We start from the raw sequence: 114,714 nt of genomic DNA, 5'->3' as shown, positions 1-114,714 counted from the left end.
CCGTCGCCGACGACGGCGGATCCTCCGGACGGCTGCGCGAAGAGTACGGCGTCCTTCCGCCTGGCGATCTTCGAATGGCGCTGAGCGCCCTCTGTGACGACACCGATTGGGGGCGCACTTGGCGGGACGTCATGCAGCATCGCTTCAAGACCCCGAACGGTCGCCAAGGCTCCTTGGACCACCACGCCATGGGAAACCTGCTCATCGTGACCCTCTGGGAACTTCTGGGCGACGCCGTTGCGGGACTGAAATGGGCCGGCGCGCTTTTGGGTGCCCGCGGCCAGGTCCTCCCGATGTCCACTCAGCCGCTGAACATCGAGGGCGACGTCAGGGTGCCCTTGCCCGGGGGCGGGTACGAGTTCCAGGTCGTCAAAGGCCAGGCCAAGTGCGCCGTCGCCGGATCCCTTGAAAACGTCAGGCTCCTCCCGGAGGACGCGCGCGCCTGCATCGAAGCGCTGACTGCCATCGAGCTTGCCGACTGGATCATTCTGGGTCCCGGTTCCTGGTACACGTCCGTGCTGCCGCATTTGCTGCTGCCCGAAATGCGCCAGGCCCTGTGCGACACTCCCGCCAAACGCTGCCTCACCATGAACCTCGCCATGGACACCAAGGAAACCTCGGGGATGTCCGCCGCGGACCATCTGGATGCCCTGCGCCACTACGCGCCGGAGTTCAGTGTGGACGTTGTCCTGGCCGATCCGTCCTCGATATCGGACCTCGAGGAATTCGAACGCGCTGCCGGGATGATCGGTGCAGAGGTGGTCTTGGGTAAAGTGGGGGCGTCGAGCCGCCGTCCAGTCCACGACCCGCTGCGTCTGGCATCGGCGTATCACGATATCTTCGGGAATAGTTAGGAACATGCGATGGCACTGACCGCATCGGTCAAGGAAGAACTTTCCCGGCTGGACATCAAGAAGTCGTCCGTCCGCAAGGCCGAAGTCTCGGCCATGCTGCGTTTTGCCGGCGGACTGCACATCATTTCGGGCCGAATCGTGATTGAGGCAGAGGTTGACCTCGCCTCAACGGCGCGGAGGCTGCGTGCCGCGATCGCCGAAGTCTACGGGCACCAGAGCGAGATCATCGTCGTCTCCGGCGGGGGACTCCGCCGCGGTAGCCGCTATGTTGTCCGTGTAGTGCGCGACGGCGAAGCCCTGGCCCGCCAGACCGGCCTCCTGGACGGCAGGGGACGGCCTGTGCGTGGCTTGCCGTCCGCCGTCGTCAACGGTTCGGCGTCGGACGCGGAAGCTGTGTGGCGCGGCGCGTTCCTGGCTCACGGATCCCTCACCGAACCCGGCCGGTCCTCTTCGCTTGAGGTCACGTGTCCCGGGCCGGAATCGGCGCTTGCCCTGGTGGGGGCTGCCCGTCGCCTCGGCATCCAGGCCAAGGCACGGGAAGTGCGCGGCGTGGATCGCGTGGTGATCCGTGACGGTGACACCATCGCCGCGCTGCTCACCCGGATGGGCGCCCATGACGCCCTCATGGTGTGGGAGGAGCGCCGCATGCGGAAGGAAGTCCGGGCCACGGCCAACCGCCTCGCGAACTTCGACGACGCCAACCTGCGCCGCTCGGCCCAGGCCGCCGTCGCGGCCGGCGCCCGCGTGGACAGGGCCTTGGAAATCCTGGGCGACGACGTTCCGGACCACCTCAAATACGCCGGTGAACTCCGGGTGGCCCACAAGCAGGCCAGCCTGGATGAATTGGGCCGGCTTGCCGATCCTCCCATGACCAAGGACGCGATCGCGGGGAGGATCCGCCGGCTTCTGGCCATGGCAGACAAGCGGGCCGGCGACCTGGGGATCCCGGGTACCGAGGCAAATGTGACCCCCGAAATGATGGACGAATAAAGCTCCCGCCCTAGAATCGTCAGGGTGTGGATTTCCGGCCGGTTCGCCGGCCGGATGAACAAAACGAGAGTTACCAACCGGACCCCGGTCCACTACATTGGAGGATTTCGTGACAGAGTACGTACTGCCCGAGCTCGGCTACGACTACGCAGCACTTGAGCCACACATTTCGGCGAAGATCATGGAGCTGCACCACAGCAAGCACCACGCTGCCTATGTAGCAGGCGCCAACAACGCATTGGCCCAGTTGGCCGAGGCCCGCGACAAGGGCGACTTCGCCAACATCAACCGCCTCTCCAAGGACCTCGCGTTCCACACCGGCGGCCACATCAACCACTCCGTGTTCTGGAACAACATCTCCCCGGACGGCGGCGACAAGCCCGAGGGCGAGCTGGCTGCAGCCATCGACGACGCCTTCGGCTCCTTCGATGCATTCCGTGCCCAGTTCTCGGCAGCCGCGCTCGGCCTGCAGGGATCCGGCTGGGGCTTCCTCGCCTACGAGCCCATAGGCGGCAACCTCCTCATCGAGCAGCTCTACGACCAGCAGGGCAACGTCGCAGTCGGCACCACGCCGCTGCTCATGCTGGACATGTGGGAGCACGCTTTCTACCTGGACTACGTGAACGTCAAGGCTGACTACGTCAAGGCCTTCTGGAACATCGTCAACTGGGCCGACGTCGCGAAGCGCTTCGAAGCGGCCCGCGCGAACGCCACCGGGCTGATCGTTCTCTAGGGAACTCCGTCCCGAATCGGTGTGACGCGGAATACACAAGGATGTAACAAACTTCACATTCAGGTGAATTTCGCCCAAATACCGGATTGTCTGCCCCCGCAGTTGCGGGGGCAGACGTAGTTAAACGTAAGATGGGTCACGGAAGGCGGTTAGCCTTCAGCAATGTGGCTGGTCGCCCTCCGATCTGATAATCACTTCTGCCCAATGATGTGCGGGAATTGTTAGTTGGAATCAAGATCCGACTCACTAGGTGTGCTTGCAAGAGCACCAAGGAGACTGAAATAGTGACCACCCGTATTGGTATCAACGGCTTTGGCCGCATCGGCCGCAACTACTTCCGCGCAGCACTCGCCCAGGGTGCCGACCTCGAAATTGTTGCGGTCAACGACCTCACGAGTCCCGAGGCACTTGCCCACCTTTTGAAGTACGACTCCGTCGGCGGTCGCCTGACCGAGTCCGTTGAAGTCAAAGAGGGCAACCTTATTGTTGACGGCAACATCATCAAGGTCCTTGCAGAGCGCGATCCTGCGAACCTCCCCTGGGGCGAACTGGGCGTCGACATCGTCATCGAGTCCACCGGCTTCTTCACAAAGGCTGCCGCAGCACAGAAGCACATCGATGCAGGTGCCAAGAAGGTCCTGATTTCCGCTCCTGCTTCGGACGAAGACATCACCATCGTCATGGGCGTCAACCACGAGCTCTACGACCCCGCAGCACACCACATCATTTCCAACGCTTCCTGCACCACCAACTGCCTCGGCCCGCTGGCCAAGGTCGTCAACGACGCCTTCGGCATCGAGCGCGGCCTCATGACCACGATCCACGCCTACACGGCAGACCAGAACCTGCAGGACGGCCCCCACAGCGACCTTCGCCGTGCCCGCGCCGCAGCGATCAACATGGTTCCCACCTCCACGGGTGCTGCCAAGGCGATCGGCCTCGTCCTTCCGGAGCTGAAGGGCAAGCTCGACGGCTACGCCATCCGCGTCCCGGTCCCGACCGGTTCCGCCACGGACCTGACCGTCACGGTTTCCCGCGAAGTGACCGTTGAGGAAGTCAACGCAGCACTCAAGGCAGCTTCCGAGACCGAGCAGTTCAAGGGCATCCTCAGCTACACGGCAGATCCGATCGTCTCTTCGGACATCGTCGGCGATCCCTCTTCTTCGATCTTCGACTCCGGCCTCACCAAGGTCATCGGCAACCAGGTCAAGGTTGTTTCCTGGTATGACAACGAATGGGGCTACTCCAACCGCCTCGTTGACCTCACGGAGCTCGTCGCATCCAAGCTGGGCTAGGGTAGACACATGACTTCTCACACCCTCAACGAACTGATCGCTGAAGGTGTCCGCGGGCGGTACATTCTTGTCAGAAGTGACCTGAATGTGCCGCTCGACGGCTCTACAGTGACCGACGACGGCCGCATCAAGGCCTCTCTCCCGGTCATCGAAAAGCTCTCGGACGCCGGTGCCCGCGTGCTCGTCACAGCCCACCTGGGACGCCCCAAGGGCTCTCCCGAGGCCAAGTATTCGCTCAAGCCCGCAGTAGTGCGGCTGGCGGAGCTCGCCCCATTCAAGGTCCAGCTCGCGGAAGACACCGTTGGTGAGTCCGCCAAGGAGCTTGCCGGGTCGCTGGGCGACGGAGACGTCCTCGTCCTGGAGAACGTCCGCTTCGACGCCCGCGAAACCAGCAAGGACGACGCCGAGCGCGGCGCCTTCGCCGATGAACTCGTGGCGCTGACCGGTGACAACGGTGCTTTCGTGGATGACGCCTTCGGTGCCGTCCACCGAAAGCACGCCAGCGTGTACGACGTCGCCACCCGGCTTCCTTCCTACCAGGGGGACCTCGTCCACACCGAGGTGGAGGTTCTGCGCAAACTCACCACGGATACCCAGCGCCCGTACGTCGTGGTTCTCGGCGGCTCCAAGGTCTCGGACAAGCTCGCCGTGATCGACAACCTCCTGGGCAAGGCTGACACCATCCTCGTCGGGGGCGGAATGCTCTTCACCTTCCTCGCAGCGGTTGGTCACAAGGTCGCAGGCAGCTTGCTTGAAGCTGACCAGATCCCCGTGGTCCAGGACTACCTCAAGCGCGCTTCCGACGCCGGCACCGCCTTCGTCATCCCGACCGACGTCGTGGTAGCCAGCCGCTTCGCCGCTGACGCTGAACACGAAGTGGTCGCCGCGGATGCGATCGAGGACAGCGCATTCGGTGCTTCCGGCATTGGCCTGGACATCGGGCCGGTATCCGCAGCGGCTTTCGCCGAGCAGATCAAGGCCGCCAAGACCGTGTTCTGGAACGGCCCCATGGGCGTCTTTGAATTCGAGGCCTTCTCGGACGGCACCCGTGCCATTGCCCAGGCTTTGACCGAGACGACGGCATTCACTGTGGTGGGCGGCGGCGACTCCGCAGCGGCCGTCCGGACCCTCGGCTTTGAGGACTCCCAGTTCGGACACATTTCCACCGGTGGCGGCGCCAGCCTGGAATACCTTGAAGGCAAGGATCTTCCCGGCCTGAGCGTTCTGGACCGCTAAGGCTACACGGCCGGCGGGGCGCCCTTCCTGGAAGGAAAACGCCCCGCCGGCTTCCCTATCTCAACGCATCTTTGGAGCACACGTGACAACTTCTGCCAACGGAAACTTCATCCGCAAGCCCTTCATTGCCGGCAACTGGAAGATGAACATGGACCACGTCCAGGGCATCACCTTGCTGCAGAAGCTGGCATGGACCCTCTCCGACGCCAAGCACGATTACAGCCGGGTGGAGGTTTCGGTCTTCCCGCCGTTTACCGACCTCCGCGGTGTGCAGACCCTCGTTCAGGGCGACGAGCTGCACGTCGTCTACGGCGGACAGGACCTTTCGCAGTTCGACTCCGGAGCCTACACCGGCGATATCTCCGGCCAGTTCCTCAACAAGCTCGGTTGCGCCTATGTCCTGGTGGGCCACAGCGAACGCCGCACCATCCACAACGAGGACGACCAGGTCCTCAACGCGAAGGTCAAAGCCGCTTTCCGCCACGACGTCACGCCGGTCCTGTGTGTCGGCGAGGGCCTTGAGGTCCGCCAGGCCGGCACCCACGTGGAGCACACGCTGGCCCAGTTGCGCGCCGGCGTCGAAGACCTGACCGCAGATCAAGCAAGCGAACTGGTTGTCGCCTACGAGCCTGTCTGGGCCATCGGGACGGGCGAAGTCGCGGGTCCCGAAGACGCGCAGGAGATGTGCGCCGCGATCCGTTCGGAGCTCGCATCCTTGTTCGACGATGCAGTGGCCGCAAAGACCCGCCTCCTCTACGGCGGTTCGGTCAAGGCCAACAATGCGGCAGCGATCATGGCCGAAAGCGACGTCGACGGTCTGCTGGTGGGTGGCGCGAGCCTGGACCCCGCCGAGTTTGCTAACATTGTCAGGTTCGAGAGCCACCTCAGCGCGGCTTAGTCCGTTTTAGGTTCCGCTCCCGTTTTCCGTTCTTCTGAAAGGCCGTCGTGGACGTTCTTCAAGTCATTCTGCAGATTCTGCTGGGCATTACCAGCCTTCTGCTGACGCTGCTCATCCTCCTCCACAAGGGGCGTGGCGGCGGGTTGTCCGATATGTTTGGCGGTGGCATGAGCTCAGGATTGAGTTCTTCAGGTGTCGCAGAGCGAAACCTCAACCGCTTCACCATCGTCTTGGGCTGCACTTGGGGCGTCGTGATCATTGGACTTGGCCTCATCATGCGTTTCACCACAGGCGGAGACTCCTAGCACTGCCGCCGTCAGAGCCTCGCACTCGAGGTGTCCTCTCATTAGACTAGGCTGCATGGCCTTCACCGCCATGCAGCCGAACTCTCAAGGGGATCGACGATGGTTCATGGTACTTCTGGATTCCGGGGCACACGGGCCGGCGTAACAGCTGGATCGGCCCCGAGAAACCAACCCGACTCTGTAGTTGGCGAAAGCTTGCCGCGTATTCGTGTTCCCTATTGGTGCGCCAAGGGACATGAAACGCGGCTTGTTTTCGTTAAGCTCCCCGAAGATCAAATCCCGATCCGATGGGACTGCCCGAAATGTGGCCTGGTCGCCGTCCGCGATCAGGACGAGGCCACCATGGAACGTGCGGACGAAGAAGTCTTCAAGAGCCACCTGGACTACGTTAAAGAAAGACGCTCCAGCCAGGACGCGGAAATTGTCCTGGCCGGAGCGCTCAAGCGGCTACGCGCCCGCGGGGTCCTTACGGATGAGCTGCTGGGGGACACGTGAGGCTGCATTCTCATCGATAAGCCATAGGGTCCTCGAGCGGCCACTAGGTCCGGAGGCGGGAACCTGGACCGGGTTGGCCCCGGCGAGGGCGAGTCCCACGGCTCCGGCCTTGTCCTCGCCTGCCACGACCATCCAGATTTCCTGGGCGGAGTTGATGGCGGGCAAGGTCAGCGAAATCCTCGACGGCGGTGGTTTGGGGGAGTTCTCGACCCCCACGACCGTACGGTCCTTCACGCGGATACCCGCTTGCTCCGGGAAGAGCGAGGCAACGTGCGCATCCGGGCCCACACCGAGCAGCAGGATGTCGAAACGAGGCAACTCGCCGGCCTCCTCGGGACGATTGTCCGAAGTGTCCGCGGCGTGCTCGGCTTCGGCAGCAGCCTTGAGGCGGGCCGCGTAGTCCGCTGCGGCCTCGTCCGCGGTGGCGAACTCATCCGATGAACCCGGTTCGTGCACGCGGTCCGGGTCCACCGGCAGGCTGGAGAGGAGTGCCTCACGCGCCTGTACGGTGTTGCGGTCCGTGCTGTGCTTGCCAACGAAGCGCTCGTCACCCCACCAGAAGTTCACCCGGGACCAGTCAACGGCGGGCGCCGCAGGCGAGTCGGCAACCGCTCTCAGGGTGCCGATGCCCACGGTTCCTCCGGTGAGGACCACCGTGGCTTCGCCGTGCTTGTCCTGGACGTCCACCAGCTTGGTAATGAGCCGTGCTGCGATCGCGGCCATAAGGACGGCGGAATCGGGATGGATGCTTACTCTTGGGTCAGCGCTCACTGGGACGGTCACTCCTTGCTATTGGTTCGGGGCAGTCCCATAGTAATCACTTCTCCGAAGACATCGTCCGGATCAAGTCGGCGCAGTTCTTCGGCGAGGCAGTCCCGCAGGCTGCGGCGCGGCAGTGAAATCCGCTGGGCGGGCTGGCCCGGCTGGGTCAGTTCCGCGATGGTCAGGCCGGGACGGACCAGCTGGACGTCGCCGGTGGCGCGGCTCAGCCGCACCCTGCGGATGCCTGTTCCTGCCGGGTCGGCGACGATCTGGACCGGTGCGTCGAGGAACAGGGTGAGCCAGGCGGCCAGCAGCAGGGTGCTGGGTGAGTCCGAAGCGCCCTCGACGGCGATGGCCGTGACGGGCGACTCGTCGACCTGGTCCAGTGCTGCCGCGAGCTGCAGGCGCCAGTTGGTCAGGCGTGTCCAGGCGAGGTCGGTGTCGCCTGCCCGGTACGTTTTCCGGATCCGGGCCAGCGCTGCTGCGGGGTCGGCCTCGTTGGCGGAGTCCGTGATGCGGCGGTGTGCGATGCGTCCGATGGAGGTCTCGCAGGCGTTCTCGGGTGCTCCATGCGGCCACCAGGCCACGATCGGCGCATCGGGCAGAAGCAGTGCCGCGACGAGGGATTCGCTCTCCTTGGCGAGCTCACCGTAGCCGCGCAGCACGATCACCTCTGATGCGCCGGCGTCGCCGCCCACCCGGATCTGGGCGTCGAGGCGGTTGGGCGCTTCGCTGCCGGCGTCCGCGAGGACGATGATGCGGCAGGGGTGTTCGCGGCTGGCCTCGTTGGCTGCCTCGATGGCTTCTTCCTCGAGACCGGACTTCGTGACGACGACGAGGGTCAGGACGCGTCCGAGGGCGATCACGCCTCCCTGCTCGCGCAGGGAGGTGATCTTCTTGGAGATCTTGGAGGTGGTGGTGTCGGGAAGATCTACGATCATGGCCTTCTCCAGGTTCGTCCGTCGCGGGCAAGCAGCTCGTCGGCCGAGGCCGGGCCCCAGCTGCCGGGGGCATAGGGTTCGGGTTGTTCGTCGAGTCCGGCCCAGTATTCTTCGAAGGGGTCCAGGATCTTCCAGGACTCCTCGACTTCCTGGTGCCGCGGGAAGAGCGGGGGCTCGCCCAGCAGCACGTCCAGGATGAGGCGTTCGTAGGCCTCCGGGCTGGACTCCGTGAACGAGTGTCCGTAGCCGAAGTCCATGGTGACGTCGCGGACTTCCATCTGCGTGCCCGGGACCTTGGAACCGAAGCGGATGGTGGCGCCCTCGTCGGGCTGGACCCGGATGACCACGGCGTTCTGGCCGAAGTCGTCCTCGCCGTGGCCGCGGAAGAGCAGGTTGGGTGCCCGCTTGAACACCACCGCGATTTCCGTGACGCGCCGGCCCAGCCGTTTGCCGGCCCTCAGGTAGAACGGCGCGCCGGCCCAGCGCCGGGTGTTGATGTCCAGGCGGATGGCCGCGAAGGTTTCCGTCTTGGAATCGGCCGGAATGCCTTCTTCCTCGAGGTAGCCCTGGACCAGTTCCCCGCCCTGCCAGCCGCCGGTGAACTGCCCGCGGGCCGAGTGGGTGGAGAGGTCTTCGGGGAGCCTGACCGCGGCCAGGACCTTTTCCTTTTCGGCACGCAGGTCATCGGCGTTGAAGGAGATGGGCTCCTCCATGGCCGTCAGGGCCAGGAGCTGCAGCAGGTGGTTCTGGATGACGTCGCGGGCCGCCCCGACGCCGTCGTAGTATCCCGCCCGGCCACCGGTGCCGATGTCCTCGGCCATGGTGATCTGGACGTGGTCAACGTAGTTGGCGTTCCACAAGGGCTCGAACAGCTGGTTGGCGAAGCGCAGCGCCAGGATGTTCTGCACCGTCTCCTTGCCAAGGTAGTGGTCGATCCGGAACACGGAATCGGGCGGGAAGACGGACTCGACGATGTCGTTGAGCTTGCGCGCGGACGCCAGGTCGTGACCGAAGGGCTTCTCGATGACCACCCGGCGCCATTGGGCGTCGCCGGCCTGCGCGAGCCCGTGCTTGGAGAGCTGTTGGCAGACCTGCTCGAAGGCCTTGGGCGGAATGGACAAGTAGAAACCGTGATTCCCGCGCGTGCCGCGGGTCTCGTCCAGTTCGTCAAGGGTGGCGCTGAGGCGCTTGAACGCCTGGTCGTCGTCGAACTCTCCCTGGACAAAGCGGATGCCCTCGGAGAGCTGGTTCCAGACGGCGTCGTCGAACGGGGTGCGGGAGTGCGCCTTGACGTTCTCCTTGACCTCGTCCGCGAAATCCTCGTTGCTCCAGTCCCGCCGGCCGAAGCCGACGAGCGCGAAGCTCGGCGGCAACAGCCCACGGTTGGCGAGGTCGTAGACCGCCGGCATGAGTTTCTTACGGGCAAGGTCACCGGTGACTCCGAAGAACACCAATGACGAAGGCCCTGCGATGCGGTTCAGGCGCCGGTCCCGAGGATCCCGGAGGGGATTGCGGCGACTTGCCTTTCCGGTGGACCTGTAACCGATTTCAGTTTCTGGCATGTTTGGGTTTGTGCCTTAGCTTTCGAGCGCGCTGGCCTGGCCGGCCAATGCGGCGACGATTTCCTGGAGCTGGGCAACGCCGGCTCCACGATCCGTGAGGTGCAGCCGCAGGACCGGACGGCCGTGGTTCTCGAGAACCTGGGCATCGCCGGCCGCCTGGGCTGCAATCAGTTGACCGAAAGTGAACGGGCGTTCCGGGATGGCGATGTCGCCGGTCGCGGAAGCCGTAACCTGCAGGAACGAACCGATGGCCGGTCCGCCCTTGTGGAATTGTCCGGTGGAGTGCAGGAAGCGCGGACCCCAGCCGAAAGTGACCGGCCGGCCACTGAGGCCGGCGAGCTCGTCGCGGATGCCTTCCAGCTGCGCGAATGCGATCCGGTCGAAATATGCCTGGACGCTGAGGTAGCCGTCCGTGCCGAGTTCGCCGAGGAGCGCCTTGACGGCGTCGGCGGCCGTTGCCGCGTCGCCGAGCCACGCACCCCCGCGGACCTCGATTGCGCCGTCCACGAAGTTCGCCGGCGTCGGCTCGGGACGGGCGTCCAAGAGGCCGCGTGCGGCAATCTTGGCTGCCTCGACGTCGGGCTGGTCAAAGGGGTTGATGCCGAGCAGGCGACCTGCGACCGAGGTGGCGAATTCCCAGACGAACATCTGGGTGGCCAAGCCACCGGCGATGGCGGCTTCGTTTGCACCGAGTTCGACGTCGGATTCCGCACCGACGAGGCGGATCACCAGGACGTCTTCCGCACCGCTGCTGACCTCGGGTGCGGAAGGACCTGCAACAACCGGGAGAACCCCCGTGCCGAGCTTGCCTGTGGACTCGGCGATGAGCTGCTCGGCCCAGTCCGCAAATCCAACGATTCCGGAGCCGTCTTCGACGATGACGATCTTGTTGCGCAGCGGGGTGGTTCCGCCGAGCGCAGCACCGAGCCGGAGCCCGATGTTTTCGGGGGAGTCCTCGTTGAGGACTCCCCCGGCTTCCTCGGCCTCATCCAGGAATGCCTGGATGTCGACTCCGGCGAGGCCACTCGGGACCAATCCGAAAGCCGTCAGCGCCGAAAAGCGGCCGCCGACGTTCGGGTCGGCGTTGAAGACGGCACGGTAGCCGGCTTCACGTGAGGCCTTGTCCAGCGGGGAACCGGGATCCGTCACGATGACGATGCGGCTCTTGGCATCGATGCCGGCCTCGGTGAAGGCCTGCTCGAATACCCGTCGCTGCGAGTCGGTTTCCACGGTGGAGCCTGACTTGGAAGAGACCACGATTGCCGTCTCGGCCAGGCGGTCCGCGAGGGCAGCACCGACCTGTTCGGGGTCTGTGCTGTCCAGCACGGTCAGCTCGACGCCAGCGGTGCCGGCAATGACCTCGGGAGCAAGTGAAGAACCGCCCATGCCACACAGGACAATGCGGGAGACGCCTTCGGCCCGGAGGGCATCCCGGAGTTCCAGGATTCCTTCGACCAAGGGCTGGGAAACGGTTGCCGCTTCCACCCATCCGAGACGGATGGCCGATTCGGACTCGGCATCCGGACCCCACAGAGTGTGGTCCTTAGCGAAAATCCTCGTGGCAATCCGGTCTTCGACAAGTGCCGGGATGTGCTGCTCGATGGCCTGCTGCGCAGCACCGCTGGCGTCGTAGCTGAGAGTGCTCATGTGGGTTAGGAAGCCTTCCGTGCTGAGGCGAGGGCACCTTCGACGTCGGCCAGAAGTTCCTTCCAGCTGGCGACGAACTTGTCCAGGCCCTCGGATTCGAGGATTGCGACGACGTCGTTGTAGGAGATGGCCAGGCCCTCCAGCGCATTGAGGACGCTGTTTGCTTCCTCGTAGGTGCCGGAGACGGTGTCACCCGTGACCACGCCGTGGTCGAACGTGGCGTCGAGGGTCTTTTCCGGCATGGTGTTGACGACGCCGGCGGCGACCAGTTCGGTCACGTACAGGGTGTCCGGGTAGGCCGGGTCCTTCACGCCGGTCGAAGCCCACAGCGGGCGCTGGGGGAGCGCGCCGGCCGCGGCCAGGACTGCCCAACGCTCGGTGGAGAACAGCTCTTCGTAGACCTGGTACGCGAGGCGGGCGTTGGCAACGCCGGCCTTGCCCTTGAGGGCCTTGGCTTCGTCGGTGCCGAGGGCATTGAGGCGCTTGTCGATCTCGGAGTCAACGCGGGAGACGAAGAAGGACGCCACCGAGTGGATCTTTGAGAGGTCGTGGCCGTTTTCCTTGGCCAGCTCCAGGCCGGACTGGAAAGCGTTGATGACGGCGCGGTAGCGCTCCAGGGAGAAGATCAAGGTCACGTTGACGCTGATGCCCTCGGCCAGGGTTGCCGTGATGGCGGCGAGGCCTTCAAGGGTTGCCGGGATCTTGATGTGGACGTTGTCCTTGTTGACCTTCTTGTACAGGTGCTTGGCCTCGGCGATGGTGCCTTCGGTGTCCCACGCCAGGCGGGGGTCCACCTCGATGGAGACACGGCCGTCGACGCCCTTGCTCGCTGCTGCGACCGGTGCGAAGAGGTCGCAGGCGTCGGCGACGTCGGTGGTGGTGATCTCGAAGACAGTCTCCTCGACGGACGCCCCCTTGGCGGCCTCTTCGGCAATCACTGCGTCGTAGTCGCTGCCGGCGGTGATGGCGGCGTGGAAGATGGACGGGTTGGTGGTGACACCAACCACGTTCTTCTCTTCGATGAGCTTCCGCAGGCTGCCGCTGGAAAGGCGTTCCCGGGAAAGGTCGTCAAGCCAGATGGACACACCGGCGTCGGAAAGCTGCTGGGTGGGAGTCGTAGTCATTTCTTTAATCTCCTTGGAAATCTGTTCGTTGCTGTCGGATTCGTCTCAGAAGCGTCTTCAGCTACTGAGACCCGCGAGGGAGTCCTTGGCGGCGGCGGCGACTGCTTCTGCCGTGATGCCGAACTCCTTGAAGAGGCGCTTGTAGTCTGCGGAGGCGCCGAAGTGCTCGAGGCTGATGGAGCGTCCGGCGTCGCCGACGAATTCCTTCCAGCCCAGTGCCAGGCCGGCTTCGACCGAGACGCGGGCCTTGACGGCGGCCGGGAGCACGGACTCGCGGTACGCGGAGTCCTGCTTGTTGAACCATTCGACGCACGGCATAGAGACGACGCGGGTGGCGATGCCTTCGGCCTGGAGTGCTTCGCGGGCGTTCACTGCGAGCTGGACCTCTGAACCGGTGCCGATCAGGATGACGTCGGCCAGGACCGTGGCGCCGTCCTTCGAAGCCTCTGCCAGGACGTAGCCGCCCTTTGCGACGCCGGCGGTGGAGCCGAAGGTGTCACCATCGGCAATGCCCTCGCCGCGTGCGTAGGTCGGGATGTTCTGGCGGGTCAGTACGATGCCTGCCGGGTTCTCGTGGTTCTCCAGCATGGTCTTCCACGCTGCGGCAACCTCGTTGGCGTCGCCGGGACGGACAACGTCCAGGCCCGGGATGGCGCGCAGGGTGGACAGCTGCTCCACCGGCTGGTGGGTGGGGCCGTCTTCGCCCAGGCCGATCGAGTCGTGGGTCCAGACGTACAGCGACGGGACACCCATGAGGGCGCCAAGGCGGATCGCGGGACGCTGGTAGTCGCTGAAGATCAGGAACGTGCCGGAGAACGCCCGGGTCCGGCCGTGCAGCGAGATGCCGTTCACGATCGACGCGGCGGCGTGCTCGCGGATGCCGAAGTGCAGCACCCGGCCGTAGGGGTTGCCCTTCCAGGCGCCGGTGGAGCGCGAGGTCGGAATGAACGACGGCGAACCCTCGATGGTGGTGTTGTTGGACTCGGCGAGGTCGGCCGAGCCGCCCCACAGTTCCGGAAGGACCGGGCCGATCGCGTTCAGGACCTTGCCGGACGCGGCGCGGGTGGAAACTTCCTTGCCTGCTTCGAACACCGGCAGGACGGCGTCGAGCTCGACAGGAAGCTTCTTGGCCTCGATGCGCTCCAGCAACGCAGCGCCCTCCGGGTTGGCGGCCTGCCACGCCTCGAAGGTTGCCTGCCATTCGCCGCGCTCGGCTGCGCCGCGTTCGACGACGGCACGTGCATGTGCCAGGACGTCCTCGTCAACCTGGAAGGAACGCTCGGGGTCGAAGCCCAGGACTTCCTTCAGTGCTGCGACTTCCTCGGCGCCGAGGGCGGATCCGTGGATCTTGCCGGTGTTCTGCTTCTTGGGGGCAGGGTAGCCGATGATGGTGCGCAGCGAGATGATGGACGGCTTGGACGTCTCGGCCTTCGCGGCGAGCAGGGCGGCGTAGAGTTCCTGGACGTCTTCGACGTATTCGCCGGTCTTGGTCCAGTCCACGCGCTGGGTGTGCCAGCCGTAGGCCTCGTAGCGCTTGAGCACGTCTTCGGTGAACGCGACGTCGGTGTCGTCTTCGATGGAGATGTGGTTCTCGTCGTAGATCACCACGAGGTTGCCCAGTTCCTGGTGCCCGGCCAGGGAAGAAGCTTCCGAGGTGACGCCTTCCTGGAGGTCGCCGTCGGAGGCAATGACCCAGATGGTGTGGTCGAACGGGCTCTCGCCGGCGGGAGCATCGGCGTCGAACAGGCCGCGTTGGCGGCGCTGCGAGTAAGCGAAACCGACGGAGGAGGCCAGGCCTTGGCCCAGCGGGCCGGTGGTGATCTCGACGCCGGCGGTGTGCTTGTATTCCGGGTGGCCGGGGGTCAGCGATCCCCACGTGCGGAGGGCCTCGAGGTCCTTCAGCTCCAGGCCGTAGCCGGAAAGGAACAGCTGGATGTACAGGGTCAGCGATGTGTGTCCGGGGGACAGGATGAACCGGTCACGGCCGATCCAGTCCGGGTGCTTCGGGTCGTGGCGCATCAGCTTCTGGAAGAGAAGGTAGGCGGCCGGTGCAAGGCTCATGGCCGTGCCGGGGTGACCGTTGCCGACCTTCTCGACGGCGTCAGCGGCCAAAACGCGGACGGTATCCACGGCGCGCTGGTCCAGGCTTGTCCAAGTCAGTTCTTGCTCTTCCAAATGTGGCACGTAAACCGAGCCCCTCTCTGTGCTGACGGCTGGTGACGGCACATGGCAAGCCTCGGGCACAGGATGGCGCCCGCTGCGAAGTTCCTACCAGCCGTTCACCATTGAAACGTTGATCTATCATCCAGACATGCAAATCTGAGAATACGCTTTCTCGGAAACCTTGCGTGAGCTGATCTGCAGACAGCTTAGCCCGGTTCGCGGCCCCGAATGGTGGGAATCTCAAAAAATGGACGCATATTCCGTTTTATGAATCACGGCGGCGGCAAAGTGCCGGTGAACTTTCGGAAACAAGGGAAAGCTCCGGGTGCCGTGGCGTCGGACAGGCCACGGTATGATATCTGGAGGCCGAACCGGGGTGCCGCCACCGCGGGAAACCCGCCTTGACAACACCAGCAAAGAACAGAGTGACTGCCAACGTGAGCACAACAGATACGCCCCTCAATGCTTCCCCGGCTGTGGGGAAGCGCGGAATGTCCCGTAAGTTCAAGGCGTATCTGGCACTGACCAAACCCCGCGTGATCGAGTTGCTGCTCGTCAGTACCTTGCCCACCATGATCTTCGCGCAGCGGGGTTTCCCGTCCATCGGCTTGATTCTGGCCACGTTGGTGGGCGGCGCTTTCGCCGCCGGCAGCGCGGGGGTCTTCAACTGCTACATCGACCGCGACATCGACAAATTGATGCACCGCACCGAAAAGCGGCCCCTCGTGACGGGCGAAGTCACCCCTCGCGAAGCACTCGTCTTCGCGTGGATCCTTGGAACTGCCTCCATCGCCATCCTGTGGTTCGGGGCCAACCCGCTTTCGGCTTGGCTCGGCCTTGGTGCGATTGTTTTCTACGTTGTCATCTACACGATGATCCTCAAGCGCCGCACGGCACAGAACATCGTATGGGGCGGCGCGGCTGGCTGCTTCCCGGTGCTGATCGCCTGGGCGGCGGTAACAAACACTGTTGAGTGGCCCGCTGTCGTGCTCTTCATGGTGATTTTCCTGTGGACTCCGCCGCACTACTGGCCGCTGTCGATGCGGTACGGCGAGGACTACCGCAACGCCAACGTCCCCATGCTGGGCGCCATCGCCGGTGCCAAGGTGGTTTCCGTCCAGGTGGTCCTGTACGCCTGGGCCATGGTGGTGTGCTCGCTGCTTTTGGTGCCGGTTGGCCGCGCGGGCTGGGTGTACACCATCGCCGCCGTCCTCGCGGGCGCCTGGTTCCTCTATGAATCCCATGCCCTCTACAACCGGGCCCAGGGCGGGGACGTCTCAAACAAGGGAGCCATGAAGGTCTTCCATGGCTCCATCAGCTACCTGACGCTTCTCTTCATTGCCCTCGCGGTGGACCCGTTCATCGGTTCCCCGATCATCGGCGGCTGACGTCCCCGTCACTGTAGGACGCCCGCTCAGCTATGAGCCCTTTTTCCCAAACGCCCGCTCACCTATGAGCCCTTTTTCCCAAACGCCCGCTCAGCTATAGGGGTAAAACGGAAGACCCTCCTTCACGTCACATGACGTGAAGGAGGGTCTTCCCTTTGGCTAAGGCGAGCCAAGCAGCCGCCAGGGGCTAGAGCTTCGGGCTGAACCGGGCCACATCCGCCGCGTTCGTGGCGGCACTCATGAGCAGGGCGGCACCCAACATGTGCGCCCCAACCAGGAGCGCGGGGATGCCGTTGTAGTACTGGGCAAAGCCAATGACCGCCTGCAGGACCGTCACGGCGAGCAGCAGCAAGGCCGCAGCGCGGAACGCGCCGGTGATTCCCTTGCGCAGGACGAAGTAGACGGCGAAGACGGCTCCGGCCGTGATGAGGTACGCCGGCACTGCGTGGATGTGCGAGAAGAGGTCCCAGTCGAGGTCGTTGCGCGGCGCATTGGCGTCTCCGGCGTGGGGTCCTGCGCCAGTCACCACGACGCCGAGGCACACCGCAACTGCCGAGAAGAACGCGACGGCGGTCATGACGGGGCTCATTGCGCCCGGGATGGGTGCCAACGGTCGTTCCATGAAGCGGCCGGTCCGGCCATAGGCGCGGTTGACCAGGAGCGTGGAGAAGACGACCAGGGCCATGGAAACCAGGAAGTGCAGTCCGACAACCCAGGGGTTCAGATTGGAGAGCACGGTGATGCCGCCGATGATGGCCTGTGCCGGAATGCTGGCAAGCAGGCCCACAGCCAGGAGGAAAAGGTCGCGACGTTCCTTGCGGAGGTTCCACAAATACACCAGCATCAGGACGGCGACGGCCGCCAAGGCGAACGTCAGCATGCGGTTGCCGAATTCGATGAAGCCGTGGATGCCCATCTCCGGCGTGTTCACGAGGGAACCGCTGGTGCAGCGTGGCCATGTCGGGCAGCCGAGCCCCGAGGATGTCAGACGGACCGCGCCGCCAGTGACCACCAGGACCACCTGGCCGATCAGGGACAACATGGCCAGCCTGCGGACGGTGCTGTTGACTTCAGTGGGCAGCTTGGCGGTCAACTGCTGGATGGACTTCGGGAGGCGGGAAGCCGTGCTCACAGTTTTCTCAATTCTGGGTACTCAATTCACGCTGACGGTTCGGTTCCACAACGGGACGCTCAGTTCCATTTGAACCAGCGGACGGCGGCCGCGCCAGGGACGATCGTCCATAGCAGCAGCACAAGAACGTAGGGCAGGGACACGCTGCCATGGAGGAAGGCGTCCCTGAGTGACTGCCCCAGGGCCCCCGAGGGCAGGAAGTGCACGATGTTCTGTGCCAGGTCCGGCAAACGCTCGGCAGGAACCACGATTCCGCCGAGGGCGCCGAGCAGAATCCAGAGCAGGTTCGTGATGGCGAGGGTTGCCTCCGGCCGCACGGTACCGGCAACCAGGAGTCCGAGCGCGGTGAAGGCGGCAGCCCCGAGAACCAACAGGCCCAGGCCGGGAAGCCAACCTTCGGGCCGCGGATGCCAGCCCAGCAACGCGGCCACCGTCCCGATCACCAGGACCTGGAGGACCAGGACGGCCAAGACGGCGATGATCTTGCCTGAAATGAGCCCGGTCCGGCCCAAGGGAGTGGTCGAGAGGAAGCGGAGCACGCCGTAGCGGCGGTCGAAGCCGGTGGCGATGCCTTGGCCGGTGAATGCCGTGGACATGGCACACAGTGCGAGAACGCCCGGCGTCGCGATGTCCACGCGACTGGATCCCAAGCCATCGAGCAGCGGTGTGACGGTGAGCCCCACCAAGGCCAGCAAAGGCATGATCACCGCGAGGATCAGCTGCTCGCCGTTCCGGATCATGGTCAACGTTTCGTAGCGGCCCTGCAGCAGGATCCTGCGCATCAAGGGCGCTGGTCCGGCGTGGGGTGTGCTGAGGGCGGGGGTTGCGCTGGTCATCGGATGTCCCTTCCGGAAATGTCCAGGAAAACGTCTTCCAAGCTGCGCGCCTCCAAGCGGAGGGAGGCCGGCATGATGCCCTTCTCGGCCCACCAGGCCGTGAGCTTCGCCAGATGTTGCGGCGTCAGCGTGCCTGCGATTGCGTAGCTGCCCGCCCGGCTTTCGGTGATGGTCAGTTCGTCGCCGATGGCCGCGGCAATGTCAAGGCCGGCCGGGGCATCAAAGAACAGGGTGCGTTCGGTCACCCCGTCCATGGCCTCGTGGCCGTGGCTCAACAAGTCGGCAACGGTGCCCTCTGCGACGTTGTGACCGGCGTCGATGATGTAAACGTAGTCCGCAAGCCTCTGGGCATCATCCATGAGGTGCGTGGTGAGGATGATACCCATGCCGGCATCCCGCAGTTCGGCGATGAGCTCAAAGACGATTTGGCGCGACTGGGGATCGAGTCCCGCGCTGGGCTCGTCCAGGAAAAGGACTTCGGGGTTGCCGATCAGGGCAGCCGCAAGCGAGAGCCGTTGCTTTTGGCCGCCGGACAAGCGCCGGACGCCGGTGCGGCTGAAGGTGTCGATCCCCAGGCGCTCCACGAGGCCGTCCAAGGGAAGGGGGTTCTGGTACATGCCGGCAATGTGCCGAAGCAAGGGGATGGGACGGGCCGACGGCGGGAGGCCGCCGTCCTGCAGCATCACGCCGACGCGCGAACGAAGGTTCGCGCCGGCCGTGTCAGGGTCTTCGCCAAGGAGTTCGATGCGGCCGCGCGTACGCTTTTGAAGTCCTTGCGCGCATTCGAGCGTTGTTGTCTTTCCCGCACCGTTGGCACCCAGCAAGGCAGTGATCTGGCCGCGTTCTGCGAACATCGACAATCCGCTGACTACCCGGAGCATCTTGCCGTCAAGGGAAGCCAGCGGGCCAACGTCCTTGATGAGTCCATCGATGGTGAGGACAGGGGATTCGGGGGATCGCACCAGAGTATTCTACGTGAAGTAGTAGGGGTGCAACGGGCAAGGTGCCGCAGGCGAGCCTTGCCTTACTGGATGCACGGACTAAATTACGACATGATTGTGTTGTGTATTCCATGAGGAGTTCTGTTTCCGTGCCCGCAAGGCATAGCGCGGTCATGCCTGTGCCCGGTGGCACAGCCGTTGGCGTGGCTGACGCGGAAGACCGCACCCGGGACCGTGTTCTCAACGCGGTGTTGGAACACGGCCCTGTCAGCGCGGCTGAACTTGGCGACATGCTCGGCTTCACCCCTGCAGCTGTCCGCCGGCACCTGGATCACCTTCAGCGCGCCGGGGTCATCGAGGTAAAACGCGTCGCAAAGGCGGGTGCCGGCGCAGGCCGGCCGGCCCGTCGCTATGTCCTCAGCTCCCAAGGGCAGTCGAAGCTCGGGGATGACTACCTGAACATTGCCAGTTCCGCGTTGCGGAGGCTTCGGGACCTCGCCGGCGAAGAAGCTGTGAGGGACTATGCAGTAGAGCGCTTCGCCGAGATGGAACAGCGCTACGCACCCGAAGTCGACCTGGCGGGTTCCGACATTGCGGCCCGCGCTGTGGCGCTGTCCAAGGCGCTGAGCAGGGACGGATACGTCGCGTCGGCTGCGTCGATTGAGACCAAGGCGCCTTTGCCCGCTTCCCTCTCGAGCGTCCAGCTGTGCCAGGGCCATTGCCCCATCCAGCAGCTCGCCGCGGAATTTCCCGTTTTTTGCGACACTGAGACCGAACTTTTTTCCCGTTTGGTCGGCGTCGATGTCCGCAGGCTCTCCACCCTCGCGCAGGGAGGGCATGTCTGCACCACCCACATTCCTACCGGCAGGCCAGCCGCCAAGGAGGCCCTCGGGTTTCCGAAGCTGCAGGCCGCGCCCCATGTCGAATCCAACAATCAGTAAGAAAGGCCGTGATGACGGGTCAATTAGCTGAAGGAACAGCAGAGAAAGCGCTAGCTGACGGTGCTGTGATCTCGGAGATTCTGGAGAAGAATCCCGAGCTGCACGGTATTGGCACCTACGAGTACGGATGGGCTGACAAGAACGACGTCGGCGCGAACGCACGCCGTGGTCTCAACGAAGAGGTAGTCCGCGACATTTCGGCCAAGAAGAGCGAGCCGCAATGGATGCTGGACCTCCGCCTGAAGGGCTTGAAGTACTTCGACCGCAAGCCCATGCCCACCTGGGGTGCAGACCTCTCCGGCATCGACTTCGACAACATCAAGTACTTCGTGCGCTCCACCGAGAAGCAGGCTGCCACGTGGGAAGACCTCCCCGAGGACATCCGCAACACCTACGAGAAGCTGGGTATCCCGGAAGCCGAGCGCAGCCGCCTCGTGTCCGGCGTGGCCGCGCAGTACGAGTCCGAGGTTGTGTACCACCAGATCCGCGAGGACCTGGAAGCACAGGGCGTTATCTTCCTGGACACCGACACCGCGCTCCGCGAGCACCCGGAGATCTTCCAGGAGTACTTCGGCACCATCATTCCGGTGGGCGACAACAAGTTCGCGTCGCTGAACACGGCCGTGTGGTCCGGCGGTTCCTTCGTGTACGTCCCCAAGGGCGTCCACGTGGACATCCCGCTGCAGGCCTACTTCCGCATCAACACCGAGAACATGGGCCAGTTCGAGCGCACCCTGATCATCGCGGACGAGGACTCCTACGTCCACTACATCGAAGGCTGCACCGCTCCGATCTACACTTCGGACTCGCTGCACTCCGCCGTGGTGGAAATCATCGTGAAGAAGGGCGCCCGCGTCCGTTACACGACCATCCAGAACTGGTCCACCAACGTGTACAACCTGGTTACCAAGCGCGCCATCTGCGAAGAAGGCGCCACCATGGAATGGATCGATGGCAACATCGGCTCCAAGGTGACCATGAAGTACCCTGCTGTCTACCTGGTCGGCGAGCACGCCAAGGGTGAGACCCTGTCCATCGCCTTCGCCGGCGAAGGCCAGCACCAGGACACCGGCTCGAAGATGGTCCACATCGCGCCGAACACCAAGAGCTCCATCATTTCCAAGTCCGTGGCCCGCGGCGGCGGTCGTGCAGCCTACCGAGGCCTGGTCCAGGTCCGCGAAGGCGCCAAGCACTCCGCCAACACCGTGCGTTGCGACGCTTTGTTGGTTGACACCATTTCCCGTTCCGACACCTATCCCTACATCGACATCCGCGAGGATGACGTGGTGATGGGTCACGAGGCCACCGTTTCCCGAGTCAGTGAGGAGCAGCTCTTCTATCTGATGTCTCGCGGTATGCCCGAGGACGAGGCCATGGCCATGATCGTGCGCGGCTTCATTGAGCCGATTGCCCGTGAGTTGCCTATGGAATACGCCCTTGAACTCAACCGCCTGATTGAACTGCAGATGGAAGGATCCGTCGGTTAGCAATGACTGAAATCACTACTGAAAAGGCCCGCATCGGCGCGCCATCGGCAAAGCCATTTATCAACGGTTTCACCGAAGAGGGCGAGAACCTCTCGCCGGTCAACACCGGCACCAACACGTCTTCCACCTCGGAAAAGACGTCGGAACAGGCGCCTTCGGCCGGACCGCTTGCGGGCGCCTCGGCCAAGAGCCACTCCCACGGCGGCGGCGTTGGAATTCCGGACAGTTCGCGTGCAGGTCGGCTGACCTCGTACAAGTTGGCTGACTTCAAGCCCCTCACCGGGTTGGAAGAAGACTGGCGCTTCACCCCGCTCAAGCGGCTTCGCGGCCTTCACAACGAGGTCCTCTCCGGTTCGGCACCGTCCGTGGCCGTTACCGGCCCGGACGGCGTCGTCGTCGAGACCGTGGGGCGGGACGACGTCCGTATCGGCTCCGCGGCCATTCCGGAGGACCGCGTGTCCGCCAACGCCTGGGAGAACTTCGCCGAGGCCACCGTCATCACGGTGCCCGCCGAGCTCCGGCTCGACGGCGAAGTGTCAGTGTTGCTTACCGGCACCTCAACTGAAGCTTCCGCACAGCACATCGTGATCGTGGCGGAGCGATTCTCCAAGGCTGTGGTCGTCCTTGACCACCAGGGCAGCGCCGTCGTGTCCGAGAACGTTGAAATCCTCGTGGAGGACGGCGCGGAGCTCACGGTTATTTCGCTCCAGGAATGGAACGACGACGCGGTGCACGCCTCCTCGCAGCAGGCCAAGATCGGCCGCGACGCGAAATTCAAGCACATCGTGGTCAGCCTCGGCGGCGACGTTGTCCGAGTGACACCTTCGACCCGCTTCACGGCGCCGGGCGCCGACGTCGAGATGTTCGGCTTGTACTTCGCCGACGCCGGGCAGCACCTCGAACAGCGGCTTTTCGTTGACCACGCCGTGGCCAACTGCAAGTCCCGCGTGCTGTACAAGGGTGCCCTGCAGGGCCGCAACGCACACACCGTGTGGGTGGGCGACGTCCTGATCCGTAAGGAAGCAGAAGGCACCGACTCTTACGAGGCCAACCGCAACCTGGTCCTCACGGACGGTGCACGCGCCGACTCGGTGCCGAACCTCGAAATCGAAACCGGCTTGATCGAAGGTGCCGGCCACGCCAGCGCCACCGGCCGTTTCGACGACGAGCACTTGTTCTACCTCATGGCACGTGGCATCCCGGAAGACGTTGCCCGCCGTTTGGTGGTCCGTGGCTTCCTCAACGAGATCATCCAGCAGATCAAGGTACCGGCACTCGAAGAGCGCCTCACCGAAGCTGTTGAGCGTGAGCTCGCCGCGAGCGACAACTAATACCAGCCAGGCAGGGAAAACAGACTATGAGCGATCAGCCACAAGGCGAACTGGTATGCAACGCCAACGAGATCCAGGTCAAGCAGGCGCTGCGCATCCTGATCGATGACTACCCCGTGGCCATTGTCAAGGACTCGATGGGAGAGATCCACGCCATCGGCGACACCTGCTCGCACGCGGACATTTCGCTCGCCGAGGGCGAAATTGAAGGCTGCGCGATCGAATGCTGGGGCCACGGTTCACAGTTCGATCTCCGCACCGGACAGCCCTTGCAGCTCCCTGCTTATGACCCCGTCCCGGTCTTCGCCGTCACCCTCGACGGCGACGACGTCTACGTGGACGTGACCAACGTTGTGAACGGCGCCTCAGTACAGAACTACTGAGCGCCAAGTGCCTAAAGACTTACGAAAGAAAGAAGAGCATGTCTACTCTTGAGATCAAGGACCTGCACGTCAGCATCGAGACGGAGCAGGGCACCAAGGAGATCCTGAAGGGCGTCAGCCTGACCATCAAGACCGGCGAGACCCACGCAATCATGGGCCCCAACGGTTCGGGCAAGTCCACCCTGGCGTCCACCATTGCCGGCCACCCGCGCTACAACGTCACGAGCGGCACCATCACGCTCGATGGCGAAAACGTGCTGGCCATGAGCGTTGACCAGCGCGCCCGTGCCGGCGTCTTCCTGGCCATGCAGTACCCCGTAGAGGTTCCGGGCGTCACCATGACCAACTTCCTGCGCACCGCCAAGACGGCAATCGATGGCGTAGCACCGGCCCTCCGCACCTGGACCAAGGACGTCAAGGCGGCCATGCAGCAGCTGCGCATCGACGCCGACTTCGCACAGCGCAACGTCAACGAAGGCTTCTCCGGCGGCGAGAAGAAGCGCGTGGAAATCCTCCAGCTCGAACTCTTCAAGCCGAAGTTCGCCGTGCTGGACGAGACCGACTCCGGCCTCGACGTCGACGCGCTCAAGGTCGTCTCCGAGGGCGTCAATCGCGCCCACGCCGCGGGAAACATGGGTACCTTGCTCATCACCCACTACACCCGCATCCTGCGCTACATCAAGCCGGACTTCGTCCACGTGTTTGTTGATGGCCAGGTTGTCGAAGAGGGCGGCCCCGAATTGGCCGACCGTCTCGAAGAAGAAGGCTACGACCGTTACGCCACGGGCGCCGGCGCAGCCACCATTGCTGCTGCCGCAGCAGCACAGGCCTAGTTAGGACTCCCGCCATGACCGAAATCAACGCGGCTCGCACCAGCCTCGAGGACGTCGAGGAGGCGCTCAAGGATGTCATTGACCCGGAACTCGGTGTCAACGTGGTGGACCTTGGGCTGCTCTACGGTCTGAAGTACTCGGAAGACGACGGCGCTCTGCTCATCGACATGACGTTGACGACGGCGGCCTGTCCGCTGACGGATGTCCTTGAAGAGCAGGTCGGCCAGTCGCTCGACGGCATCGTGGACGACTGGCGCCTCAATTGGGTATGGATGCCCCCATGGGGTCCCGAGCGGATCACGGACGACGGCAAAGACCAGATGCGGGCCCTCGGCTTCAACATCTAAGTCCCCAGCGCCTGCTTAGACCACGACGGCGGCCGGTCACCTTCCAGCGAAGGTGGCCGGCCGCCGTCGTCCCCAAAAGGGCGCTGGGCCCACGCCGGCAGGGTTCCCTGGCCGAACTTGTGGGGCGAGGGGGGCCGGTGGGGAACGATAGGCGTCACAGAAGGTTCTGGGCGTGCGGTACAGGCTAAAATTCGATGATGCCTTTCCTGGACAAACTTCAGCTCTGGGCCGATGAACGCCCCGACGACACTGCAGTCGTCGTTGGCGGCAAACGGCTCAACTGGGCTGACCTCCGGGACGCCGCAACGTTGCGCCTGGGGGAGACGGCCGCGACGACGGTACTCGCCGAGCCCAATTCCCTGGACTTCGTGGTGGCCTACACGGCCGCCGTGGCCGGCGAGCGGCGCTGCGCCGTGCTCGACCCCCTGTGGCCGCAAGCCATGATCGATCAGGTCGCGCAAAGGATCGGACAAGCCGGGCCCGCGGCCGCCCAAGCCTCCGCCGCAGCCCGTGAGCTTGGCGACGGCGACGAGCTGTCCGACGGCCATCCGGACACCACGTTCCTGATCGGCCTGACGTCCGGAACCACGTCCGTACCCAAAGCCTTCACCCGTTCACGGCGTTCGTGGCAGGTCTCGTTTGACGCCTCCATCGAATTTTTCGGGCTGACACAGGAGGACAGGACTCTCGCGCCCGGACCGCTGGCCGCGAGCTTGAACCTATACGCCCTGTCCGAATGCCTGTACGCCGGGGCCGCCTTCCACACCATGGAGACCTTCGACGTCGGCGACGTCCACGCAGCCATCGCTTACGACGGCGTCACCCGCCTGGTCCTCGTGCCCACCATGCTGCGCCTGTTGAGCGAGCGCGGACTGACCGGAGGCGTGGACGCATCCGGCGTGCGGAGCATCATCTGTGCAGGCTCGAAACTGGACGCCCGCACCCTTGAGGCCGCCAGGCGTTGGGCGCCCAATGCGGCAATTTTCGAGTACTACGGTGCGTCCGAGCTCAGTTTCGTTTCCGGAACACGCCTTGCTGCCGGGGAACCGCTCGACGTCGGCGGCACGGGAATCGGCGGGCCGTTTCCCGGCGTCGAACTCAAGATCATTGACGACGACGGCGCGGAGGCGCCCGAAGGTGCCGACGGGAACATCTGCGTCCGCTCCGGCATGGTCAGCAATGGGTACCTTTGGGGCGACGACGGCCAGGCACTCCGGTGCTTTGACGGTTGGTACACCGTGGGAGACCAGGGCTATCTGGACTCCGGTGTCCTGCATATCCTCGGCCGTCGATCCGACATGATCATCACCTCCGGGAGGAACGTCTATCCCCACGAGGTGGAGCTTGCCTTGGCATCGGTCCCCGGGGTCTCGGCGGCCGTCGCGGCCGGAATGCTGGACGAGGTCCGCGGTCAGAAAGTTGTGGCGGGAATCGTACCCGCCTACGGTTCGGTGACGGCAACCCAAGTGAAGACGGGCCTGGACGGTTTGCTCGCCAGGGACAAGCGACCCCTGCGGTACTTCACGCTGTCCGAATTGCCCGTGACGGACCGTGGGAAGGTCAGCCGCCAGATGTTGCTCGACTGGATTGAGAACAACGATCCGCGGGCGCAACCCCTTGCCTAGCCGCGGGCCGGGCACAGGGCCGGACCCTTCGCGCCAAGCGGTGATCATTGCCGCCCTGCGTACACCTATTTGCCGGGCCAACGGACAACTCAAGTCGCTTCGCGCCGAGGAACTCCTCTCTCCGGTCCTGCGTTCACTGCTGACAGCCACGGGTGTTGCCGGCCCTGACGTCAGCGACGTCGTGATCGGCAATGCGGTGGGCGGAGGCGGAAACCTGGCCCGGTATGCCGCGCTGCGCGCGGGATTGCCTGTGGGCGTTCCCGGCCTGACTGTGGACCGGCAGTGCGGTTCCGGACTCGACGCCATCGCCCTGGCCTCCCGGCTCGTTGCCGCGGGCGGTAACGGCGTCTTTCTGGCCGGGGGAGTGGAGAGCATCAGTACTGCCCCGCTGCGTGCCCGGCGAAACCAGGATCCCGACGGCGAGCCGGACTTCTACACGCGCGCCACCTTTGTGCCGCCCGAGTTCGGGGACCCGGACATGGGGGTGGCTGCCGAAAATGTGGCGCGGGAATTCTTCGTCAGCCGCGAACGACAGGACGATTTCGCCCTGCGGAGTCACCAGCGTGCGGTCGCTGCCACTGCGGCGGGCGCATTCGCCCCGGAAATTGTTCCCTTGGAAGCAGGGGGCGCCGTGGTGCGGGCGGATGACGGACCCCGGGCATCCCTTAGGGCCGGACTCATGGCCCGCTTCGCGCCGGCATTCGTACCGGGCGGCACTGTGACGGCCGGAAACTCGTGCTTCGATGCGGACGCGGCCTCCGCCGTCGTTATCACTTCGCTGGAGCGGGCCCGGCAACTTGGTGCCGCGGACGGATTGCTCGTCCTGGGCTGTGACACAGCAGGCGTGGACCCGGAACTGCTGGGCATCGGTGCTTCAGTGGCCGCCAAGCGGTTGCTGGCGGGGCTGGATCTTGAATCTGGGCAACTGGACCTCGTGGAATTCAACGAGGCATTCGCTTCGCAGACGCTCGCTTGCCTTGACGCGTTGGGAGTGGAACCGGAACGGGCGAACCTCGACGGCGGAGCGCTGGCGTTGGGACACGCTTACGGTGCGTCGGGGGCTGTCCTGGTGACACGGCTACTGGCCCAGGCCCGCAGGATTGCCGAAGAGCGACCGGGCCGGGAGAGTTTGGCGCTGGCGATGATCAGCATCGCAGGTGGAATGGGCACGGCGGCAATGTTCCAGTACTCGCAGTTGCAGGGCGATTAGTCTTCTGCGTCGCCAAGGCCGCGTGCGGCCAGGGCGTCGCCGGTCTGCCGCGCATAGGCAACCGTGGTGATGAACACCGGCAAGACCAAGGCACGGGGATTGCGTTCAAGCCCCCGCGCGCGGGCTGAGTCACGGACATCGGAGAATGCGCCGGCAATGAACGGAAGGCTGCGCAGCATAATGGCGATGGTCAGCGCGAAGCGCTCAGGGTCCGCCCCGAAACGCTTCAAGGGCTTGGACAGGGCAACCACCCCGTCCAGCAACGCCTGCACGGGAGTCGTGACCGTAAGGACCGACGCCGCGACGACGCAGACCAGCACATTGAGCACGATCCGCGCGGCAACGGGGCCTCCCAGCTGCCACCATTGGAAGGCGCCGATCACGGCGAGGATGGGCGTCACGAGCCACACGGAACGCGCGAGCCGTTTGAACCCCGCACCGCTTAGTAGGAAGAGTCCGCACATCACGGCGAGGACCGCTGCCGAGACAAGCCAGTCCACGATCAGGAACGATGCCAGGCCGCAGCCGGCAACCAGCAGGAACTTGAGCCACAGGGGGGTGCGGTGCACGATCGAGTCGCCCCGCACATAGTTGGGGATCAGGACCCGGTGGCCCCTCACGTCGCCTGCACCTTGCCCTGTGGGGATTCGGCGGCGACTCGCCGGACTTCGCCGGGTGCCGCTTCCCTTGCACAAAGCGCGCGGTAGTGTTCGACGGCGTCGGCTGCTCCGCCGTCGAACACTATCCGTCCGCAATCCACCACCAAGGCGCGGTCCGCTTCGAGGGCGAGGTCGAGATCGTGGGTGGACATGATGATCTGTTGCTCCAGGCCCGCAAGCGTTCGCCTGAGCAGCTCCCGGTTGCGCAGGTCCAGCAACGTTGAAGGCTCGTCGAGGACCAGCACGGCGGGATTCACCGCGAGGACGGCCGCGAGGGCGAGCAACTGGCGTTCGCCGCCGGAGAGCTCGTAAATACTCTGATCGGCGAGGTCCAGGATCCCGAACCGTTGCAGGACAGCTTCGGCACGGGCCGCACGCTCTTTGGAGTTCTTGATGGAACGGCGCAGGGAGAGTTCAACGTCTTCCCGGCCGGTCGGCATGACCAACTGCGACAGGGGATCGGTGAAGACGAAGCCCACCTGGCTGCGGACATGACGAACGTCCCGCATGCTGTCTGCGCCGTTGACGCTGACGGTACCTTCGCTTGGAGCCACGAGGCCGTTGAGCAAGCGCAGCAGGGTGGACTTTCCTGAGCCGTTGGCCCCGATGACAGCAATGCGTTGCTCTGTGAGTTCCAAGGAGACGTCCTGCAGCAAAGTCTTGGGCGCCGGGGTGCCGTCGACGGCCACGCGCACTGAGACCTCGCTGAGAATGATGTTGTTCATGTACTGATTGTTCCCGCTTTATTTGACGCGGCGGACCAGGATGTCCGGGAAGGCCTTGTGGAGCGAGACGGCGATGATCGCCGCCAGGACGTTCTTGATGGTGTCGCCGGGGTAATACGCCAGGTCGGCGAGGAATGCCTTGGCGAAGTCGAACTTGCCGTTGACCATGAAGCCAAGCACTCCGAGGCCGTGGATGAGGACGATTGTGCTGATCATGGCGGCGGCGAACAGGAAAACGGCACGGTGCTTGACGGTCTTGCGGATCACGATCGCTGCCAGCCAGCCGGCGGCGGCCGCCGCCAACGGAAAGGCGATGATGTAGCCGGCCGACGGTGTCGCCAGGATGCCGAGCCCGCTGCGGCCTCCGCTGAAGATCGGCATGCCCGCGAAACCGAGCAGTGTGTAAAGCCCGACGGCGGCGAAGGCCCGCCCGCCGCCGAGCACGAGGCCGGTCAGGATGACCGCGAGGGTCTGCAGGGTGATCGGCACGCCCAAGGCGCCGACCGGAATGCCCGGAATCAGCGTTGAGGCGGCCACGAGGGCTGCGAATACCGCGATGAGGCCGATGTCCGTGGACGTCCAGCGGGTGCGGGGGGAGGGTCGTCTCGTGGAAGCGGTTTCGGTGCTGCTCATGGTGCGTCCTGTCTGTGCCTGGGGTGGAATGAATCCCCTGAAACCGACACTACAGAGCGGCCTGGCACGGCATTTTGTAGGGTGTCAACGAGCAGCACAGCAAGGCCTTGGTGCCAAGGTACAAAGAGTGACGCTGTTGGCGGGCGGAGCCTTTGGCTAGGCCTCGACGTCCTCTGCTGTTGGGGTGAAGCCCGCGCGGTCAACCCTGCGGTGGTAGTGCATCCCGGCCAGTCCGCCCAGTACGGCGGCGACGAGGGTCACTGCTGCCACCACGACGGCGGCGATGATGCCGGTTGTGCTGAGCTGTCCCTCATTCACCGGGATCCTCGGGAAGCTGTTCACGTTGGCGAGGATATTGAACCGCGGTCCGGCGAGCAAGCCCAGCAACGCCACCAGCACGGCGACGATAATTGCCCAAAACCAGACCATGAGCCCTTGCCTGACGCCGTTGAACCGGGCCATGCGTCCGGCAACGTAGCCGCCGCAGTAATAGGAAAGGAACAGGATGACCAGGAGCGCGATGATCCCCGCAATGCCCACGGTCTGCGATGACGCCAGGCTCACTGCGTCACTGACGTTCGCGTTGTTGGCGAGTCCAACAGCGATCCCCGCCGCCGCCAGGAGTGCGACCAACAGCACGGCCATCCCTGTGGCGGTCAGCCAACCGAAGAAGGCCGAGCCAATCTTGATTCCGCCGAACTGCTCCTTTTCGCGGGCGATGACCGTCTCACGGGTGGCGGCGCCCGGGTCGGAAGCGGCGGGAACCACGGGAAAGCTGCTGGTGTCGTCGACGTAGTTGTCGTCAGCGTAGCTGTCGTCAACATAACCAGGGCCAGTTCCACGTACATCGTCCACCCGGTCCCGCCGTGGTTCGGCGGCGTCCGGGACTTCATTCTGGCCGCGGTCAGCCCGGACGTGTTTGCCATCGGATCCTGTTGCACTACTCATCGAGAGCCTCCCTCGCAATCGTCCAATCGGATTCAACTCTGAGCCGCAATGCCGGCGCTCCCCTCCTGGGTCCTACCTTCACCTAACCACGCGCCGAAAGTAGTAGCAAGGGTACTTACTATTCCAGGATCATCCGCGTGCGCCCTTGGCGCTGGCGAGCGGGCGACCCAACGGGCGGTAGAATCGTAAAGGCCGTTTGTTCGGCCCTTCCACTTCAGCCGCGCCTTGACCTCCGGTGCTGCGGGTGTTCCCCATTGAAAGGCATCCCCCGAATTGATTACCGTCCAGGAACTCGAACTGCGCGCCGGCGCCCGCCTGCTCATGGACCAGGTGAGCTTCCGCGTGGACAAGGGGGACAAAATCGGTCTGGTGGGCCGGAATGGTGCGGGCAAGACGACCCTCACCCGCGTCCTAGCCGGCGAGGGCCTGCCCGCGGCTGGCAAGGTTGCCCGCAGTGGTGAGATTGGCTACTTGCCCCAGGATCCGCGGACCCCGGACATGGAACAGCTGGCACGCGACCGCATCCTTTCCGCCCGCGGCCTCGACGTGGTTGTGGGCAAGCTGAAGCAGGCCCAAACGGACATGTCCAGCGAAGATGCCACGGTCCAGCGCAAAGCCATGAACCGCTACGACCGCTTGGAAGCCGAGTTCCTCGCAGGAGGCGGTTATGCGGCCGAGGCCGAAGCCGCAGCTATTTCCTCCAACCTGGCACTTCCCGAGCGGCTCCTGAACCAGCCGCTCAAGACACTGTCCGGCGGCCAGCGCCGCCGCGTGGAGCTGGCCCGGATCCTCTACTCGGACGCCGAAACTCTCCTCCTGGACGAACCCACCAACCACCTCGATGCGGACTCCATCACCTGGCTCCGGGACTTCCTCAAGAGCCACCAGGGCGGGCTGATTGTGATCAGCCACGACGTGGAGCTCCTCGAAGCCACGGTTAACAAGGTTTACCACCTGGACGCCAACCGGGCGCAGATCGACTTCTACAACATGGGTTGGAAGCGCTACCTGCAACAGCGTGAAACCGATGAGCGAGCCCGCAAGCGCGAACGCGCCAATGCCGAGAAGAAGGCCCAGGTCCTCATGGACCAGGCCAACAAGATGCGTGCCAAGGCCACCAAGGCCGTCGCGGCGCAGAACATGGCGAAGCGTGCCGAACGCCTGCTCGGCGGCCTCGAAGCAGTCCGCGAGAATGACCGCGTGGCAGCCTTGCGTTTCCCGGATCCGGCTCCGTGCGGTAGGACTCCGCTCACCGCAGAGGGTTTGAGCAAGTCCTACGGCTCATTGGAAATCTTCACCGACGTGGACCTCGCAATCGACCGTGGCTCCAAAGTGGTCATCCTGGGCCTCAACGGTGCAGGCAAGACCACCCTCCTGCGGATGCTCGCCGGGGTGGACAAGCCGGACACCGGCGAAATCGTTCCGGGGCACGGGCTCAAAGTGGGCTACTACGCGCAGGAACACGAAACCCTGGACCACGACCGCACCGTCCTTGAGAACATGCGTTCATCCGCTCCCGACATGAAGGACGCTGAGGTCCGGGGGATCCTCGGGTCCTTCCTGTTCTCCGGTGACGACGTCGACAAGCCGGCAGGTGTGCTTTCCGGTGGTGAGAAGACACGACTGGCCCTCGCCACGATCGTGGCCTCGAGCGCCAACGTGCTGCTCCTCGACGAGCCCACCAACAACCTCGACCCGGCCAGCCGCGCTGAGATCCTTGGCGCGCTGCGAAACTATTCCGGCGCCGTCGTGCTCGTCAGCCACGATGAAGGCGCCGTTCAGGCGCTGAACCCGGAACGCGTGGTCCTGCTCCCGGACGGCGTCGAGGACCACTGGAACGAAGACTACCTGGACCTCATCACCCTCGCTTAGGGGTGCGGGTCAGGGAGTTTCCACCCCGTCAGGGCATTTCCCACCCCGTCAGGGCATTTCCCACGGCACAGAGGCAAGTGGGCGGCCGAGTTCAATGTAGCTTTTCAAATTGGACATGACCGCCGACCAGCCGCGGCCTGCAATCGCCAACTGTTCGTCGTCGGCGATGTTCCTGTGATGGACGGTAAGCCGGGCAATACCGTCATGTGATTCGATGGTGAAGGTGACGACGTCGGGCTTCACCACCGCTGGAACCGCGGGATCCTCCCACGTGTTCACGAGGCGCGCCGGCGGCGTTGCTTCCAGGATGGTTCCCACGACGTCGGCGGTTCCGGAGCCATCCGTGCGCCGGTGTTCCCAGCGTGAACCTGCCTTCCAGTCCGAGACATTGGAGTGGCCCCAGTACTCAGCGCTTTGGGCTGCGTCCGTCAGTGCCGTCCAAATCTGGTCCGGGGATCCTTCGATGTACGTGACGTAGGTGTATTCAGCCATGCTCACAGCCTAGCCCTCGGCCGCAGCGGATCAATGACCTGCCGGATCAATGACCCGGCGGACTACCGGCTCAGCGGACCTTCAGGGGCTGGGCGGCCGTAATCCGCTGGAGTTCGCTGTAACTGATGGAGAACATCGAGTTATGGTCACCTGCGCCGGCCCAGAGCAGTGGATGCTCCTGGAGCGAAATGTCGAGGATGGTCCGTATGGGCTGCGGGTGTCCAAGGGGAGCCACGCCGCCCACGGCCTGGCCGGTGTGCTCCAAGACGAAGTCCGGGCTGGCCCGGCGGATCCTGGCTGTCCCCAAGGAGGCAGCGACCAAGGCGGTGTCCACCTTCGCGGCCCCGCTCGCGAGAATCAGCAGGGGAGCTCCGTCAAGCTCGAAGACCAGGCTGTTGGCGATCGCCGCAATATCGCAACCCAGCAAGGAAGCTGCCGCAGCGGCTGTGGGGACATCGTCGTCGAAGGTGCGCACCGTGTCTTGGGCGCCGGCCGCGGTCAGGGCCGACTTCACGTTCAGCACCGGGGCCGGGACCATTTCAGTAGCCTTGTGCATCCAGGATTGCGTCTTCCTCTTCTTCGGCCGTTGGCCGCTTTGATTTCCGTGGCGCTGGTGCCTTGCGACGAGGCATCGCACTGATTTCTTCTTCCTCGTCCTCGGCATCAATCCGGGCGTTGCGGGCCTGTTGCCTGGCCGCGTAGCCGAAACCGACGAACATCAGCACGCCGAAGGCGAACCACTGCAAGGAGTAGGAGAGGTGGGTGCCCTCGTCTGTGGCCGGCTTGGCGAACGGCGCGGGCATCATCTGGACGGCGGGCGACTCTGTGGCGAGCTGCCCGTAGGCGCCGGTCATGAGGGGATAGCCAAGCTCCGTGGCGTAGGAAGGAAGATCGATCGATGCCAGCTGGCCGTCCACGGCGCCGCGGCCCAGATCCGGTTCCGAGGCCTTCAAGCGGGCGACGACGGTGACCTCGCCGGCCGGCGGGGCCGGGATGCTGTCGGGGTGGCCGGGAGTCTTGTTTCCGATGGGCAACCACCCGCGGTCAATCACCACGGCTTCGCCGCTCGACAACCGGAACGGGACCACAACTTCGTACCCGGGCTGGCCGTTGAGGGGACGGTTACGGACGACGCGTTGGCCCGAAACGTCATAGCTTCCATGCAGCTCCACCTGCGTCCATTCCCGTTCGGGATCCAAGGACCGGAATTCCGCCTTGGCGGCGGAAAACGGAACGGGAGTGGCCGAGTAGTTGGTGACAACGCGGTTGATCTCGGCCAACGTCTCGGCCCTGCGGTCCATTTGCCAGCGGCCCAGCAACACGCAACCGGTGGCGAAGATCACGGCCAGGACGAAATAGCCCAGCCACTTGCTGGAAAAAAGAAAGCGGTACATTCAGCGGGCCTCGCCTGGGTCAGTGGTCTTCGCGAACGGTATTGTCTCTTTCCAAAGGCCGCGGGTCTGCAGGTAGTCCTCCAACCATCCCCGGTGTTCCCCGCAGGACAGCCACACCTTACGGCGCTCGGGAGTGTGGATGCGGGGATTGTTCCACAGGAGCTGCCACGTAGCCTCGGCGCGGCACGCCTTGCGTGAGCAGACAGCCGGAGCCGTCCCGCCCTGGCCGGCATGCTCCTCATTCTCCAGCCCAAGGCCGCCCATAGTGAAGATATTCATGAAGCCGCCCGTTCTTCCCCGCCGAGCGGATATTTGAGTTTGCTGCCGCCGGGAATGTCTTCTGGTTCCGGGCGGGAAACGTCCTGAGGGGTGGCATCGTCGTCGATGAGTTCGCCCTCCAAGACGGTGACGGGCGCCGCGGGCGGCTCCCCTTCTTCTGAAGGTGACGCTTCCAGCTCCGCGGCCGGGACGTAGTCCAGCAAGGCATCGCTGTGGACTTCGGCTTTGTCGCTGCCATTGGCGATCACTACGGCAATCCAGGGCAGGAACACGGCCCCTGCGACGGCGATGATCTTGAACCAACCATCGACCACGAAAATGAGGAGGAGGCACACCAAGCGGATACCCATGGCCACGGCGTACTTGATCATTCGTTCGCGCATGTCGTCCGAGTGGGCGGCGGCGGCGTCGGTAATGCTGTGCACCACGGGGTCACCTGAAACGGCGTCCGGGTCCCCGGGCGCCTGCAGGGGACTGCTATCTCTTGTCACGGCTGATTCATCACGCTCCAACGGCTTCCCTCAATTCTCTCACCCCGGAACGGGCCGCCCAAACCGCGCCGGGCGCAGCTACCCGCGGCCAGGGGCTCCCGGCGGCTAAGATCGATGCAGGAAATCACCCACTTTCAAGCGGCACAGTGCTGCCGCGGAACTCTGGAGAGCAGCATGTCTGAAGCAGTATCAACCGCCCGCAGTGTCCTCATTACGGGCGGAAACCGCGGCATCGGCCTGGCTATCGCAGAGTCATTCCTCGCCAACGGCGACAAGGTTGCCGTGACGTACCGCAGCGAAACGCCCCTTCCCGAGGGCATCCTTGGCGTCAAGGCCGATGTGACCGACGAGGCCTCGCTTGATGCCGCGTTCAAGGAAGTCGAGGCTGCCCACGGGCCGGTTGAGGTTTTGGTAGCCAACGCCGGCATCACCAAGGACACGCTCCTTTTGCGCATGAGCGAGGACGACTTCACTTCTGTCATCGACACCAACCTCACGGGTGCCTTCCGGGTCATCAAGCGGGCCTCGAAGGGCATGATCCGCATGCGCAAGGGCCGGGTCGTGCTGATCTCTTCCGTGTCGGGCCTCTACGGCGCCCCGGGGCAGATCAACTACTCGGCCTCGAAGGCGGGCATGGTGGGCATCGCCCGTTCCCTCACCCGGGAACTTGGCAGCCGGGGCATCACAGCGAACGTCGTGGCACCGGGTTTCATCAACACGGACATGACCGCCGAGCTTCCCGAAGACACCCAGAAGGCGTATTTGGCGAGTGTTCCGGCCGGCCGCTTTGCCGAGGCTTCCGAGGTCGCCAACGTGGTCCGCTGGATTGCCAGTGACGAAGCCGCATACATTTCCGGTGCCGTCATCCCCGTGGATGGCGGCCTGGGCATGGGCCACTAGGGCCTCCTTTCGCTGGACGGGGTGCAGGCCGAGCGCCAAAACGTGCCCTGCGGTTCTTGTGGGGAACCCACAAGCGAAATCGGGAATCCCGCTGGCATGATTGACTCGGGACTAATAGAACTTGGATGTTTTGAACAAGTTGGACGTTTTGAATAAAGGAGCACGAATGGGACTGCTGGACAACAAGACGGCAATCGTCACCGGTTCTTCACGCGGCATCGGCGCTGAAGTAGCCAAGATCCTGGCTGGCGAGGGCGCTGCCGTCGTCGTCAACTACCGCCAGAAGGCCCCCCGGGCCAACAAGGTAGTGGGCGAGATCCAGGCAGCCGGCGGCCGTGCCATAGCCGTCGGTGCGGACCTGACCACCCAGGAAGGCGTCCAGGCGCTGGCCAGCGCGGCCATGGAGGAATTCGGTTCGCTGAACGTCCTCGTGCTCAACGCTTCCGGCGGCATGGAGTCCGGCATGGAGGAGGACTACGCCCTCAAGCTGAACCGTGATGCCCAGATCAACATGCTCAACGCCGCTGTCCCGCTGATGCCGGCGGGTTCCCGCGTGGTCTTCGTCACGAGCCACCAGGCGCACTTCGTCGAGACTGTTCCCACGATGCCCGAGTACGAGCCCGTTGCCCGCAGCAAGCGCGCCGGCGAAGTCGCATTGCGCGAACTGCTCCCGAACCTGGCCGACAAGGGCATCTCGCTCGTGGTGGTTTCCGGCGACATGATCGAGGGCACCGTGACGGCGACCCTGCTGGACCGCTCCAACCCGGGCGCTATTGAGGCCCGCCGGGCCGAGGCCGGCAAGCTGTACTCGGTGGAGGAATTCGCCGCCGAGGTGGCAAAGATGGTCACGGCCGACGTCGAGAGCGGCCACACCGAGTACGTCGGCGGCGCCGACTACTTCGGCAAGAGCGCCTGACATTATTTAGTGCATGAAGAAGCGGCCCGGGACTGTCTGAAATACTCAGTCCCGGGCCGCTTTTTCATGGCGCATGAATTCGGGCTAAACGCCGGCGATATGCCGGACCGCGTCCAGGTACGGCATATTGATGGCGGCATCAGCTACCGCCCGGACGGCAGGCTTGGCGTTGAACGCGACACCGATGCCCGCCGCGCCCAGCATGTCGAGGTCATTCGCGCCGTCGCCCACCGCAATGGTGTGCTCCAGGTCAATTCCCTCTGCGGCCGCCCACTCGCGAAGGTACTTCTCCTTGGCGGCGCGGTCGATGACGTCGCCAAGCACCTTGCCCGTGAGGAAGCCGTCAACGATTTCAAGTTCATTTGCGATCCAGTAGTCCAGCCCGAGTTCCTCCGCGATAGGCCGGAGGATCTGGTTGAAGCCGCCGGACACGACTGCCACCGCGTGGCCGGCGGCCTTGAAAGCAGCCACGAGTTCCGAGGCGCCCTCGCTCAGGCGCACCTCGGCACGGACGGCGTCGACGACGGCGGCCGGCAGGCCTGCGAGGACCGCCACCCGGGCGTGGAGGCTTTGCGCGAAGTCCAGTTCGCCGCGCATCGCGGCCTCCGTCACGGCCGCCACTTCTTCGCGTTTGCCGGCGTGCGCGGCCAGCAGTTCGATGACTTCCTGCTGGATCAGGGTGGAGTCCACGTCCATGATCAGCAGCTTGCGTGAAGCGTCACGCAGCGCGTCGGCGACGATCGCGGTGTCCATGCCCGGTGCTGCGGCGTCGGCGACCCTGCGCCGGAGGCCTGACAAGTCGGCGACGGTAGCCCCGTCAACGGCCAGACTAATGGTGTAGACCCCAAAGCGATCGTCCCCCGAGCGCGACTCCGACGTTAAGGAAGCCCCCGAGCCGGACAGCACCTTTCGCAGGTGTTCAAGCTCCGAAAGGGACAAATTCACGCCATAGCTGACCGCGGTCAAGTTCGAACTCATGGCTGCAATCTTAGCGAGCGCGGAACCGCCGCCCGAACTCGTGTTTCATTCATGGCGGCTCGCAAACAGTGTGACCGAAGTTCCGGTTATCTATCGCCCCTATTTTTGTCCTAGTGTCTACTTCTATGAGTGATGTTCTTGAATTGGCTTCCGTCAGCGTTGTCCGAGGTACCAAGACCCTGCTGGACAAGGTTGACTGGCAGGTCAATGAAGGCGAACGCTGGGTCATCCTCGGTCCCAACGGTGCCGGCAAGACCACTCTGCTCCAGATCGCCGCCGCCCGGATGCATCCCACGAGCGGGAAAGCCGGGATCCTTGACGAGACGCTGGGCCGGGTGGACGTCTTTGAGCTCCGTCCGCGCATCGGCCTTTCCTCCGCGGCCCTGGCCAGCCAGATCCCGGAACAGGAAAACGTGCTGAACGTTGTGGTCACCGCTGCCTACGGCGTGACCGGCCGCTGGCGCGAGGGATACGAGCGCGACGACGAGCGCCGGGCATTCGGCCTCCTCAACGAGTGGGGGATGGGGCCGCTGCTGAACCGCTCTTTCTCCTCGCTTTCCGAAGGCGAGCGCAAGCGCGTGCAGATCGCGCGGGCCCTCATGACCGATCCCGAGCTGCTCCTGCTCGACGAGCCTGCCGCCGGCCTGGACCTTGGCGGACGGGAAGAACTCGTCCACAAGCTCGGCGAGCTCGCCCGCGACGAGGATGCTCCCGCCATGGTTCTCGTGACGCACCACCTTGAAGAAGTTCCTCCGGGGTTCACCCACGCCATGCTGCTTCGCGACGGCGGGGTGGTTGCCGCGGGACCCATCGAGGAAGTCCTGACCGCAGAACACCTCAGCAACACCTTCGGCCTGCCCCTGGACGTGACCGAGAACTCCGGCCGCTACACGGCCACCGCCCGCCGCTAGGCCGGGGCAGCGAGAAGCAATGGAGATCCTTAACGGCATCCTGATCTTTTTCGCGGGCTTGTGGGCCGGAACCATCAACAGCGTGGTTGGCTCGGGCACGCTCGTGACGTTCCCGGTCCTTGTCGCCCTGGGCTACGCACCTGTCACGGCGACCATCAGCAACGCCATGGGCCTCGTGGCAGGCAACATGACAGGGGCCTGGGGCTACCGCCACGAACTCCGGGGCAGGGGCCGGCAGTTGCTCAGGCTCTTGCCGGCGTCGCTAATTGGCGGCATCACGGGTGCCTGGCTGTTGCTCCACCTCCCGGAGAAGGTTTTCTACTACGCCGCTCCGATCTTGATCGTGGTCGCGCTGCTCATGGTGCTCTTCCAGCCCAAACTCCAACGGTGGGTCCAGGACCGGGCCGGCAACCCGGAGCACGCCATCCACGACAAACGGCACACCGTGATCCTCGTGGTGTTGGTGTACCTCGCCGGGGTCTATGGCGGATATTTCGTGGCTGCCCAGGGAATCCTGCTCGTCGGCATTCTGGGTGTCTTCATGACCGGCACCATCCAGAACGCCAACGCCATGAAGAACATCCTGGTGCTGGCCGTCAACGTGGTGGCAGCGTGCTCCTACCTCCTGTTTGCCTTTGGCCGGATCGAATGGCCGGTCGTGGCAGTCATTGCGGTCAGTTCATTGATCGGCGGACTGGTGGGCTCCAAAGTGGGACGGCGCCTGAAGCCCCTCGCGCTCCGCATCGTGATCTTCGCGCTCGGCATCGTGGCCCTCGGCTTCATGATCGCCAACCTGCTGAAATAGGAACCCGTGACTTTCCACTACCTTGAGTCCGCCGACGACCCGCGCGTTTCCGACTACACACAACTGACGGATGTCCACCTCCGCAAGCTCCGCGAGCCCGCGGAGGGCATGTACATCGCCGAATCGTCACGGGTCTTGCGGCGTGCCCTCTCGGCCGGCCATCGGCCCCGATCCTTCTTCCTGGCGGAGAAATGGCTGGAAGATCTCGACGACGTTTTCCAACAGTTCCCCGAGGTGCCGGTCTACATCGGCAAGGCTTCCCTGCTTGAGGAAATCACGGGGTTCCATTTGCATCGGGGTGCGATGGCTGCCATTCATCGCCCGGCGCCGGTGCCCCTCGAGGAACTTCTCGCCGGGGCACACCGCGTGGCTGTGTTGGAGGACGTCGTCGACCATACGAATGTCGGCGCGATCTTCCGTTCCGCGGCCGCGCTCGGAGTGGACGCGGTGCTGGTGTCCCCGCGTTGCGGCGACCCTCTGTACCGCCGCAGCGTCCGGGTGAGCATGGGCACCGTGTTCCAGGTTCCCTGGGCACGGCTGGAGTCCTGGCCCGGCGACCTTGAACGGCTCAAGGAGCAGGGCTTCACCGTCGCCGCCATGGAGCTGACTGACGACGCAGTGGACCTCGACGAGCTTGCCGCCAGCAACCCCGGAAAGCTCGCCCTCGTGCTCGGCACCGAAGGCGCGGGCATGAGCCCGGAGACGCTCTCCGCCGTCGACCTCGCGGTAAAGATTCCCATGCGCGCCGGCGTCGACTCGCTCAACGTCGCTGCCGCCTCTGCCGTGGCTTTCTGGGAACTGCGCCCCCGAACCTGACGTGGCTGGTTCAAGCAAGGTGCGGTTTCCGCTATGATTGATTGTTGGCCCGGCACTGGGTATCTGTTTTCAGTGCGCGGATCAAATCCATTCATACCTGGCAGCTGGCAAAATCCAGCTGCGTGAACAAAAGGTCCCATTATGAAGTCTGATATCCACCCGAAGTACGAAGCTGTTGTATTCAACGACCTGGCTTCCGGCGTCAAGTTCCTGACCAAGTCCACCGTGTCTTCTTCCAAGACCATCGAGTGGGAAGACGGCAACACCTACCCGGTCATCGACGTCGAAATCTCCTCGGAGTCCCACCCGTTCTACACGGGCAAGCAGCGCATCATGGACTCTGCAGGCCGCGTCGAGCGCTTCAACGCTCGCTTCAAGGGCTTCGGCGGCAAGAAGTAATCAACTTCACCTCCAAGCTTCTGTGAAAGCCCGCACCCGCCGTACCTTCGGTGGCTGCGGGCTTTTGCGTTTTCCGGCAGGATGGAAACCATGACTTCCAGCATGGCATTCCAACATGGCGACCCCCGGCTCCATGGCGAATACAAGGTCCCCGGCGGAAAACTCGTCGTTGTTGACCTCGACCTCGTGGACGGGCGGTTCGCGAACGTCTCGCTCAGCGGCGACTTCTTCCTGGAACCGGACGAGGCCCTGATGGACATTAACCGCGCGCTCACGGGCCTTCCGGAAAGTTCGACGCCGGCCGAGATTTCCGCTGCCGTCTCCGCCGCGCTGCCTGCCGACTCGGTCTTGTTCGGCTTTTCCGCCGACGCCGTCGCCGTTGCTGTCCGCAGGGCCCTGTCCAAGGCCAGCGGCTGGGCGGATCACCAGTGGGAGGTCATCCCGCCGTCGGTCCTTCCCACACGCCTCAACGTAGCGCTGGACGAGGTCCTCACGGAGCAGGTCGGGGCCGGACTCCGCAACCCCACCTTGCGTTTCTGGGACTGGGAAGAGCCGTCGGTGGTGATCGGCAGCTTCCAGTCTTTCCGCAACGAGGTGGATCCCGACGGCGTCGCGCGCCACGGCATCACGGTGGTCCGCCGCATCAGCGGCGGGGGAGCCATGTTCATGGAGGCCGGAAACTGCATCACCTATTCGCTCTATGTGCCGCAGAGCCTGGTGGATGGCATCAGCTTTGCCGATTCCTACGCGTTCCTGGACGCGTGGGTCATGGCTGCCCTGGAGAAACTGGGCATTACCGCGTTCTACGTCCCGCTCAATGACATCGCCACCGAGCAGGGAAAGATCGGCGGTGCCGCGCAAAAGCGACTCGCCAACGGCGGCATGCTGCACCACGTCACCATGAGCTACGACATCGACGCCGACAAGATGGTCGAGGTCTTGCGCATCGGCAAGGAAAAGCTTTCCGACAAAGGCACCCGCAGTGCAAAGAAGCGCGTGGACCCGCTCCGGCGGCAAACCGGCTTGGCGCGGACCGAGATCATCAAAGCCATGCAGGAGGTCTTCACCGAGCGCTACGGCGCCGCGGAGTCCCGCATCACCGACGCCGAATTGGCAACAGCCCGGGAGCGGGTGCAGTCAAAGTTCGGTACCGAAGAATGGCTGCACCGTGTTCCCTAGTTACTCCGCCCGATACGCATCCACTGCCTGTTCCATGACCGGACCGTAGAGCGGCCATGAATCGGCGGGAGCCGCGACGATGAGGACGCTGCTGCCCCTGCTGCCCGCTACGAGGCAAGCTATCTCACGGTAGCGGTTGTTGCCGACGTGGGTCACGTAGCTGTCCTCCACGCAGGAACCCGTGCCTCCGCGGAAAGCCATTCCGGTTCGCTCAGCTATTTTGCTGGGCGACGAGGAGTTCTCATCCGCCAGGTGATCGAGCCTAAAGGTGTTCCAATTGTCCAGCGCCTCGCTGCCTTGCCGGGGCGTGGCGTTGAGGTATATCGCCAGTTCGCCTGTCGAGGACGAGACATTCGCGGAAACACTGCCGGGATCGCTTTCCGCAGGGCTGGCATCGGGTGGGACCGACAGGACCCCCGTGCCGTCCGGAAGTTCCATGGCTTTCCACCCTGCCGGGGCCGGTGCTGCGTTGAACCACGCGAACGGCGCTTCCGCGGACTGAACGGTGCGGGGCGCCGGGCTTTGACCAGCGGAACTGCAAGCCGCGACGGCCATCATCGCAGCTGTGCCCAGGGAGAGCCCGGCGAACAGCGTTGTCTCGGACGGTGTTCTCTTGGGGCGAGCCGGTGCGCTACCGGTTTCCATCGCCGTCGTCCGGTCCGCCGTTATCGTCGCCGTCGCGGTCGCCGCCGTTAGGGTGCCGCGGGGGTGGCGGAACCATGTGGGGTGGTGCCGGTACCGGCGGCGGGACTACGGCTGGCGGCGCCTGTACCGGTGGCGGAACGACCGCTGGCGGGGCAGCGGGTGGGGCCTGCACAGGGGGCGGAACCGCCGGCGGGACTGCGGCTGGTGGGGGAACTGAGGCGGGTGGAACCGTGGCTGGCGGGACTGTGGTGGGTGGAGTGAGCGGCGTCGCTGTCGGTGAAGGTGACGGCGTGCTTGGGGCGGGCGTGGTGCTCGCCGGTGGGCTTGCAGGCACCGGAGCGGCCGGCTGTCCGCCGAAGCAGGCTCCGAGCAAAAGGCTGGTGCCCAGCGCTGCGACGGCAAGCACAGGGCGAAGAAACTTCATGGTAACCGTCCTCAAGAAAGGCCCATGCGGAGCGCCGGGCTTGCATCTAAAGACGACGCCGGCGATCCCCAGGTTCAACGCCGGATCGCCGGCTCCTGCGTCAGCCCTGCTGCAGCGCTCCGGCTTCTTGCTGCGAAGCACCGGCGGCTTGGGCCGTCAGGGCGCGGAACAAATGGCTGCGCTGCTCAATGACGATGCGCCGGAGCGCCCGCGGAGCTTCCGTATGGGCGCTGAGCCAATCGTCCGTGCGCCGAAGCACCGGATGATCTGCCGGAGCCATTCCGGCCTGCAGATCCTGGGCCGCGGGGAACAGGCCCCGCACAATCCTGCCCGCGATCTCGATGCTCCGGGACTGCCAGACATCCTCCAAGCAGTCGAAGTACGGTTCCGTGAAGCCGTCCAGGAGCCCTGACGGGGCAAGGGAGAAACCTGCGATTGTCGCGCTCAGAATCTCGTTGGAGAGCCCGGTGTCGTTGACTGCGGAATTCCATGCGGCCGTCTTGACGGCGGCATCGGGACGGGCAGCTGCGGCCAGTGCATGGCCTTCGCGGCCGGCCGCGGTGTGGTCGAGGGCGAGTTCGGCATCCAATTCCGATAGCACGGCCGCTCCGTTGGCTGCCAATGCTTGCCATAGGCTCCACCGGAGATCCGCATCCACCGTCAGGCCGTCCACTATGACGCTTCCGGAGAGAATGCCGCGGAAGAACTCGACGTAGGCGCCGTCATGGCGCGACAACTCTGCCAGGGTCCTTGCCCAAGCAAGCTGCTGGTCGGAACCCGGTTCGGAGGTCCGCAGCTGCATCGCGCTGCCCGCCATCAGGCTTTCCCGGACCTCGTTCCGTTGCGGGGCCGGGACGTAGCGTTCGACGGCGGTCACGGCGTTGCCCAGAACGTTGAGGAGGACTCCGATTCCTGACTCGGCAGGGGCGAAGCGTTCGACGGCGGCGACGTAAAGCGCCGCCGGGGTAACGGCGTCGCGCGCTGAATCCCAGAGGGCTGTCCAGCACAATGCCCGGGCCATCGGATCGCTGAGCCGGTCCAAGGAGGAACGTACTGTTGCCTCGGACCCCGCGTCCAGGCGGACTTTGGCATAGCTGAGGTCGTCGTCGTTGACGAGAAGGAGCGCCGGGCGCGGCTTGCCCGCGAGTTCTCCCACGGTGGTGTCGGCGCCTTGGAGGTCCAGCTCGATACCCTCCGTGCGGAGCAACTGGCCGCCGTCGTCAAAGTTGTAGAGACCGATCCTGAGCCTGTGCGCGCGGTGTTCTTGCTTGCCCGTGATGGGGTCCACGGAGTCCTGGCGCAGGGTGACTGCCGCCATGGCATCGCCGCTCCCGGAGATCTCGGCTGCAATGGTGGAGATCCCCGAGGTCTGCAGCCACTGCCGTGCCCAGGTTCGAAGGTCCCGGCCCGATGCTGTGCCCAAGGCTTCGAGGAGGTCGGCCAGTGAGGTGTTGCCGTATTCGTGATCCTTGAAGTAGCGTCGCGAGCCGGCGATGAACGCCTCGAATCCGACGTAGGCCACCAATTGCTTGAGGACGGATGCGCCCTTGGCATAGGTAATGCCGTCGAAGTTCTGCTTGGCCGCTTCCAGGTCGGGAATGTCCGCCACGATGGGGTGGGTCGTCGGCAACTGGTCCTGCAAGTAGGCCCAGGACTTGCGCTTGTTCGCGAAATTCACCCAGGCACTGTCCCAGTCCGTGGCCTTGTCCACGCCGAGGGTGCCCATGTAGTCGGCGAAGGATTCCTTGAGCCAGAGATCGTCCCACCAGGTCATGGTCACGAGGTCTCCGAACCACATGTGGGCCATCTCGTGCATGAGGGTGTTGGCGCGGGCTTGGTACTGGGCGTCGGTGGCCCGCGAGGTGAAGACGTATTTCTCCGTGAAGGTGACCAGGCCGGGATTTTCCATGGCACCAAGGTTGTACTCGGGCACGAACGCCTGATCGTACTTGCCCCACGGGTACGGATAGTCGAAAAGTTCGTTGAAGAAATCCAGGCCGTTCTTCGTCAGCCGGAAAAGCTCGGCGGCATCGAAGGACTCGTGCATGGATGCGCGGCAATAGAGCGCCAGCGGAACCTCGAGGCTGGTCCCGTCGTCGAGCGTCTTGCTCCAGTGGTCAGTGGCGCGGAAATAGGGACCGGCGAGGACGGTGGTGATGTAGGTGGACATCCGCTTGGTGGTGGCGAAGTCCCAGCGGCTCGTGGCCGGATCGCTCGTCAGTTGCGTGCGGGATAGCTCGGCGCCGTTGGAAGCCACGTGCCAGGTGGAAGGCGCAATGACGTGGAAGGTGAATTCGGCCTTCAGGTCCGGCTGTTCGAAATTGGCGAAGACGCGGCGGGCATCCGCCGGTTCGTATTGCGTGTAGAGATAGCACTGCCCGTCGGCGGGATCGACGAAGCGGTGCATGCCCTCTCCGGATCGGCTGTAAAGGGCGGTTCCGGTGACACTGACCTGGTTTTCGGCCTGGAGATTGTTGAGGTGGATCCTGGCGCCGTCCACTACCTCGGCGACGTCGAGTCCTTTTCCGTTGAGGAAGACGCTGTGGACGCCACCGTGGATGAAATCCAGGAACGTGGAGGAACCAGGCTTGGCGGAGAAGTTGATGACGCTGCGGCTTGTGTACCCCGGAACGCCCGCATCGGCGGCTTCGCGGACGTCAAGGGAGACATCGTAGCTGTGGGTGCTGATCAGGGCTGAACGGGTGGCGGCCTCAGCGCGCGCCAAGTTGTGATTCGACACTCAGCTATCTAATCATGAGGAAGACGGCGCCCAGGCCCAGCAGGGCGATCAGGAACCAGGAGCCAAGCGCAACCAGCGCAGCACGGCCACCTGTTTGCAACAGCGTGCGAACCCGGACCGCCGAACCCAGCCCGAACAAGGCCGAGGCGAGCAGGATGTCCTGGAGTCCTCCCGCGGCGTCGAGGACGCCCGGGGTCACCCGGCCCAAGGAACGGACGGCCACCATTGCGATGAACCCGAGCACGAAGAGAGGAACGACCGGCGGGAACTTGCCGCCGTCGTCGTTCGCCTCGATGCCGTTGCGCGACTTCCGACGCATCGACCATCGTTGCGTGAGGCCCGCCCCGGCAACGATGGGGGCCAGCAGGATCACGCGCGTCAGTTTCACGACGACGGCGAGAGCCAGCGCCACCGGGCCGGCGGTCTGTGCCGTCGCGACTACTTGGCCGACGTCGTGTACGGAGGCGCCGGTCCATGCTCCGAATTGTTCGGGACTCAGGCCCAAAGGGTGCATGAGCAGGGGCAGGACGCCGATGGCGAGCGTGCCGCAAAGGGTCACCAGGGCAACGGGCAGGACGGTGTCCTGGTGTTTGATGCGGCGCACTGCGGCCATGGCTCCGATCGCCGAGGCGCCGCAAATGGAGAAGCCGGTTGCTATCAGGAGGGCACCTTCGCGCGGAAGGTTCACCAGGCGGGCCAGCCCATAGGTGCCCGCGAAACTGAGCAGCACGACGGCGGCAATCAGGACGAGCGCAAACCAGCCAAGATCGAGGACATCGACAACGCTGACCTTCAAGCCCAACAGCACGATGCCTGCCCGCATGTGGTGCTTGCCGGCGAAGTCCAGGCCCGGGCGGGCGCGTCCGGCAGCCCATGCCGCCGTGCCCGGTATATTTGCAGCTAACAAACCCAGCGCTACAGCGGCTGTCATGGCAGGGATGGGGGGAAGCAGGGCATGGGCAATGAAGGCAAGTCCAGTGGCTGCCACTGCCATGACAATCCCGGCGCCCCATCGGGAGACGTGGGCCGGAAAACGCTTGGGGTGCATTCGTCAACCTTGATGCATGCAAGTGCTGAAATGCGAACCGGTACACAGTTGGTGTCGCAACATGCAGAACGCGAAATGCGTTCGTAATCGAAAAGGTGATTATCTGAGTCCCATGTCAGAGCTATTCCGGGATTACTCCGAGGCCGCCGCGCGTTCCGGCGCCTACGACGAAATGTTTGCCCCAGGCACAGTTGCCCGAAAATCCTACGGCCAAGTGGACGGCGCACTCCGCGAACTTTCGCTTGCCGATGTGAGCGCGCGTGCCGAGTCGATGGCACGGACCTTCTTGGACCGGGGCGTGACCTTCGATTATGCCGGGGAGGAGCGGCCCTTCCCGTTGGACATCGTGCCGAGGGTGATTCCGGCTGACGAGTGGGATGTGCTTGAGCGCGGGGTTAAGCAGCGCGTGCGCGCGCTGGAGGCTTTCCTGGATGACGTCTACGGGCGGATGGCGGTGGTCACCGACGGTGTAGTGCCGCGGGCATTGGTGACCACGAGTGCGCATTTCCACCGTGCGGTGCATGGTTTCGAGCCGGCCGGCGGGGTGCGCGTGCACGTGTCCGGCATCGACGTGGTCCGCGACGCCGCGGGCACGTTCCGCGTGCTGGAGGACAACGTCCGCGTGCCTTCCGGGGTGTCCTACGTGTTGGAGAACCGGCGGGCGATGGCGAAGGGTTTGCCGGAGGCGTTCGGGCAGCAGCACATCCGTCCGGTCGAGGAATACCCGCGCCGTTTGCTTTCGGCATTGCGCAAGACGGCGCCCTCGGGGGTGGACGACCCCACGGTGGTGGTGTTGACCCCCGGTGTCTTCAACAGCGCCTACTTCGAACACACCCTGTTGGCTGGGCTGATGGGCGTTGAACTGGTCGAGGGCAGGGACCTGATCTGCCGCGGAAACCGGGTATACATGCGCACCACCGCCGGTGAACAGCGTGTCGACGTCATTTACAAGCGGATCGATGACGAGTTCCTGGATCCGTTGCAGTTCCGCTCCGATTCCATGCTCGGGTGTCCGGGACTGGTGAACGCGGCCAGGGCAGGCGGGGTGACGATCGCGAACGCGGTGGGCAACGGGGTGGCCGATGACAAATTGGTCTATTCGTACGTGCCGGACCTGATTCGTTACTATCTGCACGAAGATCCGGTGATCGCCAACGTGGAGACCTTCCGGCTGGAAGAGAAGGAAGCCCGCGAGCAGGTCCTCGACCGGCTCGAGGAACTCGTGGTCAAGCCGGTGGACGGTTCCGGAGGCAAGGGCCTGGTGATCGGTCCGGATGCTTCACGGGACGAGCTGGACGCCTTGCGGAAGCGGGTGTTGGCGGATCCGCGCGGCTGGATCGCGCAGCCAGTGCTTCAGCTTTCCACCGTGCCGACGCTCTCGGGAGACCGCTTTGGACCCCGGCACGTGGATTTGCGTCCGTTCGCGGTCAACGACGGCGACGACGTCTGGGTGCTCCCCGGCGGGCTGACCCGGGTGGCTCTGAAGGAAGGCTCGCTGATCGTGAACTCTTCCCAAGGTGGTGGTTCCAAGGACACTTGGGTACTCTCAGGCTCCCCGCAACTGCCCGCAGTTGAGCTGCCCCGTTCCTCCATCACGGTCCGTGAACAGGTCTCGGTCTGGCCCGTCGAAAGCAACTGGCGGGACCGCCAATCGGACCAGCAGCAGTGATCAGTCACGACATGATGCCGGAGCAGGATACATTCATCGTCACAACGCAGGACCCGAAGGAGGCACAGCCCCATGCTGAGCCGTATTGCTGAATCCCTTTTCTGGATCGGCCGTTACGTGGAGCGGGCCGACGGAACGGCCAGAATCCTGGACGTCCATCTTGAACGCCTGAACCACCTGCCGCTCGAGGAGCAACGGAGCGTGGCAAGGGAACTCCTGGCTGTCATGGGAGCCCGGCCGCAGAGCGAGGAATTCGGTTTGCCGGAGCTGCTTCACGCCCTCGCCTACGACAAGACGAGTGCCACGTCCATCGCCGGTTCCTTGGGGGCTGCGCGTGAGAATGCGCGGCGGGCACGCGAGACCGTGTCCTCCTCATTGTGGGAGAGCCTCAACACGACGTACTACGGGCTGAACCAGCACCGTAAGGACGTCGTGGGTACGTACCGTTTCTGCAACTGGGTACTGGAACGCACCGCCATGGTCAGGGGCCTCGCGGACACGACGGTGAGCCACGACGAAAGCTGGCTTTTCCTGGTCCTCGGACGTTCGCTCGAACGTGCCGACATGACCGCGCGGATGCTGTCCACCAGGGATGTCCTCTCCGCGGGAATGTCCTGGGTCAACATGTTGCGTTGCGCCGGCGCCTACGAGTCTTTCCTTCGGACCCGCCGTGCGGCCTTCGGAGACCAACACGCCGCCGAGTTCCTCCTGCTGGACCGTTTGTTCCCACGCTCCATTGTCTTCGCCCTGCGCGACGCTGACGAGTGCCTCGCCAAGCTGGATCCCTCCGCGCAGCGGGTGGGCTTCATCAATGACGCCCGTCGGATCGTCGGCCAGGCCCGTACCTTCCTTGAGTTCCATCGCACGGACGATCTCATGTCCGAGCTGCCCGAGCATATGGACCGGGTGCAGAAGGCCGTCACGCAGGCCTCCGACGCGATTTCCCGTAAGTACTTCAATCAGGCGGATGAACTGGCCTGGGTGGGAGAAGTTTCATGACCCGGCTGAGCATCGTCCACAAGACGGCCTACAAATACAACCGCCGAGTGACCCTGTCGTACAACGAGGCACGCATGACGCCGTTGACCGATCCGCAACAGGTGGTCCTTGAATCCTCGCTGAAGATCACGCCGTCGCAAGCTGCCGTGAGCACCTACCGCGATTATTGGGGCACCCGCGTGACCGCCTTCGATATGCAGATGCCGCACGAGCGCCTCGAAGTCGTGGCCACCACCACCGTTGAGGTCCACCGGGTGGAACGGGTGGCCCTGGACGAAGACATCGTTGGCTGGGACGTGATGGCTTCCGACGAGATCCGGGACCAGTTCAGCGACTGGTTGCCCCAGTCGCAGCTCAGCGGTCCGGGGGAGGAAGTCCTCGGCATCATTCCCGCCGTCGTCGCCGGCAAGAACCCGCACGAGACTGCCATGGCCATTTTCGAATGGATGCGCGGCGAAATGAGCTATGTGAAAGGCACCACGGGCGTTACCACCAACGCCGAGGAAGCCTGGAACCAGCGCCAAGGAGTCTGCCAGGACCTTGCCCACTTGGCTATCGGCTCGCTCCGCAGTTGCGGTATTCCGGCCCGGTACGTGTCCGGTTACATCCATCCGCGGCCCACGGCCGAGATTGGCGAAACCGTCGCAGGCCAATCCCACGCGTGGCTGGAATGGTGGGACGGCGAATGGCGCAGCTGGGATCCCACCAACCACAAGCCTGCCGGGGATCTCCACGTCACGGTCGCGCGGGGCCGGGACTACCGGGATGTTCCTCCCCTGAAGGGCATCCTGTCCGGCGGCGGCGGCTCAGGCCTCACCGTGACGGTCGAGATCACGCGACTCACTTAGCAGGCCCGCGGCCCTCCGCCTGGATTACCAGGGGGAGGGCTTGTAGTCCTTCAGGAAGACGCCGTACTGGTCTTCGCCGTTTTCGCCCATGACGATGGGATCGTAGACACGCGCCGCCCCGTCCACGAGGTCGAGGGGCGCGTGGAAACCTTCCTCCATGAGCCGGACTTTGGTGTAATGCGGGCGTTCGTCAGTGATCCATCCGGTGTCGACGGCGGTCATCAGAATCCCGTCGCTGTCCAGCATCTCTTGTGCGCTGGTCCGGGTCATCATGTTCAAGGCTGCCTTGGCCATGTTGGTATGCGGGTGCCCGGGGCCCTTGTAGGCGCGGGAGAACTGCCCCTCCATGGCCGAGACGTTCACGATGTACTTTCTGTGTGCCGTGGAGCGCTTCATGGCTCCACGGAGTCGGCTGACCAAGAGGAACGGCGCCGTGACGTTGCAGAGCTGAACCTCGAGCATCTCCAGCGGATCGACTTCGTCCACCACTTGGGTCCAGCTGTTGATGGCCGCAAGGTCGGGAACCAGGCCGCCGGCGTCGATCGCGGTGCCGGTCGCGATCCGCGCCAAAGACGCCGAGCCCGTGGACAACGCGAGCGAGGTAATCGCATCGCCCGCCAGCACAGGATGATCGGTGACGCTTTGGGTGATGGCCAGGGGGTGCTTGTCGTGCGCATGGCCGAACGTGACCAGCTCCGGCCCGCCATTGGCTGCCTGCAGGGCCTCCGGCAGCGGCTCGTCCTCGGCATCCACCAGGGGCTTGTATGCATTCCCAGACCGCCGGACCGTTTGGGCGGCGTTGTTGATGATGATGTCGAGAGGGCCGGCCTCATTGAGGGAATCGGTGAGGGCCATGACCTGTGAGGGATCACGGAGGTCGATGCCCACAATCCTGAGCCGGTGCAGCCAGTCCGCACTGTCTTCCATGGCGGCGAAACGTCGTGCCGCGTCCTTGGGGAAGCGGGTGGTGATGGTGGTGTGTGCTCCGTCGCGGAGCAAACGAAGGGCGATGTACATGCCGATCTTGGCGCGCCCACCCGTGAGGAGGGCGCGACGTGCGCTGAGGTCCGTGCGGGCATCGCGCTTACTGTGGCTGAAGGCCGCACATTCCGGGCATAACTGGTGGTAGAACGCGTCTACTTGCGTGTAGTGCTGCTTACAGATGTAGCAGGGCCGGGACCGGATGAGGTGGCCGGCGATTTCGCCCGTGGCCGAGGTGGCCAGCTTGTTGCCGCGGGTCTCGTCGTCAATCCTGTCCGGGGCTGCGGTGGCGGTCAGTGCGATGACAGCGCGGTCGGCTTCAGCGATCTCGTCCCGTTTGGTGACCCGGCGATGGCGCTTGACGGCCTTGAACATCTTTCCCGTGGCACGACGGATGGCGACGTAGTCCGGGTGCTCCTCGTCGTAGGCGTGGATGGTGTTCAGGACCTTGAGGCAGGCCTGGATCTCTTCAGGCGTCAAATCGGCGGGGCTCATTGGGTCAATTTTACAGGGTCGGGCACAGCAAAGCCTCCCAGGCGGCAGCGGCTGGAGGCCTGCTGTCGCCTGGGAGGCCGGGGGCTGTTCTAGTTCCGGGATTCCTGGGTTCCGGGTCAGACCTCTACCGAGGAAGCCTGGATTTTCGTGACCTGCTCCGCGGAGTCCCTGATGTCAGGGAACTTCTCCGTCGCGGCCTTGATCGCCTCCGGCACCGAGCGGCGGTAGTCGGCCGCCAGGGCGAGCTCGGAGGCCTCCGGCTCCGGTACCACCTGGTCCTTGGCGAGCACGGTGATTCCGGATTCGGTGACCTTGAAGCCGCGGGCCCGGTCGAGGTCGGGATCCAAGCCAATGGCAGCCCCGGCGGGGACTTTCACGTTTTTGTCGATGATTGCTCGTTTGACCACGGCACCTGCACCGATGCGCACCTTGTCCATCAGCACCGAGTCCTGGACCCTGGTGGCCGGTCCTACGTAAACATCGTTGGAGAGCACGGACCCTTCCACGATTCCGCCGGAGATTACCGAGCCACTGGCCACGATGGAGTCCAGCGCGGTGCCCACGGTGCTGTTCTCGCCCCGGACAAACTTGGCCGGCGGTGAAATACTCTGCCGCGTGTAGATGGGCCATTCCGAGTTGTACAGGTTGAATATCGGCACGGGTGAAATCAGGTCCATGTGGGCGTCATAAAAGGAATCGATGGTTCCAACGTCGCGCCAGTACGTGCGGTCGCGTTCGGTGGAACCGGGAATATCGTTGAGCGTGAAGTCGTAGACACCGGCCTCACCCTGGGACACGAAGTAAGGGATGATGTCGCCGCCCATGTCGTGCTTGGTGTCCAGGCGCTCCGCATCGATGCGGAGTGCTTCCACCAGGGCGTCGGCGTCGAAGACATAGTTGCCCATGGAGGCAAGGAACTGCGAGGGATCGGCGGCGAGGCCTTCCGTTTCGGCGGGCTTTTCCACGAACGCCGAAATCTTCTGGGGATCGTTTTTGTCAACCTCGATCACGCCGAACTGGTTGGCCATGTTCAGTGGCTGGCGGACGGCCGCAACTGTGGCCTTGGCTCCGCTGGCCACGTGCTGTTGGACCATCTGCTGGAAGTCCATGCGGTAAACGTGGTCCGCTCCGACCACGACAACAATGTCGGGGTTGGCGTCGTGAATCAGGTTCAGGGACTGGTAAATGGCATTCGCGCTGCCGAGGAACCAGCTCTTGCCCACGCGCTGCTGGGCGGGAACCGAGGCGACATATCTGCCCAGCTGGGTGGACATCCGCCAGGTCTCGGAAATGTGGCGGTCAAGACTGTGCGACTTGTACTGGGTCAACACCACGATCTGGAGGTACCCGGAATTGACCAGATTCGAGAGAGCGAAATCGATCAATCGATACCCCCCCGCAAACGGCACCGCAGGTTTGGCCCTGTCTGCCGTCAATGGCATAAGGCGGTTTCCTTCGCCGCCAGCCAACACAATTGACAATACTTTCTTCAACGCCATGGTGTTTGCTCTCCCTGTACGTCTTTGTAGCCCCCGAAAAAAGCCCGGGTTGCCGGACCCTTTCACACTAGAACACATACTCCGGAAGGACTACGTTAGGTAGCGTGCGCGTAGACATTGTGACTAAAGAGTTTCCACCCGAAATCTATGGCGGGGCCGGTGTGCATGTTGCCGAGCTCAGCCGCGTCTTGGCGAAGCACGTGGATCTGCAGGTGCGTGCCTTCGGCGCGCCCCGTGATGCGGACTTCCACGGTGCAACGGTGACGTCGTATTCCACACCGGATGATCTGGGGGCGGCCAATGCCGCTGTCCAGACCCTCGGGGTGGATTTGCGCATCGTGCCGGACATTGCCGGAGCGGACCTGGTCCATTCCCATACTTGGTACGCCAACATGGCCGGCCACCTGGCGTCGCTGTTGCATGGGATACCCCATGTGCTCAGCGCCCACAGCCTGGAGCCGTTGCGGCCGTGGAAAGCTGAGCAGCTAGGCGGTGGCTACGCGTTGTCCTCATGGGTTGAAAAGACTGCCTACGAGGCCGCCGCGGCCATCATCGCCGTCTCGGACGGCATGCGGAAGGACATCCTGCGCAGCTATCCGAACGTGGATCCCGCCAAGGTCCGGGTGGTCCACAACGGCATCGACGTCGACATGTGGCAGCCGGACGAGGGCGAAGACGCAATTCGTGCCCTCGGCATCGACCCCGCCAAGCCCAGTGTGGTCTTCGTTGGGCGTAACACCCGCCAGAAGGGCGTCCCTTACCTCCTGAAGGCTGCGGCCAGCTTGCCGGAAGATGTGCAGCTTGTGCTGTGCTTGGGAGCGGCGGACACCCCCGAACTCGCAGCGGAAACGGCCCGCCTCATCGAGGACCTGCAGGGCAAACGCCAAGGTGTCCTGGTCATCGAACGCATGCTTCCGAGGCATGAGCTCATCCAGGTCCTCAGCCATGCCACGGCCTTCGCTTGCCCGTCGATCTACGAGCCCCTCGGCATCGTCAACCTCGAGGCCATGGCATGTGGGGCAGCCGTCGTGGCAAGCGCCACTGGCGGCATCCCCGAAGTTGTTCAGCACGGCGAAACAGGACTGCTGGTGGAACTGGAGCAAGTCACGGACGGCACCGGCACTCCGTTGGATCCCGAAAAGTTCGTCGCAGATTTCGCCGCCGCCCTCAATGAGGTTGTGTCCGATCCTGCGCGGGCCAAGGTCATGGGTGCCGCGGGCCGCGTCCGGGCGGAGGAACATTTCTCCTGGGAGTCGATCACCGAAACAACCCTCGAGGTCTATCGTTCGGTCCTCGCCCCCTGACCTTCCAACCTTAGTTCCCAAGTGACTCGCAGTAAGTGTCGTTTTGAGGGCTCATAACGACAACAAATGCGAGTGAGTTGGGACAGAACGACGGCGGCGCCGCACCCCTCAGCGGGAGTGCGGCGCCGTCGTCGTTAAAGGATTCGGCAACTGTTCACCGGCCGGTCACGGCAGGATGCTAGCTGGATTTCCTCCCCTTCAACGCGAGGAGGCTCTTCTCCTCGGCGGGGGCGTTGCCGCTTGCCCGTTGCGCCCGGAAGTGGCCGCGGGCTTCGTCCTGGCGTTCCTTCTCGGCCCCCGAGGCGATGGCCGCCCGCAAGTGCTCCGGACCGTAGCCGAAGGAATCAACCAGGTCCAGGGCGTGGGGACGGATCTTGACGAGCAGCCTGTTGATGTAGGCCCCGACGGTGCGTCCGCGCTGCATGGAAAGGCGGCCGTTCATGAGGTACCAGGACAGGTGTTTCTCAATGAGGGAGAGGCCAAACAGGTCGCGAAGCCATGTCATGACTCGCAGGGTACCGGGGTCGCCGACCTTGCCGAGGGCTTCGGTGAACGCTTCCCATTGCAGGAGTTCGGCGTGGGCCTGGGCGGCTTCAATCAAATCGTCCTGATGCTGGTTGAACAGTGCGGCGCCCTGGTGCTGTGGAAGCTTGTTTGCACCCTTGAGCGCAGAACCCACCTCCGCCACCATGGACTGCACCCGGTCTGTCAGGAGCGTGCGTTGGCCTTCTTCGTCCCGCAGGGCGAGCGCGGCTTTCTGGACTGATCCCGTGTCCGCCACGAACTGCGCTACTTGCCGCAGGCCGGTGCGGTTGATGGCGACGTCCGCGGCCTGGGCGGCCACGAAGCGGGCAAGCACGCCAAAGTCGACGTTGCGGAACTCCTTGGCGTAGTCGGCCAGAAGGCGCTTGGCGACGAGCTGGAGAAGCACGGTGTTGTCACCTTCGAAAGTGGCATAGACGTCCAGGTCCGCGCGGAGCGAGGCGAAACGGTTCTCGATGAGGAATCCAGCGCCGCCGCAGGCCTCGCGGCACTCTTGCAGCGTGTCGAGCGCGTGCCAGGTGCTCATGGGCTTGAGGGCCGCGGCGAGGGTCTCGAGGTCCTGGCGGTCGGCGTCGGTGTCGTGCCGGCCGGAGAAGACGTCGTCGAACTTTTCGAGCAGCTGCTCGTGCGCGAAGCTCGCCGCGAAGGTGGTGGCAAGCCGGGTGAACAAGCGGCGCTGGTGCCGCTGGTAGTCCAGCAGGACTTCCTCGTCAGTGGGGGAGGAGGCGTTGAACTGGCGCCGTTCGGCGGCGTAGCGGATGGCGGTTGTCAAGGCCACCTTGCTGGCGGCGACTGCGGCGCCGTCGAGGGAGACACGGCCCTGCACCAGGGTTCCGAGCATCGTGAAGAAGCGCCGTCCCGGGCTCGCGATGGGCGAGGTGTACTCGCCTTCGGGGGAGACGTTGCCGTAGCGGTTGAGCAGGTTGGTGCGCGGGACACGGACATCGGTGAAGTGCAGGCGGCCGTTGTCGATGCCGTTGAGCCCGCCCTTGATGCCGTCGTCTTCCCCGCCGATTCCGGGCAGGAACTCTTTGGTGTCCGGGTCCCGCAGCTGAACATAGAACGCGTGGACGCCATGGTTCACGTTGCGGGTCACCAGTTGGGCGAACACGACGGCGGCCAGGCCGTCCTCGGCTGCGTTGCCGATGTAGTCCTTCCATGCGGCACGGAACGGAGTGTTGATGACGAACTCCCGGGTGGCCTCGTCATACGTGGCCGTGGTCGCGATGCTCGCAACATCGGAGCCGTGCCCAGTTTCGGTCATGGCGAAGCAGCCGGGGATCTCCAGGCTCATGATTCCGGGCAGCCATGTGGTCTGGTGCTCCTCCGTGCCGAGGTGCATCACCGCTGAACCGAAGAGACCCCACTGGACGCCCGCCTTGATCTGGAGTGAAGGATCGGCAGTGACGAGCTCCTCGAAGCCGGCGATGTTGCCGCCGTGGTCATCCGAACCGCCCAGGCTGGCGGGGAAAGCCCGGTGTACGGCGTTGTTTTCCACGAGGTACTTCAGCTGCCCGAATACACGCTTGCGGTGCTCGGTATGCGTCAAGCCTTCGATCTTGTGTACCTCGGGACGGCCCGCGAGCTCGCGCGCCGTGTGCCGGATGTGGGCCCACTTGCCGAGCAGCAGTTCGCCAAGGGCCGCTACATCCACCGTAGGGGCGGGCGCAGCGGGCTGTGTGCTTGCAGCCGTTCCCGAGGCTGCCCGGTTGCTGGAGGAGGTGCGGTCCACTACTTCAGTCATGGTGATTCCTTCTTTGGTTCCGAACAACGTGGAGTCATTGCTGATATTCAGAGGAGTTGATCTTGAGTTCCGGGGCGATTCCCACGCACAGCCAATCGGTGATCCGGGCCGCCATGGTTTCCTGGTCGGGCTTTGCGGGGGAGGCGGGACTACCGAGCCACCTCTCGCCGGCGTTGCGGACCAGCCCGATGGCCGCGGTTGGCCAGTAGTCGATCAGTGCTTCCTTTTCCGCGCCCAGGTGTTCCCGCATGGGCCGGGCGATCATGGCACTGATCGACTCGAAGAAGTGGCCAAGGGCTCCCGAGGCGGCGATGGCGTCTTGCGCCGAGGGTTCCCCTTGCGAGAGCCGCGTGATGAACGCGTAGACGGCGGGGCTGGACTCCGCCATCTGCAGGTACGCGGAGACCATGGCGAACAAGCCTTCGCGAGGAGTCTGCGCGCTTTCCGCCGCTTCCTTCATCCGCCGTTGCATTTGTCCCAGTACTACTTCGCCCATTGCCTGTTGCAAGCCGGCTTTGTCCCCGAAATAGCGGTAGTACACCGACTTGGAGGTACTGGCCGCGGTCGCGATGTCCTCCATGGAGGCCTCGCTGCCCAGCGCGTGGACAGCCTTGCGGGCGGCCTTGATGAGATCGCGCCGGCGCTCTTCGCGGTGGAGCTGCCAGCGGGCGGCGCGGCCGTCGACGGCGGGAGCCTCACCGTCCGCGGGGGGCGGGGTCCCGGCGTCGCGTTCGGCGGGAAGTCCTGGCCTGGGGATGTTCACGATACTCAGCGTATCAGGTACGCTGGGTATCAGTAACCCGATGTGATCATAAGGAGAAACGCATGCCTGCAGCAGCACATTCCGAGAGCGCACCACACGAATCCCCCGCAACCCCGGGCACACTCCGCAGGGCCGTGGTGGTCGGCGGGAACAGGATCCCCTTTGCCCGGACCGGCGGCGCCTACACCAAATCGTCGAACCAGGACATGCTGACGGCGGCACTGGACGGGCTGATCGCCCGCTTCGGCCTTCAAGAGGAGCGGATCGGCGAGGTCGCCGCAGGAGCCGTCCTGAAGCACTCCCGCGACTTCAACCTGACGCGCGAAGCGGTGCTTGGCTCGGCCCTTTCCGCGGAGACGCCTGCCTACGATCTCCAGCAGGCGTGCGCCACCGGCCTTGAGACCGTCCTGGGCCTTGCCAACAAGATCAAGCTGGGCCAGATCGACTCGGCTATTGCCGGCGGCGTCGACTCTGCCTCGGATGCCCCTATTGCCGTGAGCGAGGGCCTCCGCGAAATCCTGCTTGACCTCAATCGCGCCAAGTCCCTGCCCGATCGGCTCAGGGTCCTCTCCCGGCTGCGTCCGAAGGACCTCGCCCCGGACGCTCCGAACACCGGGGAGCCGCGGACAGGCCTCTCCATGGGAGAGCATCAGGCGCTGACCACGGCCCAATGGAAGATCAGCCGCGAGGCGCAGGACGAGATTGCGTTCAATAGCCACCACAACCTCGCCGCGGCCTACGAACGCGGCTTCTTCGATGACCTCGTGACTCCGTACCGTGGGCTGAGCCGTGATTCGAACCTCCGGCCCGATACGTCCATGGAGAAGTTGGCCACCCTCAAGCCCGTCTTCGGCAAGAGCCTTGGAGCCGAGGCCACCATGACGGCCGGCAACTCCACCCCGCTCACGGACGGCGCCTCCACGGTGCTCCTCGGCACTGAGGAATGGGCGGATGCCCGGGGCCTGCCCAAGCTGGCTGTCGTCGTCGACGGCGAGGCGGCCGCCGTCGATTTCGTCCACGGCAAGGACGGACTCCTCATGGCCCCTGCCTTTGCAGTGCCGCGACTCCTCGCACGCAACGGCCTGTCCTTCGAAGACATCGACTTCTTCGAAATCCACGAAGCCTTTGCGGGCACCGTCCTGAGTACGCTCGCCGCGTGGGAAGACGAGGACTTCGGCCGTACCCGGCTGGGACTTGATGGTGCCTTCGGCAAGATCGACCGCGCCAAGCTCAACGTCAACGGCTCGTCCCTCGCCGCCGGACATCCCTTTGCCGCCACCGGCGGACGGATCGTCGCCTCGCTGGCGAAGATGCTCCACGACAACGGCCCCGTGGACGGCCGTCCCGCGCGCGGAATCATCTCCGTCTGCGCAGCCGGAGGGCAGGGCGTCGTCGCGATCCTTGAGGCTTACTCCGCCCCGGAAGGGCGGTAGCCGGCATGACGGACAAATACATACAGTTTGTCAGCCACGGGATTGGCAAGGACCTGGCAAAAAAGCTCGGCCTGCCCCAACCTGCTGTGCTCCGGAGGTACAAAGCGGGAGAACCGCTGGTTCCGGGTCCGGTCCTTGTGCTCGGGAGTGGCAACGGCCGGGCCGCCGGCTCCGACGACTTGGCTGCCGCCCTCGTGGGCTGGGGCCTCGACGTCCGGCGTTCTGCATTGCCCAAGGAAAAGCTGGGGGCGATCATCCTGGTACTTGACGCCGTCGAGCACCCGGAAGAGCTTGCCGGACCCGTTCTCACCGCGGCCCCGTCGCTCCGCGATTTGGCCCCCGGCGCCCGGGTCGTCACGATCTCCCGCACCTCCGCCTCTGCCGCCAACCCGGCGGTTGCCGCCGGTCGTCAAGGCGTTGACGGGCTGCTGCGTTCCCTCGCCAAGGAACTCCGGGCAGGTGCCACGGCCAACGGCATTCTCCTGGGGGACAGTGCCGGCACCACGAGCCCCAGCACGCTGGGTGCGCTGCGCTTCTTCCTGTCCGGCCGGTCCGCGTTCGTGGACGGCCAGTTCCTGACCGTCACCTCAGGCGCCGGCGAGCTTTCCTCCGATGCCGACAAGCCCTTGGCCGGGAAGGTAGCCGTCGTCACGGGAGCCGCCCGCGGAATCGGCGCGGCGATCGCGCGGACCCTGCACCGGGACGGCGCCCGGCTGGTGGTGGTGGATATTCCCGCTGCGGGCGACCACCTCGCCGCCGTCGCCAACGAGGTCCATGGCACTGCCCTGCAATTGGACATCACGGCCGAGGACGCCGGGAGTCGGATCATCGAGCACGCAGTGGAACGCCACGGCGGCCTCGACATCGTCATCCACAATGCCGGCATTACCCGGGACAAGCTCCTGGCCAACATGGATGAGGGCCGCTGGAATTCCGTCATCGGCGTGAACATCGCCTCGCAGTTGAGAATCAACGAGGCACTCCTGGGCTCTGACCAGCTCCACAAAACCCCGCGGATCGTGTCCGTCGCCTCCACCAGCGGTATCGCCGGCAATCGCGGGCAGACCAACTACGCCGCTTCGAAAGGGGGAGTGATCGGCATGGTCAGGGCCACGGCGCCGTTGCTGGCAGGACGCGGCGGCTCCATCAACGCCGTCGCGCCCGGCTTCATCGAGACCGACATGACCGCCCGGATCCCCTTCGCCACCCGGGAAGTGGCCCGCAGGCTGAATTCGCTGCAGCAGGGCGGCCTGCCCGGGGACGTGGCAGAGGCAATTGCGTTCCTGGCATCGGATGCGGCCGCTGGAATCACGGGAGAAGTGCTCAGGGTCTGCGGACAGAACCTGGTGGGTGCATGAGCACGGAACAACCGCTCATCCTGGGGGAGCTGCCGTCCCTCTCGAAGCTGTACGTGAATGCGGCGGCGACGGCGGCACGGCGGAGGGTGCTGGGATTCCAGACAGCCACCGCGCTGCCCCACGGGAGCCATGAGGTCCGCGGGGTGCGGGCCGACGTCGCGAACCTCACCGCGTACCAGCACCTGATCGGCGAGACTGCGAGTGACGCCCTGCCGGCCGGCTTCATCCATGCCCTCGCGTTCCCGGTTGCCATGAGCGTGCTGAACCGCGACGACTTCCCGCTTCCCCTGCTGGGGATGATCCATTTGAAGAACCATGTGAAGCAATTGCGGGCAGTCCAGTTCAGTGAGCCGCTCGACGTCCGGTCCTGGGCCGAGGACATGCGCGGCCACAGGGCGGGAACCCAGCTGGACGTCGTCGCCGAGGTCCGGTCAAGCAACGACGGGGCCTTGCTCTGGCGGGGCGTGTCGACGTATTTGGCCAAGGGGGTCTTCCTTCCGGGAGTCGATAAGGCCGGCACGGCCGCCGCTCCGGCTGACTTCACGGCACCCGCACCAACAGGCGCCTGGCAGCTCGGCGTGGATACCGGCCGCCTTTACGCCGCTGTATCCGGAGACTTCAATCCGATCCACTTGAGCCTCCTCTCGGCCAAGGCGCTGGGCCTGCCGCGGTCAATCGCGCACGGCATGTACCTTGCATCCCGGGCCTTGGCCGACGTTGGCTCGGTGAAGTCGGAAGCGTTCCGATGGGACGTGAATTTCGAGGCACCGGTGTTCCTCCCCGCGCGGGTGGCCCTGGAAATCGGCACTGTCCACTCCGCGTCGGGGTCGTGGGAGCGTTCGGATTACGTCGCCTGGAACCCACGGAGCGGCAGGAGGCACTTCAGCGGATCCGTGACGGCGCTGTAGGGCGCCGGTTTCGGGGTTCAGGTTCAAGGTTCAGGACGGCGGTCACCCACGGGGGCGACCGCCGTCGCCGTCCCTCGCGGAGCCAGATTCGGAGCCAGGTTCGCTGCCGTGGGTGAATTGCCGGTAATGCAATTTAGTAAATGTGATGAACGCCGCAAATCGCCCGAAAAGGCAAATTCAGGTTAAACAAACAAGGCCTGGAATTATCATAATTCCAGGCCTTGCAATTGTGCGCGGAGGGGGACTTGAACCCCCACCCCCTTTCGAGGACTAGCACCTCAAGCTAGCGCGTCTGCCATTCCGCCACCCGCGCAGGTGGTGTTCGGAGCCTTCGTTCTGCGCCTCTCGGCGCTTCTCTTTCCTCCGAAGCAGCGAGAAAAACTCTAACACGGTTTCGGGGAAATAAAAAAACCGGAGCTGGAGGGGGGCCTGCCAACCGCAATTGGACCCTGCCATTCCGCGCCAAAACGCAGGAAAGCGCGCGGCCAAACGAGCCTGCGGTGGGTAGGCTGAGGGAAGCGCGCGGGAGCGTCCGCACCATCTGCCTACCCGCCGGAGTCCGTCCATCCCAGCCAGCAAGGAGAGTTCCATGACTGATATCCGACCCGAGGACGAAGTAGTCCGGATCTGCCAGGAGCTCATCCGCATAGACACCTCGAACTTCGGTGACGATTCCGGTCCCGGGGAACGCATCGCGGCGGAATACACCGCGGCGCTTATTAATGAAGTGGGATTGGACGCTGAAATCTTCGAGTCGGCTCCGGGCCGGGCCAATGTCATCACACGCATGGCGGGGGAGGATCCCTCGGCCGGCGCCCTCGTGGTGCACGGCCACCTCGACGTCGTCCCGGCGCTCAAGGACCAGTGGTCCGTGGATCCCTTCAGCGGTGAACTCAAGGATGGACTCATCTGGGGACGCGGCGCCGTGGACATGAAGGACATGGACGCCATGATTCTCTCGGTCATGCGCGACTTCGCCCGCACGGGACGCAAGCCCAAGCGGGACATCATCTTCGCGTTCTTCGCTGACGAGGAAGCCGGAGGCAACCACGGCGCGCGCTACGCCGTCGAGCACCGCAAGGAACTCTTCGACGGCGCTACGGAAGCGATCTCCGAAGTAGGCGGCTTCTCGGCCACCATCGGAGGCCAGCGCACGTACTTGCTGCAGACCGCGGAGAAGGGCCTTTCCTGGCTGCGCCTCGTCGCCCACGGCCGTGCCGGGCACGGTTCGCAAATCAACACGGACAACGCGATCACCCGCCTGGCCGGGGCTGTCACCAGAATCGGCGAGTATCGATGGCCGATCGAGCTGACCCCCACCACCCGGCAGTTCCTCGATGGTGTCACGGAACTGACCGGCGTCGAGTTCGATCCGGACAACCCCGAGACCCTCCTGAAGGAACTCGGCACCGTGGCGCGTTTCGTGGGAGCTACCCTCCAAAACACCTCGAACCCCACGCTGCTGAGCTCCGGATACAAGCACAACGTCATCCCCGAATCGGCGGAAGCCCTGGTGGACTGCCGCACGCTGCCGGGCCAGCAGGAATTGGTCTTCGAAACCGTCAAAAAACTTGCCGGAGACGGCGTGGACGTCAGCTACGTCAACAAGGACGTGTCCCTGGAAGTGCCGTTTGCCGGCAATCTGGTAGACGCCATGATCGATGCCTTGCACTCGGAAGACCCCGGTGCGAAGGTGCTGCCCTACACCTTGTCCGGCGGCACTGACAACAAGTCGCTCAGCAAGATCGGCATCACAGGCTACGGCTTTGCGCCCCTGATGCTCCCCGAGGAACTCGACTTCACGGGGATGTTCCATGGCGTTGACGAACGCGTTCCGGCGGATTCGCTCAAGTTCGGATCCAGGGTACTCAACACCCTGCTCAGCAACTACTAGGGAGAACGCCTTGATTCCTGAGGAGATCCTGCCGGACGAGCTGCTCCGCCGCATCCGGGGCCGCGCAGCGGGCTACGACCAGAACAACTCCTTCTTCCACGAGGACCTTGAGGAGCTCGCTGCGGCGGGTTACCTGAAGATCTTTGTCCCCGGGTCCGACGGCGGACTGGGGCTCGGGCTCGAAGCCGCGGCGGCGCTTCAGCGCCGGCTGGCCACGGCTGCCCCGGCCACCGCGTTGGCCGTCAACATGCACCTTGTCTGGACCGGCGTCGCGCACGTCCTGGCGTCCCGCGGCGACGACTCCCTTGACTTTGTCCTCAAAGAGTCCGGACAGGGCGAAGTCTTTGCCTTCGGGATTTCCGAGCCGGGTAATGACTCCATGCTCTTTGATTCAGGGACCACGGCGGAACCGCAGCGTGACGGCGGGTACAGCTTCACCGGGCGGAAGATCTTCACGAGCCTGTCGCCGGCATGGACCCGCCTCGGCATCTTCGGCAAGGACAGCGGCGCACGGGACGGGAGCGGGGAACTGGTTTTCGGCTTCCTCCAACGCGATGCGCCAGGCCACGAGACACTGAATGACTGGGACACCCTGGGCATGCGGGGCAGCCAATCGAACACCACGCTTTTGCAGGGTGCCGGAGTGCCGCCGGAACGGATCTTCCGGAAACTGCCCGTGGGCCCCAACCAGGATCCGTTGATCTTCGCGATCTTCGCGTGCTTCGAAACACTGCTTGCCGCGGTCTACACGGGCATCGGGGAGCGGGCCTTCACCCTGGCAGTCGAGGCCGCCAAGCGCCGTACGTCCGCCAAGTACGGCGGTCGGAGCCTCTCGCAAGACCCGGACATCCGCTGGAAGATCGCCGACGCCGCCATGGCAATGGATTCCATCCAGCCCCAGTTGGCGTCTGTTGCCCGTGACGTGGATGCCCTGGTCGATCACGGGGCGCAGTGGTTTCCCAAGTTCGTGGGGCTCAAGGTGCGGGCCACCGAGAACGCCCGGACCATGGTGGATGTGGCGATCCGGGTTTCCGGAGGCTCAAGCTACTTCCGGGGTTCCGAACTCGAGCGGCTGTATCGCGATGTGCTGGCCGGGATCTTCCATCCCTCCAATGACGAATCAGCGCACACCACGGTAGCCAACGCGTGGCTTGGCCCGCTCGAAAGCTGAAACGCCCGAAAGCTGGAGCGGGGAACCCGAAAAAGCGGCCGTGCTGCTACACGGTGCGCTGTACGTTGAGTACTCTGCGGCGCAGCCAGAACCGGCGACCGCCGCCGATATAAAGGATGCTCCGCTCCAGTTCCCACTTGCCGTATTCGGAGTGTTCCACGAGCCGACGCCGCGCCTCGGGCAAGGAATCGTCAGGGCTGACAGTCAGTACGAGATACTCGTACTGCCTTGCGTAGTCCCGCTGACGCTCAACTGAACTGCTCAGAAATTGTTCTCTCATCCCTCTCCATTTTCGTCTTTTTCGGGCTAACGTGAAGTCATGAGCATCGATCCGCGTGTCGCGCTTCAGTCATTGACAGCCGCCTTAGAAGAGCACCTGATTGCCGCTTCCGCCCGCCGGGGCGAAGGAGATCCCGCTGTGGAGGCAGCGTTTTTCGCCGTCGCAGATGCCTTTGAGGTATATGAGGACTCACTATACGAGGCCTACTCGGAAGTCACACCACTTCAGGTGTTCGACGACGATGAAGAAGATGACGACGAGGACAACAATGAACTCCTCGATGAAGACGAGCTGGAGATCCTTGACCAGTGATGCTGCGGTTTCAGCCGGGTCAGATCGCTGAAACGTCTTCCAGTGCCCGCGAAATTTCAGCGGGAAGAGGCGCCAGCTGCGCATCGAGCAACTCCTTGAGCTGGACCGCATTGCGCGCGCCCACTATGGCCGTGGATACGCCCGGGCGGGAGAGCAACCAGCTCAGCGAAACGTCGACGGCGGAGCGTCCCAATCCACGCGCGGCCATTGCCGCTGCTTCGACGATCCGTGCGCCCCGCGCGTCGAGGTACTTTTCGACGTACCCGCTGAGACGGCCCTCAGCGGCTCGTGATTCAGAAGGAATCTGTCCACGGTATTTGCCGCTGAGCACCCCGCGGCCGAGGGGCGCCCACGCCATGAGGCCAAGGCCGGCGTCCTCGACCGCGGGCACCAGTTCGTCTTCGGGCTTCCTGTGCAGGAGCGAGTATTCGGATTGGTTGGCCACCACGGTGAATCCCGCGATGGCCGCAGCCTTGGCGGTCTGCCAGCCGTTGTAGTTGGAGATGCCGACGTACCGCGCGCGTCCCGAGCGCAGCGCAAGGTCAAGTGCGGAAAGCGTTTCGTCCAGCGGAACGTTGCCGTCCCAGGCGTGCGCGAACCAGATGTCCACGTAGTCGGTGCCCAAGCGGGCAAGGCTGGCGTCCAGTGCGGACAGCATGGAACCGCGGGAGGCATCGACACTGCGCCGGCCGTCCGACGTCGAAACGCCCGCTTTCGTGGAGAGGACAACCTCCGAACGCGCCACAACGTCCCCCAGCATGGAGCCCAGGAGGGCCTCGGCTTGCCCACTTGCGTAGGAGGCCGCGGTATCGATCATGGTGCCGCCCGCTGCGATGAACGTATGGAGCAGCTCCCGTGCATCCTGTTCGTCCGTTTCTTCCGCCCAGGACATGGTGCCCAGGGAAAGGGTGGACACCCGAAACCCACTGTTGCCGACGTAACGCTGCTGCATAGCTGATAGCTTACGGGGAGATCGGGTAGATCATGACGTAGGGTCTATTCACGTGAACTGGATAGAAGCAGCCTTCCTTGGCCTCGTGCAGGGCCTGACAGAATTCCTTCCGATTTCTTCAAGCGCACACCTGCGAATTGTCGGCTCGTTCCTGCCCAATGCGGCGGATCCCGGAGCTGCTTTCACGGCCATTACCCAGCTGGGCACCGAGACGGCCGTGATCGTCTTCTTTTGGCGCGACATCGTCAGGATTGTGCGCGCTTGGTTCGGATCGCTGCGTGGCAAGGTCTCCAGGGACGATCCCGACGCCCGGATGGGGTGGTTGGTCATCCTCGGCAGCCTGCCTATCATCGTGCTCGGCCTGCTCTTCCAGAACCAGATCGAATCCGTGCTGCGCAGCCTGTGGATCGTCGCCACGATGCTCATCGTCTTCGGCATGATCCTCGCGGTAGCGGACGCTGTCGGCCGGCAGGAACGCGAGCTGAGCCAATTGACCTTCAAGCACGGCATCCTTTACGGGCTGGCCCAGGCCATGGCGCTCATCCCGGGCGTCTCCCGCTCCGGTGGAACCATCACCGCCGGCCTCTTGATGGGGTACACACGGGAAGCGGCCGCACGGTATTCGTTCCTGCTCGCCATACCCGCTGTCTTCGGCAGCGGCCTGTACCAGCTGTACAAGGTGGTGTCGAAGGAAGGAATCACGGGACCCTTCGGCCTTCCGGAAACAGCCCTGGCCACGGTCATCGCCTTCGTTGTGGGCTTCATCATCATTGGCTGGTTCCTCAAATTCATTTCCACCCACAGCTACCGTGTCTTCGTGTGGTACCGCATTCTCCTTGGACTCGCCCTCTATGTATTGCTCGGTTTCAATGTCATCAGCGCCTAGCACTATGGTTGAGGCTGTGAAATCGTGGATCTCCCGCCCTGTGCCTGAACTACCCGGCAGCATGCCCCCGTTGAGGCTGTTCGATACCGCCCTCAGGGCCCTCGTGGAGGTCGAGCCACGCGCGGAGCAATCCATGTACGTCTGCGGCATCACGCCCTACGACGCCACCCACATGGGCCACGCGGCCAGCTACGTCGCCTTCGACCTGCTCAACCGGGCATGGCGGGACAGTGGCCAGCGGGTTGCGTACGTCCAGAACGTCACCGACATCGACGACCCCCTCCTGGAGCGCGCCACCGCCACCGGCGTTGACTGGCGGGAGCTGGCGGCGAGCCAGATTGAGCTTTTCCAGACCGACATGGACGCCCTCAATGTGCTGGCTCCGAGTCACTACATCGGGGCCGTCGAGGTGATCCCGATGATTGTCCCGGCTATCGAGAAATTGATTGCTGACGAGCTCGCCTACCGCGTGCACGGCACCGGCGGCGAACCCGACGGCGACGTCTATTACGACGTCGAGGCAGCAGGCAAGGCTTCGGATAGCCCGGACGCGTGGACCCTCGGTGACATCTCGGGACTCGGCGAAGTGGAAATGCTGGAGCTTTTCGCAGAACGCGGCGGCGATCCCGGCCGGTCCGGCAAACGGAATCCCCTTGATCCTTTGCTTTGGCGCGTTGCCCGCGATGGCGAGCCGAGCTGGCCCGGCGCAAGCCTCGGTGACGGACGTCCCGGCTGGCATATTGAATGTACGGTCATCGCCCAGAAGTACCTGCCGGCTCCCTTCACTGTGCAGGGCGGCGGATCGGACCTCGTGTTCCCGCACCACGAAATGGGCGCTGGACACGCGTATTCGCTGAGCGGCGTTCCCTTGGCGCGCCACTATGCCCACGCTGGAATGGTGGGCCTGGACGGCGAAAAGATGAGCAAGTCCAAGGGAAACCTGGTCCTTGTGTCCAAGCTCCGGGCCGCGGGCGAAGAGCCTGCCGCAATCCGCCTGGCGATCCTGGCCAACCACTACCGTTCGGATTGGTCCTGGACCGATGAAGGCTTCGCCCAGGCCAAGGAACGCCTCAACACGTGGCGGGCTGCCCGGGACGTTGCCCCCGAGGGGTCAGCGGCGGAGCTGCTGACGCGGATGCGCGCCGAGCTGGCCAACGACCTCAATGCTCCCGGCGCGGTCGCCGCCGTCGATGCCTGGGCTGCGGCGGCCCTCGGCAGCGCGTCCGACGCCAATCCCGGCGCGCTTGATTCCGCCCTGGTGAGCGACGCGATCAACGGATTGCTCGGCGTCGAGCTCTAACGGAACTGCGGGAGCGGAAGCAGGGCTTCGGGAACTGAGGGCGAGGCTGGCTGAAGCGGACAAGCCCTGACGGCAAGACTGTCAGGGCTTGTCCTTGCCCCTGCGCTTGAGGTAACGCTCGAATTCGCGCGCGATGGATTCGCCACTGGCCTCCGGTAGGTCAGCCGTGTCCTTGGCCTCTTCGAGCTGCCGCACGTAGGCCGCGATTTCGGGGTCTTCAGTGGCCAGTTCGTCCACGCCGCGCTCCCAAGCCTCGGATTCCTCGTTGAGGGCGTGGGTTTCCAAGGGCACCTGGAGGAGATCTTCGATCCTGTTCAAGATGGCCAGTTGTGCCTTGGGGGAGGGGGGCTGTGCGACATAGTGCGGCACGGCCGCCCACAGCGACACCGTAGGCAAGCCCGCGAGCAGCGCGAATTCCGCCAATACCCCCACAATGCCTACCGGCCCCTCGTACTGCGAAGCCTCCAGGTTCAAGCGCTGCCGCAATCCGCCGTCGTCCGAGGTGGTGCTCACGGGGATCGGGCGGCTGTGCGGGACATCGGCCAGAAGGGCGCCGATCAGGACAACGTAGTCGACTTTGAGCGCTTCGGCATGGACCAGAAGCTCGGCCGTGTAGGCGCGCCAGCGATAGGAAGGCTCGGTGCCGAGCACGAACACCACATCGACGTTGCTGTCCGGGACGCTGGCCTTGTACAGGCGTGTGGAAGGCCACTTCACCTTGCGCGTTCCGGCTGCCGTGCGTCGAACGGTCGGCCTGGTGAACTGGAAGTCGTAATAGTCGTCGGCATCAACGGATGCCACTTTCTTTCCTTGCCACAACTTGTTCAAGTAGTGCAGGGAATCACTGGCCGCCTCGCCGGCGTCGTTCCAACCCTCGAAAGCCGCCAGCATCACGGTGATGCGCTGGCCTTCGGCTACAGGCTGGAGAAGGCGCTCAGGCTCCGGGGAAGTGGCCTGTCCGTCAGGGGCTCCGTCCAAACTGTTCATTCACTCACCCTACGTCCAACACCGCCACCGATGCATGGCGTTAGGGACCGGCGTGGCCATACTTCGCCCCGGGCGTAGAACGGCAATTGCCGTGCCTCCTTCCACGTAGACTTTAGGCATGCTTGCTTCTGCCACCCAGCCCCTGCTCAAAGCCGCGCTATGGGACATGGATGGCACCCTGGTGGATACCGAGCCGTACTGGATTGCTGCAGAGCGCACTCTCGTAGAGTCCCACGGCGGCGCCTGGAGCCATGATCAAGCCATGCAGCTCGTAGGGCAGTCGCTGATGCACTCGGCCGGCATTCTCCAAAGGGCTGGAGTGAACCTGGAAAAGCGCGAGATCGTTGACTCCTTGAGCGCCCAGGTCATCGACCGTCTCCGCGTCGAGGTGCCATGGCGGCCCGGAGCCAGGGAATTGCTTGACGAGTTGTATCAATCGGGCGTCCGTTGTGCCCTCGTGACGATGTCCGAAGGCCCGATGGCGCGGGAAGTCGTCGCCAACCTCCCCAGGCCCTACTTCGAGTTCCTCATCACGGGGGACACCGTCAGCCAAGGAAAGCCCCACCCGGAGGCTTACCTCGCCGCCGTCGAGCGGCTGCGGGACACCGACCCCGGGCTGACCGCGGATCATTGCGTCGCACTCGAAGATTCCGTCCCGGGAGTTGCGTCCGCGATCGCCTCCGGCGTGGTCACGGTCGGAATTCCGCACCAGATGCCACTGCCCGAGGACCCCCGCCGGGCAACCTGGGACACCCTTCACGGACGGAAGGTCGCCGACCTTGAAGCACTTGTTGCCGCCCGGGCATCCGCCAATGTGCCGGCCGGAGCTTTCCTTGGACAGGCAAACTAAGTGAGCACTCCCGGAAACCGTGGCCATAGCACCCGTAGCGCTAAAAAGGACGGGATTCCACTCGGTCGCATCGCGGGAATCCCGGTGTACCTTGCCTACTCGTGGTTCATCATCGCGGCGTTCACGGTCATCGTCTATGGACCAGCACTGCTGATCCGGAACCACTCCTTGGGGATCGGCGCCTACTTGGTTGCCTTTGGCTATGCGGTTCTCCTGGCCCTTTCCGTACTCGTCCATGAACTCGCCCATGCCTTGAGCGCCAAGGCCTTCAAATGGCCCACGGAGAAAATCGTTTTGAATCTCTGGGGCGGGCACACCCAGTTCGAGAGCTTCATCGCGTCCCCCGGCCGCTCGGTGGTTGTTGCTTTGGCAGGACCCGCAGCCAACTTTGTCCTCGCGGGCGGTGCCTGGCTTTTGCTGCAGGCCGGTGTATTCACCGGGGTAGGGGACACCCTGACGAACATCCTCATGTGGGCTAATCTGCTGATCGGCATCTTCAATGTGCTCCCGGGCTTGCCCCTTGACGGGGGCCGCTTGGTGGAGTCCGCGGTATGGAAAGTGACGGGCAGCCAGGAAAAAGGGACGGTGGCAGCTGGCTGGGCCGGACGGGTCATCGTGATCGTCTTGGTTGTTTGGTTCGTCGTGCTGCCTTTGCTGAGCGGCAGCGCGCCGGATCTCAGCCTGATGCTAATCACCTTCCTTGTCTGCAGCTTCCTCTGGATGGGCGCCTCCGGTGCGATCAAGCAGGCCACGCTCCGCGGCCGCCTCCCCTCGGTGAGTGCCGCCGCCTTGGCCGAACCCGCCGTCGGAATTCCGAACTCGGCCACCGTCGCCGACGTGCTGCGCGTTGCACCCTACGGTACGCCCGCCGTCGTGATCTGCGGACCGGATGGCCGGCCGCAGGGTCTTGTCGATCCGGCTGCCGCCGCAGCCGTGCCGCCCTCCGAGGTATTCACAACCGTGGTGACGGCGGTTTCGACCCCGCTCGCCGACGGCGCGTATGTCCCCCGGACGTCCAGCGGCCAGGAACTGATCCAGTATTTGGCGCAGCTCAGCGGCGTCGAATACGCCGTCGTGGATGAAGCCGGCACAGTCATCGGCCTGCTGCGGCAGCAGGCCGTAGTGACAGCCATTACAGGTAAAGTAGCCCGACGGAGCGGACGCCCGTAGGACCTTCCCGGTAGAGTTACCTGCCGGCCGTGAAATAACCCGGCCGGCAGTGCGCATCACTAAGCAGTAACTGTGGCAACAAATGACGGCCCAGCCGTACAGGAGCGAGGAACACCCATGAGCAGCGAAACCGCCGCCAACTACACGGCCACCGGCGCCGCCAACACCGCCATTCAGCCGACTGGTGCGGCACGGCGCCGAGGGCCGTTCCGTGTGGGCGAGCGGGTTCAACTCACGGACGAACGCGGCCGGATGAACACCATCACTTTGGAGGAAGGCGGCGCCTTCCACACGCACCGGGGCTTCCTGAACCACGACGAAATCATTGGCCAGGTTGACGGTTCCGTGGTGGCCAACAACATCGGCCAGCAGTACCAGACGCTCCGTCCGCTGCTCTCTGACTTCGTGTTGTCCATGCCCCGCGGTGCCGCAGTGGTGTACCCCAAGGATGCCGGCCAGATCGTGACCATGGCCGATATCTTCCCGGGTGCGCGGGTTGTGGAAGCCGGCGTTGGTTCCGGCGCCCTTTCGATCTCCCTGCTTCGTGCAGTCGGAGACAACGGTTACCTGCACTCTTTCGAGCGTCGCGAAGAATTCGCCGATATCGCCCGCGGCAACGTGGAAACCATTTTCGGCGGTCCGCACCCGGCCTGGAAGATCTCACTCGGCGACTTCCAGGAGGAAGTTGTCCGCAGCGAGGAGCCCGGATCCGTGGACCGCGTGGTGCTGGACATGCTCGCTCCTTGGGAATGCCTCGACGCCGTAGCCACCGTTTTGGCCCCCGGCGGCGTATGGATCAACTATGTGGCCACCGTGACCCAGCTCTCCCGTACCGCAGAGGCCATCCGCGCCGACGGCCGTTTCACGGAACCGGACGCGTGGGAGTCCATGGTCCGCGGCTGGCACCTTGAGGGCCTCGCCGTCCGTCCCGACCACCGCATGGTGGCCCACACCGGCTTCCTCTTGGTGACCCGTCGCCTTGCAGACGGCGTGACCGGGATTTCCGTCAAACGGCGTCCGTCCAAGACCGAGTTCAGCGAGGAAGACCTGAATGCCTGGACACCGGGAGCCGTAGGAGAGCGTGCGGTTTCGGACAAGAAACTGCGACGGGCCGCACGGGATGCGATTGCCGGCACCAACGTCAAGGACGACCCCACACCCGCTCCCTGAGGAAAGATCACAAACTGGTCCGCATTCCGGATGTCACAGGTTTCCCGACGCTTTTGAGGGCTAAGGTCTATTTATAGAAAGCGGGAAGGAGCTGATGCTTCGTGGATACGTCGAACAATGACTTCGGGCGAACAACGCCGGAGGAGCCATCGAACAAGGCTGTGGCTGAGGGGAAAGCGGGACACGGGGGTGGGGCAATCCAACCGGTGGACGAGTCCGGGGAACTCACTGTCGCGGAACGCCAGATAAACATCCTTCGAGACAAACTGCGCCACATCGACCGTCAGCTTGCCGCCGCGACCCAGAACAACACCAAGCTCGTGACCATGCTGGAAACGGCGAAGGCCGAAATCCTGCGGCTCAAAGGCGCCCTCGAGCAGGACGGCCAACCGCCGTACAGCTTCGGGACCATCTTGCAGATCAATCCGAGGCGCCAGCCAACGGCAGGCAGCACCGGGCAGGCGGCCACCGAGGAATCGGTCGACATCTTCAATGCCGGCCGCAAGATGCGCGTGGGCGTCAGCCCGCTCGTGAACATCAGCCAGCTGGCCGTTGGACAGGAAGTCCTCCTCAATGAGGCCCTGCTCGTGGTGACAGGCCTGGGCTATGAACGGGCAGGCGAACTCGTCACCCTCAAGGAAATGCTTGGCACGGACCGTGCCCTGGTAGTGGGCAGGGCCGATGAAGAGCGGGTAGTCAGGCTTTCAGGCGCATTGCAGAAGGTGCACTTGCGCGTCGGTGATGCTTTGTCGCTGGATTCCCGCACCGGCTACGCCTTGGAGAAGGTGCCCCGGGCTGAGGTCGAAAACCTTGTCCTCGAGGAAGTGCCTGACATTACCTACGAGGACATCGGCGGCTTGGGCCCGCAAATCGAACAGATCCGCGACGCCGTGGAACTCCCGTTCCTGCACCCGGACCTGTACCGCGAACACGGGCTCAAAGCGCCCAAGGGCATCCTGCTTTACGGCCCTCCGGGTTGCGGCAAGACGCTGATCGCGAAGGCCGTTGCCAACTCGCTCGCCGCCCGTGCCTCCGAACGGGCCGGAAACGTGGACCTGAAGAGCTACTTCCTGAATATCAAGGGACCTGAACTCCTTGACAAGTACGTGGGCGAAACAGAGCGGCATATCCGCCTGATTTTTGCGCGCGCCCGGGAGAAGGCTTCGGATGGCAGCCCCGTGGTGGTGTTCTTCGACGAGATGGACTCGCTGTTCCGCACCCGCGGCACCGGGGTGTCCTCCGACGTCGAAACAACCATCGTCCCGCAGCTCCTGAGCGAGATCGACGGCGTCGAACGGCTGGACAATGTCATCGTGATCGGCGCTTCGAACCGTGAAGACATGATCGATCCGGCTATTCTTCGTCCCGGCCGGCTTGATGTGAAGGTCAAGATCCAGCGGCCCGACGCCGAAGCGGCCGCCGACATTTTCGCCAAGTACATCACCACCGACCTTCCGTTCCACGCGACGGATCTGGCAGAGCACGGCGGCGACGTCCAGGCCACAGTTGACGCCATCATCCAGCGCACCGTGGAAGCCATGTATTCGACGGAGAAATCCAACGAGTATCTCGAAGTCACCTACGCCAATGGCGATACCGAGATGCTCTACTTCAAGGACTTCAATTCCGGCGCGGTTGTCCAGAACGTCGTGGACCGGGCCAAGAAGTACGCCATCAAGGACCTCCTGCTGACCCAGCAGAAAGGCCTGCGGATCGACCACTTCCTGCGCGCCGTCGTCGACGAATTCCGCGAACACGAGGACATGCCCAACACCACCAACCCGGATGACTGGGCACGCATCTCAGGCAAGAAGGGCGAACGCATCACCTACATCCGCACAATCGTCCAGGGCAAGGCCGGCCAGGAGCCCGGGAAGTCGATCGAAACGACTCCAAACACCGGCCAGTACCTGTGACGGCCCGGCCGGAAGGCCTGCCTTCGGACAAGCTTCCCGTCGGCGGGGCCATGCGGGTCATGGGTTCGGAAACTGAATACGGTATCCACGCGCCCTCCGCGCCAGGAGCGAACGCCACGATGATGTCCGCGCGGATCATCCAGGCCTACGCCAACCTGACCCGACAGCGGGCCGCCGGGGGCGCTGAAACCCGCTGGGACTACACGGACGAAGAACCCCTGCATGATGCACGCGGTTGGACAGTTGAGCGCAGTGCAGCTGATCCCAGCCAGCTGACCGACCGGCCTCCCGTGCTCGACGCCGAGGCCGTCGCGTTGGCGTACGGGCGGCAGGAGCTGGAAGCCGACGGCGGCGACGAGTCAGGATCGTTGCTGATGAACATGGTCCTCGGCAACGGGGCCCGCCTGTACGTGGACCATGCCCATCCGGAATATTCCAGTCCCGAGGTCACGAACCCCCGTGACATCGTCGCGTGGGACGCGGCCGGCGACCTCGTCGCCCTGGCCACGGTTCGGAAGGTCGCCGCCGATCCTGATCTGCCGGCCATCAATCTGTACAAGAACAACACCGACAACAAATCTGTGTCCTACGGTTCCCACGAGAACTACCTCATGCCGCGCTCGGTGCCTTTCGGGGACATCGTCCGCGGCCTGACGCCGTTCTTCGTCACGCGCCAGGTCATCTGCGGTGCCGGGCGGCTCGGCAAGGGCCAGGACGGTTCAACGTCCGGATTCCAGATCAGTCAGCGTGCGGATTTCTTCGAAGCCGAGGTAGGGCTGGAAACCACTATCAGGCGTCCGATCATCAATACCCGGGATGAACCGCATGCCACCGCGGACAAATACCGGCGCCTGCATGTCATCATCGGAGACGCCAACCTGAGCCAGGTGTCGAACTACTTGAAGTTCGGCACCACGGCATTGGTCCTGAGCCTCATCGAAGCCGGCCAGGCTCCGAAGATCGAAGTACATGAGCCCGTGGCGGGCCTGCAGGCAATCAGCCACGACACCTCCCTGACTGCCACGCTCAGGCTTCTCGACGGACGGCGCGTCACAGCGCTGGATATCCAGTGGATGTACTACGAGGCGGCGGCCAAACTTGGCCAGGAAACCGGGGTCTCCGATTCCTTCAGTGGAGACGGCCACACCCGGGATGTCCTGGAACGGTGGGAATCGACGCTGGGGCTCTTGGGGAGCAACCCCGCAGGTGCCGCCTCCTCTGTCGAATGGCTGGCCAAAATGTCCCTGCTTGATGGCTACCGGAACCGTGACGGCCTGGAATGGAACGACGCCCGCCTGGGGCTTGTCGATTTGCAATGGTCCGATGTGAGGCCGGAAAAGGGCCTGTACTATCGAATGCTTTCCCGCGACCGCATGCAGACGATCGTCGACGACGCCACAATCAGCCGCGCTGTGGTCGAACCGCCGTCGGATACCCGCGCATATTTCCGTGGGAAGTGTGTTTCCAGCTTTGGCAAGGACGTGGTCGGCGCCAGCTGGGATTCGGTCATCTTCGACGTTCCGGGCATCGGGAAACTGCAGCGTGTGCCCACCCGGGAACCGCTCCGCGGCACGGAAGCACTCACGGGCCTGCTGTTTCGGAAACACGCCACAGCGGGCGCATTCCTCCGTGAATTGCTGGGCCTGGACCCGGCCCCGCCCGCCTGAACGGGCAGCTGACGAAAGGCTGCCAAACGGGCCCTTAAAAGCGCAGCGTCGCGGCCCGCCCCGTGGCAGTATGGCATTACAGGAAGTCCCCGTTGCCGGGGATGGACAGAATGGAGAAGGAAATGGCAGCTCAGGAGCAGCAGCAACCGCAGTCGCGGGACGTCGAGGCAGAGGCCGACGCCCCCGAGGCACCGCCCGCGGCGCCAGAGGCACAGGCCTCGGTCGCCACGCAGGGCGTGGACGATCTCCTGGACGAAATCGACGGCGTGCTCGAATCGAACGCCGAGGAGTTCGTCAGGGCATTTGTGCAAAAGGGCGGCCAGTAGCCAGCCGCCAGCTAAGCCAAGGGCCCGGCCGGCGCGAGGCCGCCGGGCATCGGATGTCAGAGTCGAAGGAGCGCAGCAATGCAGGATCCATCAGCCGGCCACCTGGCCACCCAAGCAACGTCTTCGTTCACAGAGCATCTGCAACGCTCCAGGCCTGAACTCCTTCCCTTTAGTCAAACGCTGCCCGCGGGACAGATTCCGCTGGTGCCCCATGCCACAACAATCGTCGCCCTCAGTTACCCCGGCGGCGTCCTGATGGCGGGGGATCGGCGTGCCACCATGGGCAACGTGATCGCCAGCAGGCACATCGAGAAGGTCTTCCCGGCCGACGAATACTCCGTCCTCGGAATTGCCGGAACAGCGGGCCTGGCCATCGACATCACGAGGTTGTTCCAGGTGGAACTGGAACACTACGAAAAGATCGAAGGCACGCTGCTGAGCTTGGACGGCAAAGCCAACCGGCTTGGGGCCATGATCCGGGGAAACCTGCCGATGGCCATGCAGGGTCTCGCGGTGATCCCGCTCTTCGCGGGCTTCGACCAGGCAACCGGCGTGGGACGGCTGTTTTCCTACGATGTGACAGGCGGACGGTACGAGGAATTTGAGCACCACTCTGTCGGCTCCGGTTCCGTCTTCGCACGCGGCGCCTTGAAGAAGCTGTGGCGGCCGAACCTCACCGAAGACGAGGCCGTCGCTGTCTCGGTTGAAGCCCTCTACGACGCCGCCGACGACGACTCCGCCACGGGCGGTCCGGACCCTGTCCGGCAGCTCTGGCCGGTGGTGTATACCGTCAACCGCGCCGGCGCCCGCCGGGTGTCGGAACGGGAGCTGGCGGCGATCGCAGGATCCATTGTTGAATCGCGCGCAGTTGCCGGACGGGAGGCCTGAGATGACCCAGCAGTTTTATGTTTCGCCCGAACAACTAATGAAGGACCGCGCGGATTTCGCGCGGAAGGGCATCGCCCGCGGCCGTTCCGTCGTCGTCATCAGTTGCGCTGACGGGATCGCGCTGGTCGCGGAAAACCCGTCACCGTCGCTCCACAAGATCGGTGAGATCTACGACAAGATCGCGTTCGCTGCTGTGGGGAAGTACAACGAGTTTGAGAGTCTTCGGCAAGCGGGTGTCCGCTACGCTGACGTCCGCGGCTATTCATACGATCGCGAGGACGTCACTGCCCGCGGGCTGGCCAGCGTCTACGCGCAGAGCCTTGGCGCCGTCTTCACTGCGGAACAAAAGCCGTTCGAAGTCGAGCTTGCAGTGGCCGAGGTCGGGCACACGCAGGCCGAGGACCATCTTTATCGGCTGACTTTCGACGGTTCGATTGCCGACGAGAATGGTTTTGTGGTGATGGGCGGATTGGCCGAGCAAGTAGCCGAGACCGTGGCCGGCGGTTGGAAGGCTGACCTCGACCTGGCCGGCGCACTGCGACTGGCCGTCAAGGCGCTGGCCACGGACAAGGAAGTGGACGCCCTGCCCGGAACCGCAGTCGAGGCCGCCGTGTTGGACCGAAGTCCGGAAAGCGGGCGCGGATCCCGGCGGGCTTTCCGGCGGCTCAGGGCAGAAGAAATCACGCAGCTGCTGGCAGGGGAGGCCTGAGATGGACAAAAGGATATTCGGGATCGAAACGGAGTTCGGTATTTCGTACTCGAGCCCCGACTCACGGCCATTGGCTCCCGAGGAAGTCGCCAGGTACCTCTTCCGCAAAGTAGTGAGCTGGGGACGTTCCTCCAACGTCTTCCTGACGAATGGCTCCCGACTGTACCTGGATGTCGGCTCGCACCCGGAGTACGCCACCGCGGAATGCGACGACCTTGCGCAGCTGATCGCCCACGACCGGGCCGGGGAGCTCATTCTCGATGACCTCGTTGACGAAGCGCAGGCGCGGCTTGCGGCGGAGGGATTCAACGGAACGGTCTACCTGTTCAAGAACAACACCGATTCCGCCGGAAATTCCTACGGCAGCCACGAAAACTACCTGATTCCACGGCGGGGTGAGTTCTCGCGGCTCGCTGAGATCCTCATTCCCTTCCTCGTCACGCGGCAGCTGATCGCTGGTGCGGGCAAGGTCCTGAAGACACCCCATGGGGCCACGTTCGCGTTCTCCCAGCGTGCCGACCACATTTGGGAAGGCGTGTCTTCCGCGACGACGAGATCCCGCCCCATCATCAACACCCGTGATGAGCCGCACGCCGATGCCGAGTTCTTCCGCCGTCTGCACGTGATCGTCGGCGATTCCAACATGTCCGAGACCACCGCCCTGTTGAAGGTGGGAACGGTGGATCTGCTCCTGCGCATGATTGAGGCCGGAGTGATCATGCGGGACATGCGTATGGAGAACCCCATCCGCAGCATCCGGGAAATCTCCCACGATCTCAGCGGTAAAGCCTTGGTGCGCCTGGCCAACGGCAGGCAACTCACGGCCCTGGACATCCAGCGTGAGTACCTTGCAAAGGTCACCGCCTTTGTAGCATCGAACGGAGCCCACAATCCGCACGTACCGCTCATCCTGGATCTTTGGGAAAGGACCTTGGACGCGATCGACAGCGGCGACACCAGCGGAATAGACACGGAAGTGGACTGGGCCATCAAGAAGAAGCTGATGGATGGATACATGCGTCGCCACGGAATCGGCCTCGACTCCTCGCGGATCGCGCAACTGGACCTCACGTATCACGACATCTCCCGCAAGCGCGGGCTCTTCTTCCTGCTCCAGTCCCGCGGCGCGGCGCGGCGCCTCGTGGCCGACACCGACATCAAGGATGCCGTGGATGCGCCGCCGCAGACCACCCGGGCAAAACTCCGTGGCGACTTCGTCCGGCGCGCCCAGGAACTCGGCCGTGACTACACTGTGGATTGGGTCCATCTGAAGTTGAACGACCGCGCGCACCAGACGATTTTGTGCAAGGATCCCTTCCGTAGCGTCGACGAAAGAGTGGATGCCCTCCTGGACTCAATGAGCTGACTCCCAGCTTCACCAGCTACTCTGGAGGTTGGCCTTTTAACAGGCCTCTACGCGCATGGCCCTGCCATGCCCTCCTTTTGCCCCGACGAAAGTTCAATTTGTGCGACGTCTACTAGCAATTCTTATCCCCGGCCTCTTGCTGATTACCGCCTGCGGCGGAAGTCCGGCAACAACAGCGACCCCGGAGCCCACCAGCCAGTCCGCCGGCGAAGTAGCCAAGCTGGATTCCCTCAAGGTCTCCGACAATGGAGACAAGAAGGCACCCGGCCTGGAATTCAACAAGCCGCTGGACGTAACGCAGCCGACCATCAAAATGGTCAGCGACGGCACCGGCGACAAGGTGAAAGCCGGACAGGTGGCGCAGATCACCTACATTGCCGTCGACGGCAAGGACGGCAAGACCCTCGAAGACACATTCCCGACCGGGTCCCAGCCCGTCGAACTGAACGACCAGCTCAAGACCGGCAGTGCCGTGCTTTACAACGCGCTCGTCGGTGCGAAGGTGGGCGCTGACATCGCTTTCGCCGTCCCCGGAACTGCGGCGTCGGCTGAAGCAGCAGCAACGTCATCCCAGCTGGTCGTCTTCAAGATCACTGGCGTCAAGGACGCAGTCAAGCCCCTGGCCAAGCCCGAGGGCGATACTGTCACTCCGCCGGCCGGCCTCCCCACGGTCAAGGTCGATGACAAGGGAATTCCGCAGATTTCCGTTGACGGCGCGAAGGCCCCGCAGGCCCTCGTCTCCCAGGACCTCATCAAGGGCAAGGGCGCAGCCGTCAAGGAAACGGACACCCTGACGGTCAACTACGTCGGCGTCACCTTGGCTGATGGCAAGAAGTTCGACTCCAGCTACGACAAGGGCCAGACCGCCAGCTTCGCGCTCAACGGCGTTATCAAGGGCTGGACGCAAGGCCTTGCGGGCAAGACGGTCGGCTCCCGTGTCCTCCTGGTCATCCCCAAGAGCCTCGCATATGGCGACGCCGCCGCAGCCCAGGGCCAGCCCACGGGCGACCTCGTCTTCGTCGTGGACATCCTGGGCGCCCAGTAACCTTCCGCAAACTTCAATAACACCGTCCCTATCAAATTGAGGAGTACCCATGTCATTTGGTCAGCGTGATTACGACCGCACTAAGCCGGAGATCGACTTCCCGGAGGGCGACGTCCCCACGGAACTCGTTATCAAGGACATCGTCGTTGGTGACGGCGCCGAGGCCAAGGCCGGCGACACCGTCTCCACCCACTACGTTGGCGTTGCCTGGTCCACTGGCGAGGAATTCGACGCATCATGGGGCCGTGGCGCACCGCTGGACTTCCGCGTGGGCGTCGGCCAGGTCATCCAGGGCTGGGACCAGGGACTGCTTGGCATGAAGGTCGGCGGCCGCCGTCGCCTTGAAATCCCCTCTGAGCTTGCCTACGGCTCCCGTGGCGCGGGCGCGGCCATCAAGCCCAACGAAGCCCTCATCTTCGTGGTGGACCTCGTGGCAGTCCGCTAGGTTTCGCAGCATAGGAAGGCGCGCCTGCAGCCGGAGAAATCCGGCCGCAGACGCGCCTTCCGCCTTTACCTGAGGAATTTAGTAACGTAGCAGGCGTGTCCGCATCACGTACCGAACGACTCCTGAACCTGCTGATCGCCCTTCTGAACACGAAATACGGGCTGTCCCGGGCCGTTCTCAGGCAGAAGGTCTATCACGACGCCGGCGACAGCGACGTCGCGTTCGGACGCATGTTTGAACGTGACAAGTCAGAATTGAAACGGTTTGGCTTTGATATCGAGACGCTCCTTGACCACGGGTTCGGCTCGGACGATCCCGCTTCGACCCGCTACCGCATCGGCAAGGAATCCAATCGCCTGCCGTATGTGCACCTGACGCCGGCCGAGGGCACTGTCTTGCTCCTGGCTGCGCAGCTGTGGGAACGCGCGGCGCTCGGCTCGGCCGCTGCAAGCGCGCTACGGAAGCTGCAGGCTTCCGGCGACCTTGCCGACATCGAACTCCCCGCCGGCGTCCAGCCGCGCATCAAGCCCGCCGGCCAGGCTTTTGACGACGTCATCGTTGCCATGAACGGCCAACACCCCGTGAGTTTCGGCTACCGTGCCGCGAGCACCGGCAAAGACGAACGCCGAATGGTAGAGCCCTGGGGCCTCGGGAGCCGGTTCGGCCAGTGGTACTTGGTGGGCTTAGACCGGGGCCGGAACGCGAAACGCTTTTTCCGGCTGTCCCGGATGACGAGCGATGTTCATGTTGAGACCGGGTATCACTGCGAGATACCTCCGGGGTTTGATACCCGTGCCGAGCTGGACAGCCTCAATGAACTTCCCCTCCAGGAGGCCCAGCTCGACGTCGCCGAAGGCCGTTTGCTGGGTCTTCGCAAGCGTGCGGTGAGTGTCACCGGGGCCACCGGCGCCGGCGGCTCCGAGGAAGGCAGGGACCGGCTCTCTGTGCCTTTCCGGGACAGTGAGCTGCTCGCCGAAGAACTGGCCTCCTATGGTCCCCACGTGCTCGTGGCCGGACCTCCCGAGCTGCGCGACGCCGTGATCCGCCGCCTTGAAGCTGCCGCTGCGTTCGCGTCGAGCCCCGCCGTCGAGGTCCGCTTTTCCGGCTCCGGACAAGCACCGCGGACACGCAAGCGGACCTCGGAAGACCAACTCAACCGCATGCTCCAACTGGTCCCCTTCCTTGTCCACAACCAGGGCCTGCCCATCCAGGAGGTGGCGGACCGGTTCGGGGTCACCCGTGAGGAACTCGTCGACGACTTGAAGATCCTGATTTGCTCCGGCCGCCCCGAAGGCTATCCGGATGACTTGTTCGATATCGATTGGGAAAACGAGCACGTCTACATCCGCGAGCACCTCGAACTCAACCGGCCCATCGGCTTCAGCGTTGATGAGGCTTGCGCCCTGCTGACGGGCTTGGCGACCCTGGGCGGACTTCCCGCCCAGGCCGGAATGTCGGAGGACGAGCAAAGCGGAGCCCTGGAGTCCGTGACCCTGAAGCTCACCGGCGCTGCGGGGGAGGCCGGCCGTTTGGCGGCGGCCGTCGCCGGCCCACCCGTGACCCCGGCCGACGCCGGGGCGTTCGACACCATCACGCGGGCGATCCAGTCGGGTCACCAATTGCGGCTTCGCTACCTGTCACGGCAGCACGACTCAGTCTCCGAACGGGACGTCGACCCTTTCCGGCTCTATTCCTTGGACAACACCTGGTACTTCGAGGCGTACTGCCATAGCAAAGCCGGACTGCGGAACTTCCGCCTCGACCGCATCGAGGAGATCGCGCCCAACGGCCGACCGGTTTCCAGGAGTGCAGGCGCCGAGGAAGGCGTCCCGGTGAAGCTGTACACGCCCAAGGACGACGACGTCGTCGTCGTCCTCCAATTGACCCGGCAGGGCGTGGGGCTGGCGGACGACTATTATGCGGACCGGACGGCTGTGCTCCCGGACGGCGGCTTGCTCGCCGAGGTCCGGTTCGGAAATGCGGACTGGTTGCCGATGTTTGTTGCGCAGCACGGCGGCGCGGCCCGCATATTGCAGCCCGCAGAGCTCGCCGACGCCTCGGCAGCCTGGGTGGCTGCCGCACTCGCGCAGTACAAGCAATGAAGGCTGGTTAGACTACTCAAATGCCTTGGTGGTGCTGGATCCTTTTGTGGCTCGCGCTGATTGCGGTGTCGCTGCTTTGCTATGTCCTGCTGGGCGTCCGGCTTTTCCGGAAGTTCATGGCCACGGTGCATGAATTGAGTGCCGCAGGGGAGCGGCTTGGGCACCGCACGCATCTTCCCGAACGCGCCGACGACGACGGCGAGGCGTCGTCGAAAGTGTTCGGCGCGGCCGTTTTTGCCTCACCGGAACAGATGCGTCATGATTACGTGACGGCCAAGGCCTCCCGCCAGGAAGTGCGTCGCCAAAAGCGCGTTAAGCGCAAAGCAGAACGGGGCCAACCCCAGTCTCTGCACGACATCGATTTCAGTTAGACGTAGGATGTATTCCAACGAAAGGACTTCCCGTGGGACGACTATTTGATGGCCCTTGGCCAATTGTCATTATCATCATCGTGGCCCTGCTGCTGTTCGCGGCACCCAAGTTGCCTGCCATGGCCCGCAGCCTCGGCCAGTCGATGCGCATCATCAGATCCGAAGTCAAGGAAATGAAGAACGACGGCAAGCCGGCGGCCAAGGACGACACGGACCCCGTTGAAGGCAAAGTGGTCAACCACCCCGAAGCGAACAAGAGCGGCAACGACACTGACGTTCCGCCTGCAAACCGTAGCTAAGCAGTAGTGGCAACGAAGACGGGCCGCAAAGCCAACCCCGAAGGGCGGATGGCGCTCCTAGACCACCTGAAGGAGCTTAAGAATCGGCTGATCAAGTCTGCCGCCGGCGTTCTCCTAGGCGCAGTGGCAGGGTGGTTCCTCTATGATCCGGTGGTCAATAGCCTGTCGGATCCGTTGGTCAAGATCGCCCAGGAGACCAAACGGACCGCGGTCCTGAATTTCGCGAGCGTGGGGGATCCTTTCGACTTCAAGCTCCGTATTGCCATCCAGATCGGCTTGGTGCTCTCGAGCCCCATCTGGATCTACCAGGTCTGGGCATTCATCACTCCCGGCCTGACCAAGAAGGAGCGCCGGTACACGCTCGGGTACATGGCTGCGGCGGTGCCGCTGTTCCTGGTTGGCGTGTATGTCGCATGGCTGGTGATTCCGAACGTCGTGCGCGCTCTGCTGCAGTTCACGCCCCAAAACGGTGCCAACAACATCGACGCTTCCCAGTACTTGACGTTCGCCACGCACATGCTTCTTTTCCTCGGCATCGCCTTCCTGGTGCCGGTGGTGTTGGTGGGCGTCAACATGGCGGGCGTTTTGAGCGGCAGGACCATCCTCAAAGCTTGGCGCATCACGGTCTTCCTCGTGTTTGTCCTGGCGGCCGTTGCCGCGCCCGGTGCGGACGCTTTGTCCATGTTCATGCTCGCAGGCCCCCTCCTTGCGCTGTTCTTCGCCGCGATCGGGCTCTGCATGCTGAACGACAAACGGCGCGCGCGCCAGCAGTCGAAGATTGCCGCTGAGACGGACGCCACGGCCGACGTCGCCACACCTTCTTCCGATCTGGAGAATCTGTAGTCTCACGGCCACTAGGCTTGAAGCATGTCCTCCAATTCAGGGGCCCTTTCGCCCTCAGAAGCCTTTCAAGCCGCAGCGCAACGGAGTGCTGAGTCGAAAACCTATCTTGGCACTTTTGCCCAGTCGTTGGAGTTCGAGCTTGACGATTTCCAGCGTGACGCGTGCCGTTCGCTCCAGGAGGGCAAAGGAGTGCTCGTGGCGGCGCCCACGGGGGCCGGGAAGACAATCGTCGGCGAGTTCGCTATCTACCTGGCGCTCGAACGCGGGCTCAAGGCGTTTTATACGACGCCCATCAAAGCACTAAGCAACCAGAAGTTCTCAGAGTTCTCGGCGAGGTACGGTGCCTCAAACGTGGGACTGCTGACTGGTGACACCACCATCAACGGCGAGGCTCCGATTGTGGTGATGACCACTGAGGTCCTGAGGAACATGCTCTACGCGGACTCGGACACCCTGGGAGACCTTGGCTACGTGGTGATGGACGAGGTGCATTACCTGGCGGACCGCTTCCGCGGTGCAGTCTGGGAAGAGGTGATCATCCACCTGCCCAGCGAGGTGCAAGTGGTTTCCCTCAGCGCCACGGTGTCCAACGCGGAAGAGTTTGGTGCGTGGCTGGACACGGTGCGGGGGCACACCGATGTGATTGTCTCCGAACATCGTCCCGTCCCCCTATGGCAGCACGTCATGGTCGGGCGCGAGATCGTCGATCTCTTCGCTGGGGATACCAGCTTTGACGAGATCGCTCCAGAGGCACCAGACGGCGAAGCACCGGCGCCGGAGGCAGTACGGGAGCCGGACCGGAATCCCTTGCAGAGGGAATTCGAGGTCAACCCGGAATTACTGTCCATGGCCCGGGCGGAAAGCCAGATGAACTTCCGTGGCCGCTTTGGCCATGGTGGACGCAGCCGCCGCCGGCAGGACCGCCAGCGCGACAACAGTGCCGGGGAGCAGCGCAGTCCTGTGCGCAAGGCCAGCCGGCCCCAGATCATTGCGAGCCTTGACCGCCAAGGGCTGCTTCCGGCCATTACCTTCATTTTCTCCCGGGCCGGCTGTGACGGGGCCGTCGCGCAGTGTGCCGCCGCCGGGCTGTGGCTCACGACGGAGCGCGAACAACAGATCATCGCGTCCCGGGTGGATGAGGCGAGCCGCGAGATTCCCGCCGACGACCTCGATGTCCTGGGTTTTTGGAGTTGGCGTGACGGCCTGCTCCGGGGGCTCGCGGCGCACCACGCCGGTTTGCTGCCCACCTTCAAGGAAGTCGTGGAGACGCTCTTCGCGGATGGCCTGGTCAAAGCCGTTTTTGCCACGGAGACCCTCGCCCTGGGCATCAACATGCCCGCCCGCTGCGTTGTCCTGGAGAAGCTCGACAAGTTCAACGGCGAAGCCCACGTCAACATCACCGCGGGGGAGTACACCCAGTTGACCGGCCGCGCGGGAAGGCGTGGAATCGACGTCGAAGGCCATGCCGTGGTCCTTTGGCAACCGGGTACCGATCCTGCTGCCGTCGCCGGCCTCGCTTCGCGGCGCACCTACCCGCTCAACTCAAGCTTCCGGCCGACTTACAACATGAGCATCAACTTGATTGCCCAGTTCGGTCGGCCCAGGGCACGGCAAATCCTCGAATCGTCGTTCGCCCAGTTCCAGGCCGATCGGTCCGTGGTGGGGCTGGCCCGGCAGGTTCGAAGCCGCGAAGAGTCGCTGGCCGGCTATGCCGAATCCATGAAGTGCCACCTGGGCGACTTCACCGAGTACGCCAAGCTCCGGCGGGACCTTAGCGAGGCCGAGCAATTTGCCTCGAGGAGCACCTCGCGGGCCCGCAAATCGCTGACCGTCGACTCGCTGACCCGGCTCATGCCGGGCGACATCGTCAAGGTTCCAGGCGGACGCACGCCGGGCTACGCCGTCGTGCTCAACGCCGATCCCAACTCGCGTGAACCGCGCCCCGCGGTCCTCACGGAGGACAACCAGCTGCACAGGATCGGCGCCCACGAAGTCGAAGGTCCGGTCGCTCCCGTGTCCTGGATCCGGATTCCCAAGTCGTTCAACGCGAAGCTGCCCAAATCCCGTCGTGATCTGGCATCCGCCATGCGGGATGCCGTGCGCGAGGGACGTCCGCCGGCCCGCGGCACGAACCGGAGCGAGGACTTTGGCCGGGCCCGTTACATGCCGGACCAGGAAAAGAAGATTGCGGACCTCCGCCGGGCATTGCGTGCCCATCCTTGCCACGGCTGCAGCGAACGGGAGGACCATGCCCGCTGGGCCGAGCGCTGGTGGAAACTGCGCCACGAAACCGATGGGCTCGTGCGGCAGATCCAGGGCCGTACCAACACGATCGCGAAGACATTCGACCGCGTGTGCGATGTCCTCGCCGCCTACGGTTACCTCCAGACGTCCGACGCCGGCCATGTCACGATCAGCGCGGACGGCCAGCGCCTGCGCCGCATCTACGGCGAAAAAGACCTGCTGATCTCCCAGTCCATACGCCAAGGGGCCATCAAGGACCTCGATGGCGCCGAGCTGGCTGCGCTGGCCAGCACGATGGTCTACCAAGCCAAGCGCGACGATCGCGGTCTGCGGCCCAAGATGCCGTCCGTGTCGCTCGAAACGTCCGTGGACATCGTGGTGCGTGAGTGGTCTGCGCTGGAGGACGTCGAGGACAAGAACAGGCTGCCGTTGACCGCCGAGCCGGAGCTGGGACTTGTCTGGCCCATCTTCAAATGGGCGAAGGGCCGCCATCTTCAAGAGGTTCTCAGCGGCACCGACCTCGCCGCAGGCGACTTTGTGCGCTGGGCGAAGCAGGTCATCGACCTGCTGGACCAGATGGCCAAGATTCCAGGGCTTGAACGGCGCCAAACAAAGACGTGCCGCGAAGCGATCGATCTGGTCCGCCGCGGCGTCGTCGCGTACTCCAACGTCTCCTGACCCACTACAGATTCCCAGCAAGGAGCATATCCATGACCCATTCAGGCGCGCCCTCCGATAACCGGCCCCGCAAGGTCACGATGTACCGGAACGGCTCCGTCTACACAGCCGCTGATCCCTTCGCGAGCGCAATGCTGGTTGACGGAGACACTGTTGCCTGGGTCGGTTCGGAGCAGGCAGCAACGTCGATTGCCGATTCTTCGATGGAAGTCATCGATCTCCGGGGAGCTTTGCTGGCGCCCGGTTTCGTAGACTCCCACATGCACCTCACGGAGACCGGAATTGCTTCCGATTCCCTCCAGCTCGCCGGGGTCCGCTCGGCACGGGAACTGCTCGACGCCGTCGCCCTCGCCGCCAGGGCTCTTGGCACCACCGGCGCCGTGCTTGGCCACGGTTGGGATGACTCGCTGTGGCACGAAAAGACGCTGCCCGCGCCGGAAGAGCTCGACCGCGCCGCGGGCGGGCTCAAGGTGTACCTGGCGCGCGTGGACGCGCACTCGGCCCTTGCTTCATCCTCCTTGGCATCCGCCGCGGGCCTGGACGGCCTTGATGGGTACGACGGTTCCGCGCACGTCCTGAGGGCTGCCCATACCGCTGCGCGACTGGTCGCCAGGCAGTTCCCTGACACCGAACGCCGCCGATACCAGGAACTGGCCCTTCGCGAGGCTGCGGCCAACGGCTATGTGGCCCTGGCCGAAATGGCGGCCCCGCACATTTGCAGTGTCGACGACCTTCGGATGTCTGCGTCGTGGAACTCTGCGTCGTGGAACGAGGGCAGCGCGGGTGTCCCCGGGATCCTTCCCTATTGGGGCGAACTCGCCACATCGGCCGAGCATGCCGCTGCCATCCTGGAGGGCTTGGGCGTACCCGTTCTTGGCTTGGCCGGTGATTTGAACATCGACGGTTCCATCGGTTCGCGAACGGCTGCCCTGAGCGAAGACTACGCAGACGAGCCGGGCCACCGCGGAAGCCTCTATGTCTCCGTCGACGACGCCGCCCGCCACATTGCAGCCTGTTCGGCGCTCGGTATCCAGGCAGGCTTCCACGTCATCGGCGACGCGGGACTGAAGACGGCGCTGGATGCCTTTGACCTTGCCGCGTCGGAAGTGGGGGAGCAGCGGGTCCGTGCCGCCGCGCACCGCCTCGAGCATGTGGAAATGGCGGATGCCGGCGATTTCGCCCGGCTTGCGAAGTATTCGATTACAGTGAGCGCACAGCCCGCCTTCGATGCCGCCTGGGGCGGGGCAGGAAAACTGTACGAGCAGCGCCTGGGGGCGCGAAGCATGGCCATGAACCCCTTCGCTTCGTACTACTCCACCGGCGTGCCGGTGTGCTTTGGAAGCGATAGCCCGGTCACCCCGTTGCGCCCATGGTCCAGTGTCAGGGCGTGCTTGGAACACAGCAATCCGGATCAACGCATTTCTGCAAGGGCAGCGTTCCTCGGACACACCCGGGCCGGTTGGCGGGCCGGCAAAGAGCGCAATCCGCTCATGGGGCAATTGGTTCCAGGGGCCCCTGCGAGTTTTGCAGTGTGGGAAGTTGAAGAGCTGATGGTGCAAGTGGCCGATGACCGCGTCCAGTCCTGGTCCACCGATCCGCGCGCACGAACGCCCCTCCTCCCCGCGCTGGACAGCGGTAGCGATCCCGCTTGCCTACAGACCGTGCGCGAAGGCCAGGAGATCTTCGCGAGTGAAACTTTGCGGTCATAGTTGCAAATAGCTTGCTGGTCCTGAGGGCCCCTGACCTGCGTGGATGAATAAAGCCCCAGCTCAGGCGGCGCTTGACAGGATTTGTGAAGTCCGTAGCATTTAGGGTCAACAGGCTTCCACAGGGAATACCTGGTTGTCTGGCCGCGGTGGGGTCCGCTGCCAAAAACAGTCAACGGACCCGTTTTCCAAGACCGCGGCACTCGTAGTGGGCAGGTCCACTGTGCCGCAGAAAACGGTTCGGCCTCGAGTTCAACACGCGGGCCGGCACTGGACCTGGGCTAGTGGACCTGCCCGCGGCCAAGCACGAACCGTGTGGCGGACGCCACAGGTGGCCCCGGGTACGTCAAGTTGTCGTTCTATAATGGAGAGTTGCGCCTGAATGCCAGCCACGCTGCTGCTCCGGCCCACTGACCGCTCCATCAAGGAAAGGCCTCTTCTTGCGTGTCCTGACGATCATCCCCACGTACAACGAGCTGGAATCGCTACCCAAGACTCTCGGACGGCTGCGCGCGGCTGTGCCCGCCTCAGACGTCCTGGTTGTCGACGACAACAGCCCTGACGGCACGGGACAGCTAGCCGACGGCATCGCCGCCGAGGACAACCAGGTCCATGTCCTGCACCGCAAGGGCAAGGAAGGCCTCGGAGCCGCGTATATTGCCGGATTCAAATGGGGTATGGCGGCTGGCTACGACGTCCTCGTTGAGATGGACGCCGATGGTTCGCACCAACCCGAGCAACTGCCGTTGCTGCTGGATGCGATCAACGACGGCGCCGACCTCGCCATGGGCTCACGCTGGGTTCCTGGTGGCGGCACGGTGAACTGGCCGCTCTACCGTCAAGCGATTTCACGCACGGGCAGCACCTATGCCCGGCTCATGCTTGGCCTGAAGATCAAAGACATCACCGGCGGCTACCGCGCGTTCCGACGCAGCACCCTTGAGGCGCTCAAGCTGGACCAGGTCGAATCGGTTGGCTACGGCTTCCAGGTGGACCTGGCGTGGCGGGTCGCCAAGCTTGGCCTGAAGATCGTCGAACGCCCCATCACCTTCGTTGAGCGCGAGCTCGGGGCCTCCAAGATGAGCGGCAACATTGTCGTTGAGGCCATGATCAACGTCACCAAATGGGGGCTGGCCTCCCGTTGGGCCGCGTTGACGCGGAAGAAGACCCCGGTCGAAAAGTAGGCCAAACAGACAAAGGCCGGGTCCGCGCTCTGCGAAGAGTGCGGACCCGGCCTTCGTCGTGAAACTATTCCCTTAAGAACTGTGCCGCTATGCCGAGCGGCGTTCCCCGCGGCGTTCGCGCAGGATGTTCAAGCGGTCTTCCAGGATCTGCTCGAGCTCGGGAAGGCTGCGGCGTTCCAGCAGCATATCCCAGTGCGTGCGGACAGCCTTCTCGTTGGTGTCAACGGGGCGTTCGCCATCAACCAGGAGCGCTTCCTTGCCGGTCTTGGAAACCCAGACGGGAGGGATCTCGGCTTCGGAGGAGAAGGTAACGAAGACCTGCTCTCCGTCCGCGCAGCGGTATTCAACCCTCTGACGCGGCGCCGGCTCCACACCGGATTCGGTTTCCATGCTCTGGGCGCCAAGACGCATGCCCCGCAGGCTGCGATCGCTCATGATTACTCCCTCTGTCTGTTCGCGGAACCATGCTCCGCGCTAGCCGGACGCCACAATGGCGTCGTCCGGACTACTGTCTGCACACGTTGCATCACTAGATGAAACGCCTGACCAAGCGTTAATGTTCCGTTCGGATTGAACCGGCCGGACAAATACACCATTATACGCGGATCGAAGCGGTCAGGACAAAGCGAAGGGGACCGGCCAGAGAATTTGGCCGGTCCCCTTGCAGACTGTCCGCAGTTACGCCTGCGGTTCTTGTGTAGCTGGCGTCGAGGGGGCGTGTCCGGAACCTACAGCTGTGGTCCCCGCCGGTGCAGGGACCTCGGCTGGGGGCTTTGCGGAATCGCTGAACAGGTCTGCGACGCCTGATCCGCCGTTGGTGCCACCCAGCGCACCGCCGATGCCTTTGAGGGCCTCACCTACCTCGCTCGGGATGATCCACAGCTTGTTGGATGATCCCTCCGCGATCTTCGGCAGGATCTGAAGGTACTGGTAGGCCAGAAGCTTTTGGTCCGGGTTGCCCTTATGGATGGCGTCGAAGACCTTCTGAATGGCCTGGGCTTCGCCATCGGCACGGAGGATGGCTGCCTTGGCGTCACCCTCTGCGGCCAGGATTGCAGCTTGCCGTTGCCCCTCGGCCGTCAGGATCTGCGATTGCTTGGTGCCTTCGGCGGTCAGGATCGCAGCACGACGATCCCGCTCGGCCCGCATCTGCTTCTCCATTGAGTCCTGGATGGAGTGCGGCGGGTCGATTGCCTTGAGTTCCACGCGTGAAACGCGGATTCCCCAGCGTCCCGTGGCTTCGTCCAGGACCCCGCGGAGCTGGCCGTTGATCTGGTCGCGCGAGGTGAGCGCTTCTTCAAGATTCAAGCCGCCCACGACGTTGCGGAGCGTCGTGGTGGTCAGCTGTTCAACAGCCTGGATGTAGTTGGCGATCTCGTAGGTCGCGGCCCGGGGATCCGTGACCTGGAAGTAGACCACGGTGTCGATCGAGACGACCAGGTTGTCCTCGGTGATCACCGGCTGCGGCGGGAAGGAAACCACTTGTTCGCGAAGATCCAACAGCGGCAGCAGGCGGTCGACGAAGGGGATCAGGATGGTGAGCCCGGGGTTGAGCGTGCGCTGGTACTTACCGAGGCGTTCTACGACGCCGGCGCGCGCTTGCGGGATGATCCTGATCGAGCGGACCAAAACGATAATCACGAATATGACGAGAACTAGCAGCACGATCGCGGCTGCAGTTCCTCCCAAGCTGTCCATACATCTCCTTCATTCCCCAGTTACGTATTTGATGCGGTTCTACGTGCGGCAACGGGCCGATTACTCTTCGGCGGAGGCGACTACCGCCGTCGCGCCGTCAATCCTGGTGACCTGGACGGTCTGGCCGGCGTCGATGATTCCAGCAGCGCTGCGGGCGCTCCACACGTCGCCACCGATCTTGACCAGTCCCGCCGTCGCACTGACGGGCTCCATGACGAGCGCCGATTGGCCGATCAGGCGGTCCACGTTGGTACGCTGCTCGGCTGGCCCCTTGTGCAAATGCTTGAGTGCGATGGGACGGACGAACGCGATCATCAGCAGGGACACGATGCAAAGGACGACGATCTGCAACCAGAGATCGGCTCCGGCTAAGTCAGCGACGAGGGCAGCCAGCGCACCGGCCCCGAGCATGATGAAGAAGAAGCTGAGCGTGAGCATCTCCACCACGGCAAATGCGAGAAACACGGTGAGCCAGAGGGCCCACCAGTTGCTGCCAAGCCATTCAAACATCGTTCCCCCTGTTTCCGGACCTGCGGCGGCAGCCGGCCTGATCCGGACTGCAGCGTCGGCAAGATCACAGTCGCTGTTTTTCCATCCTAGCCCGGCGCGAAGGTTCCCGTTAGGAGCCTTGCTCCGCCGCTATGAAAACGCTGAGGGTGAACTTCGCGGTGGCATGGACGGACGTTTCCGCGGCCGTCGACGCCAGAAGAGCGGAGCGCTCAAGGTGGTGGCCTGCCGGTCCCATGAAGGCGACATCGGCGATGTCCCGCCCGTCGAGCTTGAGATCCACGTCGAGTTGAATGGTGTCCGCAAGAGTGAAGAACTCCTGCATGGACTCGGCAAGGCGCTCGTCTTTGCCCGGCTCAATTCCCAACATTCCAGTCCGTTCGGCAATCTCCCCAAGGTGTCCGTTGCGCGGAGTCACCACGATCATCCGGCCGCCTGGACGCAGCACGCGGGCAAATTCCGGGGGATTCCGCGGCGCAAAGACCACGATGATGGCATCCGCGGCATGGTCGGCGAGCGGCAGGGGACGCCAGACATCCCACACGAGATTGATTGCCCCGGGATTCAACCGTGCTGCCCGGCGGAGGGCGAACTTCGAGATATCGATGCCAATTGCTGCTGCAGGAGTGCGGTCCAGCACCGTGCGTAAGTAGTGGCCGGTGCCGGTCCCCGAATCCAGGACGAGCGATCCCGGCGCCGCCAGGACCGGTGCCGCCAGCTCAGCGATGGCTTCAGCGAGGGGTGCGTAATGGCCCGCGCCCAGGAAATCGTTGCGGGCTGCCACCATCTCGGCCGTGTCGGCTTCGAACACCGTGCCCTTGCCGGTGAGCAGGTTGAAGTAGCCCTGTTTGGCCGCGTCGAAATTGTGGCCGGCGACGCAACCCAGCGAAAACGGCGCCGCTCCGCGTAGCACGAAAGAACCCTGGCAGACCGGGCAGCGCAGGGCAGGGACGGCGTCGGAAAGCATATGGACAATCCTACGGCGGCCGGAGTGGCACGTATCGTCATGCCATGACGGCCGCTAGGCTCACCAGCGTGAAAGCCGAACAACTCCCGCTGCTGAATTCCGTCTCCGCCCCCGCCGCACATCCCGACGGCACCCGCGCCGTCGTGTCGGTCACGCGGCCCGATTTCGACGCCGATGCGTACGTCGGGCAGCTTTGGAGTGTTCCATTTGACCGTGCGATACCGCCCCGTCGGATCACCCGTGGCTTCCGGGACACCGCACCCGCGTTCTCGCCCGACGGCAGCGTGTTGGCATTCCTCCGGGCGACGCCGGAGGGCAAGCCGCAACTGCATGTGGTGGAGGCCGGCGGCGGGGAGCCGCAAGCGATCACGGAACAGAAATTGGGAGTCTCGGAGTTTTCCTGGGCGCCGGACTCGCGCAGGATTGTGTTTTCGTCCCGGGTTCCCGAAGAAGGCCGCTACGGAACGGTTGATGGCGTCGGGGCGGGCAGTGAAGACCCCCGATTGATCACCGACAACCAATACAGGCTCAATGGACTGGGCTACACCGCGGACAAGCCCGCCCAACTGTTCGTCATCGACGTCCCCGAGCTCGGAGCGGAACCTCCCGTGGTTCCTGTGGGGAGGGCCGCCAAAGCCCGCGGGGCTGATGCGGCGGGCCTGGTGCCGCCGGCCGTGCGGTTGACGTTCGGCGAAGCCGACCACACCTCGCCGTCCTTCAGCCGGAACGGTGCGAGCGTCTATTTTGTCGCCGCGCTCCACGAAGGGCACGACGCCGATATCGCCTCGGGTATCCATCGTGTCCCCGCTGCGGGCGGCGAGGCCACGGCACTGCGTCTGGACGCTGCGCCGCAGTCCGTGCAGGAAGTCTGCGAATCCGCGAACGGTGAATGGCTCTTCTTTACGGCTCAGGACCTTGGCGACGACGGCCTGGACTTCGTCGCGAGGAACACGGCCCTGTACGTCATGCCGGTCCGCGGCGGCAAGGCAACGATGCTGAGCGACGTCGAAAACCAGGACATTGGCGGCAGCCTCGAAGCTTTTGGAGTGGATGGGGTGCTTGCGCTCAACACGAGCCGTGGGAGCGTGCAGCTGATCCAATGGACGGCCGACGGCGGGACCGAGGTCCTTGTCAAGGAGCCCCGGGTAGTGATTGGCGCTTCCGCGGTGGGAGACCTGGTGGCTGTCACTTACGGTGACGCTTCCAGTAATGGAGAGCTCGGCGTCCTGGAGAAGGGTGAACTCCGAGTCCTCACCGATTTCACCAAGGCGCTCCGGGACGAAGCAACCATCCTTGAACCGCATGAGTTCACTGCCACCGGCACTGATGGCTACCCGGTCCATGGCTGGGCGGTCCTGCCGGAGGGGCCCGGCCCCCACCCCGTGCTGCTCACGATCCACGGCGGCCCTTTCGCCCAGTACACAGGGGCCTTCTTCGACGAAGCCCAGGTGTACGCCGAGGCGGGATACGCCGTGCTGATGTGCAACCCGCGTGGTTCCGCCGGGTACGGCCAGGCCCACGGTGGAGCCATCAAGGAGAAGATGGGCACCGTGGACATGGCAGATGTGATCACCTTCCTGGAGGGGGCCCTGGAAGCCTTCCCGGCCATGGATAGGGAATCGATCGGCATCATGGGCGGATCCTACGGCGGGTATCTGACTGCCTGGGTTATCGGCCACGAACACCGCTTCAAGGCAGCCATTGTGGAGCGCGGATTCCTTGACCCGGTGAGCTTTGCGGGTTCCTCGGATATCGGATGGTTCTTCGGCGGCCAATACATGGGTGGCTCGCTGGAGCAGATGGCGGCCCAAAGCCCCATGGCCGTGGTGACTGCCGTGCGGACGCCTACCCTGGTGATCCACAGCGAAAACGATCTCCGATGCCCGGTTGAACAGGGCCAGCGCTACTTTGCCGCGCTCAAGGCGCAGGGCGTGGAGGCGGCGTTGCTCCTCTTCCCGGGTGAAGACCACGAACTATCGCGGTCGGGCACCCCACACCACAGGCGACAGCGATTCGAGCAGATCCTCGAGTGGTGGGCAAGGCACCTGCCTTCCGCAGCAAACCCCCCGCACGAGACCGGTTCAACTACGGGTTGAGGAAACCCAGCCCGCGGCGTGCCTCGTCGATTCCGGGGTACGCCCAATGGGCGGAGTACTCTCCATCGTTTGCCAGTGACCGCAGCTCGCCGCGGTCCAAATAAAGTCCGCCGTGCAGGTGGTCGGTCTCGTGCTGGACTATCCGGGCCTGCCATCCGGAGAATCCGCCCGAGGCCGCACTGCCGTCAGGACGCTGGTAGTGCAGGCGAACGTCGCGGTGCCGTGTGACCACGGCCTGGAATCCCCGCATCGACAGGCAGCCTTCGTAGAACGACGCCGTGGAAGTTCCCTCGGGCTCGTAGCCGGGATTCAGTATTGCGAAGAAACCCAACGGCGTCCTTTGGCGGATCTCCGAGGCAACAGGATCAACATCGAAACGGTCCTCGAGCACAGCCAACTGCAAGGGGATGCCGAGCTGCGGTGCTGCCAGGCCCACACCGGGAGCGGCATGCATGACATCCCGCATCCGCTCGATCAGCTGCGCCAATTCGGTGTCCTCGAGCTGGCCGTCGTAGGGCGCGGCGCGCTGGCGTAGCACCGGATGGCCGACCTGCACGATGGGCGGGAGGCCGTCGAGACCGAGTAAGTCCTGAACTGCTCTGCGGATTTCCGAGGCAGTAAACGTCGTGTCCGGGCCGGCAGGCAAGGGGCGGGTCTCAAAGTCCATGGATTGAGCTTAGTGTCAGTGCATCGTGAATCTCCGGGCAACAAGCTCCGAGAACATCGGCAAGGTGATGGCCCGGCCGATCACGGCATTCCGTGCGCTGAGGACCTTCGGCGGCAGGGGTCGGCCCAGCGCCATGTTCAGGCTGGCCTGCCAGATGGCTTTCTTCGCCGCACGCTGCCGGTCCCGTTCGAAGCCCGCGAGTTCCTTGCCGGCAGGGCCTCCCGCCGATGTTCGCAATGCTTCGCTGACGATCGGCGCCAAGGCAACGGCGTCCAACCAGCCCAGGTTCATCCCTTGACCACCGATCGGGCTGATCTCGTGCGCGGCGTCTCCAAGCAGGGCGACTCGTCCGTGGACCATCTGGGAGACCAGCCGAGAGGTGACGCCGAAAGCGCTGATCATCGTATTGCTTGCGGAGTCCACCGCGCTGCCGGTCCGCTTCCTGATGAGGGCGGCGAGCGCATGGGGAGTGGGTTCCTGACATGGGGCGCCAAGCCGGACCACCCACCGGCGGATGCCGCCTGGCAAGGGAAAGGACTCCACGATTCCTCCCGGCTCAAGGAAAAGGACAGCTTTGTTGCCGTACATCGATTCATCCCGGAAATCGCCCATCACGTAGTAGTCGGGATACGTGCGCAAGCGTGGCTCCAGTCCCAGTCCTTCGCGCACTGCCGAATGGACACCGTCGGCTGCCACCACGAAGCGGCCCAGAAACTCCACTGGAGCCCCCTCTTGCTGTCCGCGCAAACGCAGGTGCCCGCCGTCGTCGACGACTTCCTCAACCTGCACCCCGCGGTGGAGTGCGTTCGGATCGAGGTCGATCACCCTGGACTCAAGGGCGTGGGTGGTGAGATATTGCGGAACGGAAAGGATGAAGGGGTACTCGGCCGAGGGGCGGGCGAAGTCCATCTCGGCAACTTTCCTGCCGCCGCTGTACGCGGCACCGTGGGTGATCCGGACCCCTGAAGAGACCAGGGGATAGGCGGCACCTACTGCGTCCAAAGCTGCCAGGGCGGGAGGGTGGATTCCAATGGCGCGGGTCTGGCGGCCCGACGTCGCGCGCCTTTCCAGAACTGCAACGCGGTGCCCGTTCTGCAGCAGCAGGGCTGCCATGAACAGCCCGACGGGCCCGGCTCCAACCACCACGACGTCAAACATCGCGGACCTCGCCGGGCCGGTAGACCAGCAGGTTGTGCCACAAGCCGCTCGGTTCAACCGTCCAGGCCGGAGGAGCCGCGGCACGGAGTTCTGCTGCTGTGTAGCTCCGCCTGATGGACGTGAGGCCGTCACCGTGGATGTAGGATCCAATGCCGAGGGGCCAGGACCCGGCCCAGAAAAGTGCGTATGCGATGCGGCTGCGCGTGAGGTCGTTGTGCAGGGCGATCCGGCGGCACAAGCGTTCGGAATCGTGAAGGAACGACGCGAGTTCCGGGGTGGTCAGGTGGTGCAGGACATGGTTGGAAATAACGACGTCGAACTGGCGCCCTTCCGACACGAGCTCTGAGCTGAGGGCTTGTCGGTAGCCGACCCCCTCCACGGGCGGGGCAGAGTTCGCGAAATGGAAGGCGCGCTCGTCCGGGTCGATTCCCGTGACTTCCAGACGGTAACCGTCTTCCGCGGCCCGGCGCGCGAGGCTGCGGGCGACGTCTCCACCGCCGCAGCCGATGTCGAGGACCGTGGTGGGGGCCGCCGTCGTGAGCAATGGCTTGATCCGTGAGTTGTAGGTGTCCCGCCAGCCGGACACCACAGCGTTGACGATCGGAAACCGCGCGTAACTCCTGTTGAGCCGGTCAAGTTCGCAATCGGGGCGGTCCATGTCTTCCACCGCGGCTTCATCACGTGCGTTGAGAAAGCCGCCTGGGCGGGGAAGGGCAGGCATCACAGACTCGGCATCACAGAGCCGGGGAGACCCTGGTGAACAGCCCCGTCTCCACGGTGAGGCCGGGCCCGAAGGCCATGGAACAGATGCGTTCCTCCCGCTCTGCCGGAGTTTGTCCCAGAATGTGCTTCAAGACGAAGAGCACGGTGGCACTGCTCATGTTGCCGTAGTCGCGAAGGACTTCGCGGGCGGGAATCATCTGTTCTTCGGTGAGTTCAAGTTTCGATTCGACTTTGTCGAGGATGCTGCGGCCGCCGGGATGGATGGCCCAGTGCGTAATGTCCCGGTAGGAGAGCCCAGTCAAGGAGGGGTCCCGGGCAAGCAGCGGCTCGAGCGCGCCGGTGATGTGTTCCTCGATGATGTGCGGCACGTACGTGCCGAGAACCATCTCGAAGCCTTCGTCGCCGATATTCCAGGCCATCGCTTCTTCGCCGACGGGCGTCAGGACAGTCTCGAAGTGATCAAGCCTGATCACCGGGTCCGGACCCTCAGGTTCACGGGAAGTCACGACGGCGGCCGCCGCACCATCCGCAAAGATCGCCGATCCCATGATGGTGTCCGGATCATTTGAGGTGCGGACGTGGAGCGAGCAAAGCTCCACGCAGATAACCAGGACGACGGCAGAGGGATCGGCCAGGCAAAACTGCCGGGCTGCACGAAGGGCGGGGAACGCCGCGTAGCAACCCATGAAGCCAAGGTGATAGCGCTGCACGGCGGGGCTGAGTCCGAGGGCCCGGACTACTTTGTAGTCGGGTCCGGGATTGAAAAACCCGGTACATGAAACAGTGATGACATGAGTTATGTCAAGTAAATCGATGTCGGGACATTTCCCGACGGCGGCTTTGGCGGCCTCAATGAACAATTTGGTCGCTTCGACGGCAAAGATTTCGTTGCGGACCTTGGTGCTGGGGCTAAGTACGCGGCCCGTGGCAGGGTCAAAGAACGACGGATTCTCGGAGTGATTATCAAGGGACAATTCGGCGACGGCGGTGAAGCGGGTATCGATGGCTGCTGAATCAAAGCAGGTTCGCACCAGCCGGGATCCAAGCCGTGTCAGGCCGGGTTGGGATGCAAAAACGTCGCGCGCCTGTGGTTGCACAAGCACTGTGGGCGGTACGGCAGTTTCCAGAGACCTCACGTAGACCGGCATGCTTCATTGTTGGCGACGAAGATGCTGTTGACAATGGCAGAGCGTGGAAATGTGGACGTTTTGAAGGGTCTCGGCCGATTTCCGGGGCGCCGCGGACACAACCGCATTCATCGCTTCCAAAGCTTCTGCGACACAAATTGAAGCGACGAGCCACTAGTTCTAATAGCAGCCCATTTGACCGTTTCACCGAGCGGCTGGACGGCAAACAGGGTGGTCCTTAGTACTTTTGGGGAGGTGCGCAGGTATGCAGCGGGAGCTGGATGTCGGGGGTGCGCGTGTCAAGGTGAACCGGTTGCGCCTGCGTTTGGCTGAGCTTGAGCGCCAAGTGGGTGTGGTTGACCGGTTGCTCGACCAGGTCGTGAAGCTTGCTTTGGAGCTGTACGAGGCAAGGGCGTGGAAGGCCTTTGGCCTGAGTACGTGGGCTGAGTTGGTGGATGCTGAGCGGCTGGTCCTTCCGAGCCTGAGAGGCAATGCCCGGGTGAGTGTCGCCATGGAGTTGGCGGCCGGAAATTTGTCGCTGCGGGCCATCGCCCCGGTCCTGGGCGTATCCCACGAGACCGTGAAGACCCTGCTCGCAAAGGGCGTTGCAGAGGGTGCAACGCTGCCGTCCGTGAGGTTGTCACTGGACGGCAAAATGCGCCGCAGTGCACCAGCGGTACCAGTGAATGGGATCGCAGGCGAACTGGTTCACTCTGATTCCAACTCTGATTCCAACGAGGGAATCTTCGATGTGGAGGGGTTCCTCGCAGATGTCGGCGCCTTGGGTGTGGATCACGGCCCTTCCGACGCGGCCGTGCTGGCGGAACTCCAGCTGCGGGAGCTGATGGATTCCATCCGGAATTTGGGAGCATCTGAGCTTGTCGTCCGGCGACTGCCCGAGGCGCATCCTGCACGACGGCGCCGGGTGGCCGCCCAGTTCCACGCCGCCGCGGAACTGATGAGCGATGTTGCGAGGCAGTGGGGTGTCGCCGCGTGAGTCCCGGAACCCATGGGCAATTTTCGACTTCAGCCGAACGCGACGCCTTTCTGCGGGACCTGGTCGCGGGATGGCAGCGAGAAGGCCTAAACGGTCCATCGACCCGGGAGTTGTTCGGTTCATTTCTTCCGGCGCAGCTGTCTCGTTTTCAGCACGAGTTCCCCTCTATTGACCCCGAAGATCCGCTGTTCTACGCCACAGAGGTGCTTTGCGACAGCGGGATCCCCGCGGACGTCCCGGCCTGTGCATGGCTGCTTGCGGTTGTCCGCAACGGGCTCCGAACCTTGACTATCACCCAACGCCACTGGCTCTCAGAGCGTGACGTGCGGGACGGCGTTTGGGCGGATGTGAAAAAGAACCACGGCCTGGGGGAGGGGGCGCCGCTGGTATCGGTGTACGGCCATGAATGCGAGTGGCCTCAGATTCCGCTGGCCATGTCGCCACTGCCCGCCGGTTCATCGCCTCTCTGGGAGGAACTGAAGGCGTTGTTGATCAGGGCTGGCTGGGATCCCGACGTCGCAGAGCAGGGTCTGCTGGTTATCGAACATCAAGCAGCCCGGCACATAGAGGAGGCCGGATTCCCGTCAGAGCCGGGGGCCGCGCTGTCCCGGTTGGAAACGAACAGGGCGTTGAGCTGCGTGCCCAAGGGACACAAAAGGGCACTCGTGGACTTCGTATGCAGCGAACGCGGATATCTCTGGGGCCGCCTCCAGGGAATTTCCCCTGCCAACGCTCTTGCCCTGCCCGGGGTCCAAGCGGCGTTGGCATCGCTGGTCTGGAACAAGACGAGACCCAAGAAGACCCGAACGGGAACCTACTCGTCACTCACAATGCATTCCCGGGAGGACATCCCTGCATGACAGAGCGAACACGCTCTGGACCGGAGTGGTGAGTCATCGCCAGGGGATTGCGGTGGCCACGGTGTTGTTGGCGAATTGGGCTTGCCCGGCAATGGGCACGAAGGGGCTGGCAAGATCACAGGTGACGACCCGCAGTAAGGGTGGGCCTTCGGTGGCAAAGGTATCTGCGGGCAGGGATGTTTTGGCCAGCGATTCCAGGCCGATGATCTTGTACCGGCAGGTAACGCCGGCCCAGTCGGATACGTAGAGCGGCATGCCCTTCGTCACGCGGACGAGGGAAGCTATCGGCGCCGGCGACCCATTCGGGAAGTTCACGTGCCCGGCCAGCAGGGTCGATCCCTTCGCTGAACAGACAGCCGCGGACCCTGTGTAGCTGGCGGCTTTGGGGGCTTCCGGGATCACCAGGTAACCGGCATCGTCATGCCCTTCGTCCACGAGGCCTACTTTGAGGTCCACGCCGGGGATGGAGAGCGTGTCAGGCGGAAGGCGCGGGATCTCGGCCGGGCCGGTGTAGGTGTCCGGTCCCGCCGCCGTAAACGGCGCCAGGACGGGTGCCTGCGGAGCCGGTGGGGGAGCGGGCTGTGCCGTGAAGGCCAAGACGCCTGCGGTGGCTCCGGCCAGGCCACAAATGATTACGACAGTCACTGCAACGCGGTACCGCCGGGAGCCGGGATAGTTGCGGATTCCGACCATCGGACTTTCCTTAGTGTGGGGCGGGGCACCCGGCCGATCTGCCGGGATGGCTGCATCCAGGTGCCCCGCGTCTATTTGGTGGGGCCGGCTAGGGGGTTCTAGTCGGCGTGTTCGTCCGCATGGACGCTGGCTGCTTCAGCACCACGGCTGGCGAAACGTTTGCGGTAGAACAGCCCTGCCCCGGCGAGGAATGCCAATGCGAAGGTGCTGGCGCCTGTAATCAGCAGCGGCATGTTCGGCCCGGCTTCTTGTGCCGTGCCGGTGGTGGGCGCGAATCCGGCGTTGACCACCAGGGCCGGCTTGTCTGGGGTAACGGTGACGGCTTCGGGGAAGGCGATGACGCTTTCGTTCTTTTCGCCGCAGTTGCCTTTGTGCAACTGCGCGGTGAATGGTTCCTTGCCCTGACCCTTGTCGATGGTCAGGTGGAGTTCCTCGACGTACCCGTAGGTGCCTTTGTGTGCGATGGTGTGGCTCGGGTAGGTGATTTCACCTGTTGTGGTGACGTCCTGATCCGTGGAGGTCCAGGACGGGTTGGCGCAGACGGCCTGGGCGGAACCATCGGTCGAGTCGTCGAACTTGTACTGGCTCACCTTCGTGGTGACTTTGACGCCGCTCCCTGACGGGATGGTGCCGGTGACAATGCCGATATCGTGAGCAACGAGAGGCACAACGCCGCTCTCGGAGGCTTTGGTGACGATGGAAGGCTTCTCGACCGGGACGGTTTCGCCGGGCAGCAGTTCCTTGCCGTCCCACGCCTTGGTGGACTCGGTACCGTCGATCTTCTCGGAGAAGTACAGGTTGGCCTTCAGACCTTTGGCCCACTTCTCGGCGACGATTTTCTCCCACGGAACCTCGACGGCCGGGGTCTTGAACTCGCCGTTGCCGGTGACCTTCGTGGTGACGGTACTGATGACCTCGGCATCAGCCGGCGCGGTCTCGGTGCCGCCGGCAATCGGGGCGGCGGAGGTCAGAACCAGATCCGTTATCACGGAGAGTTCCTTGCCGGGCTCGTTGCCGGTCACGGTGATGACGTCGTAGACCTTGCCGTTTTCAATGACCGATGCCTTGGTCACCACTTCGGGCTGGTACTTCTGGATCGTCTCCTCATGAGGATCGTTGAAGCCAGCGGTCCAGTCAGCACGGAAGTACTGCTGCAGCTCGGCGGGCTGGGCCGCCTTGGAGAAGCGGGCCACCGGGTAATAGTAGCCAGCTTTGTCCGCCGTCTTGTCTGCGGTCACCTTGACGTCACCGGGTCCCGTTGCGGTGCCCGTTCCGGAAGCAACCTTCACGACCGCTGCCGGGATCTGGGCGGTTGGGGCGAGTTTGACCGGGCTGTAGTACCAGTCGACGTCGAAACGGGCCGGAACGTTGCCATCGTTCACGAATGCCCAGTCATTGGCGTTTCCCGTGGACGCATTCACGTGCAGGACATCCAACAGGGGCTGGCCGCCCTCCACAAACCGGCCAGCTGTCGACGTTGCTTCGGGTTGGAAGTCGAAGACCACCTTGGCATCGGCTGACGTTCCCGCGACGGGTTGAGCCCCGCCGGCAACGAGGAGGTTCTGGAACCCCGGCACCGAATAGGTTGTAGCTGACACCCCGGGTGCGTCGATCGTCAGCGTCACGGACACTGTTCCGTTTCCGGTAGCCGCGAAGCCGAGCTGATCTCCGGTATGGAGGCTGACTGCCTGGGAGTTCGTTCCTGCCCACACGGCGGGGCCGTTCAGGATGGCGCGGGCCGAGAATCCGCTCAGCTTGTTCCCGGCTGCGGAAACCAGTTCCGTCGAGGTGACCGTGCCGCTGCGACCATTCGCGTCCATCGAGAGTTTAGGATGCGTGGAATAGGGACCGGAATTGGCCCGGGCGTCGGCGAGCATCGCCGCGGCCTGGGCGCGGACACCGGGCAGTTGCGGATCAGCTGAGTCCCGGAGATTAGGGTAGGGAGCCCCAATGCCATTCCACGGCACGTTGAATCTCGGATCCGCGAGCTCGTGCGCCAGGTACGCCAAAGCGGGATGGTTAGCAGGGTCACCCTGGTACTTCTGGATCGCGTAGTTAAGCTGCGGGTTACCCAGGGAACCCACCGCCCCGGATCCGGCCGGGCCGGCCGGAATCCCGACATCGAAGCAGAACGCCGTGGGACCTCCGGCGGCACCGTTCAGGTTCAGGGATCCCAGCCACGTCGACCAATCTCCAAACGCCCGGGGCGGCGGAGCCTGGACGGTGATGCCCGATTGGTGCATGCCGGGCAGGTCAGTTGCGGCGTGCGCAGCAGGCGCGGCCAAGATGCCACCGGTTCCGACGGTGGACAGGGCCAACGCGCCGGCGGCTGCCAGGGCACCGGTCTTGGCGAACGCCCGCCAGCCCGTTGTCTGTCCCGGCGGGGTGCCGGGGTCTGGTTCGAATCTTCTTTGACTCACTTATGTTCCCCTCTCTTCAACCGCGCCCATACGCGCGACGACCACGCTTCGGGTGGTCCTGTTTGTAGAGAGCCGGACAAATCGCAATCCGAAAGAAGGGCTTTGGTTTTCAACTGTCAGGACGTGAAAGGAGACATCTTCAGAGCCTTCAACTGTCAAAAAATTGACAGTTGAATCACTCGCTTTGCCCGGACTTCTTCCATTGCCCGGGTGGTCCAGAAGGCGTTAGAAGCGATCGCTTCAAAGGCGGACCGGGACGGCATTCCATGGAAGGGCTGTGTGAGTACCTGTGAGTCTTATGAGTTTGCGGGGCGCCAGGTGCCCGATGGGCTGATCCGTACGGTTCCTAACGGCCGTGCTGGCCGGAAAACCGCCCAGCGCCGTATCGTTACAACGTGAGGTTCAGTAGAGCGAGTCAAGACGACTTAGCTCGTCGTGCGCCCCGTGCAGACACTTTCAGATCGCGGGACCTGGTTGATGTCCTTCGCGCGGGTCTTGGGCCCTGGTTGAAGGACGAGGGGTTCCATCGGCTCGGCAGCAACGGCTGGACCCTGCCTTGGGCTGATGATCACCTCATCCTTGCCGTGCAATGCGGCCAAAGCGGCTGGGATCCTCGCGGAGGCAACCGATTCGTAGTCGAGTTTGAGCAATCAAAGACACCCAAGCGCGCAACCGGCTTCAATCGGGTCCGTATGTGGTCCCTCCTTGATGACGTCAGGCGGCAAGAGGCACTCGACATCATCAGCCGAGTCGCCGTCTCGTTACCGGCTCCAGATCAGCACTTCCTATCCCAACTCTCTCCCGAGGTGCAGTGGTACTACCTCCGATCTTTTGCACCTACTACAGCCACGGTCGACTCAAGCGATGTCTGGTTCGCCTACTACGACGAACATGACGCGGCGATCTGGACGGAGTTTCTCGCTCGTTCCTGGGGTCAGGCCTTTCAGGAGTTTCTCGCTCGTCCACCATCGTATTTTGGCCACCGGTCGCTATCTCCCGGCCGGGATTGAGACTGGCATGCGCAGGTATCGGAGTGTCTGCGGCGGCGGCTTCGCCAATGAAGGCGAGATGTTCGCGTGACTGGTTCCGTAGCGCCGGCATCCGTGGACCAAAGCCACGTTGGTGTTGAATGGCTATGGTTTCCATCCGAGCGAGGATTTCCGAGAGAGGACCGCTGAGGTGCGAAGTCCCTCGTCGGTCCAGAACGCATCATTTGCCCACGCGAACGGTCTTGCGGCCCATTGATCGAACTCGTCTTGAAACTGGGATCGCTTTGAACAGATCAGGGTTAGCTCAAGATCCGGTTCATTGACGATCCACCCGTCGCCGACGTGATTCCAAATCAAGAGACGACCTAGATTGCCGCGCCTGTCCATCACCCACTCGGTCAGGGACCGTTGGCCTTGAAGTGCAATGTCGGGTATTTCGACCGGAGCGGTTGGAATGACAAAGTTTCGAGTTTCAGTACGGCCATCAGGGTGTGCGACCGTCCACGCGTCAGACTCGGGATGTTCGTCTACGCGAAGGCTGACTAAGCCGCGCCCCTGCAACACTTGCCAGGTCTCTCACAGTGGCTAACAGAGCAGAGCGTTAGTCCAGCCTCACAAGCAATCACAGGCTGGTCGGATATGGCCATGGGCCAGCCGTCGTCGAGATCGAATGGAACGACATGGCGATCTTTTCTCATGTGTGGGAGTCCGCCACTGGTCTAATAGGGCGACGAGCCGTTCTAGCTGCTGCGGTGTATCGGGCGTAGGCGGCCGCTCAGTCCGTGGCATGGCGCTTGATGGTCGCGGGGGAGTCGCCCTGGGTTTTGGCGATGATGGCCACGGATGCGAGTTCGTTGAGTTCGTGGAGGGTCCGAGCCGTGCGGCCGGAGTTGTGAACAACTTGCTAACACCGGTTGTGAGGCGTCCGAGATGGAAGTGTCGTCCGGGTGAGGTTCCGTGGAATGCCTAGGCGGTGTTGGGATACGAGGCGGTCAGGTCGTGGCCTGGGTCCGCGGCCAGTTCGGGCCACGGCTGGGCGAATGGTTCCGGCAGGGCGGTCTGGATTGTCCCGAACTGGATGGTGGCCAGCTCCTCCGTGATGGTCACGTCGTTCCAGGCTAGTTGTGCGATGTCTTCGGCCAGTTGTCCGAAGACGGTTGCTTGACCTACTGAAACGCCGGTTTCGTCAAGGATCGGGAGGTCTCGCAGCTTCTTCCACTCTCGCCGTTTAATTGGCATGCACAGGTATTCAAGGGACGGGAGTAGACGTGTTTTCGGGCCCGCGAGGGTCAACGAGGACATGCCGGTGCACGGATCTATGTGTTCCTATGAAACGGTACCAACGAGTGGAATGGCACCACGGCTACGACGAAGATCCGACAGTCATCTATAGCGAGATAGATGCCAAGGGGTTCGAGACATGCAAAGTCGAACAGTTCAGGGGCGGCACCTCCACCTTCGCAGACGAATCAACGGCCACTGGAAGCACGTGGCTCGCGGAAGTTGCCCTTCCTTCCTTGGAGGAAATCGCCGGGCAGACTGAGTTCAAAGCAGAGGCGATCCATGCATCAACGTTCGAAGACGTCTGGCGATCCGCTCACGAGGAGCGAAGCTAGAGGTCGAGAACAGCCTGAGTTCTCACATCCATTTCTACTCCCGTTGTTTAGCTGGCAGCGAGGGTATTCATGGGCCGGGCAGCCGCCCCGTCCGAGAAGGCGATGAGAGTCTGTCCGAGGGCTGAAGAGTAGTTCCGGGAGGTCTCAGTTTCGTTGGTGTTCTGCCTCATCTAAAGGGGCGTAGCGCCACCATGTCGGTGCCGATCGATAGGATCAAACTCATGACTGACGCCCGCGACCTCGCCCTGCCTGCCAGCTACACTGACCTCCTCGGCGAGCTCAAGAACCGGGTGCGGGCTGCCCGCACCCGGGCAATCCGGACCGTTAACACCGAGCTCATCACACTGTACTGGTCCATCGGCAAGACCATCCTGGGACGCCAAGCAACTGAAGGATGGGGGAGTGGGGTCATCGGAAGGCTGGCCGAAGACCTGGGAGCTGAGTTCCCGGACATGAAGGGCCTGTCGCGGTCAAACTTGCAGTACATGCGCAGCTTCGCTGAGGCCTGGCCGGCATTCGACCCGAATGTCCCACAGCCTGTGGGACATTTGCCGTGGGGCCATATTCGCACCATTCTCGACAAACGTCTCGAGCCGCCGGCAAGAGATTGGTATGCCGCCGCTGCCGTCCAGCACGGCTGGTCCCGCAACGTGCTCATGAACATGATCATGAACAACACGCTGGAGCGTACAGGCGCTGCGCCCTCGAACTTTGTGCAACACCTCGTTGCTCCAGACTCGGAGCTCGCCCAGCAGGTAGCCAAAGACCCCTACAACTTCGAATTCCTCGGGCTCTCAGGTGAAGTGGCCGAACGTGACCTCGAAAACGCACTTACTAGCAGAATCACGGAAACGCTCCGCGAACTGGGCCCTGGCTTCGCATTCGTCGGCCGTCAAGTGCACTTCGACGTCGACGGGGACGACTTCTACGTCGATTTGCTGTTCTTCCTTATCTGCAGCCCATCGATGGAGTGTCGCTACTTTCCGCGGGTTTCTCGGGGCTTGAACTGTCGTCGACGTAAAGGAACAGAACGCACTGCACGGTCCCGGATGGGTACGCTCTGCGGGGCGTTCACGGCCAAAGACAGGGTGAGGAGTGGATTACTCCATCACGGCCGGACCGTAGAAAAGCTCGCTGGGATCGCTCGGCAATCTGTTCCTGGCCGAAAAATCCACCTTCCAGCTATCGAGTTCGAATAGATCGCCGTCCCGATCAACGTTCAGGCTAACGCGCACTGGAACTCCATCGGAATCCTTAAACCATCCCTCTGAGACGGTCCGACCATACTTCCGATCTTCAGCATTCGAAGCGAAGCAGAGGCTCCCCATTGCACCGTCATCCATGTCCACGACTCTGATGGAATGGAGGTCCTGGTTATGCCACTTCCTCAGGCCGGAGCGCCGCACAAGCTCCCCCACAATGATGAGTTCCCCGGGAAGCATCAAGCGCTCTGTCATCGGCCAATTCTAGGGCTCTGAACACCGAATTATTCATTGTGCTCGGCCCACGAATCGAACCCTGAACGCGACGGAGCACCACGTGACAGCATCTCGCGCAGCCCGTCGACGTGGTCCGCGAGTTGTTCAAACGGGTAGGACTCCTCAGCAATTTTCGTCGGCAGCGGTCTTCATCGGCAACCGTGATGCGACATCTGCATCAGAGAACGCCGCGCCCTTAGGTCGTCGATCCGAAGCTGCGCGGGAGGCCTGCTTCATCCTTGATCAGTCGGCCCGCTTGCTCTCTGCCGGACGGGCCAGGCGGAGCTCGCCGTAGGCGATTTCAAGTTGCTTGCGCAGTGTCTGGTTTTCCTCGCGTAGCTGCCTGTTTCGAGTCATGAGGGCTTCGACGCGGGTCAGCAACGATGCGTGGGTCGCACGCTGGTTGGTTGGAGTTCCGGGCGGTCGGGCGGCGTTGGCGGTATTCAGTTCCCGCAGGGCCGCAATGAGGTCAGGCTGGGAGTATATGTATGCGCGGGAAACCATGGCCCTGCGGGCGATCTCAGTGACTTTTGCAGATTCTCCTCTTGTATCGAGGTCCTTGAGGACTGCAGTGACACGCTTGCGCGAATCAGCCTTGCGTTCGGCTGCCGCCGTGGCCAGATGGCGGCGGTTGTCGGCTCGCACGATTGCTTAGCTCGCTTCCGGGGCGGCGGCGCGGCCGCCTATGACGACTTCATTAGGCGAGCAGCCTCGGCATGCTCCGATGATGCGGGTGAGGTTTTCCACGATCTCCTCGTTCTTTTCGACAATGCGGCCGTGGCCTTTGGATTTAGATACGTCGATGAGCTCCAGCGTCGTCCGCAGCTGGGCCTCGTGCTGGGGCAGGAACTCGGGAGTCGTGATGAACAGGGGGCAGGTCAGGCACGGGTTCGCGTGCTCGCAGGCGCTTTGGACGGGCATTCCGCAGTAGCCGTTCGGGAGAGTCTGCTTCGCTCGGTCCAAGCCGGCGCGTGCCCATTGCGCGTCCGCCAGCGGATGATCTTCCTCCAGGGTGACCCCTTCGCCGCGCGCGTTGATCTTGCGGGCCTTCTCCCAGCTGTCACGGACGGTCTTGTCGTGCAGCCGCGCGTAGTGACTGGTCATCTCAGCGGACGTGTGGTCGAGGAGCTGCTGCACGATGTGCTGTGGCACGTCCCTGTTGATCAGCCTCGTGCCAAACGTGTGCCTGAACTGATGCGGCGTGATCCTGACCGGCCGCCCCAGCTCGTCGGACACGGCTATGGCCGCGAGCCACTTAGTAAAGTGATTGCGGAACCCCTCGGGCCGGAGTGCTGTGAATCCGGCCGGGTTTGCCTTGTAGGCGGGGAACAGGACTGTGGCGGAGCCCGATTCGTAGCGCGAGTGGACCCGGAGCTGCTGTCCTCTGAGGCGTTCCGCGGTGCCCTCGTCCACCGGAACGTAGGCGTCGCGCCGCATCTTGTGGTTGTAGTAGTGCAGGTACGGGTTTGCATCGCCGTCGGCGACGAGGCAGTCCAGCTTCAGGCCGATAGCGTCCGAGATGCGCAGGGCGCAGCGGATCATTAGCTCGAGAACCAGTCGATAGTCGAGGTTGGCCATCTTGGCGATATTGGGTTCCGCTTCGATCTGGGACATGACGAATTCGCTGACCGCTCGCTCGGGCAGACGCCGCTTATCCCGCGGCATGTCCTGGGGATAGATCGTGCTCGAGGCGGGAAGCCCGGGTGCCCACTGGAACTGATGCACATCTCGCAGGAAGGCCCTGACAGAGCTCAATCGCTTCATCCTCTGTCCGGTCGCAGGCATGCGCAGTGCCAGGTCGGCGGTCCATCCTTCGATCAGAGACCTTGAGAGCTCCCGAGCCGATTCGGGCATGACGGCGCTCGGCTGGAGGTACTCGCTGAAATCCCGGACCGCGCCCAGATCCAGGGTCACCGTGTTCACAGCGAAGCCCACGCTGAGCCTGTGCCGGATCCATTGCTTGGCGAGCTCCCGCAGCCAGGGGATGCGGAAGCGTGTGAAAGACAGCGTCCGCTTCGGGTACTCAGGATGGCCGAGTCGCGTGAGCCTCCAGGAATCACGTTCATACTCCGTGTGCCAGCCCACCCCGTTCAGGAGAGTGTCCACCTGCTCATATCCCCAGGTGAGGAAGGAAAGCGAAGGGCGCCCCCCGGCCCCGGGGTTGATCTGCCTCTTCCACTCCTCAGGAGTATGGTCGCGAAAGCTCTGCGCCCCCGTGGAACGCAACAGACGCATCGCCGGGTTCCACATGTAGACGTTCGCCCGCCGATTCCCGTGGTCGACCCAGCACTGGAATACGTACTGGATCTCCAGGGCGAGCTGGCTCGGGAGTCCGCGGACGTCGAGTGTCGGGACACCGGCCTCGTAGATCTTCACGGCAAAGTCTTCCAAGATCATGCCCGGGTTGGCCTTGCCAAGCCGCTTCCACTGGGCGAAGTGGTTGGCGCAGAAGATCTGCTTCCCATCCCTCCACAGCACGCAGTCGGGGAACTCGCACTCAAGCTGCTGACCGGCATCGACAAGCGGGGCAGCCTGGCCGGCCCACTGTCCGGAATCCTGGGAGGAGCCGTAGAGGCTCCAGAGTCGGGAGTGGCGGCTGCAGAGGCCGTGGCTCTTGCACGCGAAGCGGCATCCGGTCACGATGCAGCTGGCGTACGTGTGGATCGGCGTCTCGGTCGCCAGCCACTGGACCCTGTCCGCGCCCTCGGCCTCCGCAAGGCGCCACCTCGCCACGTGCGCATTGCAGAGGTCCTTCCGTGTGAAGGCCTGGTTGTCACAAGATGCCACCTCACACACGCCATAGGAGAACATCGGGTGGGAGGCCGGAGGAACGAGGACATCGCGCCTGAACTCGGGTCGAACCGCCGCCGTCAGGATGCCCAGCGCCGATTCGGCTGGCGCCAGAACGAGCGGACTCTTCACATCTGCTCCTCGTCCGCCGGTGTTCCTGGCCAAGCTGACTCGAACCAGCCGGCGTCCGTCAACGCGATCCGCGCATCCGCGGCAGTCAGGTGCCCGTAGATGCCAAGGGTCGTCTGGATGCTCGCATGGCCCATCAGCCGTTGGACCACCGCCCAGTCGGCGCCGCGTCGGATCAGTTCGGTGGCGTAAGTGTGCCGGAGCTGGTGGGGTGTAAAGTTCTCGAGGCCGGTGAGCACCCTGAGGCGCAGCACCAGGTCCCGCACCCCCGAATACGTCACCGGATGCCCTCGACGGCCTCCCCAGAGGTTCACGAACACGTAGTCCGAATCGGTAGCCCCGTACTCCTCGTCTATGTAGTCGGCGTAGAGGGTGAACAACTGGGAATTTACCGGAACCGTTCGAGGCTTTCCCCCTTTGACCCGAGCACCGTTGCTGTTCGCGCGCGGAACGATGTCGATCTCCTGCCGGGAGATGCTCAGATCGCTGTGGCGAAGCCCGAGCGCTTCGCCGATCCTCATGCCAGTTTCGAAGAGCATGCCGATGAGCAGCCGGTCCCGGTGCCGGGAGCATGCTGCCAGGATGCGCCCGATGTCATCACGGGCGATCACCTTAGGGTGGGGTCTGGTGACGCCGCGTAGTCGAATCTCACGACGAACGGCTCCGCTCATCGCATGTTCTAGAAACGGTTTGAACTTTCCCCGACTTGCTCCCGCTATCCAGCGTGACATCTGCAGGTCCACGAGCGGATCATGACGCTGATGGAAGTCGTAGAAGGCCGATACGGCAGCGAGTTTGCGCTCCAAGGATCGCTCAAGGAGCGAGGGGGCCGCGCCAGGCAGTACCGCGACGCCCCTGCCGCGGTACTTCGCGGGCGTCCTCAGCCAGCCCATCCATTCGCCGATGTCGCGTAGGCCGAGGCCTCGCCAGTCCCTCCGCACCTCGTCGAGCCAGCAGAACAGGTCCTTGAGGTCATGCGCGTAGCCCTTGACCGTATTCGGGGAATAGTTCGTCCGCTGCAGGTAGGCGAGGAAGGCCTCAACCGGCTCGATCGGCATCATGCCCCAGTCCACAACCGTAAAGGAACGTTCGCCAGTGTTTGCCAGCATCATTGCCTGCACGTGCATGTCCAACCACCCCGCCTTCCGTCGTTGACAGAAACAGGATTGCTGCCAAGCACGTAGTTTTCGGGGCACCACGCCGTGCGTGGATCACATCGATGTCACCGGCCCTCAGGCGCCAGATAATTTTCCACACCGAACAATCCCGCTACGTGGTCGTTGAGCTTAAGACTGGCAAGTTCCAGCCCGAGTTTGCCGGAAAGCTCAATTTCTACGTCGCGCTTGTCGATGATGTCCTTCGCCGTGAGCATCACAACGAAACGATCGGCATCCTGATCTGCGGCACCAAGAACGACCGCAGCGTCAGGTACAGCCTCGGCCGCTCGACCTCACCCATGGCCGTAGCCGCCTACACCTACGACAAGCTACCCACCGCCGAGCAGCAGTCCCTTCCCAACGAGAGTCTCCTCGTGGCCGCCCTCGAATGGGCAGAACCCCAAACCGGCCAGCCGGACTCCGATTAGCCTTTCTGGACAGCTGAGGAACTACCGTCGAGTTCGGGTCATCACGCTGGCAAGATCGCCGCGCCCCGCGGCCCGGATCCCCTGGGGCGAGAACGCTACATTGCGGCCTGCTAGCCAAGACCTGCGTCGAAAGTGCAGTTAGCTGAAATTAGGGTGGAGGCATGGCGAGGATCAGTGTGAGTCCCACCGTGGTTTAACTGGCATGCGCGGGTATTTATGGGCTGGAGTAGCTGGGGTGCCCAGTTGACCGTTTGGGGTGTTGGGCCGCCGTGAGAAGCTGGCGTAATGAATCCTGGTAAGGACGTGCATTACCGACACCTCAAGAACGGAGAAATCTTACTGCTCCGAGAACTACGCCGGCGGGCAGTCAGGGGGCTAGCAGTGGATGTTCCTTCCCTAAGGGTCGCTGACATGGACGACGGAGGCATGGGGAGCCTGCGTTTTGCATCTACCAGCTCGGATCCGCAGTATGGACAAACGCTGTGTGAGGCTTGGTTTAAGGACGCTGATGGGGTTCCCGTTGTAGTGATTTTGAACGTTGACCAGAATGATGAATTGTTCGAACTGGACTCTTGGAAAGTCGACTTCACTGCCAGGCGCACCTTACCGACAAGCTCAGCTCAGATCCTCGATCCGCCAGCAACAATGGAGTGACTCCTCATCGGAGGGTTCTGCTATCCATCAGGATTTGAAGCTCTCGCATCCCACCTACGCGCCCGTGGTTTAACTGGGCGAGAGTAGCCAGGGATAGTTGCATCGTTTGCGGCATGACTGGGTAGCCTTCTGGGCCAGTTATCGGGGGATACTCGGATCATGACGCGATTGGAGTTCTGGCCGGACTATGGTTCCGGACCTTTGTGGACCAACGAGGGGAAGTCTGTCGATCTGGGATCGCTCGGTATTTCGCCCGAACTTACTGAACGGGTCAGGTTGTGGAACTCGCAGTGTGAAGAGGAGAGAATTCGCTCGATGGTCCGGGAAATGCGGAGTGGATCGCCAAGAGTGTGGTTCTGCTGCACGAGTTGCGCACCGATTTGGGCCCCGGTGTCGAGGTCGCAGTGACGGAGCCTTGGTGGGGAGGAGCAACGTATTTGTCCCAGGAACTAACCCGCGGAGAGTGACTATGAATACGAAAGCCTAAGTCGAAGTGGACCTGGCTGACGAGGAGCGGGAGCTCCTTTGGCGGGGCATCCTGGAGCGGGGCGGGCCAGCGCAATGCACCGAGGCAATGGCAATCGCGAGGGGTTTTCGTGGCGTCGCGGACTTTTTGGTGTCCGTTCTCAATGCAGTTGTCAGTAGCGACGTGGGAACTGACAGGTTGGATGAGAAAAATTCAGACGGATATTTCTCGTTCATGTTGTCAGTTCCGTAATTCGGCAGCTCGATGCCCGCTGGATGCACATGAATGTCCTATTTCTCCCAGGCTTCTGTTATGTGCCGGTGGGAAAGTACTGCAAAGGCGCCACCCACCAGGGCGCCAGTGATCACCGCGACCACCAATGGGTCCCCTGTGTTTGTAGCGCTGGCGATTCCAAGGGCCAACACGCCTGAAACTGCGAAGGCCACAACGCCCGAGAGAATCGCTCGCGCCCGGCGGTTTGCTTCCTTGGCCATTCCCGACCGTGCAGCGATCACTGCTCCCGCGACTAACGCTCCAAGAATCGTCATAAAGAGGACTTCAGGGAATAGGTAGAACAGATACCAAGGGACAAATACCGGATTGAATGTGGGAAGCGTGGTGCTGAGAAGGTGAACTATTGCTGCCACGAAGCCGAAGCCAACACCGGCACCCTGACAACTTAACTGAGAATCACCCGGAATCCGTCAACTGACACGTTGAATGCGAAAACTGACTGTCCGTTTCCATCTAACTTGACGCAGGTTCCTGCCCCAGACGCGGGTGCGACAACCGTAGTGGAACAGGATCACCCGTTTTTGTTCATTTCAGTTGTCGCAGGGCGGCGAATCGTGTGGTTGGCCGCAGGGGCCGGGCGGGCTAATTGAGTCGGAAACAAGGTCGTCTGCGCGGTCTTCGAGCATCCATTGGCGCAGCGGATCGTAGATGCCTTGCGGCGGCAGCCAGCCTTCGGTGACTTCGTGCCTGATTCTGTCGAGGAACGGTTGGGGGTGCCTGGAATGGGCGATCTTTTCCCAGTATGGCGAGGCGATGACGGAGGCAAGCGCCGCTGTCGGCAG

At 63.7% G+C, this 114,714-nt stretch carries 109 protein-coding genes and 1 tRNA gene (2 of these 110 only partly in view); 62 read left to right on the top strand and 48 right to left on the bottom strand.

Annotation, left to right across the window (positions count from 1 at the left end; all coding sequences use genetic code 11):
• The 8 genes from yvcK to ABH924_RS03275 all read left to right on the top strand — a co-directional run.
• On the top strand, window positions 1-854 hold the 3' portion of the coding sequence (yvcK, locus tag ABH924_RS03310; protein WP_234749476.1) for a uridine diphosphate-N-acetylglucosamine-binding protein YvcK. It extends 163 nt beyond the left edge of the window; 854 of the gene's 1,017 nt are visible here — the last part of the coding sequence; its start codon lies beyond the left edge, outside the window; the stop codon is at window positions 852-854.
• A 9-nt stretch (window positions 855-863) separates the two neighbouring features.
• The gene (whiA, locus tag ABH924_RS03305) at window positions 864-1,844 is read left to right on the top strand and encodes a DNA-binding protein WhiA (RefSeq protein ID WP_133202987.1); all 981 of its coding nucleotides are present in this window, start codon (window positions 864-866) and stop codon (window positions 1,842-1,844) included.
• 109 nt (window positions 1,845-1,953) lie between these two features.
• On the top strand, window positions 1,954-2,577 hold the full coding sequence (locus tag ABH924_RS03300) for a superoxide dismutase (RefSeq protein ID WP_059389282.1): 624 nt from the start codon (window positions 1,954-1,956) through the stop codon (window positions 2,575-2,577).
• A gap of 284 nt (window positions 2,578-2,861) precedes the next feature.
• Entirely contained in the window at window positions 2,862-3,872 is a 1,011-nt protein-coding gene (gene gap / locus ABH924_RS03295; protein WP_234749471.1) for a type I glyceraldehyde-3-phosphate dehydrogenase, read from the top strand.
• 9 nt (window positions 3,873-3,881) lie between these two features.
• A complete protein-coding gene (locus ABH924_RS03290) occupies window positions 3,882-5,108 on the top strand; it encodes a phosphoglycerate kinase (RefSeq protein ID WP_404496848.1) in 1,227 nt (408 codons plus the stop codon).
• 82 nt (window positions 5,109-5,190) lie between these two features.
• Window positions 5,191-6,006 carry a triose-phosphate isomerase gene (gene tpiA, locus ABH924_RS03285; RefSeq protein WP_404496846.1) on the top strand — a complete coding sequence of 272 codons (816 nt, stop codon included), beginning with the start codon at window positions 5,191-5,193 and terminating at the stop codon, window positions 6,004-6,006.
• Between the two features lie 47 nt (window positions 6,007-6,053).
• Window positions 6,054-6,311, top strand: coding sequence for a preprotein translocase subunit SecG (secG, locus tag ABH924_RS03280; protein ID WP_234749463.1), 258 nt, complete (start codon window positions 6,054-6,056; stop codon window positions 6,309-6,311).
• A 99-nt stretch (window positions 6,312-6,410) separates the two neighbouring features.
• Complete coding sequence (locus ABH924_RS03275; protein ID WP_404496844.1) at window positions 6,411-6,806, top strand: RNA polymerase-binding protein RbpA; 396 nt, start codon at window positions 6,411-6,413, stop codon at window positions 6,804-6,806.
• Here ABH924_RS03275 and pgl read toward each other — a convergent pair.
• From pgl to tkt, 6 genes are read right to left on the bottom strand one after another with little or no spacing between them, the layout of a single operon-like run.
• The gene (pgl, locus tag ABH924_RS03270; protein ID WP_404496843.1) at window positions 6,759-7,577 is read right to left on the bottom strand and encodes a 6-phosphogluconolactonase; all 819 of its coding nucleotides are present in this window, start codon (window positions 7,575-7,577) and stop codon (window positions 6,759-6,761) included. The genes ABH924_RS03275 and pgl overlap by 48 nt on opposite strands.
• Before the next feature lie 8 nt (window positions 7,578-7,585).
• Window positions 7,586-8,509, bottom strand: a complete 924-nt coding sequence (locus tag ABH924_RS03265; RefSeq protein WP_234749456.1) for a glucose-6-phosphate dehydrogenase assembly protein OpcA — start codon at window positions 8,507-8,509, stop codon at window positions 7,586-7,588.
• Entirely contained in the window at window positions 8,506-10,071 is a 1,566-nt protein-coding gene (zwf, locus tag ABH924_RS03260; protein ID WP_404496841.1) for a glucose-6-phosphate dehydrogenase, read from the bottom strand. Before zwf ends, ABH924_RS03265 begins: the two co-directional genes overlap by 4 nt.
• Before the next feature lie 15 nt (window positions 10,072-10,086).
• Window positions 10,087-11,718, bottom strand: a complete 1,632-nt coding sequence (locus ABH924_RS03255) for a glucose-6-phosphate isomerase (RefSeq protein WP_404496839.1) — start codon at window positions 11,716-11,718, stop codon at window positions 10,087-10,089.
• A 5-nt stretch (window positions 11,719-11,723) separates the two neighbouring features.
• Entirely contained in the window at window positions 11,724-12,842 is a 1,119-nt protein-coding gene (gene tal / locus ABH924_RS03250; RefSeq protein ID WP_404496837.1) for a transaldolase, read from the bottom strand.
• A 57-nt stretch (window positions 12,843-12,899) separates the two neighbouring features.
• Window positions 12,900-15,017 (bottom strand): transketolase, encoded by a 2,118-nt coding sequence (tkt, locus tag ABH924_RS03245; protein WP_404496968.1) that lies wholly within the window; start codon window positions 15,015-15,017, stop codon window positions 12,900-12,902.
• Between the two features lie 413 nt (window positions 15,018-15,430).
• Here tkt and ABH924_RS03240 point away from each other — a divergent pair, with 413 nt between their 5' ends.
• Window positions 15,431-16,393, top strand: a complete 963-nt coding sequence (locus ABH924_RS03240) for a heme o synthase (RefSeq protein ID WP_404496835.1) — start codon at window positions 15,431-15,433, stop codon at window positions 16,391-16,393.
• 187 nt (window positions 16,394-16,580) lie between these two features.
• On the opposite strand, the gene ABH924_RS03235 is transcribed toward ABH924_RS03240, so the two are convergent.
• The 3 genes from ABH924_RS03235 to ABH924_RS03225 are packed head-to-tail and all read right to left on the bottom strand — an operon-like array spanning window position 16,581 to window position 19,323.
• Entirely contained in the window at window positions 16,581-17,525 is a 945-nt protein-coding gene (locus ABH924_RS03235; protein WP_404496833.1) for a heme A synthase, read from the bottom strand.
• 59 nt (window positions 17,526-17,584) lie between these two features.
• The gene (locus tag ABH924_RS03230) at window positions 17,585-18,361 is read right to left on the bottom strand and encodes an ABC transporter permease (protein ID WP_404496831.1); all 777 of its coding nucleotides are present in this window, start codon (window positions 18,359-18,361) and stop codon (window positions 17,585-17,587) included.
• Window positions 18,358-19,323 carry an ABC transporter ATP-binding protein gene (locus tag ABH924_RS03225; protein ID WP_404496829.1) on the bottom strand — a complete coding sequence of 322 codons (966 nt, stop codon included), beginning with the start codon at window positions 19,321-19,323 and terminating at the stop codon, window positions 18,358-18,360. Before ABH924_RS03225 ends, ABH924_RS03230 begins: the two co-directional genes overlap by 4 nt.
• 152 nt (window positions 19,324-19,475) lie before the next feature.
• On the opposite strand from ABH924_RS03225, the gene ABH924_RS03220 reads away from it, so the two are divergent.
• From ABH924_RS03220 to ABH924_RS03185, 8 genes are all read left to right on the top strand, one after another.
• Complete coding sequence (locus tag ABH924_RS03220; protein ID WP_345452210.1) at window positions 19,476-20,243, top strand: MarR family transcriptional regulator; 768 nt, start codon at window positions 19,476-19,478, stop codon at window positions 20,241-20,243.
• Between the two features lie 11 nt (window positions 20,244-20,254).
• Window positions 20,255-21,730 carry a Fe-S cluster assembly protein SufB gene (gene sufB / locus ABH924_RS03215; protein ID WP_234749436.1) on the top strand — a complete coding sequence of 492 codons (1,476 nt, stop codon included), beginning with the start codon at window positions 20,255-20,257 and terminating at the stop codon, window positions 21,728-21,730.
• A gap of 2 nt (window positions 21,731-21,732) precedes the next feature.
• Complete coding sequence (gene sufD / locus ABH924_RS03210) at window positions 21,733-23,061, top strand: Fe-S cluster assembly protein SufD (RefSeq protein WP_234749432.1); 1,329 nt, start codon at window positions 21,733-21,735, stop codon at window positions 23,059-23,061.
• A 26-nt stretch (window positions 23,062-23,087) separates the two neighbouring features.
• Window positions 23,088-23,444, top strand: coding sequence for a non-heme iron oxygenase ferredoxin subunit (locus ABH924_RS03205; RefSeq protein WP_059389267.1), 357 nt, complete (start codon window positions 23,088-23,090; stop codon window positions 23,442-23,444).
• Between the two features lie 38 nt (window positions 23,445-23,482).
• Window positions 23,483-24,277, top strand: coding sequence for a Fe-S cluster assembly ATPase SufC (sufC, locus tag ABH924_RS03200; protein ID WP_234749429.1), 795 nt, complete (start codon window positions 23,483-23,485; stop codon window positions 24,275-24,277).
• A 14-nt stretch (window positions 24,278-24,291) separates the two neighbouring features.
• Window positions 24,292-24,624 (top strand): metal-sulfur cluster assembly factor, encoded by a 333-nt coding sequence (locus ABH924_RS03195; RefSeq protein ID WP_234749426.1) that lies wholly within the window; start codon window positions 24,292-24,294, stop codon window positions 24,622-24,624.
• Between the two features lie 197 nt (window positions 24,625-24,821).
• Window positions 24,822-26,249 (top strand): class I adenylate-forming enzyme family protein, encoded by a 1,428-nt coding sequence (locus ABH924_RS03190; protein ID WP_404496826.1) that lies wholly within the window; start codon window positions 24,822-24,824, stop codon window positions 26,247-26,249.
• A gap of 40 nt (window positions 26,250-26,289) precedes the next feature.
• On the top strand, window positions 26,290-27,459 hold the full coding sequence (locus ABH924_RS03185) for a thiolase family protein (RefSeq protein ID WP_404496824.1): 1,170 nt from the start codon (window positions 26,290-26,292) through the stop codon (window positions 27,457-27,459).
• On the opposite strand, the gene ABH924_RS03180 is transcribed toward ABH924_RS03185, so the two are convergent.
• The 4 genes from ABH924_RS03180 to ABH924_RS03165 all read right to left on the bottom strand — a co-directional run bounded on the left by ABH924_RS03180 (window position 27,456) and on the right by ABH924_RS03165 (window position 30,424).
• Entirely contained in the window at window positions 27,456-28,079 is a 624-nt protein-coding gene (locus ABH924_RS03180) for an energy-coupling factor transporter transmembrane component T family protein (protein WP_404496822.1), read from the bottom strand. The genes ABH924_RS03185 and ABH924_RS03180 overlap by 4 nt on opposite strands.
• Window positions 28,076-28,843, bottom strand: a complete 768-nt coding sequence (locus ABH924_RS03175) for an energy-coupling factor ABC transporter ATP-binding protein (RefSeq protein ID WP_404496820.1) — start codon at window positions 28,841-28,843, stop codon at window positions 28,076-28,078. The genes ABH924_RS03180 and ABH924_RS03175 overlap by 4 nt, the downstream gene beginning before the upstream one ends.
• 18 nt (window positions 28,844-28,861) lie before the next feature.
• The gene (locus ABH924_RS03170) at window positions 28,862-29,476 is read right to left on the bottom strand and encodes a biotin transporter BioY (RefSeq protein WP_404496818.1); all 615 of its coding nucleotides are present in this window, start codon (window positions 29,474-29,476) and stop codon (window positions 28,862-28,864) included.
• Between the two features lie 156 nt (window positions 29,477-29,632).
• Complete coding sequence (locus ABH924_RS03165) at window positions 29,633-30,424, bottom strand: hypothetical protein (protein ID WP_404496816.1); 792 nt, start codon at window positions 30,422-30,424, stop codon at window positions 29,633-29,635.
• Between the two features lie 273 nt (window positions 30,425-30,697).
• On the opposite strand from ABH924_RS03165, the gene ABH924_RS03160 reads away from it, so the two are divergent.
• Window positions 30,698-32,296 (top strand): ABC-F family ATP-binding cassette domain-containing protein, encoded by a 1,599-nt coding sequence (locus tag ABH924_RS03160; protein WP_234749405.1) that lies wholly within the window; start codon window positions 30,698-30,700, stop codon window positions 32,294-32,296.
• A 48-nt stretch (window positions 32,297-32,344) separates the two neighbouring features.
• Here ABH924_RS03160 and ABH924_RS03155 read toward each other — a convergent pair whose 3' ends face one another.
• From ABH924_RS03155 to ABH924_RS03135, 5 genes are all read right to left on the bottom strand, one after another.
• Entirely contained in the window at window positions 32,345-32,788 is a 444-nt protein-coding gene (locus tag ABH924_RS03155) for an SRPBCC domain-containing protein (RefSeq protein WP_234749403.1), read from the bottom strand.
• 70 nt (window positions 32,789-32,858) lie between these two features.
• Window positions 32,859-33,344, bottom strand: coding sequence for a YbaK/EbsC family protein (locus tag ABH924_RS03150; RefSeq protein ID WP_404496813.1), 486 nt, complete (start codon window positions 33,342-33,344; stop codon window positions 32,859-32,861).
• A complete protein-coding gene (locus tag ABH924_RS03145; protein WP_234749397.1) occupies window positions 33,328-34,182 on the bottom strand; it encodes an SURF1 family protein in 855 nt (284 codons plus the stop codon). The genes ABH924_RS03150 and ABH924_RS03145 overlap by 17 nt, the downstream gene beginning before the upstream one ends.
• Window positions 34,183-34,461: a hypothetical protein gene (locus ABH924_RS03140; protein WP_404496811.1), complete on the bottom strand. Its 279-nt coding sequence runs from the start codon at window positions 34,459-34,461 to the stop codon at window positions 34,183-34,185.
• Window positions 34,458-34,973 (bottom strand): DUF3099 domain-containing protein, encoded by a 516-nt coding sequence (locus ABH924_RS03135; protein WP_404496809.1) that lies wholly within the window; start codon window positions 34,971-34,973, stop codon window positions 34,458-34,460. Before ABH924_RS03135 ends, ABH924_RS03140 begins: the two co-directional genes overlap by 4 nt.
• A 153-nt stretch (window positions 34,974-35,126) precedes the next feature.
• On the opposite strand from ABH924_RS03135, the gene ABH924_RS03130 reads away from it, so the two are divergent.
• Both ABH924_RS03130 and ABH924_RS03125 read left to right on the top strand, forming a co-directional pair.
• On the top strand, window positions 35,127-35,852 hold the full coding sequence (locus tag ABH924_RS03130; protein WP_234749389.1) for a beta-ketoacyl-ACP reductase: 726 nt from the start codon (window positions 35,127-35,129) through the stop codon (window positions 35,850-35,852).
• Between the two features lie 166 nt (window positions 35,853-36,018).
• Window positions 36,019-36,768, top strand: a complete 750-nt coding sequence (locus tag ABH924_RS03125) for an SDR family oxidoreductase (RefSeq protein WP_404496807.1) — start codon at window positions 36,019-36,021, stop codon at window positions 36,766-36,768.
• Between the two features lie 84 nt (window positions 36,769-36,852).
• Here ABH924_RS03125 and serB read toward each other — a convergent pair whose 3' ends face one another.
• Window positions 36,853-37,746 (bottom strand): phosphoserine phosphatase SerB, encoded by an 894-nt coding sequence (serB, locus tag ABH924_RS03120; RefSeq protein ID WP_404496805.1) that lies wholly within the window; start codon window positions 37,744-37,746, stop codon window positions 36,853-36,855.
• A 125-nt stretch (window positions 37,747-37,871) separates the two neighbouring features.
• Between serB and ABH924_RS03115 the strand changes: the two genes are divergently transcribed.
• From ABH924_RS03115 to ABH924_RS03095, 5 genes are all read left to right on the top strand, one after another.
• Complete coding sequence (locus ABH924_RS03115) at window positions 37,872-38,657, top strand: ABC transporter ATP-binding protein (protein ID WP_234749380.1); 786 nt, start codon at window positions 37,872-37,874, stop codon at window positions 38,655-38,657.
• A gap of 19 nt (window positions 38,658-38,676) precedes the next feature.
• Window positions 38,677-39,462 carry a sulfite exporter TauE/SafE family protein gene (locus tag ABH924_RS03110; RefSeq protein WP_404496803.1) on the top strand — a complete coding sequence of 262 codons (786 nt, stop codon included), beginning with the start codon at window positions 38,677-38,679 and terminating at the stop codon, window positions 39,460-39,462.
• A gap of 6 nt (window positions 39,463-39,468) precedes the next feature.
• Complete coding sequence (locus ABH924_RS03105) at window positions 39,469-40,278, top strand: TrmH family RNA methyltransferase (protein WP_404496801.1); 810 nt, start codon at window positions 39,469-39,471, stop codon at window positions 40,276-40,278.
• 141 nt (window positions 40,279-40,419) lie between these two features.
• Window positions 40,420-40,677 (top strand): type B 50S ribosomal protein L31, encoded by a 258-nt coding sequence (locus ABH924_RS03100; RefSeq protein WP_009358283.1) that lies wholly within the window; start codon window positions 40,420-40,422, stop codon window positions 40,675-40,677.
• A gap of 81 nt (window positions 40,678-40,758) precedes the next feature.
• Complete coding sequence (locus ABH924_RS03095) at window positions 40,759-41,856, top strand: biotin/lipoate A/B protein ligase family protein (protein ID WP_404496799.1); 1,098 nt, start codon at window positions 40,759-40,761, stop codon at window positions 41,854-41,856.
• Here ABH924_RS03095 and ABH924_RS03090 read toward each other — a convergent pair whose 3' ends face one another.
• From ABH924_RS03090 to ABH924_RS03080, 3 genes are all read right to left on the bottom strand, one after another.
• The gene (locus ABH924_RS03090) at window positions 41,857-42,501 is read right to left on the bottom strand and encodes a hypothetical protein (RefSeq protein ID WP_404496797.1); all 645 of its coding nucleotides are present in this window, start codon (window positions 42,499-42,501) and stop codon (window positions 41,857-41,859) included. It lies immediately after the preceding gene.
• 524 nt (window positions 42,502-43,025) lie between these two features.
• Window positions 43,026-45,665: an aminopeptidase N gene (gene pepN / locus ABH924_RS03085; RefSeq protein ID WP_404496795.1), complete on the bottom strand. Its 2,640-nt coding sequence runs from the start codon at window positions 45,663-45,665 to the stop codon at window positions 43,026-43,028.
• Between the two features lie 4 nt (window positions 45,666-45,669).
• Window positions 45,670-46,713 (bottom strand): YeiH family protein, encoded by a 1,044-nt coding sequence (locus ABH924_RS03080; protein ID WP_404496793.1) that lies wholly within the window; start codon window positions 46,711-46,713, stop codon window positions 45,670-45,672.
• Between the two features lie 112 nt (window positions 46,714-46,825).
• Between ABH924_RS03080 and ABH924_RS03075 the strand changes: the two genes are divergently transcribed.
• The 3 genes from ABH924_RS03075 (at window position 46,826) to ABH924_RS03065 (ending at window position 50,229) form a co-directional block, all read left to right on the top strand.
• On the top strand, window positions 46,826-48,382 hold the full coding sequence (locus tag ABH924_RS03075; RefSeq protein WP_404496791.1) for a circularly permuted type 2 ATP-grasp protein: 1,557 nt from the start codon (window positions 46,826-46,828) through the stop codon (window positions 48,380-48,382).
• A gap of 72 nt (window positions 48,383-48,454) precedes the next feature.
• Window positions 48,455-49,381, top strand: coding sequence for an alpha-E domain-containing protein (locus ABH924_RS03070; protein ID WP_078108851.1), 927 nt, complete (start codon window positions 48,455-48,457; stop codon window positions 49,379-49,381).
• A complete protein-coding gene (locus tag ABH924_RS03065; RefSeq protein WP_234749358.1) occupies window positions 49,378-50,229 on the top strand; it encodes a transglutaminase family protein in 852 nt (283 codons plus the stop codon). Before ABH924_RS03070 ends, ABH924_RS03065 begins: the two co-directional genes overlap by 4 nt.
• A 24-nt stretch (window positions 50,230-50,253) precedes the next feature.
• Here the strand turns inward: ABH924_RS03065 and ABH924_RS03060 are convergent, their stop codons facing one another.
• Complete coding sequence (locus tag ABH924_RS03060; protein ID WP_404496789.1) at window positions 50,254-51,705, bottom strand: SDR family NAD(P)-dependent oxidoreductase; 1,452 nt, start codon at window positions 51,703-51,705, stop codon at window positions 50,254-50,256.
• 116 nt (window positions 51,706-51,821) lie between these two features.
• Complete coding sequence (gene glgC / locus ABH924_RS03055; protein WP_404496787.1) at window positions 51,822-53,204, bottom strand: glucose-1-phosphate adenylyltransferase; 1,383 nt, start codon at window positions 53,202-53,204, stop codon at window positions 51,822-51,824.
• Between the two features lie 104 nt (window positions 53,205-53,308).
• Between glgC and glgA the strand changes: the two genes are divergently transcribed.
• Window positions 53,309-54,508, top strand: a complete 1,200-nt coding sequence (gene glgA / locus ABH924_RS03050; protein WP_404496785.1) for a glycogen synthase — start codon at window positions 53,309-53,311, stop codon at window positions 54,506-54,508.
• A gap of 178 nt (window positions 54,509-54,686) precedes the next feature.
• Here glgA and ABH924_RS03045 read toward each other — a convergent pair whose 3' ends face one another.
• Together ABH924_RS03045 and ABH924_RS03040 are read right to left on the bottom strand one after the other, a co-directional pair.
• Complete coding sequence (locus ABH924_RS03045; protein ID WP_404496783.1) at window positions 54,687-56,795, bottom strand: acyl-CoA dehydrogenase; 2,109 nt, start codon at window positions 56,793-56,795, stop codon at window positions 54,687-54,689.
• A gap of 34 nt (window positions 56,796-56,829) precedes the next feature.
• Window positions 56,830-57,552, bottom strand: a complete 723-nt coding sequence (locus ABH924_RS03040; RefSeq protein WP_404496966.1) for a TetR/AcrR family transcriptional regulator — start codon at window positions 57,550-57,552, stop codon at window positions 56,830-56,832.
• A 68-nt stretch (window positions 57,553-57,620) separates the two neighbouring features.
• Between ABH924_RS03040 and ABH924_RS03035 the strand changes: the two genes are divergently transcribed.
• The 3 genes from ABH924_RS03035 to ABH924_RS03025 are packed head-to-tail and all read left to right on the top strand — an operon-like array spanning window position 57,621 to window position 61,257.
• Entirely contained in the window at window positions 57,621-58,991 is a 1,371-nt protein-coding gene (locus ABH924_RS03035; RefSeq protein WP_404496781.1) for an acetyl-CoA C-acetyltransferase, read from the top strand.
• A gap of 5 nt (window positions 58,992-58,996) precedes the next feature.
• Window positions 58,997-60,349, top strand: coding sequence for a 3-oxoacyl-ACP reductase (locus ABH924_RS03030; protein ID WP_404496779.1), 1,353 nt, complete (start codon window positions 58,997-58,999; stop codon window positions 60,347-60,349).
• The gene (locus ABH924_RS03025) at window positions 60,346-61,257 is read left to right on the top strand and encodes a MaoC family dehydratase (protein ID WP_404496777.1); all 912 of its coding nucleotides are present in this window, start codon (window positions 60,346-60,348) and stop codon (window positions 61,255-61,257) included. The genes ABH924_RS03030 and ABH924_RS03025 overlap by 4 nt, the downstream gene beginning before the upstream one ends.
• Before the next feature lie 230 nt (window positions 61,258-61,487).
• Here the strand turns inward: ABH924_RS03025 and ABH924_RS03020 are convergent.
• A tRNA-Leu gene (locus ABH924_RS03020) sits at window positions 61,488-61,570 on the bottom strand.
• Between the two features lie 276 nt (window positions 61,571-61,846).
• Between ABH924_RS03020 and ABH924_RS03015 the strand changes: the two genes are divergently transcribed.
• Together ABH924_RS03015 and ABH924_RS03010 are read left to right on the top strand one after the other, a co-directional pair.
• Entirely contained in the window at window positions 61,847-63,151 is a 1,305-nt protein-coding gene (locus ABH924_RS03015; RefSeq protein WP_404496775.1) for a M20/M25/M40 family metallo-hydrolase, read from the top strand.
• Window positions 63,152-63,161: 10 nt separating this feature from the next.
• Complete coding sequence (locus ABH924_RS03010; protein WP_404496773.1) at window positions 63,162-64,322, top strand: acyl-CoA dehydrogenase family protein; 1,161 nt, start codon at window positions 63,162-63,164, stop codon at window positions 64,320-64,322.
• A gap of 46 nt (window positions 64,323-64,368) precedes the next feature.
• Here ABH924_RS03010 and ABH924_RS03005 read toward each other — a convergent pair whose 3' ends face one another.
• A complete protein-coding gene (locus ABH924_RS03005; RefSeq protein ID WP_059389241.1) occupies window positions 64,369-64,602 on the bottom strand; it encodes a DUF5703 family protein in 234 nt (77 codons plus the stop codon).
• A 39-nt stretch (window positions 64,603-64,641) separates the two neighbouring features.
• On the opposite strand from ABH924_RS03005, the gene ABH924_RS03000 reads away from it, so the two are divergent.
• The gene (locus tag ABH924_RS03000) at window positions 64,642-64,914 is read left to right on the top strand and encodes a hypothetical protein (RefSeq protein ID WP_234749337.1); all 273 of its coding nucleotides are present in this window, start codon (window positions 64,642-64,644) and stop codon (window positions 64,912-64,914) included.
• 19 nt (window positions 64,915-64,933) lie between these two features.
• On the opposite strand, the gene ABH924_RS02995 is transcribed toward ABH924_RS03000, so the two are convergent.
• Window positions 64,934-65,866, bottom strand: a complete 933-nt coding sequence (locus ABH924_RS02995; protein WP_404496771.1) for an aldo/keto reductase — start codon at window positions 65,864-65,866, stop codon at window positions 64,934-64,936.
• A 52-nt stretch (window positions 65,867-65,918) separates the two neighbouring features.
• Here ABH924_RS02995 and ABH924_RS02990 point away from each other — a divergent pair, with 52 nt between their 5' ends.
• Entirely contained in the window at window positions 65,919-66,752 is an 834-nt protein-coding gene (locus ABH924_RS02990; protein ID WP_404496769.1) for an undecaprenyl-diphosphate phosphatase, read from the top strand.
• Between the two features lie 16 nt (window positions 66,753-66,768).
• On the top strand, window positions 66,769-68,052 hold the full coding sequence (gene mshC / locus ABH924_RS02985) for a cysteine--1-D-myo-inosityl 2-amino-2-deoxy-alpha-D-glucopyranoside ligase (RefSeq protein WP_404496768.1): 1,284 nt from the start codon (window positions 66,769-66,771) through the stop codon (window positions 68,050-68,052).
• Between the two features lie 81 nt (window positions 68,053-68,133).
• Here the strand turns inward: mshC and ABH924_RS02980 are convergent, their stop codons facing one another.
• A complete protein-coding gene (locus ABH924_RS02980) occupies window positions 68,134-69,039 on the bottom strand; it encodes a PAC2 family protein (RefSeq protein WP_404496766.1) in 906 nt (301 codons plus the stop codon).
• Between the two features lie 118 nt (window positions 69,040-69,157).
• On the opposite strand from ABH924_RS02980, the gene ABH924_RS02975 reads away from it, so the two are divergent.
• From ABH924_RS02975 to ABH924_RS02890, 18 genes are all read left to right on the top strand, one after another.
• Complete coding sequence (locus tag ABH924_RS02975) at window positions 69,158-69,889, top strand: HAD family hydrolase (protein ID WP_404496764.1); 732 nt, start codon at window positions 69,158-69,160, stop codon at window positions 69,887-69,889.
• Window positions 69,890-71,059: a site-2 protease family protein gene (locus ABH924_RS02970; protein ID WP_234749325.1), complete on the top strand. Its 1,170-nt coding sequence runs from the start codon at window positions 69,890-69,892 to the stop codon at window positions 71,057-71,059. It begins immediately after the preceding gene.
• Window positions 71,060-71,176: 117 nt separating this feature from the next.
• Window positions 71,177-72,229, top strand: coding sequence for a tRNA (adenine-N1)-methyltransferase (locus ABH924_RS02965; RefSeq protein WP_345451783.1), 1,053 nt, complete (start codon window positions 71,177-71,179; stop codon window positions 72,227-72,229).
• Between the two features lie 101 nt (window positions 72,230-72,330).
• On the top strand, window positions 72,331-74,145 hold the full coding sequence (gene arc, locus ABH924_RS02960; RefSeq protein ID WP_234749321.1) for a proteasome ATPase: 1,815 nt from the start codon (window positions 72,331-72,333) through the stop codon (window positions 74,143-74,145).
• A gap of 50 nt (window positions 74,146-74,195) precedes the next feature.
• Complete coding sequence (dop, locus tag ABH924_RS02955; RefSeq protein ID WP_234749971.1) at window positions 74,196-75,812, top strand: depupylase/deamidase Dop; 1,617 nt, start codon at window positions 74,196-74,198, stop codon at window positions 75,810-75,812.
• A 122-nt stretch (window positions 75,813-75,934) separates the two neighbouring features.
• Window positions 75,935-76,138 carry a ubiquitin-like protein Pup gene (locus tag ABH924_RS02950; RefSeq protein ID WP_234749319.1) on the top strand — a complete coding sequence of 68 codons (204 nt, stop codon included), beginning with the start codon at window positions 75,935-75,937 and terminating at the stop codon, window positions 76,136-76,138.
• 78 nt (window positions 76,139-76,216) lie between these two features.
• Window positions 76,217-77,026, top strand: a complete 810-nt coding sequence (gene prcB, locus ABH924_RS02945) for a proteasome subunit beta (RefSeq protein ID WP_234749317.1) — start codon at window positions 76,217-76,219, stop codon at window positions 77,024-77,026.
• Window position 77,027: 1 nt separating this feature from the next.
• Window positions 77,028-77,735, top strand: coding sequence for a proteasome subunit alpha (prcA, locus tag ABH924_RS02940; protein ID WP_234749315.1), 708 nt, complete (start codon window positions 77,028-77,030; stop codon window positions 77,733-77,735).
• 1 nt (window position 77,736) lies between these two features.
• Window positions 77,737-79,101 carry a Pup--protein ligase gene (gene pafA, locus ABH924_RS02935; protein WP_078108903.1) on the top strand — a complete coding sequence of 455 codons (1,365 nt, stop codon included), beginning with the start codon at window positions 77,737-77,739 and terminating at the stop codon, window positions 79,099-79,101.
• A gap of 100 nt (window positions 79,102-79,201) precedes the next feature.
• A complete protein-coding gene (locus tag ABH924_RS02930) occupies window positions 79,202-80,146 on the top strand; it encodes an FKBP-type peptidyl-prolyl cis-trans isomerase (RefSeq protein ID WP_404496760.1) in 945 nt (314 codons plus the stop codon).
• A 49-nt stretch (window positions 80,147-80,195) separates the two neighbouring features.
• Window positions 80,196-80,591 (top strand): FKBP-type peptidyl-prolyl cis-trans isomerase, encoded by a 396-nt coding sequence (locus ABH924_RS02925; protein ID WP_234749311.1) that lies wholly within the window; start codon window positions 80,196-80,198, stop codon window positions 80,589-80,591.
• A 95-nt stretch (window positions 80,592-80,686) separates the two neighbouring features.
• Entirely contained in the window at window positions 80,687-82,693 is a 2,007-nt protein-coding gene (locus ABH924_RS02920) for a helix-turn-helix transcriptional regulator (protein ID WP_404496758.1), read from the top strand.
• A gap of 20 nt (window positions 82,694-82,713) precedes the next feature.
• Window positions 82,714-83,064 carry a hypothetical protein gene (locus ABH924_RS02915; RefSeq protein ID WP_404496756.1) on the top strand — a complete coding sequence of 117 codons (351 nt, stop codon included), beginning with the start codon at window positions 82,714-82,716 and terminating at the stop codon, window positions 83,062-83,064.
• Between the two features lie 32 nt (window positions 83,065-83,096).
• Window positions 83,097-83,363: a Sec-independent protein translocase subunit TatA gene (tatA, locus tag ABH924_RS02910; RefSeq protein ID WP_234749305.1), complete on the top strand. Its 267-nt coding sequence runs from the start codon at window positions 83,097-83,099 to the stop codon at window positions 83,361-83,363.
• Window positions 83,364-83,411: 48 nt separating this feature from the next.
• On the top strand, window positions 83,412-84,206 hold the full coding sequence (tatC, locus tag ABH924_RS02905; RefSeq protein WP_234749969.1) for a twin-arginine translocase subunit TatC: 795 nt from the start codon (window positions 83,412-83,414) through the stop codon (window positions 84,204-84,206).
• 24 nt (window positions 84,207-84,230) lie between these two features.
• Entirely contained in the window at window positions 84,231-87,128 is a 2,898-nt protein-coding gene (locus ABH924_RS02900) for a DEAD/DEAH box helicase (RefSeq protein WP_404496754.1), read from the top strand.
• A gap of 32 nt (window positions 87,129-87,160) precedes the next feature.
• Entirely contained in the window at window positions 87,161-88,837 is a 1,677-nt protein-coding gene (locus ABH924_RS02895) for an amidohydrolase (protein ID WP_404496752.1), read from the top strand.
• Between the two features lie 437 nt (window positions 88,838-89,274).
• Window positions 89,275-90,018, top strand: coding sequence for a polyprenol monophosphomannose synthase (locus ABH924_RS02890; RefSeq protein WP_234749300.1), 744 nt, complete (start codon window positions 89,275-89,277; stop codon window positions 90,016-90,018).
• Window positions 90,019-90,105: 87 nt separating this feature from the next.
• On the opposite strand, the gene ABH924_RS02885 is transcribed toward ABH924_RS02890, so the two are convergent.
• The 4 genes from ABH924_RS02885 to ABH924_RS02870 form a co-directional block, all read right to left on the bottom strand.
• A complete protein-coding gene (locus ABH924_RS02885) occupies window positions 90,106-90,453 on the bottom strand; it encodes an RNA polymerase-binding protein RbpA (protein WP_059389983.1) in 348 nt (115 codons plus the stop codon).
• 243 nt (window positions 90,454-90,696) lie between these two features.
• Window positions 90,697-91,716 (bottom strand): SPFH domain-containing protein, encoded by a 1,020-nt coding sequence (locus ABH924_RS02880; protein WP_234749298.1) that lies wholly within the window; start codon window positions 91,714-91,716, stop codon window positions 90,697-90,699.
• Window positions 91,717-91,776: 60 nt separating this feature from the next.
• Window positions 91,777-92,226: an NfeD family protein gene (locus ABH924_RS02875; RefSeq protein WP_234749296.1), complete on the bottom strand. Its 450-nt coding sequence runs from the start codon at window positions 92,224-92,226 to the stop codon at window positions 91,777-91,779.
• 109 nt (window positions 92,227-92,335) lie between these two features.
• Window positions 92,336-93,190: a methyltransferase domain-containing protein gene (locus tag ABH924_RS02870; protein ID WP_404496750.1), complete on the bottom strand. Its 855-nt coding sequence runs from the start codon at window positions 93,188-93,190 to the stop codon at window positions 92,336-92,338.
• Window positions 93,191-93,234: 44 nt separating this feature from the next.
• Here ABH924_RS02870 and ABH924_RS02865 point away from each other — a divergent pair, with 44 nt between their 5' ends.
• Window positions 93,235-95,286: a S9 family peptidase gene (locus ABH924_RS02865; protein WP_404496748.1), complete on the top strand. Its 2,052-nt coding sequence runs from the start codon at window positions 93,235-93,237 to the stop codon at window positions 95,284-95,286.
• Here ABH924_RS02865 and ABH924_RS02860 read toward each other — a convergent pair.
• Genes ABH924_RS02860 through ABH924_RS02845 form a run of 4 tightly spaced genes read right to left on the bottom strand, consistent with a single transcriptional unit; the run spans window position 95,276 to window position 98,982 of the window.
• Complete coding sequence (locus tag ABH924_RS02860) at window positions 95,276-95,953, bottom strand: peptide deformylase (protein WP_404496746.1); 678 nt, start codon at window positions 95,951-95,953, stop codon at window positions 95,276-95,278. The two genes, ABH924_RS02865 and ABH924_RS02860, sit on opposite strands and share 11 nt — an antisense overlap.
• Window positions 95,954-95,968: 15 nt before the next feature.
• A complete protein-coding gene (locus ABH924_RS02855; protein ID WP_404496744.1) occupies window positions 95,969-97,111 on the bottom strand; it encodes an FAD-dependent oxidoreductase in 1,143 nt (380 codons plus the stop codon).
• Window positions 97,104-97,832, bottom strand: a complete 729-nt coding sequence (locus ABH924_RS02850) for a class I SAM-dependent methyltransferase (RefSeq protein WP_404496742.1) — start codon at window positions 97,830-97,832, stop codon at window positions 97,104-97,106. Before ABH924_RS02850 ends, ABH924_RS02855 begins: the two co-directional genes overlap by 8 nt.
• A 13-nt stretch (window positions 97,833-97,845) precedes the next feature.
• Window positions 97,846-98,982, bottom strand: coding sequence for a type III polyketide synthase (locus ABH924_RS02845; protein WP_404496740.1), 1,137 nt, complete (start codon window positions 98,980-98,982; stop codon window positions 97,846-97,848).
• Between the two features lie 244 nt (window positions 98,983-99,226).
• On the opposite strand from ABH924_RS02845, the gene ABH924_RS02840 reads away from it, so the two are divergent.
• Window positions 99,227-99,958 carry a hypothetical protein gene (locus ABH924_RS02840; RefSeq protein ID WP_404496739.1) on the top strand — a complete coding sequence of 244 codons (732 nt, stop codon included), beginning with the start codon at window positions 99,227-99,229 and terminating at the stop codon, window positions 99,956-99,958.
• 284 nt (window positions 99,959-100,242) lie between these two features.
• Window positions 100,243-100,818, top strand: a complete 576-nt coding sequence (locus ABH924_RS02835) for a hypothetical protein (RefSeq protein ID WP_404496738.1) — start codon at window positions 100,243-100,245, stop codon at window positions 100,816-100,818.
• 33 nt (window positions 100,819-100,851) lie between these two features.
• Here ABH924_RS02835 and ABH924_RS02830 read toward each other — a convergent pair whose 3' ends face one another.
• From ABH924_RS02830 to ABH924_RS02820, 3 genes are all read right to left on the bottom strand, one after another.
• A complete protein-coding gene (locus ABH924_RS02830) occupies window positions 100,852-101,511 on the bottom strand; it encodes a class F sortase (protein ID WP_404496736.1) in 660 nt (219 codons plus the stop codon).
• A 98-nt stretch (window positions 101,512-101,609) separates the two neighbouring features.
• Window positions 101,610-103,931, bottom strand: a complete 2,322-nt coding sequence (locus ABH924_RS02825; protein ID WP_404496734.1) for a hypothetical protein — start codon at window positions 103,929-103,931, stop codon at window positions 101,610-101,612.
• Between the two features lie 1,955 nt (window positions 103,932-105,886).
• Window positions 105,887-106,159 carry a hypothetical protein gene (locus ABH924_RS02820; RefSeq protein ID WP_404496732.1) on the bottom strand — a complete coding sequence of 91 codons (273 nt, stop codon included), beginning with the start codon at window positions 106,157-106,159 and terminating at the stop codon, window positions 105,887-105,889.
• Window positions 106,160-106,248: 89 nt separating this feature from the next.
• On the opposite strand from ABH924_RS02820, the gene ABH924_RS02815 reads away from it, so the two are divergent.
• Window positions 106,249-106,536, top strand: coding sequence for a DUF6881 domain-containing protein (locus ABH924_RS02815; protein ID WP_404496730.1), 288 nt, complete (start codon window positions 106,249-106,251; stop codon window positions 106,534-106,536).
• Between the two features lie 47 nt (window positions 106,537-106,583).
• Here ABH924_RS02815 and ABH924_RS02810 read toward each other — a convergent pair whose 3' ends face one another.
• A complete protein-coding gene (locus ABH924_RS02810) occupies window positions 106,584-106,706 on the bottom strand; it encodes a hypothetical protein (RefSeq protein ID WP_404496728.1) in 123 nt (40 codons plus the stop codon).
• Between the two features lie 51 nt (window positions 106,707-106,757).
• Between ABH924_RS02810 and ABH924_RS02805 the strand changes: the two genes are divergently transcribed.
• Window positions 106,758-107,735 carry a YhcG family protein gene (locus tag ABH924_RS02805; RefSeq protein WP_404496727.1) on the top strand — a complete coding sequence of 326 codons (978 nt, stop codon included), beginning with the start codon at window positions 106,758-106,760 and terminating at the stop codon, window positions 107,733-107,735.
• On the opposite strand, the gene ABH924_RS02800 is transcribed toward ABH924_RS02805, so the two are convergent.
• The 4 genes from ABH924_RS02800 to ABH924_RS02785 all read right to left on the bottom strand — a co-directional run bounded on the left by ABH924_RS02800 (window position 107,637) and on the right by ABH924_RS02785 (window position 112,060).
• Window positions 107,637-107,978: a DUF6984 family protein gene (locus tag ABH924_RS02800; protein ID WP_404496963.1), complete on the bottom strand. Its 342-nt coding sequence runs from the start codon at window positions 107,976-107,978 to the stop codon at window positions 107,637-107,639. The two genes, ABH924_RS02805 and ABH924_RS02800, sit on opposite strands and share 99 nt — an antisense overlap.
• Before the next feature lie 279 nt (window positions 107,979-108,257).
• On the bottom strand, window positions 108,258-108,659 hold the full coding sequence (locus ABH924_RS02795) for a DUF6262 family protein (RefSeq protein WP_404496725.1): 402 nt from the start codon (window positions 108,657-108,659) through the stop codon (window positions 108,258-108,260).
• A gap of 6 nt (window positions 108,660-108,665) precedes the next feature.
• The gene (locus ABH924_RS02790) at window positions 108,666-110,936 is read right to left on the bottom strand and encodes a tyrosine-type recombinase/integrase (protein WP_404496723.1); all 2,271 of its coding nucleotides are present in this window, start codon (window positions 110,934-110,936) and stop codon (window positions 108,666-108,668) included.
• Window positions 110,933-112,060, bottom strand: coding sequence for a tyrosine-type recombinase/integrase (locus tag ABH924_RS02785; protein WP_404496961.1), 1,128 nt, complete (start codon window positions 112,058-112,060; stop codon window positions 110,933-110,935). Before ABH924_RS02785 ends, ABH924_RS02790 begins: the two co-directional genes overlap by 4 nt.
• Before the next feature lie 92 nt (window positions 112,061-112,152).
• On the opposite strand from ABH924_RS02785, the gene ABH924_RS02780 reads away from it, so the two are divergent.
• Complete coding sequence (locus ABH924_RS02780; RefSeq protein ID WP_404496721.1) at window positions 112,153-112,518, top strand: PDDEXK nuclease domain-containing protein; 366 nt, start codon at window positions 112,153-112,155, stop codon at window positions 112,516-112,518.
• Window positions 112,519-112,803: 285 nt separating this feature from the next.
• On the top strand, window positions 112,804-113,172 hold the full coding sequence (locus tag ABH924_RS02775; protein WP_404496719.1) for a DUF6984 family protein: 369 nt from the start codon (window positions 112,804-112,806) through the stop codon (window positions 113,170-113,172).
• 756 nt (window positions 113,173-113,928) lie between these two features.
• Here the strand turns inward: ABH924_RS02775 and ABH924_RS02770 are convergent.
• Together ABH924_RS02770 and ABH924_RS02765 are read right to left on the bottom strand one after the other, a co-directional pair.
• A complete protein-coding gene (locus tag ABH924_RS02770; protein ID WP_404496718.1) occupies window positions 113,929-114,186 on the bottom strand; it encodes a hypothetical protein in 258 nt (85 codons plus the stop codon).
• 276 nt (window positions 114,187-114,462) lie between these two features.
• Window positions 114,463-114,714, bottom strand: the 3' portion of a protein-coding gene (locus tag ABH924_RS02765; RefSeq protein ID WP_404496717.1) for a hypothetical protein. The gene runs 651 nt beyond the window's last position; 252 of the gene's 903 nt are visible here — the last part of the coding sequence; its start codon lies beyond the right edge, outside the window; it ends in the stop codon at window positions 114,463-114,465.

This window comes from Arthrobacter sp. GAS37, assembly GCF_044908325.1.
Lineage (GTDB): Bacteria > Actinomycetota > Actinomycetes > Actinomycetales > Micrococcaceae > Arthrobacter > Arthrobacter ramosus.
The sequence above is the reverse complement of the archived record's forward strand: the minus strand, read 5'-3'. Positions and strand labels throughout refer to the sequence as shown.

Coding starts and splice junctions, on each gene's coding strand:
- whiA (WP_133202987.1), top strand. CDS start 864: ATGGCACTGACCGCATCGGTCAAGGAAGAACTTTCCCGGCTGGACATC.
- ABH924_RS03290 (WP_404496848.1), top strand. CDS start 3,882: ATGACTTCTCACACCCTCAACGAACTGATCGCTGAAGGTGTCCGCGGG.
- ABH924_RS03275 (WP_404496844.1), top strand. CDS start 6,411: ATGGTTCATGGTACTTCTGGATTCCGGGGCACACGGGCCGGCGTAACA.
- ABH924_RS03265 (WP_234749456.1), bottom strand. CDS start 8,509: ATGATCGTAGATCTTCCCGACACCACCACCTCCAAGATCTCCAAGAAG.
- zwf (WP_404496841.1), bottom strand. CDS start 10,071: ATGCCAGAAACTGAAATCGGTTACAGGTCCACCGGAAAGGCAAGTCGC.
- ABH924_RS03255 (WP_404496839.1), bottom strand. CDS start 11,718: ATGAGCACTCTCAGCTACGACGCCAGCGGTGCTGCGCAGCAGGCCATC.
- tal (WP_404496837.1), bottom strand. CDS start 12,842: ATGACTACGACTCCCACCCAGCAGCTTTCCGACGCCGGTGTGTCCATC.
- ABH924_RS03230 (WP_404496831.1), bottom strand. CDS start 18,361: ATGACCAGCGCAACCCCCGCCCTCAGCACACCCCACGCCGGACCAGCG.
- ABH924_RS03220 (WP_345452210.1), top strand. CDS start 19,476: ATGCCTGTGCCCGGTGGCACAGCCGTTGGCGTGGCTGACGCGGAAGAC.
- sufB (WP_234749436.1), top strand. CDS start 20,255: ATGACGGGTCAATTAGCTGAAGGAACAGCAGAGAAAGCGCTAGCTGAC.
- sufD (WP_234749432.1), top strand. CDS start 21,733: ATGACTGAAATCACTACTGAAAAGGCCCGCATCGGCGCGCCATCGGCA.
- ABH924_RS03205 (WP_059389267.1), top strand. CDS start 23,088: ATGAGCGATCAGCCACAAGGCGAACTGGTATGCAACGCCAACGAGATC.
- sufC (WP_234749429.1), top strand. CDS start 23,483: ATGTCTACTCTTGAGATCAAGGACCTGCACGTCAGCATCGAGACGGAG.
- ABH924_RS03195 (WP_234749426.1), top strand. CDS start 24,292: ATGACCGAAATCAACGCGGCTCGCACCAGCCTCGAGGACGTCGAGGAG.
- ABH924_RS03190 (WP_404496826.1), top strand. CDS start 24,822: ATGCCTTTCCTGGACAAACTTCAGCTCTGGGCCGATGAACGCCCCGAC.
- ABH924_RS03175 (WP_404496820.1), bottom strand. CDS start 28,843: ATGAACAACATCATTCTCAGCGAGGTCTCAGTGCGCGTGGCCGTCGAC.
- ABH924_RS03170 (WP_404496818.1), bottom strand. CDS start 29,476: ATGAGCAGCACCGAAACCGCTTCCACGAGACGACCCTCCCCCCGCACC.
- ABH924_RS03165 (WP_404496816.1), bottom strand. CDS start 30,424: ATGAGTAGTGCAACAGGATCCGATGGCAAACACGTCCGGGCTGACCGC.
- ABH924_RS03155 (WP_234749403.1), bottom strand. CDS start 32,788: ATGGCTGAATACACCTACGTCACGTACATCGAAGGATCCCCGGACCAG.
- ABH924_RS03150 (WP_404496813.1), bottom strand. CDS start 33,344: ATGCACAAGGCTACTGAAATGGTCCCGGCCCCGGTGCTGAACGTGAAG.
- ABH924_RS03145 (WP_234749397.1), bottom strand. CDS start 34,182: ATGTACCGCTTTCTTTTTTCCAGCAAGTGGCTGGGCTATTTCGTCCTG.
- ABH924_RS03140 (WP_404496811.1), bottom strand. CDS start 34,461: ATGAATATCTTCACTATGGGCGGCCTTGGGCTGGAGAATGAGGAGCAT.
- ABH924_RS03130 (WP_234749389.1), top strand. CDS start 35,127: ATGTCTGAAGCAGTATCAACCGCCCGCAGTGTCCTCATTACGGGCGGA.
- ABH924_RS03125 (WP_404496807.1), top strand. CDS start 36,019: ATGGGACTGCTGGACAACAAGACGGCAATCGTCACCGGTTCTTCACGC.
- serB (WP_404496805.1), bottom strand. CDS start 37,746: ATGAGTTCGAACTTGACCGCGGTCAGCTATGGCGTGAATTTGTCCCTT.
- ABH924_RS03115 (WP_234749380.1), top strand. CDS start 37,872: ATGAGTGATGTTCTTGAATTGGCTTCCGTCAGCGTTGTCCGAGGTACC.
- ABH924_RS03110 (WP_404496803.1), top strand. CDS start 38,677: ATGGAGATCCTTAACGGCATCCTGATCTTTTTCGCGGGCTTGTGGGCC.
- ABH924_RS03100 (WP_009358283.1), top strand. CDS start 40,420: ATGAAGTCTGATATCCACCCGAAGTACGAAGCTGTTGTATTCAACGAC.
- ABH924_RS03095 (WP_404496799.1), top strand. CDS start 40,759: ATGGAAACCATGACTTCCAGCATGGCATTCCAACATGGCGACCCCCGG.
- ABH924_RS03090 (WP_404496797.1), bottom strand. CDS start 42,501: ATGGAAACCGGTAGCGCACCGGCTCGCCCCAAGAGAACACCGTCCGAG.
- ABH924_RS03080 (WP_404496793.1), bottom strand. CDS start 46,713: ATGCACCCCAAGCGTTTTCCGGCCCACGTCTCCCGATGGGGCGCCGGG.
- ABH924_RS03075 (WP_404496791.1), top strand. CDS start 46,826: ATGTCAGAGCTATTCCGGGATTACTCCGAGGCCGCCGCGCGTTCCGGC.
- ABH924_RS03070 (WP_078108851.1), top strand. CDS start 48,455: ATGCTGAGCCGTATTGCTGAATCCCTTTTCTGGATCGGCCGTTACGTG.
- ABH924_RS03065 (WP_234749358.1), top strand. CDS start 49,378: ATGACCCGGCTGAGCATCGTCCACAAGACGGCCTACAAATACAACCGC.
- ABH924_RS03060 (WP_404496789.1), bottom strand. CDS start 51,705: ATGAGCCCCGCCGATTTGACGCCTGAAGAGATCCAGGCCTGCCTCAAG.
- glgC (WP_404496787.1), bottom strand. CDS start 53,204: ATGGCGTTGAAGAAAGTATTGTCAATTGTGTTGGCTGGCGGCGAAGGA.
- ABH924_RS03045 (WP_404496783.1), bottom strand. CDS start 56,795: ATGACTGAAGTAGTGGACCGCACCTCCTCCAGCAACCGGGCAGCCTCG.
- ABH924_RS03035 (WP_404496781.1), top strand. CDS start 57,621: ATGCCTGCAGCAGCACATTCCGAGAGCGCACCACACGAATCCCCCGCA.
- ABH924_RS03030 (WP_404496779.1), top strand. CDS start 58,997: ATGACGGACAAATACATACAGTTTGTCAGCCACGGGATTGGCAAGGAC.
- ABH924_RS03025 (WP_404496777.1), top strand. CDS start 60,346: ATGAGCACGGAACAACCGCTCATCCTGGGGGAGCTGCCGTCCCTCTCG.
- ABH924_RS03015 (WP_404496775.1), top strand. CDS start 61,847: ATGACTGATATCCGACCCGAGGACGAAGTAGTCCGGATCTGCCAGGAG.
- ABH924_RS03005 (WP_059389241.1), bottom strand. CDS start 64,602: ATGAGAGAACAATTTCTGAGCAGTTCAGTTGAGCGTCAGCGGGACTAC.
- ABH924_RS03000 (WP_234749337.1), top strand. CDS start 64,642: ATGAGCATCGATCCGCGTGTCGCGCTTCAGTCATTGACAGCCGCCTTA.
- ABH924_RS02995 (WP_404496771.1), bottom strand. CDS start 65,866: ATGCAGCAGCGTTACGTCGGCAACAGTGGGTTTCGGGTGTCCACCCTT.
- ABH924_RS02980 (WP_404496766.1), bottom strand. CDS start 69,039: ATGAACAGTTTGGACGGAGCCCCTGACGGACAGGCCACTTCCCCGGAG.
- ABH924_RS02975 (WP_404496764.1), top strand. CDS start 69,158: ATGCTTGCTTCTGCCACCCAGCCCCTGCTCAAAGCCGCGCTATGGGAC.
- ABH924_RS02965 (WP_345451783.1), top strand. CDS start 71,177: ATGAGCAGCGAAACCGCCGCCAACTACACGGCCACCGGCGCCGCCAAC.
- dop (WP_234749971.1), top strand. CDS start 74,196: ATGCGGGTCATGGGTTCGGAAACTGAATACGGTATCCACGCGCCCTCC.
- ABH924_RS02950 (WP_234749319.1), top strand. CDS start 75,935: ATGGCAGCTCAGGAGCAGCAGCAACCGCAGTCGCGGGACGTCGAGGCA.
- prcB (WP_234749317.1), top strand. CDS start 76,217: ATGCAGGATCCATCAGCCGGCCACCTGGCCACCCAAGCAACGTCTTCG.
- prcA (WP_234749315.1), top strand. CDS start 77,028: ATGACCCAGCAGTTTTATGTTTCGCCCGAACAACTAATGAAGGACCGC.
- pafA (WP_078108903.1), top strand. CDS start 77,737: ATGGACAAAAGGATATTCGGGATCGAAACGGAGTTCGGTATTTCGTAC.
- ABH924_RS02925 (WP_234749311.1), top strand. CDS start 80,196: ATGTCATTTGGTCAGCGTGATTACGACCGCACTAAGCCGGAGATCGAC.
- ABH924_RS02915 (WP_404496756.1), top strand. CDS start 82,714: ATGCCTTGGTGGTGCTGGATCCTTTTGTGGCTCGCGCTGATTGCGGTG.
- tatC (WP_234749969.1), top strand. CDS start 83,412: ATGGCGCTCCTAGACCACCTGAAGGAGCTTAAGAATCGGCTGATCAAG.
- ABH924_RS02900 (WP_404496754.1), top strand. CDS start 84,231: ATGTCCTCCAATTCAGGGGCCCTTTCGCCCTCAGAAGCCTTTCAAGCC.
- ABH924_RS02895 (WP_404496752.1), top strand. CDS start 87,161: ATGACCCATTCAGGCGCGCCCTCCGATAACCGGCCCCGCAAGGTCACG.
- ABH924_RS02885 (WP_059389983.1), bottom strand. CDS start 90,453: ATGAGCGATCGCAGCCTGCGGGGCATGCGTCTTGGCGCCCAGAGCATG.
- ABH924_RS02880 (WP_234749298.1), bottom strand. CDS start 91,716: ATGGACAGCTTGGGAGGAACTGCAGCCGCGATCGTGCTGCTAGTTCTC.
- ABH924_RS02875 (WP_234749296.1), bottom strand. CDS start 92,226: ATGTTTGAATGGCTTGGCAGCAACTGGTGGGCCCTCTGGCTCACCGTG.
- ABH924_RS02870 (WP_404496750.1), bottom strand. CDS start 93,190: ATGCTTTCCGACGCCGTCCCTGCCCTGCGCTGCCCGGTCTGCCAGGGT.
- ABH924_RS02865 (WP_404496748.1), top strand. CDS start 93,235: ATGACGGCCGCTAGGCTCACCAGCGTGAAAGCCGAACAACTCCCGCTG.
- ABH924_RS02860 (WP_404496746.1), bottom strand. CDS start 95,953: ATGGACTTTGAGACCCGCCCCTTGCCTGCCGGCCCGGACACGACGTTT.
- ABH924_RS02855 (WP_404496744.1), bottom strand. CDS start 97,111: ATGTTTGACGTCGTGGTGGTTGGAGCCGGGCCCGTCGGGCTGTTCATG.
- ABH924_RS02850 (WP_404496742.1), bottom strand. CDS start 97,832: ATGCCTGCCCTTCCCCGCCCAGGCGGCTTTCTCAACGCACGTGATGAA.
- ABH924_RS02845 (WP_404496740.1), bottom strand. CDS start 98,982: ATGCCGGTCTACGTGAGGTCTCTGGAAACTGCCGTACCGCCCACAGTG.
- ABH924_RS02840 (WP_404496739.1), top strand. CDS start 99,227: ATGCAGCGGGAGCTGGATGTCGGGGGTGCGCGTGTCAAGGTGAACCGG.
- ABH924_RS02830 (WP_404496736.1), bottom strand. CDS start 101,511: ATGGTCGGAATCCGCAACTATCCCGGCTCCCGGCGGTACCGCGTTGCA.
- ABH924_RS02820 (WP_404496732.1), bottom strand. CDS start 106,159: ATGCCAATTAAACGGCGAGAGTGGAAGAAGCTGCGAGACCTCCCGATC.
- ABH924_RS02815 (WP_404496730.1), top strand. CDS start 106,249: ATGAAACGGTACCAACGAGTGGAATGGCACCACGGCTACGACGAAGAT.
- ABH924_RS02810 (WP_404496728.1), bottom strand. CDS start 106,706: ATGAGGCAGAACACCAACGAAACTGAGACCTCCCGGAACTACTCTTCA.
- ABH924_RS02805 (WP_404496727.1), top strand. CDS start 106,758: ATGACTGACGCCCGCGACCTCGCCCTGCCTGCCAGCTACACTGACCTC.
- ABH924_RS02800 (WP_404496963.1), bottom strand. CDS start 107,978: ATGCTTCCCGGGGAACTCATCATTGTGGGGGAGCTTGTGCGGCGCTCC.
- ABH924_RS02785 (WP_404496961.1), bottom strand. CDS start 112,060: ATGCACGTGCAGGCAATGATGCTGGCAAACACTGGCGAACGTTCCTTT.
- ABH924_RS02780 (WP_404496721.1), top strand. CDS start 112,153: ATGTCACCGGCCCTCAGGCGCCAGATAATTTTCCACACCGAACAATCC.
- ABH924_RS02775 (WP_404496719.1), top strand. CDS start 112,804: ATGAATCCTGGTAAGGACGTGCATTACCGACACCTCAAGAACGGAGAA.
- ABH924_RS02770 (WP_404496718.1), bottom strand. CDS start 114,186: ATGACGATTCTTGGAGCGTTAGTCGCGGGAGCAGTGATCGCTGCACGG.